General features: G+C 36.5%; 62 protein-coding genes (2 of these 62 cut by a window edge). 16 read left to right on the forward strand and 46 right to left on the reverse strand.

All coding sequences use genetic code 11. The features are described from left to right. From ASE21_RS14000 to ASE21_RS14010, 4 genes are all read left to right on the forward strand, one after another. Positions 1-1123: the 3' portion of an ABC transporter substrate-binding protein gene (locus tag ASE21_RS14000; RefSeq protein ID WP_057123308.1), read on the forward strand. 14 nt of this gene lie to the left of the window's left edge; only the last 1123 of its 1137 coding nucleotides appear in the window; the start codon falls outside the window, past its left edge; the stop codon is at positions 1121-1123. 440 nt (positions 1124-1563) lie between these two features. After that, positions 1564-7435 (forward strand): hypothetical protein (locus ASE21_RS22460; RefSeq protein WP_410503566.1); only part of this gene is annotated, 5872 nt, incomplete at its 3' end. A gap of 60 nt (positions 7436-7495) precedes the next feature. Further along, positions 7496-10330 carry a T9SS type A sorting domain-containing protein gene (locus ASE21_RS22465; RefSeq protein ID WP_410503567.1) on the forward strand — a complete coding sequence of 945 codons (2835 nt, stop codon included), beginning with the start codon at positions 7496-7498 and terminating at the stop codon, positions 10328-10330. Positions 10331-10382: 52 nt separating this feature from the next. Beyond that, entirely contained in the window at positions 10383-11234 is an 852-nt protein-coding gene (locus tag ASE21_RS14010) for an outer membrane beta-barrel protein (protein ID WP_057123310.1), read from the forward strand. Positions 11235-11311: 77 nt separating this feature from the next. Here ASE21_RS14010 and ASE21_RS14015 read toward each other — a convergent pair whose 3' ends face one another. From ASE21_RS14015 to ASE21_RS14030, 4 genes are all read right to left on the reverse strand, one after another. Next, positions 11312-11515 (reverse strand): hypothetical protein, encoded by a 204-nt coding sequence (locus ASE21_RS14015; protein ID WP_128414701.1) that lies wholly within the window; start codon positions 11513-11515, stop codon positions 11312-11314. 150 nt (positions 11516-11665) lie between these two features. Further along, entirely contained in the window at positions 11666-13267 is a 1602-nt protein-coding gene (locus tag ASE21_RS14020) for a Na+/H+ antiporter (protein ID WP_057123312.1), read from the reverse strand. A gap of 330 nt (positions 13268-13597) precedes the next feature. Then, complete coding sequence (locus ASE21_RS14025; RefSeq protein WP_057123313.1) at positions 13598-15292, reverse strand: ribonucleoside-diphosphate reductase subunit alpha; 1695 nt, start codon at positions 15290-15292, stop codon at positions 13598-13600. A gap of 12 nt (positions 15293-15304) precedes the next feature. Next, complete coding sequence (locus ASE21_RS14030; RefSeq protein WP_057123314.1) at positions 15305-16279, reverse strand: ribonucleotide-diphosphate reductase subunit beta; 975 nt, start codon at positions 16277-16279, stop codon at positions 15305-15307. A 731-nt stretch (positions 16280-17010) separates the two neighbouring features. On the opposite strand from ASE21_RS14030, the gene ASE21_RS14035 reads away from it, so the two are divergent. The 4 genes from ASE21_RS14035 to ASE21_RS14050 all read left to right on the forward strand — a co-directional run bounded on the left by ASE21_RS14035 (position 17011) and on the right by ASE21_RS14050 (position 22372). Beyond that, on the forward strand, positions 17011-18498 hold the full coding sequence (locus ASE21_RS14035; RefSeq protein WP_057123315.1) for an ankyrin repeat domain-containing protein: 1488 nt from the start codon (positions 17011-17013) through the stop codon (positions 18496-18498). A gap of 103 nt (positions 18499-18601) precedes the next feature. Continuing rightward, on the forward strand, positions 18602-19084 hold the full coding sequence (locus ASE21_RS14040) for a DUF2271 domain-containing protein (protein WP_057123316.1): 483 nt from the start codon (positions 18602-18604) through the stop codon (positions 19082-19084). 122 nt (positions 19085-19206) lie between these two features. Further along, complete coding sequence (locus ASE21_RS14045; protein WP_057123317.1) at positions 19207-21390, forward strand: PepSY domain-containing protein; 2184 nt, start codon at positions 19207-19209, stop codon at positions 21388-21390. A 4-nt stretch (positions 21391-21394) separates the two neighbouring features. Next, positions 21395-22372, forward strand: coding sequence for an FAD:protein FMN transferase (locus tag ASE21_RS14050; RefSeq protein WP_410503568.1), 978 nt, complete (start codon positions 21395-21397; stop codon positions 22370-22372). 74 nt (positions 22373-22446) lie between these two features. Here the strand turns inward: ASE21_RS14050 and ASE21_RS14055 are convergent, their stop codons facing one another. The 33 genes from ASE21_RS14055 to ASE21_RS14220 all read right to left on the reverse strand — a co-directional run bounded on the left by ASE21_RS14055 (position 22447) and on the right by ASE21_RS14220 (position 93101). Beyond that, complete coding sequence (locus ASE21_RS14055) at positions 22447-23835, reverse strand: glycine-rich domain-containing protein (RefSeq protein WP_057123319.1); 1389 nt, start codon at positions 23833-23835, stop codon at positions 22447-22449. 111 nt (positions 23836-23946) lie between these two features. Beyond that, entirely contained in the window at positions 23947-24717 is a 771-nt protein-coding gene (locus ASE21_RS14060; RefSeq protein WP_057123320.1) for a hypothetical protein, read from the reverse strand. A 139-nt stretch (positions 24718-24856) separates the two neighbouring features. Beyond that, positions 24857-27280, reverse strand: a complete 2424-nt coding sequence (locus tag ASE21_RS14065; protein ID WP_057123321.1) for a sugar-binding domain-containing protein — start codon at positions 27278-27280, stop codon at positions 24857-24859. Positions 27281-27452: 172 nt separating this feature from the next. Further along, complete coding sequence (locus ASE21_RS14070; RefSeq protein WP_057123322.1) at positions 27453-30968, reverse strand: malectin domain-containing carbohydrate-binding protein; 3516 nt, start codon at positions 30966-30968, stop codon at positions 27453-27455. A gap of 234 nt (positions 30969-31202) precedes the next feature. Then, positions 31203-33932 (reverse strand): glycoside hydrolase family 20 zincin-like fold domain-containing protein, encoded by a 2730-nt coding sequence (locus ASE21_RS14075; protein ID WP_057123323.1) that lies wholly within the window; start codon positions 33930-33932, stop codon positions 31203-31205. Positions 33933-34175: 243 nt separating this feature from the next. Continuing rightward, positions 34176-35063, reverse strand: coding sequence for a sugar phosphate isomerase/epimerase family protein (locus ASE21_RS14080; protein WP_057123324.1), 888 nt, complete (start codon positions 35061-35063; stop codon positions 34176-34178). A 156-nt stretch (positions 35064-35219) separates the two neighbouring features. Next, the gene (locus ASE21_RS14085) at positions 35220-36365 is read right to left on the reverse strand and encodes a sialidase family protein (RefSeq protein WP_057123591.1); all 1146 of its coding nucleotides are present in this window, start codon (positions 36363-36365) and stop codon (positions 35220-35222) included. 142 nt (positions 36366-36507) lie between these two features. Next, positions 36508-39258, reverse strand: coding sequence for a glycoside hydrolase family 78 protein (locus ASE21_RS14090; RefSeq protein ID WP_057123325.1), 2751 nt, complete (start codon positions 39256-39258; stop codon positions 36508-36510). A gap of 401 nt (positions 39259-39659) precedes the next feature. Then, positions 39660-41231 (reverse strand): MGH1-like glycoside hydrolase domain-containing protein, encoded by a 1572-nt coding sequence (locus ASE21_RS14095; protein WP_242410275.1) that lies wholly within the window; start codon positions 41229-41231, stop codon positions 39660-39662. A 148-nt stretch (positions 41232-41379) separates the two neighbouring features. Further along, positions 41380-43830: a glycosyl hydrolase family 95 catalytic domain-containing protein gene (locus ASE21_RS14100; RefSeq protein ID WP_057123327.1), complete on the reverse strand. Its 2451-nt coding sequence runs from the start codon at positions 43828-43830 to the stop codon at positions 41380-41382. Between the two features lie 267 nt (positions 43831-44097). After that, positions 44098-45516, reverse strand: coding sequence for an acetylxylan esterase (locus tag ASE21_RS14105; RefSeq protein ID WP_057123328.1), 1419 nt, complete (start codon positions 45514-45516; stop codon positions 44098-44100). A 139-nt stretch (positions 45517-45655) separates the two neighbouring features. Further along, positions 45656-48436 (reverse strand): glycoside hydrolase family 78 protein, encoded by a 2781-nt coding sequence (locus tag ASE21_RS14110; RefSeq protein WP_057123329.1) that lies wholly within the window; start codon positions 48434-48436, stop codon positions 45656-45658. Positions 48437-48668: 232 nt separating this feature from the next. Next, positions 48669-50534, reverse strand: a complete 1866-nt coding sequence (locus tag ASE21_RS14115) for a six-hairpin glycosidase (protein WP_057123330.1) — start codon at positions 50532-50534, stop codon at positions 48669-48671. A 176-nt stretch (positions 50535-50710) separates the two neighbouring features. After that, the gene (locus ASE21_RS14125) at positions 50711-51700 is read right to left on the reverse strand and encodes a glycoside hydrolase family 43 protein (RefSeq protein ID WP_242410276.1); all 990 of its coding nucleotides are present in this window, start codon (positions 51698-51700) and stop codon (positions 50711-50713) included. Positions 51701-51790: 90 nt separating this feature from the next. Further along, complete coding sequence (locus tag ASE21_RS14130) at positions 51791-53359, reverse strand: glycoside hydrolase family 28 protein (protein ID WP_057123593.1); 1569 nt, start codon at positions 53357-53359, stop codon at positions 51791-51793. A 232-nt stretch (positions 53360-53591) separates the two neighbouring features. Then, the gene (locus tag ASE21_RS14135; RefSeq protein ID WP_057123332.1) at positions 53592-54992 is read right to left on the reverse strand and encodes a glycoside hydrolase family 140 protein; all 1401 of its coding nucleotides are present in this window, start codon (positions 54990-54992) and stop codon (positions 53592-53594) included. Between the two features lie 268 nt (positions 54993-55260). Next, positions 55261-58338, reverse strand: coding sequence for a DUF6298 domain-containing protein (locus ASE21_RS14140; protein WP_242410277.1), 3078 nt, complete (start codon positions 58336-58338; stop codon positions 55261-55263). A gap of 249 nt (positions 58339-58587) precedes the next feature. Then, positions 58588-60252: a polysaccharide lyase gene (locus tag ASE21_RS14145; protein WP_242410278.1), complete on the reverse strand. Its 1665-nt coding sequence runs from the start codon at positions 60250-60252 to the stop codon at positions 58588-58590. 89 nt (positions 60253-60341) lie between these two features. Continuing rightward, on the reverse strand, positions 60342-61022 hold the full coding sequence (locus tag ASE21_RS14150) for a DUF3826 domain-containing protein (protein WP_128414702.1): 681 nt from the start codon (positions 61020-61022) through the stop codon (positions 60342-60344). A gap of 104 nt (positions 61023-61126) precedes the next feature. Then, complete coding sequence (locus tag ASE21_RS14155; RefSeq protein ID WP_057123336.1) at positions 61127-62830, reverse strand: hypothetical protein; 1704 nt, start codon at positions 62828-62830, stop codon at positions 61127-61129. A gap of 125 nt (positions 62831-62955) precedes the next feature. After that, positions 62956-64923 (reverse strand): RagB/SusD family nutrient uptake outer membrane protein, encoded by a 1968-nt coding sequence (locus ASE21_RS14160; protein WP_057123337.1) that lies wholly within the window; start codon positions 64921-64923, stop codon positions 62956-62958. Between the two features lie 18 nt (positions 64924-64941). Next, the gene (locus ASE21_RS14165) at positions 64942-68310 is read right to left on the reverse strand and encodes a SusC/RagA family TonB-linked outer membrane protein (RefSeq protein ID WP_057123338.1); all 3369 of its coding nucleotides are present in this window, start codon (positions 68308-68310) and stop codon (positions 64942-64944) included. 666 nt (positions 68311-68976) lie between these two features. After that, positions 68977-69960 (reverse strand): pectinesterase family protein, encoded by a 984-nt coding sequence (locus tag ASE21_RS14170; RefSeq protein ID WP_057123339.1) that lies wholly within the window; start codon positions 69958-69960, stop codon positions 68977-68979. A 215-nt stretch (positions 69961-70175) separates the two neighbouring features. Continuing rightward, positions 70176-72194 carry a glycoside hydrolase family 127 protein gene (locus ASE21_RS14175; protein WP_057123594.1) on the reverse strand — a complete coding sequence of 673 codons (2019 nt, stop codon included), beginning with the start codon at positions 72192-72194 and terminating at the stop codon, positions 70176-70178. Between the two features lie 174 nt (positions 72195-72368). Further along, positions 72369-74810 carry a hypothetical protein gene (locus tag ASE21_RS14180; protein ID WP_057123340.1) on the reverse strand — a complete coding sequence of 814 codons (2442 nt, stop codon included), beginning with the start codon at positions 74808-74810 and terminating at the stop codon, positions 72369-72371. A 29-nt stretch (positions 74811-74839) separates the two neighbouring features. Then, complete coding sequence (locus ASE21_RS14185; protein WP_057123341.1) at positions 74840-77170, reverse strand: DUF5703 domain-containing protein; 2331 nt, start codon at positions 77168-77170, stop codon at positions 74840-74842. Between the two features lie 209 nt (positions 77171-77379). After that, on the reverse strand, positions 77380-78813 hold the full coding sequence (locus ASE21_RS14190; protein WP_057123342.1) for a sialate O-acetylesterase: 1434 nt from the start codon (positions 78811-78813) through the stop codon (positions 77380-77382). A 220-nt stretch (positions 78814-79033) separates the two neighbouring features. Beyond that, positions 79034-82432, reverse strand: coding sequence for a glycosyl hydrolase (locus ASE21_RS14195; RefSeq protein ID WP_057123343.1), 3399 nt, complete (start codon positions 82430-82432; stop codon positions 79034-79036). A 278-nt stretch (positions 82433-82710) separates the two neighbouring features. Then, the gene (locus ASE21_RS14200) at positions 82711-86040 is read right to left on the reverse strand and encodes a glycoside hydrolase family 2 TIM barrel-domain containing protein (RefSeq protein WP_057123344.1); all 3330 of its coding nucleotides are present in this window, start codon (positions 86038-86040) and stop codon (positions 82711-82713) included. 235 nt (positions 86041-86275) lie between these two features. Beyond that, positions 86276-87400 carry a glycosylase gene (locus ASE21_RS14205; RefSeq protein ID WP_057123345.1) on the reverse strand — a complete coding sequence of 375 codons (1125 nt, stop codon included), beginning with the start codon at positions 87398-87400 and terminating at the stop codon, positions 86276-86278. 163 nt (positions 87401-87563) lie between these two features. Next, on the reverse strand, positions 87564-89243 hold the full coding sequence (locus ASE21_RS14210) for a hypothetical protein (RefSeq protein ID WP_057123346.1): 1680 nt from the start codon (positions 89241-89243) through the stop codon (positions 87564-87566). A 417-nt stretch (positions 89244-89660) separates the two neighbouring features. Next, a complete protein-coding gene (locus ASE21_RS14215) occupies positions 89661-91847 on the reverse strand; it encodes a family 78 glycoside hydrolase catalytic domain (RefSeq protein ID WP_057123347.1) in 2187 nt (728 codons plus the stop codon). A gap of 438 nt (positions 91848-92285) precedes the next feature. Then, positions 92286-93101: an AraC family transcriptional regulator gene (locus ASE21_RS14220; protein ID WP_057123348.1), complete on the reverse strand. Its 816-nt coding sequence runs from the start codon at positions 93099-93101 to the stop codon at positions 92286-92288. A 99-nt stretch (positions 93102-93200) separates the two neighbouring features. On the opposite strand from ASE21_RS14220, the gene ASE21_RS14225 reads away from it, so the two are divergent. The 3 genes from ASE21_RS14225 (at position 93201) to ASE21_RS21605 (ending at position 96676) form a co-directional block, all read left to right on the forward strand. Then, positions 93201-94409: an MFS transporter gene (locus ASE21_RS14225; protein ID WP_057123349.1), complete on the forward strand. Its 1209-nt coding sequence runs from the start codon at positions 93201-93203 to the stop codon at positions 94407-94409. A gap of 478 nt (positions 94410-94887) precedes the next feature. Continuing rightward, positions 94888-96264: a phosphatidylserine decarboxylase family protein gene (locus ASE21_RS14230; RefSeq protein ID WP_057123350.1), complete on the forward strand. Its 1377-nt coding sequence runs from the start codon at positions 94888-94890 to the stop codon at positions 96262-96264. Between the two features lie 232 nt (positions 96265-96496). Then, entirely contained in the window at positions 96497-96676 is a 180-nt protein-coding gene (locus ASE21_RS21605) for a helix-turn-helix transcriptional regulator (protein ID WP_317039149.1), read from the forward strand. A 71-nt stretch (positions 96677-96747) separates the two neighbouring features. On the opposite strand, the gene ASE21_RS14235 is transcribed toward ASE21_RS21605, so the two are convergent. The 4 genes from ASE21_RS14235 to ASE21_RS14250 all read right to left on the reverse strand — a co-directional run bounded on the left by ASE21_RS14235 (position 96748) and on the right by ASE21_RS14250 (position 103690). After that, a complete protein-coding gene (locus ASE21_RS14235) occupies positions 96748-98202 on the reverse strand; it encodes a hypothetical protein (protein ID WP_057123351.1) in 1455 nt (484 codons plus the stop codon). A gap of 199 nt (positions 98203-98401) precedes the next feature. After that, on the reverse strand, positions 98402-99982 hold the full coding sequence (locus ASE21_RS14240; RefSeq protein ID WP_057123352.1) for a sodium:solute symporter: 1581 nt from the start codon (positions 99980-99982) through the stop codon (positions 98402-98404). Next, positions 99979-101043 (reverse strand): Gfo/Idh/MocA family protein, encoded by a 1065-nt coding sequence (locus ASE21_RS14245; protein ID WP_057123353.1) that lies wholly within the window; start codon positions 101041-101043, stop codon positions 99979-99981. Before ASE21_RS14245 ends, ASE21_RS14240 begins: the two co-directional genes overlap by 4 nt. Positions 101044-101170: 127 nt before the next feature. Further along, positions 101171-103690, reverse strand: a complete 2520-nt coding sequence (locus ASE21_RS14250; RefSeq protein ID WP_057123354.1) for an L-rhamnose mutarotase — start codon at positions 103688-103690, stop codon at positions 101171-101173. Between the two features lie 496 nt (positions 103691-104186). Here ASE21_RS14250 and ASE21_RS14255 point away from each other — a divergent pair, with 496 nt between their 5' ends. Both ASE21_RS14255 and pelA read left to right on the forward strand, forming a co-directional pair. Next, positions 104187-105869 (forward strand): glycoside hydrolase family 28 protein, encoded by a 1683-nt coding sequence (locus ASE21_RS14255; protein ID WP_057123355.1) that lies wholly within the window; start codon positions 104187-104189, stop codon positions 105867-105869. A gap of 12 nt (positions 105870-105881) precedes the next feature. Beyond that, entirely contained in the window at positions 105882-107072 is a 1191-nt protein-coding gene (gene pelA, locus ASE21_RS14260; protein ID WP_057123356.1) for a pectate lyase, read from the forward strand. A gap of 72 nt (positions 107073-107144) precedes the next feature. On the opposite strand, the gene ASE21_RS14265 is transcribed toward pelA, so the two are convergent. From ASE21_RS14265 to ASE21_RS14285, 5 genes are all read right to left on the reverse strand, one after another. Then, positions 107145-107981, reverse strand: coding sequence for an amidohydrolase family protein (locus tag ASE21_RS14265; RefSeq protein WP_057123357.1), 837 nt, complete (start codon positions 107979-107981; stop codon positions 107145-107147). A gap of 6 nt (positions 107982-107987) precedes the next feature. Next, a complete protein-coding gene (locus tag ASE21_RS14270; protein WP_057123358.1) occupies positions 107988-108785 on the reverse strand; it encodes an SDR family oxidoreductase in 798 nt (265 codons plus the stop codon). A gap of 313 nt (positions 108786-109098) precedes the next feature. After that, a complete protein-coding gene (locus ASE21_RS14275) occupies positions 109099-110112 on the reverse strand; it encodes a zinc-binding alcohol dehydrogenase family protein (protein ID WP_057123359.1) in 1014 nt (337 codons plus the stop codon). A gap of 18 nt (positions 110113-110130) precedes the next feature. Further along, positions 110131-110985, reverse strand: coding sequence for a fumarylacetoacetate hydrolase family protein (locus tag ASE21_RS14280; RefSeq protein ID WP_057123360.1), 855 nt, complete (start codon positions 110983-110985; stop codon positions 110131-110133). 187 nt (positions 110986-111172) lie between these two features. Beyond that, complete coding sequence (locus tag ASE21_RS14285; protein WP_057123361.1) at positions 111173-111937, reverse strand: SDR family NAD(P)-dependent oxidoreductase; 765 nt, start codon at positions 111935-111937, stop codon at positions 111173-111175. A gap of 331 nt (positions 111938-112268) precedes the next feature. On the opposite strand from ASE21_RS14285, the gene ASE21_RS14290 reads away from it, so the two are divergent. The 3 genes from ASE21_RS14290 to ASE21_RS14300 all read left to right on the forward strand — a co-directional run. After that, the gene (locus tag ASE21_RS14290; RefSeq protein WP_057123362.1) at positions 112269-113417 is read left to right on the forward strand and encodes an ABC transporter substrate-binding protein; all 1149 of its coding nucleotides are present in this window, start codon (positions 112269-112271) and stop codon (positions 113415-113417) included. Beyond that, positions 113414-114556 carry a CaiB/BaiF CoA transferase family protein gene (locus tag ASE21_RS14295; protein WP_057123363.1) on the forward strand — a complete coding sequence of 381 codons (1143 nt, stop codon included), beginning with the start codon at positions 113414-113416 and terminating at the stop codon, positions 114554-114556. The genes ASE21_RS14290 and ASE21_RS14295 overlap by 4 nt, the downstream gene beginning before the upstream one ends. Before the next feature lie 170 nt (positions 114557-114726). Further along, positions 114727-115343 carry the 5' portion of a CaiB/BaiF CoA transferase family protein gene (locus ASE21_RS14300; RefSeq protein ID WP_057123364.1) on the forward strand. It continues 520 nt past the right edge of the window, so 617 of the gene's 1137 nt are visible here — the first part of the coding sequence; its start codon is at positions 114727-114729; the stop codon falls past the right edge of the window.

Genomic DNA, 115343 nt, shown 5'->3' on the forward strand with positions numbered 1-115343 from the left:
CAAAATAGGAATTTTAATTCCAAAGTCACAACAGTATCCCGGTCTGGATAAAGATTTTATGAGAGGATTAAAACTAAATGCTCTTAATGTAAAATTCTTTGTCGAAAGTATTGGTATTTGTACAGACGAGAAAATCATAATTGAGAAAATTCAGAAATTAAATTTTCAGGAAGATGTGTCTATTATTATAGGTTTTTTTGGTCATTATAATGTAGCCGAGGTTTATAAATATGCTTCAAATAATGATATTTTATTAATAGCAGCAGATTTGGGAGCAACATTACCTTATGAAACTGTAACTCCAAAAGGGGTTTATATCAATTCATTTGGATTAACTGAATCCTGCTACCATTTAGGAAATTATCTGACAACAAACAAAAAGTATAAAAAAATTGCCACTTCGACTTCGTTCTATGACTCTGGTTATGGTATGATGAGCGCTATTGAATATGCATTTAAGGAAGAAAGTAATTTTTCAGGACATTACATTACTCCTTTTGTACCCAGAGAAGATGAAGCCTTATATATGGATCAGATCATTAATACTCAAGAACCTGATGCCGTTTTTGCATTTTACAGCGGTCTATATGCCGAAGAAAATGCTGGTTTTGTAAGTCAAAATAAGATTACGCAAAAATATCCTTTTTATGTAACTCCTTTTTTTATCAATGATAAAATATTAGAAAACTACAAAACCAATCCGCACAATCTTTATGTTGTAAGTTCATGGATGCAAAATGATACTGAAACATTAGATTTTACCTCCGAATATCTAAATACTTATTCAGATAACCCATCTGTTTTTTCGATTTTAGGATACGAAAACGGACTGATATTAAAGTACATAATTCAAAATACTAAGAACTTTAGTTTTAATTCTTTAATTGAGGAAATAGAGAATTTAAATATTGCCGGTCCAAGAGGGACAATTTCTTTTGATAAGGAAACTAACAGAACAATATTTAATCATCATATCTACGAATTAAATTTAGATTCTCTCAATAATATAAGCTTTAGAAAAATAGAAACATTCATTAATGATGGACATTTTATTAAGGCTTTTACTTTATCTGCAAAACCTGATAAAATAAGCGGTTGGCAAAATGCTTACTTATGTCATTAACTAAAACGTATGTTATGAAAAAAAAATTACTCTTATTTATTACGCTCTTTTGTCTTTTTGGCGTGTTTCAAAACACAAAAGCGCAGACTTTAGCACCTGGCGATATAGCCTTTATAGGTTTTAATATTGGAGGACCGGATGGCTTTAGTTTTATAACTCTGAAACCTATACCCGCCGGTGAAATAGTTTATTTTACCGAAGAAGGTTTATACAGTGGTGGCTGGATAAACAGCTCAGAACCTCATATAAAATGGACAGTTCCTGCGGGGGTAACCTGTGGAAAAATTATTTCTTTAATAGAAAGTAGTGTAACACCAAATACTTTTACCGTAACAGGAGGATCTGCCAGTGATTTTGTGATTAATCCTGTAGGTCCTGCTTATAATTTTAATTTATCTGCAGGAGATCAAATGCTGGCCTATCAAAGTGCTGATAATAGTATGAGGCCTACAATTTCTCCAGCTACTATAACATTTATAGCGGGAATTCACGGTGATTACAATGCTGGAAATTATGACAGTGTTACACACTGGAATAGCTCTGCGCTAACAGGCACTGGAGGTGGTGCTGAAAGTATAATACCTCCAGGACTAACAGATGGAGTTAATTGTGTCGCTCTATTTCCAGGAATAACCGAACCAAGTCAGTTTTTTGCAAAATATACTGGTAGCTTAACAGGCTCAGCTTCAACTTTAAGAACAAGTATCAACACCTATAGCAACTGGGTTTCTCCTGCAACTGATCAGGGAATTTTACCTAGTAATTATAGCCCAAGTGTAACTTGTGCTGTTGCTCCAACAGTAGCTTCTACAACCGCGACAGCTGTTAAGTCAGTTTCTGCAACACTCGGCGGAAATGTTACTGCTGATGGCGGCGACCCTTCGATAGAAAGAGGTATCGTCTGGGCTACAACGGCAAATCCAACTACCTCAAATAATAAAGTTCAAATTGGAACAGGGACAGGAACATTTAGTAATGTTGTAACGGGATTTCCTGCTGCAACAACTATTAATTTTAGGGCCTATGCTATAAATAGCGGAGGAACAAGTTACGGAAACAACTTAACCTTTACGACTGGAGCTGCATTAACTGCTCCGGCAACAATATCCAAGACAGATGTAAGCTGTAATGGCGGTTCTAATGGTACTGCTACTATTATTGGATCTGGAGGAACAACTCCTTATACATATTTATGGTCTAACAGCCAAACAAATCCTACGGCAACTGGTCTTGCTGCCGGAACTTATAATGTAACCGTCACAGACGCTGAGTCTACACAAATAACAAGAAGTATTACAATAAATCAGCCAGCCGCAGCAGTAAACGCTACAGCTCTAACAACTCCGGTTTCTTGTTTTGGAGGTTCAAATGGTACTGCAACTGTTACACCATCAGGAGGTACATCTCCTTATACTTATTTATGGTCTGATGGACAAACAGCAGCGACTGCCGCTGGTCTTACTGCAGGAACCTACAGCGTAACTATTACTGATGACAACGGTTGTCCAAAAACAGTAAGCAGCATTGTTGTCGGTGGTCCTGCGGCTGCATTAAGCGCAACATCTTCTGCAACTTCAGTTTCATGTTTTGGAGGATCTAACGGTACTGCAGCAGTAATTGCATCTGGCGGTACAGCTCCTTATAATTATTCATGGTCGCCCTTTGGCGGAACTGGTGCAACTGCTACAGGTCTTACAGCGGGAACGTACAGCGTGACAATTACAGATTCTAAATCTTGTACGCTTACTGTAAACAATATTATAGTAGGAGGACCATCATCTGCAATAACATCAACAACTTCTTCTACTCCGGTTTCTTGTTTTGGAGGCTCAAATGGAACTGCGACAGTTACACCATCAGGAGGTGGAGGTGGTTATACTTATTTATGGTCTAATGGAGCTACAACAGCTACTGCAACCGGTCTTGCTGCCGGAACTTATAGTGTAACAGTTACTGATTCATTTAATTGTCAGCATATTAAAAATAATATCATAGTAGGAAGCCCGGCTGCGGCTGTAGGCGGAACAAGCTCTACAACTACGGTTTCATGTAACGGAGGTTCTAATGGTACTGCGACGGTTACTGCATCTGGCGGAACTGCTCCTTATACTTATTTATGGTCTAATGGAGCTACCACTGCTACTGCATCCGGTCTTGCTTTCGGAATTTATAGTGTGACAATTACAGATTCTAAATCTTGCGCTTTTACTATAAACAATATAATTGTTAATCAGCCAGCTGCATTGAGCGGAACACCATCTGCAACTGCAGTTTCATGTTTTGGAGGATCAAACGGTACTGCTACAATTATTGCATCTGGCGGTACAGCTCCTTATACTTATTCCTGGTCTCCTTCTGGCGGAACTGCTGCAACTGCGACTGGTCTTACTGCCGGAACTTACAGTGTGACAATTACAGATTCTAAATCTTGTACACTTACTGTAAACAATATTATAGTAGGAAGTCCTGCCGCAGCATTAAGCGGAACACCATCGACTACACCGGTTTCTTGTTTTGGAGGTGCAAATGGTACTGCTTCAATTGTAGCTGCCGGAGGAACTGCTCCTTATACGTATTTATGGTCTAATACTGCTACAACGTCTACAGCAACTGGTCTTGCTGCAGGAAATTACAGTGTAACAATTACAGATAATAATTCTTGTACTTTTACGGTAAATAATATTGCTGTATCACAGCCAGCTATATTAAGTGGTACGGCCAGTACGACTTCTGTTTCATGCTTTGGAGGCGCAAATGGTACTGCAACAGTTACTGCATCTGGCGGAACTGCTCCTTATACCTATTCATGGTCGCCTTCCGGCGGAACTGCGGCAACTGCTACTGGTCTTACAGCCGGAACGTACAGCGTAACAATTACGGATGATAATTCTTGTACTTTTACTTTAAATAATATTATTATTAACGAACCAACTGCCGCATTAAGTGCAACAAATTCAAGCACTGCTGTTTCGTGTAATGGAGGGTCGAATGGTACGGCAACTGTTTTACCATCAGGAGGAACATCTCCTTATACTTACCTGTGGTCGAATGGTGCTGTAACTGCAACTGCAACTGGACTTGCAGCAGGAACTTACAGCGTGACAATTACAGATAATAATTCTTGTACTTTTACGGTGAATAATATTGCTGTAACGCAGCCAACTGCAATTACTGCAACTTCTTCTGTAACTTCAGTTTCATGTAATGGAGGAGCCAATGGCAGTGCAGCAATTGCTCCTGCAGGCGGTACATCTCCTTATACTTATTTATGGTCTGATGGACAAACAACAGCCGTAGCAACCGGACTTACAGCTGGTACCTATAGTGTTACAATTACAGATACTAATTCTTGTACATTTACTGTAAATAATATTATTGTTACACAGCCAACTGCATTAGGCGGTACAGCCAGCACAACCTCAGTTTCATGTTTCGGAGGTTCTAATGGTACTGCAACAGTTATTGCATCTGGCGGTACAGCTCCTTATACTTATTCATGGTCGCCTTCCGGCGGAACTGCCGCAACTGCGACTGGTCTTACAGCCGGAACATACAGCGTGGCAATTACAGATGATAATAGCTGTACTATAACAATAAACAATATCGTTGTGGGTGGTCCGGCAGCAGGTCTTGCTATCACATCTTCACAAACTGATGTTCTATGTAATGGCAGTCCAACCGGATCAGCTAGTGTTGCTGTTACGGGTGGTACTGGTGCTTACACCTATTCTTGGTTGCCAACTGGAGGAACTGCTGCAAGTGCAACAGGATTAGCAGCCGGAACTTACACCGTGACAGTTACTGATGCTAATAATTGTCAGGCTACACAATCAGTTACAATTTTAGAGCCGGCGGTTTTAACCGTTACACCGGCAGCGCAAACTGATATAGCCTGTTTTGGCGACAGTACAGGATCTGCTACTGTAACAGCAGCGGGAGGAACTGGAGCATATACCTATTCCTGGGCTCCGTCCGGAGGAACTGCTGCAACTGCAACTGGACTTTCTGCAGGAACTTATACCGTTACGGTTACTGATGCCAATAATTGTCAGGCATCTCAAAGTTTTATTATTAGTCAGCCATCTGCTGCGCTTACAGCTGTTTCAGGTGGACAAAATAATGTTTCCTGTAATGGGGGAGCAAATGGATCTGCAACTGTAAATGTAACGGGCGGAACAGGTGGATACACCTATTCATGGGCACCTTCTGGAGGAACGGCTGCAACTGCTACCGGACTTTCTGCAGGAACTTACATCGTTACCGTTACTGATGCCAATAATTGTCAGACAACTCAAAACTTTAATATCCTACAACCTAATGCTCTTACAGCAAGCATTGGTTCTCAGACTGATGTTTCTTGTAATGGTGGAGCAAATGGATCTGCAACAGTAAATGTAACAGGCGGAACCGGTGCTTATACTTATTTATGGGCTCCAGCCGGAGGAACGGCTGCAACTGCTTCTGGATTAAGTGCAGGAACTTATACAGTTACCATTACCGATACTAATACATGCCAGACTACTCAAAGTTTTACTATAGGACAGCCTTTTGTTTTATCAGTTACACCATCGCAAACTAATGTGCTTTGTAATGGAACTGCAACGGGTACAGCAACTGTAACTGTTTCTGGCGGTACTCCGGGTTATACTTATTTATGGTCACCGTCTGGAGGAACAGCTGCAACTGCAACCGGACTTACTGCAGGAGCTTATACAGTTACTGCCACTGATGCTAATGGTTGTTTTACAACACAAAACTTTACAATCACTGAACCTGGCGTTTTAACAGCGACACAAAGTCAAACAGATGCAACCTGCTCAACTGGCGGTATAGCTTCTGTGAATGTTAGCGGTGGTACAGGGCCTTATTCTTATTTATGGTCGCCATCTGGAGATACGACTCCTACGGCAAGCGGACTAACTGCCGGCATACATAGTGTTTTAATCACAGATTCTAATGGTTGTACATTAACTAAAAACTTTACGATTGGTACAACAAATACCCTTGTTGCAAGTACTTCTCAGATTGATGTATTATGCTTTGGCGATAATACTGGAACTGCAGCCGTAGTTCCAAGTGGAGCAACAGGACCCTTTACTTATGTCTGGTCACCTTCTGGCGGAAATGCTGCGACAGCATCCAATCTTACAGCAGGCAATTATTCTGTAACGATTACTGCTTCTAACGGATGTTCAATCGTTAAAAACTTTACGATTACAGAACCAACAGAACTTATCGTAACTCCAAACCCGCAGACAAATGTTTCTTGTAATGGAGGAGCAAACGGATCTGCAAGTGTTTCTGTTTCCGGAGGAACCGGAGCCTATACCTATTCATGGGCACCTGCCGGAGGAACTGCTGCAACTGCAACTGGATTAAGCGCAGGAACTTATACCGTAACAATTCAGGATGCAAACTTATGTACCAAAACGCAAAGCTTTACTATAACAGAGCCGGCTATTCTTGCTGCAACAACATCTCAAACTGATGTTTCTTGCAACGGAGGAACTAACGGAACTGCAACAGTAAGTGTTACTGGAGGAACAGGAGCTTATACCTATTCATGGTCTCCAGCCGGAGGAACTGCTGCAACTGCTTCTGGGCTTGCTGCCGGAACTTATACGGTAACAATTACAGACGCTAATTCATGTATCGCAACTCAATCGGTTACAATTACTGAACCAGCTGTTCTTACTGCAACAGCATCTCAAACAGATATTACTTGTAATGGTCTAAACAATGGAACTGCAGCAATAACTGCAGCCGGAGGAACAGCACCTTACACGTACTCATGGTCTCCTTCCGGAGGAACCGCTGCAACTGCAACTGGATTATCTACAGGAACTTATACTGCAACAATTACAGATGCTAATGGATGTATCGCAACGCAATCAGTTACAATTGCTGAACCTTCTGCAATCGCTGTAACAGAAACCCACACAGATGTTTCTTGTAATAGTGGAGCAAACGGAACTGCAACAGTCAATGTAACGGGAGGAACAGGAGCTTATACATATTCCTGGGCACCTGCCGGAGGAACGGCTGCAACTGCAACTGGATTATCTGCAGGAACTTATACCGCAACAATTACTGACGCAAATGGTTGTTCTGCGACCCAATCGGTTACAATTGCTGAACCTACTGCAATTTCTGTAACAGAAACTCATATAAATGTTTCTTGTAATGGAGGAGCAAACGGATCTGCAACAGTTAGTGTTACTGGAGGAACAGGAGCATATACTTACGCATGGTCACCTGCCGGAGGAACAGCTGCAACTGCAACTGCAACTGGATTATCTGCAGGAACTTACANCTGCGACCCAATCGGTTACAATTGCTGAACCTACTGCAATTTCTGTAACAGAAACTCATATAAATGTTTCTTGTAATGGAGGAGCAAACGGATCTGCAACAGTAAATGTTACTGGAGGAACCGGAGCTTACACGTATTCATGGGCACCTGCCGGAGGAACAGCTGCAACTGCAACCGGACTTACTGCAGGAACTTACACCGTAACTATTACAGATGCTAATTTATGTTCTGCAACACAAACTGTTACGATTACAGAACCAGCGGTTCTTGCTGCAACAACATCTCAAACTGATGTTTCTTGCAACGGAGGAACTAACGGAACGGCAGCAGTAACTGTTACTGGAGGAACCGGAGCTTATACGTATTCATGGTCTCCATCTGGAGGAACAGCTGCAACTGCAACGGGTCTTGCTGCAGGAACTTATACCGTAACTATTACAGATGCTAATTTATGTTCTGCAACACAAACTGTTACGATTACAGAACCTGTAATACTTACTGCCGGAATATCTAATACTAATGTTTCTTGCAATGGAGGAACTAACGGAACGGCAACAGTAACTGCAGCCGGAGGTACAGCGCCTTATACATATTCATGGTCTCCTGCCGGAGGAACGGCTGCAACTGCAACTGGACTTGCCGCAGGGACTTATACTGCTACGATTACAGATGCTAATGGTTGTACTGTCAACCAATCGGTTGTAATTACACAACCTTCTGCAATTTCTGTAACAGAAACTCATGTAAACGTTTCTTGTAACGGAGGAGCAAATGGATCTGCAACTGTAAATGTAAACGGAGGAACAGGGACTTATACCTATTCCTGGGCTCCTTTTGGAGGAACTGCTGCAACTGCAACTGGATTATCCGCAGGAACTTACACCGCAACAATCACAGACGCAAATGGTTGTACTGCGACCCAATCGGTTACAATTGCTGAACCTACTGCAATTTCTGTAACAGAAACTCATATAAATGTTTCTTGTAATGGAGGAGCAAACGGATCTGCAGTTACTGGAGGAACAGGAGCATATACTTACGCATGGTCACCTGCCGGAGGAACAGCTGCAACTGCAACTGCAACTGGATTATCTGCAGGAACTTACACCGTAACTATTACAGATGCTAATTCATGTTCTGCAACACAATCTGTTACGATTACAGAACCAGCAGTACTTGCTGCAACAACATCTAAAACTGATGTTTCTTGCAACGGAGGAACTAACGGAACAGCAGCAGTAAATGTAACCGGAGGAACCGGAGCTTATACTTATTCATGGTCTCCATCTGGAGGAACAGCTGCAACTGCAACGGGTCTTGCTGCAGGAACTTATACCGTAACTATTACAGATGCCAACAATTGCACTATAACTAAAACTATTACCATACTTACAACTCCAGATGTAACTGCACCAGTACCAACGGTTGCTAATCTTCCGGAAATTAGTAATTATTGTTCTGTTTTAGCATCAGAAATTGCTGTACCAACAGCTACAGACAATTGTGCCGGAACTTTAAACGGAACAACAACTGATCCTTTAAGCTATAACACTGTTGGAACTTATGTAATCACATGGAAATACGATGATGGAAACGGAAATATAACGACTCAGCCGCAAACGGTAAAAGTAACAGCATCTCCACTTAACGCTGTAACCTTTAGCGATGCTCAGTTTACTTATGACGGAAATACACATCCGCTGCAGGTTGCTAACCTTCCAACCGGAGCAAGTGTTACCTATTCAGCCAATAATTCATCTGTAAATGCCGGAACTTACGTAATCACTGCAACGGTAACACCAGCTGCAAGTGCACCAAATTGTTCTACAATAACGCTTACAGCAAATCTTGTTATCAATAAAGCGCCACAGCAGATTACATTTAACGCAATTCCGGTTAAAACTCTTGGAGGTACGAATACTTTTGATTTAACTGCATCATCAAGTTCAAATTTAGCTGTAACTTACACCTCTACTTACACTACTCCACTTGCTCCGGCTACGGTTTCTGCAAGTGGTACTGTAAATATGTTAAGAGCTGGTGAGATTTTAATTACTGCTCATCAGGACGGAAATCAAAATTATCTGCCTGCAAATGATGTTTCTCAATTATTGGTTATCCTAAACAACAATATCGATGTTAAGAGAATCATTATAGGAACAAAAGTTTTTGACAATCCAGGAAAGACACTTTCTTATGTATTGCCTTGCGGAGATACAAATCCAAATGTTTCTATTGTAAATGAATCTGGTGCGATTATAACTCCTTCTGCTAATTTTACAATTCAGACTCCTAAACCGGGAATTTACAATCAGAATGTAACCATTACATCACAAGACGGAAGTTTATCAGCAACATATTCTATTACTGTTGAGAAACCATTTAATTTCTTCGACATTGTTAAACAGAAATTTAATAACGTACTTCTTGTAAATAATAATCCACAGACAAATGGCGGTTATGAATTTGTTTCATACGAATGGTTCAAAAATGGACAATCAATTGGAACAGGACAGTATTTTTCTGCAGGAGAAACTATTACATCATTACTGGACCCAACGGCAGATTACAGTGTAAAAATGACAACTAAAGATGGAAAAGTACTGCATACATGTGCATCTAAAATCGTGTTGACAAATACACTGCAGGCTAAACTTTATCCTAACCCAATTGAATTAGGAAAAGTGATTACTATCGAAGCAGATTTCCCTACTGAAGAATTAGAGAAAATGCAGATTAGTCTTTATTCTGTTGCAGGTCAATTAGTTAAAACTGTACAGTCATCTACAGCTAAAACAGAAATACAATTACCTCAAACAACTGAAAGTAATATGTACTTGGTGATTCTTGAAACGCCAAACATCAAAAAATCTTTCAAAGTAATTGTAAAATAAATAAAACCTGCCAGTACTAGATAAAAATAGTACTGGCATAATATAACTTAAGATGAAAAAAAATATTAACAGCTATATAACATCGCTTGCCATCTGTACAGCATTTCTTGCGACATCACTAAATAGTTATGGCCAGGACAAAAAACAAGAGTTTTCGATTTCACTGGGAGGACCTTTTTCCTATATAGATTCTAATTCTTCAGGAAAAACTGTTCCGGGAAATGGTGTCAGCGCTGGTCTTCGCTATTCTTATTATTTAAACGAAGGATTAAGCGTAGGAGTTGGAGTTGAATATCAGACTTACAATTCTGATTTAAAATTTAATTCTCTAAGCGGAGCATATTTTACTACTGACGCTGAAAGTGAAAATTTTCAATTCAGATACCGAGGTACAAATGTAAGAGAAGAGCAAAAACTCGCTTATATCAATGTGCCAATAACGCTTCAATTTGAAACTCCGGGTACTTCTAAATTTTATATCGCGGGTGGAGCAAAAATTGGTTTCGCTTCAAGCGGAAGTTATCAGACAACTTTTCAAAATTTAACGACAAGCGGGTATTATCCGCAATACAATGTTGAGTTATTCAATCCGGCATTTGCAGGTTTTGCAAATACTAACAATCTTCAGACAGTAAAACAGGATCTGGATACTGAAGTTTCTTATTCAGCAACCCTGGAAACTGGTTTAAAACAAGAACTGGGCAGCAGAAATTCAATTTATATTGGTGTTTATTTTGAATATGGTTTGAATAATATCTACGATAAAAACGGAAACAAACCTTTAGTGCAGTACAATGCAGAATTACCGGTAGAATTAGGATATAACACTTTATTCGATACCGCGTTGAGCAGCAATGTAAGACTAGTTTCATACGGTCTTAAACTAAGATTTGCATTACGATAATCTGATAATTACAACTGGTTAAAAACAAAAAACCTGTAAGATTAAATTCTTACAGGTTTTTTTCTTTATAATACAGTCTATTTTTTAATAGAATCTGTTTTTATAGTTGTAACTGTATCTGTAACAGTTGAATCAATTTCCGGTCCTACAGTATCAATAATGGCTTCTGTAGAATCTGTGTATCCCGGAGACTCGGTTGGAGTCTCGTTCTTCTTGCATGAAAATGCTAATCCTGCTAACAGAATCAACAATGCAACTTTGGTTTTTAATAGCGTTTTCATAATTATATTTTTTACTGTTTGCATGCATGTTAATATTTCAAAGTTAAAATACTCAATGCCAATATCCTTACATAATTATTACTATCATTTATAGAACTCAAAGAAATACATCAAATACTGTTAAAATTTTGTTTTTTTTAATAGAAAAATCTATTCTTCATACATTTCCATCCAAAGGCGTGTTTCTTCCAAATCCAGTTCTTTTTCAATTTTTCTGAAAATTTCCTCGTTGACAGAACCTTTCTTGTGCATGTTTTCCAGCTTGCTGCGTTCCACATTCAAAAGATCAATTTGAATTTTAGTGAAATCATTAAAAATCTCATTTCCAAATACTTTTCCGTTTCCGAAAAAGTTAGCCGGAAGTTCTGTCTTTTGTAAACGATTAAATTTTACTTCATATTTACTTTTTATATTATGAAGCAGTTCATCATCTAATAATGAAAAATTATCTTCAATATGAGCAATCGTTTCTGAAACAATTATATTTCGAACATCATACTCTTCTGCTAAAATTGAATACCTTTCAATTTTAAGCTTTTTGATCAGCCACGGAAGTGTAAGTCCCTGAATTACCAGAGTCGAAAGGATAACACAAAAAACCAGATAAATGATAAGGTTTCGAAGCGGAAATTCTTCTGTTTTATTCAACATTAACGGCAGTGCCAAAGCGGCGGCCATAGAAACCACGCCACGCATTCCGGACCATCCAAAAACAATCATATTTCGGTAATCGAATTCTTCTTTCAACCGGATTTTTTTACTGAGTAAACGCGGAATCATCGTTGCCGGAACTACCCATAAAAAACGAACTACGATCACAACAATACTAATTACAGCCCCCCATATAAATAACGAATTTCCAGAGTAATTGCTGATTCCTTCAATAATTTGTCTCAGCTGTAATCCTATCAAAATGAAGATTAAACCGTTAAGGATATTGCTTAAAACATCCCAAATGGCATTCGTCATTATTCGGCTTTCATGAGAAAAAATAGTACCGGACCGCGCTGCCAGAAAAAGTCCGGTTGCTACAACTGCCAAAACTCCGGAACCCTCAAAGTGTTCGGCAATCAGATAAGATGAAAATGGCGTTAATAAGGTAAGCGTTACTTCAATAATATCATCACAAACGAATCTTTTATGAATATAATACATTATAAATCCAACGGCCAGACCTATTGCAATTCCTAAAACGGACATTAAAACAAAATTTAAACCTGCCTGCCACAAAACAAAGTTTCCTGCGGTTATGGCGGTTAATGCATATTTATAAGCCACAAGACCGCTGGCATCATTTACCAAACTTTCTCCTTCGAGAATTGCAATTAATCTTGGGTGCAGGCCCAGTCCTTTAGTAATAGCTGTTGCAGAAACCGCATCTGGAGGCGAAACAATGGCGCCAAGCAAAAATGCTAACGGCCAGGAAATATCATCTATCAGCCAGTGGGCAACAATAGCCACCAATCCGGTAGTAAAAAAGACCAGACCAACGGCTGCCAAAGTTATCGGCCGGATTGTCTGTTTAAATTCAGACCAGCTTGTATGCCATGCAGCATGATATAAAAGCGGTGGAAGAAATATAATAAAAACAATTTCAGGGCTTAATGCAATAACCGGAAGCCCCGGAACAACACTAATTATTACACCACACATAACCAATACAATAGGAATTGGAAAATTATACCTTTTACTTACTAAACTAAGAAAAGCTACGCCAAAAAGTAACATTATAATTACTGTGATATTTTCCATTTACTGCGGATATTTAATTGTTTTGGATGATAAATTTGTGGGCACTAAAATACTATTTTATGAGAATTAAATTAAATTCTCTTTAAAAAGAATGTTGCGTTTATTCGGTTTGGCGTTTAATTTTAAACACACAGAACATAGTTTCAATCTTAAAAAAGGCGTTTCACTTGTTTAAAAAGTATAGCTATGTGTAAAAGCGTGCTTTTTTTTAAAACTCTTTTTTAAAAACAATAATTCTATGTTTCTATGTGTTTAAATTTAAAACCTTCTTTAAAAAAATAATCTAAGTGTTTAAAATAAAAAAACCGGAAAAATATCCGGCTTTTGTTTTTAAGATTCGCAGCTGCTGCAGGTAACAAGACTTGTTACTAATTCTTTAGAAACACTTTGACTTCTTTGATAATATAAGCTTTTAATACCCAGCTGCCAGGCTTCTATAAGCAAACGGTTGACTTCTTTAACCGGAAGGTCTGCCGGAATGTTAAGATTAAGACTCTGTCCCTGATCGACAAACTTCTGGCGGATAGCTGCCTGCTGTACAATTTCAAGCTGGCTTATTTCTTTAAACGTTTTAAAAACATCTTTTTCAGATTGAGAGAGCTGTGTCATATGCTGCACGCTTCCTCCGTTCAGCATAATTTCTCTCCACACTTCTTCATTATCAAGACCTTTTTCTTCCAATAATTTTTTCAGGTATTTATTTTTGCGCATAAAATTACCTTTACTCAAACCGGCTTTATAATAATTACTGCTAAAAGGCTCAATTCCCGGAGAAGTCTGTCCTAAAATAGCCGATGATGAGGTAGTTGGCGCAATTGCCATTGTTGTCGTATTACGTTTTCCGTAACCTTTTAATAATTCAGGCTCGCCATAAATCCTTGCTAATTCCTGTGTCGCTTTATCAGCTTTGTCACTAATATGTTTGAAGATCTCTGTCGTTTTTAATTTGGCTTCCATTCCTTCAAACGGAATCATATTTTTTTGCAGATAAGAATGCCATCCTAATACACCCAAACCTAAGGCACGATGTCGTTTTGCAAACTTATTTGCCGCCGAAAGATAATAATTGCCCTCTGTTTTTTCGATAAATTCCTGCAGAACAGCATCCAGGAAAAATATAGCCAGCTTTACCGCTTCTGTATCTTTCCATTCTTCATAAAGCTCCAGATTCATTGAAGACAGGCAGCATATAAAAGATTCGTCCTGAGTAGAAGGAAGCATAATTTCACTACATAAATTGCTGGCATTAATACGAAGGTTTTGATCCTTATAAACCTGTGGTTTGCTTTTATTTACATTGTCACTAAAGAAGATGTAAGGCAACCCTTTTTGCTGACGGCTTTCTAAAACTTTTGCCCAAATTTGTCTTTTATCAATATCACCGTCAATCATTTCCTGCATCCAGTAATCTGGCACACAGATCCCGGTAAACAAATTCTGAATTGGATTTCCGATACTTTTAATTTTTAAAAACTCCTCAATATCCGGATGGTCAATATCCAGATAAGCTGCAAATGCACCACGGCGCACTCCGCCTTGCGAAATGGTATCCATGGCAGTATCAAAAAGCTTCATAAAACTTACTGCTCCACTACTCTTTCCGTTGTCTGTTACAGCACTTCCGCGCTCGCGTAGTTCTCCAAAATAACCAGAAGTCCCTCCGCCTATTTTAGTCTGCATAATGACTTCGCCCAATTTATGCGTAATTCCTTCAATTTTATCAGGAACATGAACGTTAAAACAAGAAATTGGCAGACCTCTTTCTGTTCCCATGTTGGCCCATACAGGCGAACTGATACTCATCCAGCCGCGTTCGATCATTTCTACAAAAGACTCTTTTAACTCCGGTTTGTATAATCTTCTTGCTGCTGCCGTACAAATTCTGTCAATTGCACCTTCAACAGTTTCTCCTTTTAAAAGATAACCGCGGTTTAAAATTTGTTCACTTTCAGAGTTCTTCCACCACATTTTGGTTCCTGCTTCATTATGCGGAAGATTATTAACTTCATTTATATCTGTATTCATCATATTTTGCTTTTAGAAAAGATCGTTTGCCGTAATACTTTTATCGTGTTTTGTATATTCTACAGGACGTTTTGCAAAGAAATCATCCAGACTGTTAGCAAAAACTTCTTCCTCGAACCAGGCTAAAACCTTGTAATCTTCCATACTAACATTAAATATGGTTGGAATACCAATTTGTTTCAGGCTTTCGTCAATTCTAAACTTCATAAAATTTACTAAATCAGCTTTTTTGATGCTTTCAATTTCACCTTCTTCAAAAATCCAGTCCAAAATATCTGATTCAACTGCAATAGAATCTTTTACTGTTTCTCTAACTAATTCAAGAGTATCGGTATCAAAATAATTTGGAAATTCTTCTCTGATTTTATTGATAATATAAATTCCGCCATTGGCATGAATCTGCTCATCAATAGAAGTCCACGCAATAATATTGCTCACATTTTTCATGTAACCTTTAAATCTTGTAAAAGAAAGCAAAATGGCAAACTGGCTGAAAAGAGAAACATTTTCAATCAGGATACTAAATAAGATCAGCGAAACCATATATTTTCGATTGTCCTGAGAACGCGTATCTTTTAAAACATTTGAAAGATAATCTACACGCCTGCGAATAACCGGAACATCAAGAAGTTTTTCAAATTCATCATTATAGCCTAAAACTTCCAGAAGACGGGAATAAGCTTCAGAATGCCTGAATTCACATTCTGCAAAAGTACTTCCCAAACCATTAAATTCTGGTTTTGGAAAATGTTCGTAAATATTTCCCCAAAAACTTTTTACAGCTACCTCAATTTGTGCGATTGCCAGTAAACTGTTTTTTACTGCTGTTTTTTCTGCTAAGGTCAAATGAGCATGAAAATCCTGAGTATCTGCAGTAAAATCAACTTCTGTATGAACCCAATACGCTTTATTTATCGCTTCTGTAAATTGTAAAACCTCCGGATATTCAAAAGGTTTATAATTGACTCTCTTATCAAATATAGACATATATATAGTATTTTAACGGTGACTAAGTAAGGATAGAAAAACAGGATTTGAGGTGGGGGAACTGCATTTTCTATACTTACAAAATTAACCCGTGCTTTCTCTTTGAACTAGGTTTTGATGTTAAAAATCCGACCAATTATCAACAGCAGAAATCAACGTTCAAAAACATTCAAAAAACATTTTATTAACAGGCATATAATTTTTCGTATTGTGCGAATTATCAGTTATTTAAACTGAATCTAAATAGATTTGTCAACAAAAAAAATAGAAAAAACATTCCCGTTTTAAAAAACAGTTATCAACAGGCAAAGTCATTTTTTTAAGTTTTTTATCTTAAATACTCGCTTTAAAAAACGTCAGTTTTGATATAAAAAAGGATTTGATTCTGATAAAAAAGAAAATCTGAATCTTACAAAATGTTGAACTTTTAAAATATTAAAAACCTAATTTTAAGCATTTTAATTTTTTTAAATTAAAAAAAGATTAAACAATTATTAAACCAGAATTAAAAACCGGAGTCTTATGATATTTAAACATCATATCTATAATAATGATAACCGAGTAATTTAAATTCAAAGAAAAAAAATCTAATTTCTATCAACTTTACAAGCAATAAAACTTGCTATAAAAATATTAATCTTTACATTTGCCATTATTTTGATTTATTCTAAATAGATAGTAATTCATCCATAATTTTGGAAATAAGCCTCCAATAAACAACATAATAAAATATGAAAAAGAATCTTTTTATTTCTTTAGCATCAGTAGTTACCCTATTCGTCAATGCACAGCAAAAAAATACACTGTTAGACGCAGCGTTCTGGAAAACTTCTCCAAATATTGAGACTGTAAAATCTGAAATTGCAAAAGGAAACAATCCTGCTGAAGCTAACATCAATGCATTTGACGTTACAACGCTGGCTATCAATAATGATGCACCAAATGAAATTATTAAATTCTTAATCGATCAGCCTGGAAATTCAGTAACAAAATTAACACATGACAACCGTATTTATCTGCATTGGGCTGCATACAGAGGAAATACCGAATTAGTACAATATCTTATAGCTAAAGGTTCTGATGCGAATTTTGAAGACAGCCACGGTACAACTCCCGTAGATTTTGCGGCTTCAAACGGCCAGACAAATCCTGCTTTGTATGAAGCTTTTTTTAAAGCCGGAATCGACCCAAAGAAAAAATATGCAAATGGCGCAAATTTGTTACTTTTATCTATTCCCGCAGATAAAGATTTAAAAGCTGCAGAGTATTTTTCGACAAAAGGATTATCACTTAAAGATACTGACAATGAAGGAAATACTGCTTTTACTTACGCAGCAAGATCTGGAAATATTACTCTTTTAAATAAACTTCTTGAAAAAGGAATCAAACCCAATGATAATGCTCTTTTTACTGCAGCACAGGGAAGCCGCAGAGAAACTACTACAATTGAAACCTATAAATATTTAGTTGAAGAAGTAAAACTAAAACCAACAGCACAAAACAAGGCGGGTCAAAATGTACTTCATTTTTTGGCCGGAAAACCAAATCAGTCAGAAATTCTGAAATACTTTTTAAGCAAAGGCGCTGACGTAAATAAAGCTGATAAAGAAGGAAATACACCTTTGATGATTGCTGCTGCTGCCAAAGAAGCTGCTGCTTTAGAAATTTTACTTCCTGCTTCAAAAAACATTAATAATAAAAACTTAAAGGGAGAATCGGCTTTAACCTATGCTGTTAAATCCGGAACTCCGGAAGCGGTAACTTTACTTTTAAACAAAGATGCTGATGTAAATGTACTTGATAAAGACGGCAATAATTTAGGATTTTATCTTGTTCACTCATACAAACCTACAGGAAAAGAAAATGCAGCAGATCCTTTTGATGCCAAAGCAAAATTGCTTCAGGATAAAGGATTAAACTTAGCAGCAGCTCAAAAGGATGGAAATACTTTATATCATTTAGCTATTGTAAAAAACGATATTACACTTCTTAAAAAAATAAATAATTTAAAAGTCGATGTAAATGCCAAAAATAAAGATGGTCTTACTGCTTTGCACAGAGCTGCCATGGTGGCCAAAGATGATGCCGTTTTAAAATACCTTATTTCTGCCGGTGCGAAAAAAGACATCAACACTGAATTTGATGAATCTGCATACGCTTTAGCCAAAGAAAATGAATTACTAACAAAGAGTAATATCTCCGTTGAGTTCTTAAAATAGTGATGAGTTTTTAGTCTCCGTACTCAAAAACTTTGTCAAAGTTGAGTAACTCATAACGAAAAAATTCAATTAACAATTTATAATTCATAATTAACAATTAAAAATGAAATCAATATTAAAAATTGCCCTTACCAGCGTTGTTATCTGCCTTTTTTCCTTTCATTCAAATGCACAATCAAGCAAATACAAATGCATGCTGCAGATGTCAAATTACATGGGAGAAGGTGCTTATATTGTGGTTTCGCTTATAAACCCGGCCGGCGGATATGAAAAAACACTTTATGTCATGGGCGACGATAAAAAATGGTACAAATCGCTAAAAGAATGGAATAAATTCCATGCTCAAAAAAGCGAAGACATTAGTGCAAAAACGGGCGCTTCTGTAACTGGAGGCGATCGCAGCGTTACCACCATAGAAATCGAAGATTCTAAAATAAATAAAGGATACAAACTTCGTTTTGAATCGGCTGTAGAGGATCAAAAATATTATGTAAGCGATCTTGAAATTCCGCTTACAACTGAAGGCCTTGCTGATAAAACTGAAGGAAAAGGTTATATTAAATATGTAAGACTGAACAAAATATAACATAATTTTAATCATACAAGCTCGAATTTATTTTTCTGCTTAAACTTAAAATACGAGCTTTGTCAAAGTTTTTTACTTTGGCAAAGCTTTAAACATTTTAATACATTTCTAGAATACATTCAATGACTCTTTCTTTCTGGCGTTACGCTCACCTGGCTTTGGCTCTTTTTTCATCGATATTTTTGCTTTTGGCTTCCGTTACCGGAATTATTCTGGCGGTCGATGCAGCACAGGAAAAAACACTGCCTTATAACGCTGAAAATTTTGACAAAATCACTTTAGGCCAAACGCTGCCCATATTAAAAAGAGAATATTCAGAAATTACAGAACTAAGTGTCGATTACAATCAATTTGTAACGCTTCAGGCCATTGATGCCGATGGAAATGATATTAATGCTTACATTGATCCGAAAACCGGAAAAAAATTAGGAACTCCAGAAAAGAAAAGTGAATTTATTCAGTGGGTTACAAGTTTTCACCGCTCCCTTTTCCTGCATGAAACCGGACGATTTTTTGTTGGTGTAATTTCATTTTGTTTATTGCTGATTTCGATTTCTGGTTTTGTTTTGGTTTTAAAAAGACAAAGGGGAATCCGTAATTTCTTTTCGAAAGTTATAAAAGAATATTTTGCCCAGTATTATCATGTTATTTTAGGTCGGCTGGCTTTAATTCCAATTTTCATTATTGCCCTTACAGGAACGTATTTATCACTCGAAAGGTTCAACTTTTTTAGGGGTGAAGAAAAAGCAAAACCTGTAAAAACTGAACTTTCGGCAGAAGCAAAAAAAACTTCTGTATTTAAAACTACACTTTTAGCCGATGTAAAAAAAATTGAATTTCCTTTTACAGATGATCCTGAAGAATATTATATCATCGAACTAAAAAATCGTGAAATTGAGGTAAATCAGGCAGACGGTACATTGATTTCTGAAAAACGTTCGCCAGTAACAACTCAATTATCTGCTTTAAGTTTAGATCTTCATACAGGAAGAATTAACGGAATCTGGGCCATCATTTTAGCCATTGCGTGTATAAATATTCTATTCTTTATTTATTCCGGTTTTGCCATTACCTTAAAAAGAAGGTCAAGCCGAATCAAAAATAAATTTAAAGCTGATGAAAGCCATTACATTCTTTTAGTGGGTTCTGAAAATGGAAGCACTTTTAGATTTGCCAATGCTATTTTGAAGCAATTAACCAGTCACGGAAAAAAAGCTTTTATCGCCGAATTAAACAGTTTCTCGGTTTACCCGAAAGCGGAACATATTATTGTTTTTTCTTCGACACACGGTTTGGGAGATGCCCCATCTAACGGAACTAAATTTAAAGCGCTTTTACAGAAGCAAAATCAGGAACAGAAAGTTAAATTTTCTGTTGTGGGCTTTGGTTCAAAATCATATCCGGATTTCTGCGGATTTGCGGTTGAAATTGATCAGTTTTTAGAAACTCAAAATTGGGCAGAACGTTTTTTAGATTTAAAAACCGTTAATGATAAATCGGCAGTAGAATTTGTAGAATGGGTTAAGTTGTGGAGCTCCAAAGCTGAAATTCCGTTAGCCGCTGCGCCTTCTATATACAATCATATTCCGAAAGGTTTACAGAAATTAATCGTTTTAGATAAAACACCTATTTCTGACACAGAACATACTTTTATACTGACTTTGGGCACTAATAGCAGAACTAAATTTGCTTCGGGCGATTTACTGGCAGTCTATCCTGCAAACGATTCCAGAGAACGACTTTATTCTATCGGGAATCATTCCGGCAACATACAATTGGTTGTGAAACTGCATCCCAACGGATTAGGTTCCGGATTTTTAAATAATTTAGAAATTGGAAATACCATTAAGGCCAGAATCATCAATAACAAAGCTTTTCATTTTCCTGCAAAAGCTCCAAAAGCTGCTTTTATTTCTAACGGAACCGGAATTGCGCCATTTTTAGGAATGATCGAACAAAATAAAAGCAGGAAAGAAATTCATCTTTACAGCGGATTCAGAATGATAACCCCAACTCTTTTAGCATATAAAAAGTTTGCCGGAATTATGATTCAAAAAGAACATCTGGACAATTTTCATGTTGCATTATCCCGCGAAGCAGAACATATTTATGTAATGGATTTGATAAAAAGAGATACTGCATTTTTTGTAAACTTACTAAAACAAGGCGGCGTTATCATGATTTGCGGTTCACTTGCGATGCAAAAAGATGTTGAAGCTATTTTTAATAATCTATGTCGCGAAAACGAAATTAAAAATCTTGAAGAATATAAAAAAAATGGACAGTTATTAACCGATTGTTATTAGGATGATGAATAAATTATTCTTTCTACTTATCCTTATTTGTTGTTTTACAGCAGATGGTCAGGTACTGCGAAAACGTACAACGCTGCTTATGGGAGGCCGTTTTGACATTAGCATTTCTGCAAAAGATTCGTTAACTGCCGAAGAAAATATCAATGAAGTTATTGCCGAAATTACACGTATTGAAAATCTAATTTCAGACTGGAAACCTGATTCGCAGGTTTCACAAGTAAATCAAAATGCCGGAATTAAACCCGTAAAAGTCGACCGGGAAGTTTTCGAGCTTACGCAAAGAGCTATTAAATTTTCTGAAATAACAAACGGCGGATTCGACATAAGTTTTGCCGCCATGGACAGAATCTGGAAGTTTGACGGATCGATGACTGAAATGCCTTCGGCGGAAGCCATACAAAAATCGGTTGAAAAAGTAGGCTATAAAAACATTGTTCTGGACAGCGCTCAATCAACAATTTTCTTAAAATTAAAAGGAATGAAAATTGGTTTTGGAGCTTTAGGCGAAGGTTACGCAACTGATAAGTGCAGGGCTATGATGATTAAGAAAGGCATTCCAGCCGGAATTATAAACGGCTCCGGAGATATGAGCACGTGGGGAAAACAGCCAAATGGACAAGACTGGAAAATTGGGATTACAAATCCGTTTAAACCTGAAAAACTTTTGGCTAAGGTTGCTTTAAAAGAAGGCGCAGTAACAACATCCGGCAGTTATGAAAAATTTGTTGTTTTTAACGGAAAACGATATTCACATATTATAAATCCTGCAACCGGATATCCTGCAACTGGTTTATGCAGCGTTACCATTTTTGGACCCAACGCCGAAACCGCAAACGGACTAAGCACTTCAATGATGGTTTTAGGTCAAAAAGAAAGCTTGATTTTACTTCAAAAATTTCCTGATTACAGCTGTGTTATGATTACAGACAAAGGAAAAGTCATTAAATCTAAAAATTTCTCTTATAATTTGTAAAAAGTAAAAAACAGGTAAGTGATATAATTTTCAGTTAAATTTTGATTAACTGAAATCTTATGGCTCACAAAAAACTAATCTCCGCCGCAGCCTCCACAAGAAGAACCGCAAGAACTTCCACATGAACCGCCACCTGAAGAGCCGCATGATATCCCGCTTGAATCTGATCTCACAAAATTATTCCAAGAAGATGAACTGGTTTGGTAATTTGTTAATGGAATAAATGAGTTTACTAATAATAGATTTCCATATAAAAAATAATCCCATTCCCACGCTCTTTTATTTTCGCCTTTATCCAGAATTTCCACTTTGACCGAAGAAGGAATAATGTTGACAAACATTAAATTCAAGACCTGATTTAAATAATAACGTGAAATTAAAACTAAAGGAACAATCGCTATTAGTAAAAACAGCACTGGTTTTCCTCTCCAAATTCCTGTTATAAACCTACTGAAACCAATACTTAATAAAAATCCCAAAACAATCATTACCGTCATTATAACACGAGTAAATTCTTTAGAATTTATTATTCTGTTCCTTATTCTGTAAGTCGCTTTTTCAATCTGCTCAAATACTGGCTTCTGAATAGCAGTTTTGCATAATTGCTGGTAAGGCATTGGATCAAAATCTCTCATGATTTCGATAATGCAATTCTCATATTGATTTTCAACAAAATTATCATCGATTAGTTCTAATCTGTCATTCGCTAAAACCTTGATTTTATGGCTCATTATCAAATTATTTACTACACCATGAATTACAACTTGCAATTTATCTTCTTTAAAATAAACCATCTCAAGCGGTGTCAGATTTCGCAGAATTGAATTTGATTTTATCTTATTATATAAAGAAGTAAAGCTTTTATGAACATAGATTTTCAGGATTAAAATTGTTGTAACAAACAACAATAGGTATCCTATTAGAAAGTCCGGATTTTTAATTTTTATTAAAAGAGAAAAAATAATCAGGCAGACTGGGAAAGACATAATTATAGTATATCTCAAAAAGTTTTTTCTAAGTTTTGAAGCTTCATATTTACTCTTTTCAAGATGAAGAGAATATAATTCATTTTGATAATACCAAATCTCAGCAGGCTGTTTTCCAAAATTAATTTCATAAAGCCCTGTAGTCCTTTCTTTTGCTGTTTGAAATTTTTCAAACTCCGATCGGTTATGAGTAGAAGGAATATGCTCTATTCTTTTGCCTAATACATTGCAGAAATCAGTGTATGAATTGGTAAAAATAAGATGTTCATGCCAGACAATATCTACAATTTCAGAAGGAGAAACCATTTCGTTATTGGTCGCAGCCAGGAGCATAAATTTTTTATATTCAATTATGGCGCTTTGAGTGAAATTAACAGTCCAATGATTTTTTAATGCAAGTCTTGTCGAAAATCCATATTGATCATTTGGTTGATCAAAACTAAATGCTAAAGCTTTTTCCCAAAGTGTTTTATTCATAAAATCACTTATATTTTAGTTATAAAAACCAGGTTAAATCTAAAAATCTTCTTGATTAATCTCGAGCTAAAATAGCATTATTTCTTTCACAAAAAACATCTTTACAAAAAATTAAACCATTTTCAATATTCTACTTTTTTCTAATATTAAACCATTATCTAATTCAACTTCAATTTTTATTTCATTATAATTTTTTAACACCTTGAAAAACCCATTTGGAAACCAAAATGAAAAGTTTGTGATTAAAAATTTATTTCCAGAAGTTATATTTTTATTTGAGAATCCAACTTCAAATTCTTGATTATCAATGTTATTGAACCAAGTAACAAACTCGTCAGGATTTTTAAAAATAGGGACATTTTTTGGATTCACTTTTCGAAAAACCCTTCCTCCTAAATAATTTTTGTTTAAATATTCAATATATTCTTTTTTCTTTTCATCAAAACAAATACAGCTAAAATCATTTTTATCAAATAATCTTTTATCAAATTTTTCAAAGGGATTTAATAGAATTGATTCTTCTTTATTAAATAGTATTTTAGTAACATCCATTTCGGTCTTACCTTTTTTAAACAAAATTTTAAGACTTTTTATACTGTCATTTGTACCTCCAAGACCAGGTTCAATTACACAACCACAATTTGAAGAATTGTTTTGCGGATTATATTTTACATCAAATTTAAATACAATACCAATTTCTTCGTGTTTTTTAATAGTATCTGTTGCGTTATACAATAAACACGGAAAATTATTAAGTTTTTTTGAATAGATAATTGCTATATCAACTTCTTTAAGACTGAATGAATTTCCCTTTGGAGTTTCTGCCTTATTTGTGCATGAAATGAATAGTAAAAAAATTGCAAAACATAAAATTTTTCTCATTGTCAATCTTTTTTATTTATGCGAAAGTTATAAAAAAGAATACATTAAAAAGTTTATTATTAAACAAAAAACTCCATTAGAAATAATGAAGTTTTTTGTTTAATAATCTGTATCGATTATTTTAGGGTTAGTCAACGAATTAATTTACTTTAACTTCAATTGTTGAAGCTGGCAAATTAGCAGTCGTAGCTTTCAACTGAATTTTCTCTTTCTTCCCATTCGACTGAATAATCGCAATACATTTTCCATTAAACAATTTACAGGAATTCGCTTTAAATGAATCCAGATTCGCCTGATAACCATTATCAACGCCAACCAATTTTCCTCCGCCGGAAACTTCAAAATTAATTAAATCCATTGCGTTTGGAAGCATATTTCCGTCTTTGTCAACTAATGAAACGGTTACATAAACCAAATCATATGTATCGTTTTTAATTGTGGTTTTATCGGCTTTCAAATCAATTTTTGAAGCTTCTCCAGCCGTTTTGATTTCCTTTTCTAAAACTACTTTTCCATCCTTTCTGGAAACGGCTTTTAAAGTTCCCAGTTCGAATTTCACTTTCCATGAAATGTGTAAATCATCATTTTGTTTTGATTTTTTTCCGAGAGATTTTCCGTTTAAGAATAATTCCACTTCATCTGCATTATTGTAATACGCCCAAACCTCTACTTCCTGATCTTTTTTCCAGTTCCAATGCGGGAAAATATACAAAACGTCTTTCTTCGACCATTCGCTTTGGTACATATAATACACATCTTTTGGAAGTCCGGCCAAATCGACAATACCGAAATACGAACTTCTTGCCGGATATGGGTACGGATCTGGTTCACCGATATAATCGAAACCAGTCCAGATAAAAGTTCCCGCCATAAAATCCTGTTTCTTGATCGTTTTCCAGTTTTCTTCGTGCGTTGCACCCCAATACGATTTCACCTGATCGTAAGCCGAAACGGTCCAGTCTACATTTCCGTCAAACGGAGCGCCATGTTTTGTTGGCCACGCTTTAATTCCATCCGGAGCATCATAATGTCCGCGCGTTTCCAAAGCCGAAACACTTTCTGATGCCAGTATTTTTTGTCCTTTAAATTTCGTTGGAAAATCTTTATAATCTTCATGTTTGTAATTGAATCCCAAAAGATCCAAAGCGCCCGATTGGTAAATAAAGTTTTTCTCAATTACATTTTCCGTCAAAGCGGAAGTTACGGGACGGGTTGTATCTAAAGATTTTACGATTTTAGCCAATTCTCTCGTAATTGCAATTCCGGTTGAATCGAATTGCTCACGGATTTCGTTACCAATACTCCACATTATAACCGATGGATGATTACGGTCTCTTTTTATAAAATCTTCTAAATCCTGTTTGTGCCACGCATCCCAGTCTTTGTGGTAATCGTTGGTTACTTTTTTCTTTTTCCAGACATCAAAAGCTTCGTCCTGAACAATGAAACCCATTTCGTCGCACAATTGCATCATTTCCAAAGAATGCGGATTATGAGACATCCTGATCGCATTCACACCCATTTCTTTCATCAAAGTGAGTTTTCTGTGAACAGCGTGAATATTTTCAACTGCACCCAAAGCACCATTATCATGATGCAGACAAACTCCTAATATTTTTGTCGGAACACCATTTAAAGAAAATCCTTTTTCAGCATCAAAATTGAAATAACGGAATCCTAAAGGAGTTTCGTAATTGTCCACCAATTTCGATTTCTCGTACACTTTTGTAACCACTTTATACAAATACGGATTCTCAGTATTCCATAATTTTGGCTGTTTTATTTCCAGATTGTGAACTTTTTTCTCAGAAGTTTTAGCGCCAATTTTTTCTGTTGAAGTGAAAGTTGCAACTTCTTTATTATCAGCATTTACAATTGAAGTAACCAGTTTAAACTCTTTTGCAGAACTATTATTATTATCAATCGTAACTTCCACATTTACTTTTGATTTTTCTGCTGAAACTTCCGGAGTTGTAACAAAAGTGCCCCACTTCCCTACATGCAGTTTTTCGCTTGCTACTAATCGAACGTTTCTGTAAATACCAGAACCGGTGTACCAGCGTGAATTTGGCTGGGCATCATTATCGACCTTTACGGCAATAATATTCGACTTTCCAAAATTCAAATAGGGCGTTAAATCATATCCAAAAGAAATATATCCGTTCGGACGTATTCCTAATGATTTTCCATTGATGAAAACTTCGCTATTCTTAAAAACACCGTCAAATTCAATAGAAACCGTTTTGTTTTTCCAGTTCGCAGGAATCGTAAATAGTTTGCGGTACCAGCCTTTTCCGGCAGGTAAAAAGCCTTGCGCTTGTTTGGTTTTACTGTCTTTATCAAAAGGCAATTCGATACTCCAGTCGTGCGGTAATTGAAGCACTCTCCAGTCTGATGCATTGTAATTTGCATTTATAGCTTCTGGGTAATCACCTAGTTTGAAGTTCCAGTTTTTATTAAAATCTTCTACAATTCTGACTTGTTTTTGGGCAAAAATTATTGTAGAAAATAATGCAATTGCTACAATTGAAATTTTTTGAAAAATGTTTTTATGCTTAATCATAAATATGTTTTTATCTAATCTAAATTCTTTCACAAATTAATTCCGAACGTTTCCGTAGAGACGCACTGCAGTGCGTCTAACATACAGTATGACATTTGGAACGTAGACGCACTGCGGTGCGTCTCTACAATGAAAATCTTTGCGACTCTGCGTCTTTGGGAGATTATTTTTTTTATTGAAACTCAAAATTATCGATCAACAACCCTTTCAAATCATCTCCTTCCAAAGTGATTTTATAAGTTCCCGCGTTGATATAACCTCCTGATGTTGTGTTTAAAACCTTCCATTTTTCTGATGAAGGAAAGAATTCAATCGCATCGTTTCGCATTAAAATTCCGTACGCATCTTCCATTTTGAATTTTACTTTTAATGGCGTTTCATTTCGGTTCATAAAACGGAAACGCATTAAATAAATTCCGGCAACTCCGGGTTTTACTTCAAACTCAATGCTGTTATTCGTTTTCTTCGTAAATTCGACATAATCAGCTTTTTTGAAATTGCCCTTTTCTATTCCTTCTCCGGTTGTTTTTGTTTTTTCTGCTTCGATGATTACGACAGGTCTAGAATCGTCTTTTTCGCCCATATCGTACGTTGGAACGACTGCGATCGAAGTTGTTGTTTCTGAATTATCAAAAGCAACTTTCTCGCCTTTTTTTACTTTTTTAGTAAAAACCTCAAAAGTAGTTCCAGCAATGTTTTTTGCTTTTTCTTCTATTTTTTTATAATCCGAAAGCAAGTTTAAAGATTTAATTTTATTATCAACTAAAAAATAAATATTCGATTCTTCTTTTGCTGTAAACGAACCTGAACTTTTCGAATCTGTTGAAAACTGAATGAAATCAGCACCAAAAACTTCAGAAGGTAATTTGGTAAATTGAATTTCTGAGTTTACGAATTGTTTTGAATTGATATCCAGCCACGAAGCAATTTTAAAATCTCTGGAATCTAAACTTACATTTTGAATATTTCTAGCCGATTCCTCAGCAGGTCTTGCGTGATAATCTTTTGTCGCGATAGCAATTGCCGAAATAATCGCTTGTCCGACTTTTACATTTGGAAACGAAATTTTAATTTTCCCTCCAACACTTTTTACTTTCAAGGTTTTCTTTAAAGCATTATCGTGTCCCGCTTCCGCCCAAATATCGAAATCTTTTAAAACCACATTATCGTTAACTGCCACATCAAACAAACGCCAGCCTTTGCAATCCATACCGCCGCCTGTTCCATACCACGGTTCTGTGAAATACAATTCAATTACATATTCTCCATCCGGTGCAGGAAATTCATAACTTAATTTATCTACTCCGTATCTGAAAGTCTGAAATAAAGTTTGGTCTTTTGTTCCGTTTACGGGATCAAAACTGCTTCTTTGGCTGGCAAAAAAGTCAGGAAGTTTTTCAAAATTATCTGTCCACGATAAAGAACCCCACGTATTTTTCCCGCTTTTGTGTGTATCGGTTAACCAAGTATTTCCGTTGCTATCTGTAAATTCTGAACCACCGCAATTTACTCTGTAAATGTAATTTAAACCACTTTTTGCTTTTAGAATATCGGTTTTATTTGGCGTTAAAGCTTCTAAATTCGGCGCTTTCGGAAGAGTATTCAAAACAATATAATCTTTGGCAACTGCTTTTCCGTTTACGTAACCAACGGCAAATAAAACATTGTATTGAACGTTTACATTATTAAACTGAAAATGCTTGCCAATTCCCGGATTTTTTAGTTTTCCTAATGACATTTTATTGACATCATTAAACAATTCGACTTCGTCACAATTCGAGTAAATATCGATTCCGTTTTTGATTCCTGCACTTTCCCAACGACTTGGCCAGGTATGCGAAACGATATATACCATCGGATTAGTTTTGTTCGAAACATAATTGGCGCGGTACATATAATACGCATCCAGCGGTTCGCCCCAAATGGTAAAAAGTCCTTTGTAATTTACGGGTCCGACTTTGTCTATATCTCTAAATCCTTCCCCGTTTTGTACGCGTCCCGGATTTTCATGCGAAGCAAAAAGCCAGTTGAATTGTCCCGCAATTTTATCACGAACCGATTCGGCCTCGCGGACTTTAATTTCCATTAATTGAGAAAAACGGTTTTCGCTCAACGTTCCTTTTTGGTCAAATTCGCCCTCGGTATGTAAATCTGCCGAACGCCACGCACCATATTCGCCGTTTAATAATTGCGTTGTCATTTCTAAATGATACTTTAACGGATCTCCGCCATAGGTTCCAGACCAGTTTTGCACGACGTTCCAGTCTGTTCCTTCTCCTCCGTTGCAAGTTGTTACAATTCTCTGTTTATCGGATAACGGATCCATTTCACGAATGATTTTAGTGCATTCTTCGGCAAATGCTGCCGGAATTGTACTTTCATTCTGTAATCCCCACATTACAACTGAAGGACTGTTTCTGCGTTCTTTAATCCACTCGCGTAAAAGGGTTTTGAAATTTTCTTTGAATTCAGGTGTGTCGTACCATATATGTGCCGAAAACTGACTCCAGAATAAGATTCCGTTTTCATCTAATGCTGCCTGATATAATAAATTATGAGGTTGATGTGCTTCTCTAAAAGCATTAAATCCAGCCGTTTTAATTTGTTCAATTCTGGCATGAATTTGTTCGTCTGAAAACGCGTGACTATTCCCAATCTGATGCTCATATTCGCAGACACCATTTATAAAAACTGGTTCATCATTAATAAAAAAACGATTGTCTTTTCCGTCACGACTCACCGGCCAGCTCACCCAACGGATTCCGTAAGGCGTTGTTAGCTGATCAATTATTTTTCCGTTCTCATAAACTGAAGTTACCAGTTTATATAAATACGGATTGGATGGCGACCATAATTTCGGATTTTCAATTTCCGGAAGTGTTTGTGTTATTTCTTTTGTTTCTCCTGAAACGTTTTTGATGTCTGTTTTTTTGATCACAACTTTCTTTCCTGAAGCATCAAAAAGAATATTTTCAATGGTTACATTTCGGTCTAAAGATCCGTAATTTTTGATTTCTGTTGTAGTATGAAGAATTGCTTTCTGTTTAGAAACCGATTTATCATTCCAAATATGAACGCCAAAAGGCTCTATTCTGACATCGTTTGTAATGACTAAAGAAACAGGTCTGAAAATCCCCATTGGCTGTGAACCTTCTGAGAATCCCCATTCGCCCGAACAGCCACCGCAAACCCACGGAAGATCGGCAATAAAAGAGGGATGCGAGGCTTTTACTAAAATCTGATTTTCTTTATCGAAAGAAACTGCGTTGGTAATTTCTAAGGTAAAAGTCGTTCTTCCGCCTTTGTGCTGACCTACTTTTTTACCGTTTACCCAAACATCTGCATACGAACTTACGCCTTCAAAAAAAAGGAAGAGTTTTTTAGCAACCGCAGATTTATCAAGTTTTAAAGTTTTTTTGTACCAGGCTGTACCGTGTAAATTTCCATGTTTTGTTCTTCTGAAACCATAATACTGATCCCAATTGTGAGGCACACTTACCTTTTGCCAATTGGAATCAGTTTTTGGATTTTCTACAAAATCTTCTTCTTTCAGCGGAAGATTATCCAGCATTACGGTCTCCCAAGATGAATTCAGCGAAATTTCTTTACGTACTGAACTTTTGCCCTGACTCCAAACAGTGCAAAAACCTGAGAAAAAACAAAAAATAAAAAAAACTATTCTGTTCATATTTTTACCTTATTTCGTCCTGCAAGGTTTCCAAAACCTTGTAGGTCTGAATTTCGCAACGTTTAACTAAAACACCTACAAGGTTTTAGAAACCTTGCAGGAGACGAAACGTTCTTGTAGGTCTGTTCGCGTGAGGGATGGCAGTGGAGCTCTTTTTTGAGGCAATTTTTCTTTGCCTCAAAAAAAGCGGGAACGTACAGCCCGACCCGGAGGGGCACGCCCAAATTATCTTTATTAATAAAACAACCAGTCTACAGCGCCTTTTTCTCCCGCATCGATGTACCCAACATCACGCGGTGTTATATTTTGATCTGCGTCGATGAAACCTAAAATTAATACTTTTCCTTTTCCTAAATCGAGTTTGTTTTCGCCTGGCTGGAACGTGTAGGTATGAATGTTTACACGTGGCAACTCTTTTAAATTGATGGCGCTTGCCAAAATTACTTCGGCCTGACCTTGTGAATTTCCTGAGGCATCGGTTTCTAAACTTGGCGGTAATAAAAATCGTTTCTGATCTGAATTGAAATATCCGACTACTAATTTAACCGCTTTTGTGTTTCTAAACTTCAAATGTGTTCCTTTTTCGTTCTGACCGTTTTCTGCGAATGAGAATCCTTTTAGGTTTTGCAGTTCAGGAGCAATTTTGATTAACTCAGAAATATCTGTTCCGTAAACTTTTGTTCCGGTTTTGACTAAATAAGTTCCCGGTTTTTCGTCGATGAAAGTTACATCTGCCGTTTTCCATGGTTTCCCTTCTTTGGTTTCGATTTTACCATCTTTAGACGATTTCAGCTTTTCTAAATTTCTCTTGAAATTAGCCAATTCACGCTCGTAATGCGGTAATAATTCAGCCCAGGTTTTATTGTTTCCGTCGTCTCCTCCAATTGGGATTCGACGTTGCGCGGTCTGCATACTGTTTGCATAATAATAGGTATCTTTTGTCAGTTTTACCAATAATTCGTAATATTCGATGCTTTTTTCTAAATGAGGCAAAACTTTGTCTAAATCGGCAATGTCGTTGGAGTAACTATAACGCAAAACCAATAAGGCCGCTTTTACTTTTTCTGAAAAGAAATCAGCAAAAGCTTTATAGGCATGAATATCGTTTTTAAGGCGAGCAAATTCTTCTTTGTCTTTGGTTACGCCGGCTTCGGCTTTGTCGATGGCTTCAACAGCCAGTCTTCCGTGTTCTGTAATTTCGGTAATAATCTGCGTTGGAAGTTCGCCAGAATGCGGTTCTTTGTTCCATTCTTTTTTGGCATATTCTAAAAGCAATTCGCCCGCAGGTCCGCAAGATTCGTGGAATCCCGGATAAACTCTCCATTTTGACGGATTTACCAACTGGCTTTCGAACATTCCTAATAATAAGGTTTGACGATTTCCTTCTGTAATTCCGAAACGTCTTAAGGTTTTAGGAGCGATTTCGCCTGTTTCTTCATAGGCTTTTAAGATGTTGTTTGCTGATTCTGTATCAGTTCCGTATTTTGCAGCTAAGTCATTATCCCAGAATTTAACTTCTTCGTTTCGATCTCTTTTGCTGTCCCACGCATATCTTGCCCAAGCTTTGTACCAAATCCAGTCGCGATCCATTTCTAGCAAACGCTCGCCAGTTTTGGTTTTATCGGCAGAATATGGCCAATCCCAATACGATGCCTGTGGATATAAGTGTAAAGCATTGGCTCCGTGAACGCTGTGCATTGCTTTTACGGTTTTTTGGATAAAATCTGGTGAACCGTATCTGAAAGGCTCTAAGTTGGCTAAAATGTGAACGTTCTCAATATGAATTGATTTTAAAGCACTTAATTGTTTGTGCGTTTCCCCCCAAGGTCCGCCCGGCGTGTAAGTCGTTAACGATTCTCCTGTATATTTACTTTCGGTATATAAATTTTTGTATAATGGAAGCGATTTTTCCATCACCAAAGGTCCGTCTGTATCGTGCGAACGCAAAATAATCGGCGGTTCTTCTGTTTTTCCTAATGCCTGTAAACCATCGCGAACGCCCGGAATAATCGTTTTGGTAAACCATTCTACGTCGTCGTCTACAGTATTGATGGCTTCTCCCAAACAAATCATTAACCCAACATTTGGATATTTTTCGATAAATGCTGCAATAGATTTTCTGGTATAATCAGACAATAAAGGCGTAATTGGTCGCGAACGATCCTGAGTTTTAATATTGTAATGTTCTGCAAAAGGCTTAGAAACGATAATATTGTAAAACATCTGAATTACCCAGATTCCTCTTTTGTTGGCTTCGACAGTTAAGAATTTATAGATTTCTTCGTTCTTTTTGAAATCTTCGTCGCTAACTTCGACTGCAAACTGATATTCTTTTAATTTTACCAAAGAAGCAAACGGATGTCCGTTCCATAAATACAAAGAGTTCATGCGGTTTTCCACCAGCATATCCAAATACTTAATCCATAACGCTTTATCGTAAAACCACGGAAAAGTTTCTGGTGTGTATGGATATTCGTAAACATCACGTCCCGGAAGATAAACCGGTTTCTGCATTCCGATACAAGTGCCACGCAAAACCATTTCCGGACTGTCTTCGATATTGATTGCTGACGGAAGTGCGCCTGAAGTTTTAATACGGTCTACGAGTTCTAAAGCACCATACAAAGTTCCTGTTGCATCTGCTCCTTCAATATAAATTATATTTTTTTGAGTGCGGATTTGAAAACCTTCTTTTTTACTTAATTTACTATCGTCGATTTTGGCGTTTTTGGAGTTTTGTTTCCAAAAATCGGTTCCTTTTTCTCCAATAACTATTACTTTGTCTTTTGAGCTTTTTAGTTTGTCGGCAGAAGCAACTTTAAAACCTTTTGAAGTCAAGGTTTCGGCTAATTTTTCTGCTCCAAATTTGGCTCTCGGCGAAGAGGCATCACTAACAATTGTGACATTCTGCGCTGTCGCGAAAGTGACATAACAACATAAAAAAAGTAAACTTAGGTATTTCATTGTATTTTGGTTTTATTCTTGGCAATCAATATTTTTCATCCAGTTTGTCATTTCGACGAAGGAGAAATCTCCGCAAGTAACTCCAGAAAACTAAATCGACAATCTTTGACGAGCTTCTCGCGGAGATTTCTCGTTCCTCGGGATGACAAAAAATGAGAATCTTTTTTTTGCCACAGATTAAAAGATTTTCACAGATTAAAAATCCTTTTAATCCTTTTAATCTGTGGCAAATAATTTTATTTTTTAATTCTGAAAAATCTTTTTCAAATAAGCCACATTTGCTCCGTAATTGGCTTTTACATTATGAACTTGTGTTACATCTCTTGAACGTTCAACAATCAGCCATCCGCTCCATTTCATTTCGTCCAGCGTTTGTTTGATTTTTGGCATATCGATCGCAGGATCGTTTTCTAACCAAAATTTATCGGTATTTGAAGCGTGAATCTGTGCTAAATGTTTTTTTCCTAAAATTTTTAATTCAGCTGAAATATCTCTTCCATTATCAACTGCATTCGCAAAATTGAACGAACTTTTAATGTATTTTGAACCGATTTCTTCTAAAAGTTTTTTCTCGTCTGTGGCATTTAATGAAGTTTCAATTGCGATTACTCCGCCAATTTTACCGACTTGTTTTCCGGCCCATTTTAATCTTTCAATTACGATTGGACGCAGTTCCGGATTTTTGGTCAAATCGCTTTCTGTTCCTAATGGTAAATACGCGACTTTCACTTTCATGTTTTTCATTGCTTCCACGCAATCGTTAATCATTGGTTCGATGGTTTCTCTTTTGGCAAAAGACTGTGCATAAAAACCAGACATTGCGATAGAACTGATGCCAACATTTACTGCTTTGGATTTATCTAAGAATTTTTGTCTTTCTACAGGATCGCCTAGTTTGCTGTCAAAGGTTGGTCGCTTTCCTAAACCGCCCATATCAAGTTCGATTCCGTCTGCTTTTATTTCAGATGCTAATCCGAAAGCACCTAATTTTTGTCTTTTTAAAATCATCCAGTCACAAACCGCCACTTTGTATTGCTGTTTGTTTTTTGATGCCTGAGCCGTTGCACAACTGTTGAATGTTGTTGACAAAACAACCAGCATGGCAACTAATAAATGTTTTTTATATATCATTGGGTATTTTTTTTGCCACAGATTAAAAGATTAAAAAGGATTTTTTTTATCTCCATAATCTGCTAAATCTGCGAGAGTAAATTTTTTCACGCAGATTTGGCAGATCTAACAGATTTTTTAATCAGTGAAAATCCTTTAATCTGTGGCATTATATTTTTACTCTTCTTCCACTTTTACAGCTGTCACTACTTTTCCTTCTTCGCCTGGCCAGATTCCGTTTTTGATTGGAAGTGCCACCAGTTTACTTGGATCGATTTTTACATATTTCAGTTTTTCTCTTCTCCAGGTATATACAATATGTACCATTCCGTCTGAACTTTGAATCATAGATGGATAAGAATACTGGCTGATTTTTGAATCTTCTAAAACTAAAGCAGCGTTCCAGTGAATTCCGTCTTTAGAAACCGAAACATTCAACGGCGTTCTTGGACCTTTTGCTTCTTTTCCCGGAGGCAGGACGTGATTATAAACTAATAAATGTCTGCCGTCTTTAAGTGTAACGGCATCTGTTCCTGAGTTGTTATTTGGAAGTCCGATTAATTCTACATCCGACCATGTTTTGCCGTTATCTTTTGAAAAAGTACTAAAAATAGCGCGGTTTCTGGTTCTCCCGATCGCCTGAATACTTCCATCTTTGTGGAATAAAATACTTGGCTGAATCGCATTGATTTTCTCTTTTCCTCTCGGAAGCGTATCACCCATTACCCATGTTTTTCCGAAATCGGGAGTAGATTCCATACGAAGTCTCCAACCATCGCCTTCGATACTTGACGGACATAAAAGAGTTCCGTTTCTTAATAAAACAGGTTTATTTTTGATTGGTCCTAAAAACCCGTCTGGCATTTTTTCTGCTTCAGACCATGTTTTTCCACCGTCAGAAGATTTTCTGATCATGCCCCACCATTCTGATGGTTTTGGTCCGATTTTGTAGAAAAGCATTAAATCGCCACCGGGGATTTGATATAAAACCGGATTCCATGTTGGTAATCTCGGTCCATCTTTCATAACGCCGTCAGCTACTTTTACACCTTCGTTCCATTTATCGCTTCCTTTGGGTTTGATTGCAACATAAATACAAACGTCCGGATGTCTTTCGTGCGTTCCTCCAAACCAGGAAGCTACAAGATCGCCATTGGTTGCTTCTAAAATTGTTACGGCATGGCAAGAAGGATAAGGCGCTTTATCATAGATAAACTGATCTCCTAAAATGCCTTCTTTCCAGGTCTTTTTTTCTAAAGCCGATTTACAGCTTCCTAAAAGAATTAAACCAAACAGGATAAACGTTACTTTTAAAATCTTCATTCCAGTTTTATTTTGAATTACAATTTTGGACATTAAATGCATTCTCAATATTTTTTTGCACAAAATTATTAGTTAAGTGTAAAAATGACACTAAAATTTTAAAGATCTATCCTGTACTGTCCCGAATTAACTGAAAAGCGGATTATTTAACATTTAAAATATAAGAACCTGACGAAAGTGTAAGTACAAGATTACCTTTTTCTGTTTTAAATGCATTTGAAGTTTTATTTAGTTTTTGATTATTAATGGTAACGTTAGCTGCATTTTCTGTCGGAAGATAAACAATTGCTGATGTATTTGCCGGAATTGAAACATTCCAATTTAAGGCTTTTTTACCTTTCTTCCAGTCACTTTTTATAGTTCCATAAATAGATTCGTAAGAAGCATTTACATAGGTCAATCCAGCATTAAAATCTGGTTTCATAATGATTTGTTTGAAGCCCGGAGTTTCAGGATTGCTTTTAATTCCCGCCATATTTTCGTAATACCAAATCAATAAATCTCCTAATAGCATCACATGGTTTTGCGAGTTCATAACAGGATCTGCGGTATTTCCGTTCCAAAGTTCCCAGATTGTGGTGGCGCCATTTTCTACCATATAACCCCAGCTCGGATAGGTTTTATTGGATGCTAATTTGAATGCCAGATCACCGCGGCCAAAATTGGTTAACGTCCGCATTAAAAATTGCGTTCCGATAACACCTGTGCTTATATGCCCATTTTTTACAACTTCTACCTGATGTACTAAATTTTCAAATATTTTCGTTTCAAGTCCGTCCGGAACCATTCCGAAAGTTAATGGCAATAAATTAGCGGTAACGGTATTATTGGCGTAACTGTTTTTATCTGCATTTAAATATTTGGCATTGAATGCTTTCTTGATTCTTAAAGCCAATTCATCATAATGCTTTATATCATTTTGCTGATTCGCAACAACGGCAAATTTCTTCATGATAGTCAAAAGCTGATAATAAAAAGCACTCGAAATCAATTCCCCATCCGTTAAACGAGCAGGATCTTTCGAACGAATTAATTCCAATGATTCTGGCGGAACACACCAATCGCCGTATTTATCTTTATACATCAAATCATTAGAAAGATAATTTTCTTCCATATAATCCATCCACTTTTTCATATTTGGATATTGTTTTACAACGACTTTTGCGTCTCCAAACTGATTATACAACATATCGGCAACCGTGATATACGTTCCCGGCCAGGTTACATTGTCTCCGTAATAACGCCAGAAAGCCGGTGCAACATCCGGAAGACCGCCATCTATGGTTTGTGAATATTTGATATCGTCCAGCCATTTTGCATATAAAGTCTGATTGTCAAACAAGAAACTTTCGCCATAAGCGCCGGTTGTTCTGTCTCCCAACCACGGCTGACGCTCGTTTCTTTGCGGACAGTCAATTGGCATTCCTTTATAATTTCCGCTGATTCCCCACCATGCATTTTTAAAAATCTGATTCATGATTGGATTCGAAGAATCAAAAGTTCCTGTGGTCTGAATGTCGTCGTAAACGACTTTCCCAACAAAATTTTCTATTGTCGGTTTTGTGGTAAATCCTGAAATCTCCACAAATCTAAATCCGTGGAAAATAAAACGAGGTTCCCAAATTTCTTCGCCTTCGCCTTTTAAAGTATAAATATCAGTAGTTTTTGCATCGCGTAAATTGGCAATATATAATGATCCGTCAGGCTGAAGTGATTCTGCAAATTTCATTGTGATTTTTTCACCTTTATTCCCTTTAACTTTCAATTGCAACCAGCCTACCATATTCTGTCCCATATCTAAGATATACGTTCCTTTTGGCGTCTGTTTGATCGAAATGGGTTTTACTTTGCGTTTCACTTTCATATTCGCCGACATCTGACCTTCGTAAAATCCGCCTGGTTCCTGCACATATTCTGCCGAAAACCATTTTTTATCATCAAAATTGGTCGTATTCCAGTATTTCATTTCTTTGCGGGCGTCGTATTCTTCTCCGTCGTATTCGTTGTTGGATAAAATTGGTCCGTCAGTTGTAATTTTCCAGGTATCATCGGTTCTAATCACGTCTTTGCTTCCATCAGTATATTCTACAAATAACTGTAAAGCCATTTTCGGGTAACCAAAAGTTTTAATTTTATAAGGCTTATAATCCTGTCGCATGGTAAAAAAACGCCCGTTTCCTAAAATTGTTCCCAGCATGTTTTTGCCTTCCTGCAACTGCGAAGTCACATCAAAAACATTGTATTTTACATTCTTCGTATAATCTGTCGGAACCGGCGCTAAAACCTGATCGCCAATTTTATTTCCGTTAATATACAACTCATACAAGCCCATTCCCATAATATAGACTTTCGCATTTTTGACTTTCTTTTTTAGGTTGATTTCTTTTCGAAGATAACGCGCGGACAATCTGGAATACTGCGAAATACTATCTCCGGGAGAAACTTTTTCATAACCAATCCAGCGTGTCGATTTCCAGTCGGCATAAGTTAAAATCCCGATACTAAAATGTGCATTTTCTTTGGATTGGATTTCACGTTTATTCGTGAAAATGGTTACTTTCCAGAAAACATCTTGTCGGTTTTCCAGTTTTTTTCCGTTATAAACTACATTTACAGAAGCATCACTTTGTACTTTTCCGCTGTTCCATAAATCTCCATTTCCGGTATTTAATTTTTCTAGACTCGAAGACGCAATAATTTGATATGCTATTTGTTTTACATCGTTTACCTCCGCTTTTATTTTCCAGCTCAGTCTTGGCTGTAAAACGTCAATTCCTTCCGGATTCGTCAGCATTTCGCACTTTAAATCGGTTACTGTGATTTTGTCCTGGGCTTTCGCCGAAAGGGTAAAAAGTGAGATGATTAGGGTAAAATGTAAAAAAAACTTTTTCATGGTATTGTTTATTTTTTCTCGCAGATTTTGCTGATTCCGGAGATTTTTTTTCTGCCACAGATTTCTCAGATTAAAAATGGATTTTTTATCTGCTTAATTTGCCAAATCTGCTAGAGTATATTGATTCTCATTTTGTGTCATTTCGACGGAGGAGAAATCTCCGCGAGTAGCTCGTCATGCTTGAGCAACTTTGTAGAGTTTCTTACGGAGATTTCTCCTCCGTCGAAATGACAAACTGGTCGGTTATCGTTGCGCATTAAACCTGACAGGTTTTAAAAACCTGTCAGGTTTAAACATCAAAATATCTAGATTACTCCATAACAATAATTTAAACTCTGTCGAGCTTCTCGCTAAGATTTCTCCTTCGTCGAAATGACAAATTGGATTGCAAATATTAGTATCTACTCCGAAATCACACGCTCCAATTTCTCAGAAAACGCAATTTCTTTTCCGTTTTTAAAGACTCTGAAACCTTTTCCTTTTTTATATTTTTCTCCCGTTTTATCCCAAAGAATTGTAATTATGTTGCCGTGATACAAAACATTATCCAGACAAAACCAATCCCATTTTTCCTGAGGAATCAACGGATTTACTTCAATCTTTTCGTCCGCTCTCGGGCGTAAACCAACTAAACCGGTAATCACTAGATCATTGAAAGTTGAATGATTGTAATAACGGCTTCTTTCCCTGTCGCCCATTAACCAATAACCAGTAGTTTCGTCCAGATATTCTCCAAGATAAGGCTTTCCTCTATAATACTGCGATTGAACGTACAATTCCAATTGTTTAAAATAATCTGGTTTCTCTACAAAATCCTGATTGTAATTGTTCAAAACATTGGCCATTGCCGTCAAGGTCTGTGAAGTCGCAAAAGGCCAGATCGCGCCGTCCCACTCGCAGGTTCCGGTTCCGTGTGTTCTAAAACGCAGACTTCTTCTTTCTGCCGTTGTTAATCCAAATGGTGCCGAAAATCCTTTTTCATCTTTCACTTGTTCCCAGGCTTTTTCAAACCCTTTACTTTTCTCAGGCAGATTAAAATACCACGGAATAAATCCGATCGCTTCTCGAACCTGCGCTAAAGTATCTTTTTCTGTAAAAGTTTCAAAGAACTCACTTTTCTTATTCCACAATTTCGTTTCCACTAATTGCTGTAAAACATCCGCTTTGGCTTTAAATTTTGCTTCTGTTTCTTTATCGCCTTTCATCTCGGCCATTTTAGAAATCGCTACAGCATTTCCGTACATATAACTGTTGATCGTTGGTCTTGCATTTTGCACTTTTCGCCCGCCGCTTAAGGACTCTTCCATTCCATCTTTTACATCATGCTGCCAAAATAAACCATCCTTGCGCTGACGGTCTTTTTCCCAAACCGCATAATCCGTAACCATGTCTGGATACAAATCCAGTAAGAATTTCTCATCTTTATTCACCAAATAACGATTGTACAAAGCATCGGCCGTCCAACTGCTGAATTTATACAATTTGTTCATCGGTTTCCCTTCATTGCCTCGGTACCAGATTTTAACATCCTGTTCAATATATTTCGGATCATGAACCCAGCGAAATTCATTGATATGATGTCCCAAAGCACAGCTGATCATATTGTATTTATCGGCATACGAACGATCCACCAAAAACTCCGTAATCGCAAATCCCTGCGGTGTATTTTTGATATGTTTACGAACACTCCACCATCTGAAATAATAGATTTCCTCAAAATTCTGCTGTGGACACTCAAACAACGGAATATTCTTTTCCATCCAGCTCCACGCACTGTCATTCGGAATCGCAAATTTTAAATTTTCATCTTCCATCGTGTTGAAATAATCAACATAATGTTTGAATTTTTCTTCTTTTAAAACAACCGATTTCCCTTTGTTTGAAATATTCGCACCCGATTTACAACTGCTGTTTAAACTGGCAATTATAATTGAGAGGGTTATTATTTTATGTTTGAGATTTGTTAACATCATTTATTTTATTTTTCTACACAATCTTGTCATTTCGACGAAGGAGAAATCTTCATGAGTAACTCCGTAAAAGTGAATCGCCAATCTTTGTCGAGCTTCTAACGGAGATTTCTCCTTCGTCGAAATGACAAATATGGAGTTTATTTAATCTTTATTTCCCCGTAAAAGTATACGTCTGCCCTGCTTTCATATTCACATCGTAAATATTATAATTCGGTAAAACCACTTTTTCCAGTTTAGCTTTATCAGAAATAATCGGTTTTTTTACTTCCACATCATAAAACAACGGATTTGCATTTTTACCTTTTGCTTTTTTGATCGAAGAACCGCTCAAAGTATTTTCTACTTTCAAACGGCAGTTTCCTCCAATTTTCGAATAAATTTTTAAAGTCGAAACTTTATTGTTTTTCCAGGTCATATCAATCACAAAACCGCCTCTGGCAACCAAACCTTCAATGCTTCCATCTTTCCAAACGGTTGGTAAAGCGGGCAATAACTGAATCGCATCTTCCTGACTCTGCATTAGCATTTCAGCAATCCCGGCTGTACAGCCAAAGTTTCCATCAATCTGAAACGGCTGATGCGCATCTAACATATTCGGGTAAGTTCCTCCTCCTTTTCTCTGATCTGCCGTTACCAAATGCAACTGGTCCTGAATCAGTTTATAAGCGTGATTTCCGTCTAATAATCTGGCCCATAAATTCACTTTCCATCCCATTGACCAGCCTGTAGATTCGTCTGTTCTGTAAATCAACGATTGTTTGGCTGCTTCAAATAATTCCGGTGTTTTTGTTGGCGAAATCTGATTACTCGGGTACAAGCCGTACAAATGAGAAACGTGTCTGTGGTTGTCTTTAGGATTATCCCAATCGTCCTGCCATTCCTGCAGCTGATTGTATTGTCCTATTTTCATTGGAGGCATTTTAGATAAAGCATCGCTTACTTTTTTCGTATAAACGGCATCTGGAGAAACCAATTTCGAAGCTTCAATAACATGCGTAAACAAATCAAAAATCAACTGATTATCCATTGTCGTTCCTGATGCAATAGTTGCTTTTCCAGTTCCGCCTGCATGCGTATTTTCTGGAGAACTTGAAGGCACCACCACCAAATATCCCGTATTTGGATCGATGATCATGAATTCCAAAAAGAAATCGGCAGCACCTTTCATAATCGGATAAATTTCTTCTAAATATTTTTTATCACCAGTATATAAATATCTTTCCCATAAATCCTGACAAATCCAGGCACCACCCGTTGGCCACATTCCAGATGCAGCAGAATCTACCGGAGCGGTTACACGCCAGATATCGGTGTTGTGATGTAAAACCCAACCATTTGCATTGTACATCATTTTAGCTGTTTCTGCACCTGTCACACTTAATTCTTTTGCCATTTGCAAAAACGGTTCGTGCATTTCCTGCAGATTCGTCACCTGCGCCGGCCAGTAATTCATTTCGGCATTAATGTTTGTTGTGTATTTACTGTCCCACGGCGGTGTTACCATATCGTTCCAGATTCCTTGTAAGTTTGCTGGCTGTCCGCCCGGTTGTGAACTTGAAATCAATAAATAACGTCCAAACTGAAAATATAACGAAGCTAATTCCGGATCAAACTGTTTGGAGAAATCGCGGATTCTTTCATTGGTTGGTTTTTTCGTATTTTCATTTGTTCCTAAATCCAAAGCAACTCTGTTGAAGAATTTTTGGTAATATGCTGTATGTGCCGTTTTTATTTCATCAAAACTTTTTGGTAAAGCCTGTTCTAAATACAATTTACTTTTCGCAATTTCATCACCCGAAATGTCCTGATAGTTTTTAAAATTGGTCGCAATTGAAATGTATAAAGTCACTTCATCGGCTTTGTCAATACTTAAAACGCCGTTGCTGGCACTAATTTCTCCTCCTTTATTTTTAGCCGTAAGTCTGCCCTGAAATTTTACTTTTCCTTTTACATTTTCAAAATTTGTCCCTAATCCAGAAAGTATAATTTGGTTTCCTTCTGTCGAAGCTAACGTTTTATCAATCGGGCTGTTCATAAAAACATTGCACGTAATTTGTCCTGGCTTGCTGGCGGAAAGTTTTACCGCAATGACCTGATCTGAAAATGCGGTTATGATTTCGCGTGTAAATTCAACTCCGTTAATCGTGTACTTTACTTTCGCGGAAGCGTTACTAATATCTAAATCCCTATAATAATTCGAATATTTCTGATGTCCCGGAAACGAAATATAAACGCTCCCAAAAGTCTGATACGGCATTCCGTCATTGGTCTGCGACATGATATCCTGCGTAGCCAAATCCTGTGCTTCATCAAATTTTCCTTCAAAGATTAATCTGCGAACGATCGGAAGAGCTTTGATTGATTTTGAATGTGCATTACTGTTTGGAGATCCCGCCCAAATGGTTTCTTCATTCAATTGTAAACGCTCTACAGCCGGGTCGCCGAAGACCATCGCACCCAAACGTCCGTTGCCTAATGGCAAAGCTTCGTTCCAGATTGAGGCTGGTTTATCGTACCATAATTTCAGGTCGTTTTGCGCTGTTGCTGTAAGCGAAAAAATTCCAAGACAGATTGCTGTTATTTTAGTTTTTAAATTCATGTTAATATATTTTTTTTGCCACAAATTACACGAATGGACACTAATTTTTTTTTAATTTTTATTTCAATTCTCTAATTTATTTTTGCCACAAATTAAAATGATTAGAAGGATTTTTTATCTCCTAAATCTGCCAAATCTGCGAGAGTAAATTTTTCCCCGCAGATTTAGCAGATTTTTATAATCAGTGAAAATCATCTAATCTGTGGCAAAAACAATTAGTGCAATTCGTGTAATTGCTTCACCTGTTCGCTATCGCTCGGGTCGTGGCTATTTTTTAACCTCGTAAACTTTATTGTTTTTCTCTCCGAACATTTCGTATAATTTATTGATGTTTTTTAGCGCATTCGCAGGAAGCTTTTCTCCTTTATCTCCAAAGACAAACATCTTTTCTTTTGGCTCGATTACACAAGTCGATTCATCGATTTCGCCTTTTGCGTTCTGCACTTTTTTCAAATCCAAATCTAAATATTTGGCCATAAACGGATACATTGCCATACGTTTTGAAACGCCATAATCATGTCCTTCTTTTCCAAAATGCGCATTTTCTACCAAATCTTTTTTACCGTACAATTCATATGTTCTTTGAATGAACGGAAATTCCAATTCCGGTACTGCCAATGTCCAGTCTTTTCCGTCAGAAACAATCAATTGTGGTTTTGGCGCCATCATTGCTGAGATTTCTGCATTGTTTGTTCCGTTTCCACACAAGTGAATTCCGCGTCCGCTTTCGCATGGGCAACCGCCTGAGAAATGTGATGAAACCATTACCACCGGAGCTGTCACTTTTACCCTGTCGTCAATTGCTCCCAAAAACATCGTATGCGATCCTCCGCCAGAACCGCCTGTGACACCGACTCTTGACATATCAGCATTTTTTATGGTCGACAAATAATCTAGTAAACGGATTCCACTTAAAACCTGAACTGTCGATGCAATGCTGTTTCTGTGCGTTTCTTCCGGAAACTGAAGCAAGGATTCTCCCCACGCAAACAAATCGTAACTGACTACAATTGCTCCCATTTTAGCTAAAATAGCACAACGTAATTGTTCGTCTTTTCTATATCTTCCGTCACCAAAATGTCCATCTGGAGTTAAGATTACAGCCGATTTTTTATTCAAAGGATACGGTTTGTAAATCGATCCTGTTACGTAAACTCCCGGCAGAATTTCTAACCCAATATTTTCAATACTGTAATCTTTGTAAATTCTCTTAGGAGTTAAAAGTGGTTTAGATTTTGGCATTGGGGGAGCCTTGTCTAAACCAAATGAGGTTATCATACATGCTTTTAACTCCTTTTTACGTTTTTCCCATTGTTCTTTGGTCGAATAAAGGCTTTCTAAATAAAACAAGCGTTCTTTTCCTTTGTCTACAGAAACTTTATGGTTTTCATATTTACGAATAATGTAGGTTCCGTCGGGTTGTTTAAAATACATCAGTTCAAAAGGCGCCAGAATATTCGTCAGCGAAAGCGCTAAATTTCCCGGTTCAATTCTCCAGTCGGCATAATCCAGTTCTTTTCCTTTTAATAAACCTCTGTCGTCGTTGATGGTAACGTTAAAAGCCGTTTCGATTTTCTTTACTGTTTCTGAAACTGATTTTCTAAAATTAGTATCAGAAGTACTTTGCGCATTGGTAACTGTCAAGGCAAAAATGGAAACTAAGAAGATGTATTGTATTTTTTTCATTTTAATATCGGTATGATTGGTACGCTGATGACACGGATTCGCTATCGCGAAGACGCTGATTTACACGGATTTTTTATATTTTGAAAAAAAATCCGCTTTTATCCGCGTTTTTACGAAGTAAATCCGTGTCATCCGCGTTCTATATTTTGCATTCTATTACATATTTTCCAGAACCTAATTCTAAGCATGGTTTCTGAGCTTTTTCATCAAACCAAGTTCGAACCTTTTTTTTATCAATTTTTATTTCAGAGCTTTTAGAAACTGGTAATTTTATCGTTGCTGTTGTATTCACCGGAATCTCCACATTTAGAATCAATTTACCGTCTTTTTTCTCCCATGCCGAAGCAATTTTTCCATAAATCGATTGATAATCCGCTTTCGCGAAAGTCATATCGCCTACTACTTCGGGTTGAATGAAGAAATGTTTGAATCCTGGTTTTTCCGGATCCGATTTAATTCCGGCTAAACTTTGATAAAACCATTCTTCAATTTGTCCCATCATAAAATGATTGTATGAGTTTCCTTTTCTAGGATCCCATTGTTCGGTCAAAGTGGTTACACCATATTTAATCTGAAAACCGTAACCCGGCGCATCGTAATGATTATTCATTTTAAACATCGTTTCGTTTTCTCCATTTCGTGCCAAAGCCTGAAACAAATAACGGTTTCCAACATCGCCCGTTGTCAGTCGATCGCCTTTTGCTTTTATATCAGCAATCAGATTTTGCATAACCGCTTCTTTATACTGCGGTTCTACAAGATCCATAAAAACCGGAACGGCATTGCTAAACTGACTGTTGGTCCCGTATTGTTTGGTTTCTTCGTTAAAAAACTCTTTATTGAAAGCTGTTTTAATTTCAGCTGTTAAAGTTTCGTACTTCTGAATATCTTCTGTTTTATTCAACAATTTAGCTGATTTTGCGACCAAACTGGCTCCGTAATAAAAATGAGAAGTTGCCGAAAGTGCAATCGGGCTATTTTTAGAATATCCCGCAGGATGCGTTCCGTAATCGTACCAATCTCCCAATCCGTGCGAAACGATGTGATTTTTAGATTTTGATTCTAAATAATCTACATAGTTTTTCATTAACGGATAATATTTTTCGATTAAAGACGCGTCGCCATAATATTCATAATACATCCAAGGCAAAATTACGCCCGTCACGCCCCACTCCGGAGAATCGGTAAAGTCGCCTCCAAAAACAACATATTCGGGAACGATTGTCGGAATCAATCCGTTTTCTCTCTGAGAATCCGAAATGTTCTGCATCGTTGCCGGAATGAAATTTTCCAGATTATAATTGAATAGTAATCCCGGGCCGTTTAAGTGAATTTCTTCGAGCCAGCCTAATTTTTCACGTTGCGGACAATCGGTAAAAACACTTTGAAAATTACTTTTTATAGCATAATTGATAATCTCATGGCTTTTGTTAAAAAGTTCATTGGAACAAACAAAACTTCCTGCTTCTCCCGCCGAATTGTAAATAAAATTAGATTTTAAATCTATAATTGTCGGCAGACTTTTATCTTTCGTATCTTTATAATTAATGTTCTCTATCTGAACAAATTGAAATCCGTAATAGCTGAATTTCGGTGTCCATTCTTCAACGTCTTTTCCTTTTAAAGTATAATCGTAATAGTATGGTTTTCCAGATTTTCCTTGTCCGACTGTTCCATCTTCATTTAAACTTTCTCCAACCCAAACGCGAACCGTCTGCCCTTTTTTTCCTTTTACTTTTATGGTTGGAAATCCGGAAAGATTCTGTCCCATATCAAAAACATAAAAATTAGGTTTTAATTCTTTTGAAGTCTGCACTTCATATTGTTTCTGAATCGTGATTGGCGGTGCCGTTTGCGGTCTTAAAGTTCCTTTTGGTGCTTCCTGAATCACTACTTTTTTCCAGTTTGAATCTTTGAAACCTTTTCTGTTCCAGCCTTTTTGCTCTAGATTGGCATTGTAATCTTCGCCTCCAAAAATACTATTATAAGTAATCGGACTTTTACTGTATTTCCAACTTCCATCTGACTTTATTATTTCTTCTGAATTATCATTGTATTTGATTTTCATTTTAAAGAATAAAGTCGGCGGGCCAAAACTTACAAAGAATTTGGTATATCTTTCAGCAAGCGTGTTATACATTCCGTTTCCTAACAAAACACCAATTACGTTATCTCCTTTTTGAAGTTCTTTTGCGTTCAATTCGTAAACATTGTAATTAACCGTTTTATCATAATCCGTCCATAAAGGCGCAAACTGACTGTTCCCTACTTTTTTTCCGTTGATCGTCAATTCGTAATGTCCTAAACCTGAGATGTAAACAATGGCTTCTTTAATTTCTTTTTTGATTTCGAAAGGTTTACGCAACATAATACTTCTGCGTGACAATGAATCGGATGCCTTGATGATCGCCTCTTTTTTTTCTCTTTTGTAAGTGGTGCTATGAAAATTTCTTCCTTCCGGCAAATGGCTGTCGGCTTTTGTAATGGCGCCAATCCAAATTGGGTTTAACTCTGATTCTAAGGGAGCCGTTCTAAAAAAAGCTATTTTACTCCATGGAGAAACTTTTCCTGATTGATTCCAAACTTTTACTTTCCAGAAATATTTGGTTTCATTTTTCAACGGACTCCCGCCATAAGAAATCTGAAGGTTTTTATTAGAATTTACTCTTCCGCTATCCCAAATATCGCCAAAATCTTCTTTTAGTTTTTCTTCCGAAGAAGCAACCAGTATCTTATACCCAATTTGCGATGAATTGGATTCTTTTGAAATTAACTGCCAGCTTAATCTTGGCTGATTCTGAACAACTTCTAATGGATTTTCGGCCATTTCTGTTGTGAGATGTACAGGCAAAATTTGTCCTTTAGAAACCAGGGTTACTAAAAGACAAATCATTAATACTATGTTTTTGAAATTCTTCATTTCTTATTGTTGAGATTTATACGCTAATGACACGGATTTACTTCGTAAAGACGCGGATAAAACGGATTTTTTTTAAAATCATATCAAAAAAAATCCGTGTCAATCAGCGTTTTCGCGATAGCGAATCTGTGTCATCCGCGTTCTTTATTTTTTCGCCACGAATTACACCAATTTCTCGAATTTTTTTCTAAATCAAATAAAAATTAGTGCAATTCGTGTAATTTGTGGCAAACTATAATTTTCTAGTAATCAAAGACTCAATATTAAATACCGCTTCAGGGATTAATTTTCCGGTTTGAGGCAGATCATCGTAATCGTCTGTGTCTGGCGCTGTGTCCGGATTTGGTGAATATCTTTGTTCTCCTGTTCTGAACATGATTCTTTCAAATCCGTCTGTTGGCGCATAGAATATCTTTGTTGATTCTTTTTCGTCGTTTACTTTTACGGTGTACGAACGATTTTTGGCGTCTAATTTAACCGTTATTTTATACGTTTTGTTTGCTTCATATTTTCCAATTCCATTAGAACGTGCTCCGGTTTTTATTTTAATCTGACCATCCGAATCAAAAGTCAATCTTACAGAAGGCAAACCTTGTTTATTTTGAAATTCGACCTGCAATAAACCGTGATTGTTTTGTTCTGGTTTAACCGTAAAAACAGCTTCCATTTTTGATGCAAATGGAATCACCCTTTCTGCTCTTGAATAATCAAAATAATCCTGATCTCTTAAAGTCAGCCATTTTTTACCGTCGGCTTTCTTTTCAATTTTTGTGGATGCCCACGAAAGATCATACGTATTCCAAAATTTCAATTCTTCTCCGTTTGGTAGATCATTAAAAACATCATTTACATTTTCTGTCACCACTGAAGTTACGGGAACCGGAACTGATGCCACCCAAATATCTTCTTTATTCATGCTGTAACCCACCCAAATTTTCCCGTCTGGCGGAGTTCCGTTTTTTTCTGTGATTCCGCGTACGTATTGAGGACCGGCAGATTTGTAGTTTCCGCCGTAACGCATCGGACTTACTTCTCCGTGAACCAACAATAAATCTTTATAATTCAGTCCGTCATCACTGGTTGAAATCGCCAGAGGCCAGCGGTATTCTGACGGATTGTATAATGCTGCATAACGATTGTCAGACGTTTTTTGTCCCCAGATTTTGGCGTTGCTGTTTACAAATCCCGGTGCGCGTAAGGGCATATAATCCCATGATTCACCACCATCTTTACTGATTGAAGTTAAGGCATGTTTCCATAAACCAACCACATTTCCGTTTGGTAAATGATAATAACTGAATGCTTTATAAGGTTTCTGTAACGGAATTAATTCGTCATCACGATCTGCTTCTTCAACCCATTGTTGTAAAACTAAGGGTTCTGATAAAATTTCTTCGCAGGCTTTGATCAGACCTTTGTCTTTTGATTTGGTATAGAATGGAAATGCCGATTTTGACTTGTCCCAGGTTTTATTGTATCTGATGAAATAGATTTCGCCAAAACTTCCGTCTTTTTTGATTTCGCGAATCACACGTCCAATCCCTTTTCCATCGTTCGGATCGTCTTTTTCATCCATCGCGATTCCATAATAGCCTAAAGCAAAAAGTCGTTTGTTTTTAGAAGTATAAAAACCCATTCTCTGGTGCATAATGGCATCCAGATTTTTGGCAACTCCTTCTACACCTTCTTTTTTCCAGCCATCAGGAATGCGATAAATAGGAAAAATTACCGTTGGTTTTGTCCAGGTTTGACCATCCTTAGAAGTCATTAATAAAGTCTGGCTCGGCGGAATATGTTCACCAGAAGGATCACTTAAATAATGCAGGTAAAAGGTATTGTTCCAATACGCCATCATAGGCTGGTGGTTATAAGTCCATCCAAAATCATCTGCTTTTTCGGGATGTTCACGGCTCGCACGCATGATCTGTGTGGCGTGAACTCCAACGGCCGGACTTAACTGCCCGTGATGATAATCGATGTTTGAAAGTGTTTTTCCAACATAGCGCACTGTGTCGTTTTGGCCGTTTACAGTCGGGCAGGCCAAAATAATTGTGGCTGTAAGTGCGATGTTGGTTTTTATTTTTTGGAAAGCAATCATTGTTTTTTATTTTTTATCTGCTCAATCCGCCAAATCTGCGAGAGTAAATTTTCTCCCGCAGATTAAGCAGATTTTGGAGATTTTTTTATTTTTTTTTGCCACTGATTACACAGATTTTCACAGATTAAAAATTAAAAAAAAATCCATTAAATCTGTGTAATCTGTGGCATTAACTTTTATTTTCTTTCAATCAATCCTTTTAAAACTTCTTTTGAAATTGTTGTAATCGTTCCGTGTTTGTGTCCTTCCGGAAGACTTATTTTGGATGAAACATCTTCAAAATGAACAAAATCTGAAGTACTTAAAGCTTTATAATTTTTGGATCCGTAATTGTCATAATACAACAGCCAGTTTTTACCGACTTTTACCACCGTTGGACCTTCTGATAAATATTCTGTCAGAGGTTCTGAACTTTTCTCAAACGGACCTAAAGGCGATTCTCCGAAAGCTACTTTTATGTTTCGCATCGGTCTTGTATTGTCTTTCAAAACCAAAACATAGTCTTTTTTGCTTTTCTTGACAATTACGCAGTCAATGACGCTGAAACCCGGATCGTAATATAATTTGGTATCCGAAAACGTTTTGAAATCATTAGTCGTTACATAATACATTCTGTGGTTGTTTTTCTCTTCTTCCACTCCTTTTGGATATCGAAACGGAATTGTTGATGCCCAGATAATAATATATTCGTTTTTTACATCATCATAAAAAATCTCCGGTGCCCAAACGTTTACCACTTCCGGTTCGTTTTTCATTACGGGAATGTATTGCTGTTCTGACCAATGTATTAAATCTTTAGAACTGGCATATCCAAAACCGTTTCCGCCTTTCCAGTCGGTGGTCCAAACTAAATGATACGTTCCGTCTGCTCCTTTTGTGATTGACGGATCGCGCATGATTTTGCTTGCTCCGATTTCCGGTTTTAAAAACGACCTTTCCAAACCTTTCCAGTTGTAACCGTCTTCGCTGTAGGCTAAATACAAACCTTCTGTTGCGGGTTCTCTAAAAGACGTGAACAAGTAAAGTTCTTTCTTTTTCTGAGAATAGCTTAACGTGCAAATTGCGATTAATATGATTATAAAAAATTTCTTCATTCTTTCTCTTTCCTGCAAGGTTTCCAAAACCTTGTAGGTATATTTTTTTACGTTGATGTTAAACTTAAACACCTACAAGGTTTTGGAAACCTTGCAGGAGTGCAAAACAGCTGAAATCTTTGTCAAAGTTTAAAACTTTGACAAAGATGACTATCGTTGCTTTTACTCTATAATTGCTTTTTTATCTAAGTCTTTTCCTTTTTTAATCGGAGTCGAAACGTTATTAAAAACATTATTTTTTACAAATACATTTTTCGTTTCTTTTCCTTCAGCTTCAATAAAAATATCGGTTGCATTAAAGGGAAAACTATTATTAATCATTAAATTAGAAACATTATTCAGTTTAATAACCGGAACTGCTTTTATTGGAGTCGATGAACCAACATTATCCAGAATCAGGTTTTTAGAATCTGAAATTTTGAAAGAAGAACCAACTGAAGCATTCACTTTTACATCATGAAATTCAACATCTGTCGCGGTATTAACTTCAAAACCTTCTTTTCCGTCGATGTTGATATTTGAAAATGAAATGTTCTGAACCGGCATTTCTGCAATTCCTAAAATGGCTCCGGCTTTATTGACATTTGATCCCGTGATATTACTCATATGGATGTTTCTGAAAATCGGCGTTTTCTCTGTTACAGGTTCTTGTTTGGTGTCTTTATCATAGAAAAGACTCAACACAAAAGCTTCTTCTTTGATATTTTTCATGACAATATTATCGACACGAATATCTTCTACAACTCCGCCTCTTCCACGAGCTGATTTGATTCTGATTCCGCGATCGGTTCCGTCGAAAACACAATTTGAAATCGTGATTTTTTTGATTCCGCCCGACATTTCACTTCCAATAACGACTCCGCCGTGACCGCTTAACATCGTGCAGTTTGTGATCGTAACATTTTCTGTTGCAACTCCATATTTTCGTCCGTCGGCGTCTCTTCCGGATTTGATCGTAATACAGTCATCTCCAACACTAATATGGCAATTTGAAATGTGAACGTTTTTACAAGAAGAAGGATTGATTCCGTCTGTATTTGGTGAATGTGGATTAAATATTGTAATTCCTGTTATCGTTACATTATCACAAAATTCCGGATTGATCGTCCAGAAAGGAGAATTTTGAAATGTAACGCCTTCAATCAAAATATTTTTACAATTTAAAACCTGAAAGAATGATGGTCTGAAAAACTTTTTATCCATTGTTCTTTTATAGTAAGGCTCGTAAACCATTCCCGGATTTTGCTCGCCCCACATTTTTTGGTATTTCGTTTCCGGAATCGGGCCTTTTGCAGATTCTATTCGGTACACTTCATTCCACCATGCTTTTCCTTGTCCGTCGATTACGCCTCTTCCTTTTATAGTGATATTTTCGGCATCTTTTGCATAGAATAATGGTGAGAAAGTTTTCATCATTAATCCTTCATAACGCATTTCTACGAAAGGCAGATAATCATCAAAATTCTCTGAAAATTTTAAAAGCGCACCCGAATCTAAGTGAATTGTAATGTTGCTTTTTAGTTTTAAAGCTCCGGTTAAATATTCTCCGGCAGGGAAAAAAATTGTTCCTCCGCCATTTTTTGATGCTTTTTCAATAGCATTCTGAATGGCTTCGGTGCATTTTATTCCTTTGTTATTGCCTCCTTCGTTCAGGATATTCAGCCAACCGTTATTCGCGAAAGCGGTGTTTAGTCCAAGTGTGAAGCAGAGTATGATTAGTATGTTTTTCATTGTTGTGTTGTTTTTTTGCTCTCGCAGATTTAGCAGATTGTGCAGGATTTTTTTTGCTACAGATTTCACAGATTAAAATGATTTTTTATCTGCTTGATCTGCAAAATCTGCGAGAGTATTTTTTATTCTCATTTTTGTCACCCTGAGTGAAGTCGAAGGGCGCATGCTATATCAAGCATTGTGTCCAATTTTTGCGGTTCTTCGACTTCGCTCAGCATGACAAAGATTGCGATTACTTTGTGCTTAAAATCAAAACCCAGTCGTTACCGTCTTCTTTTTTTCCAGAAGGCTGAAATTCTTTAGTTCCTTTATTATCAAATGTTCCAATTTTTGTTTTTTGTCCATTTCTTGGGTTGTACCAGGCTGCTGCGACTTTATCTCCTGAAATTTCACCCATGTTCACTTCGATTTTTCTTCCGTTGTAAGTATACATCAGAGCATATTTTTCGCCTTTAATCGCCGGAATATAATCGTATTTTTCTCCCTGATTTGCTATTAAAGAAACATCCGGAACTCCTTCTAAAAACGGAAATTCCAACATCAGTTTTTTAATATAAACCATTTGTCCAGCACCTGGCGCATTAATCGCCGATATCCATAATTCTTTATTTCCGTATGCCGGTTTATCTCCTTTTCTGAACATTTGCATTACGGCATTGTGTCCGTAAGTATAACCTGCACCTCCTGAAAGTACCGACCAATAGCCATAACGGCGAACATCATTTGCAGTCCATTTTGGCTGTAAAGTATCGTGGAGTCCATGTGGAATTCCTTCGTAAGAAGGTTCTCCGTCAAGTGTAGGTTTTGTTGGTTTTAATTCGAAATCTCTTAGAACAAATTTGTAATTGTCTTCTTTGAAATTCGTTTTGCTTGAATCCTGATCGTATCTTCTGTGACCTGATTGAAACATATTAAAATCCAGCCATTTTGCATTGTGAAAATTCTCTGAAGAATCGGTTCTTCCGAAAGGGTGAAAAGTCATTAACTGATCTGGATTGTTGGTTTTTAAAGTATTTCCGATTTCGTTCCAGATATCCTGAAATTCGTTTCCATGTGTATCACCGCCGTTTAACCAGATTACGTTGGTTCTGTTTTTATATCTGTCAGCCAAAAACTTAGCATATTTTCCTGCCTGTTCTTTACTTACTTTATCTCCTTTTGAAACATTGGTTCCCCAAACCGGAACCATCGCAAGGTAGATTCCGTTCTTTTGAGCAACATCCAGAACGTAATCTACGTGATCCCAATAATCGTATTCTGCCGGATTATTGAAGTTATTTCCTGCGGTAATTAATGGCTTTGAAACATCTTCGTTGATCAAAGCTGAATCGCCATAAACGTTTACGGCATTTATATTATGCAAAACCATAACCTGAACGACATTGAAACCTTTGTTTTTTCTGTCTTTAAAATATTTATCAACGCCTGCTCTGTCCAGCTTCCCGAATGTTAACCAGCCTGTGTCGCCTAACCAGAAAAATGGTTTTTCATTTTCGGTTACAAAGTAGTGCTGGTTTTTGGAAACTTTTAATTGTGGTAATTTTTTTGTTTTTGCAGATTGCGAAAATCCACTTTGTGCTGTAAACAAAAAGCTTATACAAATGGCGTATAAATATTTAATTTTCAGATTCATTTTTGGTTTATTTTGGAATTATATTTTTTTTGTTTGCCACGAATTGCACTAATTTCTCTAATTTTTTTTCTCTGTTTGTCTTTATTTTTTCACGCTGATTTGAGCAGATTTTAGCTGATTTGCGCAGATTCTATTTTAAAAATCTGTTTGATCTGCTTTTATCTTTTTAAATCTGCGTGAAATTTTACTCTCGCAGATTTGGCAGATTGAGCAGGTTTTATTTTAATTAATTCGTGCCATTCGTGTAATTCGTGGCAAACCTTTCTCATTATTTTTTCACTACAAAAAGCACTTTTTCTTTTATTTCGGCTTGGGGGATTGTGATTTGTTTTCCTCCGCTGATGTTTGCTTTTTTGGTGATGCTTCCTGTTGATGTATTAATTGCATATACTTCAAAAGTTCCTTTTTGATTGGAAAGGTCTATTGAAATATCCTGATCGTTTTTCATATAAAACAAATAACTTTTTCCTTTGTTTTCTAATGTCCAAAGATTGTCGGTGTATTTGTTGCCTTCTGCTGGTTTCATTTCGCTTAAAGCGGAATAAAACTCAGGCAATTCAATTTTTGGGATATTTGGCAATGACGCTCCGGCCATTAAAACCGGCCATCCAAATCTTGAAGATCCGTCTGTAGAATATAAAACTACTTTTTCAGGATATTTTTGGCGGTATTCGCTAATCGCGCGATATACCTGATTGTCTGTTTCTTTTCCGGTTTTCAGTTTTCTGGCGTGCTGTCTTGGCGCTAAATTTACTCCGCCTTCTGGTGCGTATGCCGATCCGTCTTCTTTGTAATACCAATATCTGATATCCATTACGTCAACTGTTTTGTTTCTTTTGGCATCATTCAAAATAGCATCCTGAACATCTTTTGTAGCGCTTAAGCCGATTAAACCTTTTTTACCGGTTTCGTCTTTCCATTTTTGAACTTCGTCCAGCCAAAATTCCATAAAATGTAGTGGTCCAGTATATTCTGCGCTTGTCAATTGAATTACGTTGCTGTTTTCCTGAAAGTTTTCTAATGACTTACGAATGAATCCCTGATGTAATTTTCTTCTCTGCGGATTCGTAATATCATAAAACTGTTCCGCCATAAAAATACGTTTGTCTCCTGCATACGGCGGTGGTTCGGGAAAACCTGTACTGTTAACATTATTTGCCGAACGCCACGGAGAACTTGCCCAGTGCGCCCCAGCTTCTAATATATTGTGCTGAAAATATTGCTGATTGATTAACAACTGCCCGTTTGGTTCTGCCAAATTTGCAAAAGTTGCAAGGCGATTCCAATACCAATCGTTGAATTTTGTCAAATCATATTTACTCAAATGATCCCAGGCCAAATCCTGACCGCTTCGAGCGAAAGGCTGTTCGTAATATGGAGGCCACGCATCAGCATCAATTCGGCGAACGCGTTCGTGATCGTCCATTCTGCGATCGTACCATAAACCATAATTGTGCTCTAACGCTACAATATTATTTTTAGTTAAATAATTTACGGTTTCTTCAACCTGATCTGTTAATCCAACTCCGGTTCTTCCCGGTACAAAACGAGTTATGTGTGGTGTTGATTTTTTGACATCATCATCAATAAGACTTCCTCTCCACCATGCAACATTAGTTTCTTTTCCAGCAATTAATTTCCCTTCAAAAGTCAATAAACCATTTTCGATTTTTATTTTTGAAGTTGAAGCTGTTGCTTTTTCAGCAGCAATTTTTAAATCATTAGCATTTTTAAGTTTTGCATTATTAACATCAATCGAATTTTGTTTTGCAACTTCATTAATCCATTCTGATAAAGTTTTTGCAATTGTAACCGAGTTGTTCGTTAATTCTTTCGCTACTTCTTTTGTCGGACTTGACGAAGGCTCTGAACCTAAATCGTAGATATAAGATGGCGTCGGAAGTTTTCCTAAACGGTTTTCTAATTGCGCGTAAAATAAACTACGCGGACTAACATGCCCGTTTACATCTTTCCAGATTCCGTTTCCTCCAAATTGTCCCCAAACTCCAAAAGCCCAGTTTAAAGCTGTTGGCGGACTGTAACATTCTATTTTTGATGCCGAAGATTCCCAGAAAACGCTGTTTCCGGCTGTCCATCCTGCTCCTCTTCCGCCTTGTTCTCTATTGTTGTAACTTAATGCTTTTCCGTCGATGTTTACAATATCGAATAAAACTCCGGTTGCCCAGCTTCCTATTGCTCCGCTATTTTCAAACGGCATATGAGATTCGCATTGTACGAATGCATTGGGTCCCGCAGTTCCGAATCCGCCAACGGCAAAATCATGATATCCAAATTCTGAATAACAACGCTGAAATAATGTTTGCTGTCCTTCTGTATAAAAAGTATTTCTTCTAAAAGAAGCGATTTCAGAAACAGGTTCTGTTGCAATACAATCTTCAACTGTAACTTGCTGTGTTGTTTTTAACAAGGTAACTGCCCCGCCTGCAAAGTGCTTAAAATTAACTTGTTTTACCCACGCATTTCTGGCATTTTCTATACTGATTGCCTGCCATCTGTGTTCTTCATCTTTTGGATTTGATGCATTGAAAGTTGATTTTATTAAAATATTTTCGATTCCGTTTTGCTCAATTCTTCCGTTCCATGAATACGAAATTACTTTTGCTTGTCCGTACGCTTCTTCTAAAGCCATGGTTAACGGAGCATTTAAAGTGATTTCGCTTCCGCTGATGTTGGTAATAACCCGATTCCAGTTTACATCCCAATCGCCTTTTTTCCAGCCGATCCACGAAGTTTCTCCACCAAAATCCTGCATTTTCATTTCTTTGATCCAAGCATCAGTCAACGGTCTGCTGATGACAATTTCGTCTGAAACTTTTAATTTTGAAGCATTTTTAAGTTGCATTTTTTGAGTTCCCAGTGGAGAAAAAGCAGTTGCTAATTCGTAGGTTTCGTTGTATTTTCTATCGTCAATTCCTAAAACTCTGATTAACGCTTCTCTTTCTAATCCAGTTCCTAAAAGGATGGTTCCGTTTTCGGTATTTCCGCTTCCGCGAAGGACAACTCCGGATTTTCTGATGTATAAAGTTCCTTTTACTTTGAATGTTCCTTTGTCTAAAAGTACCGCTCCGCGAAAACCAGTTTTGTCTGGTTTTAGATTACTTACATAATCAATAGCTGTTTGTATTCTTTTCGTCGCATCTTCTTCCTGTTTTGGGACAAAAATTTTATTCTCCACATTCGGAATCCCTTTTTCTGAAGCCATATATCCTGCAAAAGAGAAATCTGGAATTCTATTTCCAAGATTGTCTGTCGTGAAAGTAAGTTTTCCTTCTTTGGTTCTTACGATGTCCGGGAAAGTGGTTTGGGCTGTGATATTTATAGACATGGCAAAACACATTATTACTAATGTGTTTTTGAAGCAAGGGATTATATTTTGTTTAGTGAAATTCACTTTTTAATTATTTTAGATTTAGATTTTCTAAAGTTAAGTATTTCCTCAATTTTATCATCCTGAGCGAAGTCGAAGGACACGTTAGTAGCTCGACAATCTGAATCAAACTTTGCGGAGTTTCTTGCGTGTCCTTCGACTTCGCTCAGGATGACAAACTTTGTCGATATACTTTCGTTATGTAAACTATTGCACTAAAGATTTTACTTTAGCCAAAGTGTCAACATTATTATCCAATTTCGTCCAGTCTACTTTTTGATTTGGATCGATATTGTTGAAATATTTCTCAATATTGGTATAACCGTCTCCATTTGAATCTTTGTTTGCATCAGATGCATCGTTTGCATTCAAGCCGTATTTCTTCTCCCAGGCATCCGGAATTCCGTCGTTATCGGAATCTTTATAAGCTTTTCCTTTGTAGATTGGATAACCGCCAACTTGATCAGGATGTGTAATAATTCCTTTTTTGTATGAATCGGCAGGCAGTCTTCTTTTGATATATTCTTTTCCAATTTCATTTTCTAAGCCGTCTTTCACTTCAATTTTTCCAGTTCTGACTTGTTTAATAACTCTTTCATCAACTGCGTCTCTTTTTGGGATTGTCGCTCCAACATTCGTTAAAACAAATTCATATGCTTCTTCTGCTTTCATAATTTTAAATGAAGGCATTGAGAATGGTTTTGGTTGTTTGATAGCTTCTAAAAATTCTTTAGTTGCTTCCGGATTTTGATCTTCTAACTGCACTCCGCCATTCCAGTTATCGGCTGTAACTTCTGGAGAACCTACAATAAAATTCCCTGAAACATAAGCTCTTCCGTATTGTTTTGGCTGAATATAACCTGATTCCGGTTTTACAATTCTATGAGCAATAGGTTCGCCTGTTGGGGTAATTGGTCCTGGTTTAAAGTAATTATTGATGATGTTTAACATCGAACGATAATCGCCTCCGTCTAAAGTACGATTCCACCAATTAAATACTACGTTATTCACAAAATTAAAGTCGCCATACATCCCGATAGAAGCATTTCTGGAAATGTTATCTGCCCATAAATTCCGCATAAAAGTACTATTTAATCCGCCAATCGTACTTCCAAAAGCGTGATTGTAAGTATCTAAACCTTCTGAAGAAATCGTGTTTTGAATAGTAATATTACAAGCCGGTAATTTTTCTAATTTAGACTTATCGTTAGCCGCAAACTGATGTCTGTATAATGAAATATTTTCGTCTAATCCCCAGCTTACAGAGCAGTGATCTACGATAATATTTCCCATCGGATTTCCGCCAAGTGCATCGTCTCTTCTGGTAACTTCGGTTGCACCGCGTCTAAAACGCATATGCCTTATAATTACATCGTGTGTGTCTATCTCAAGAGTTTCGCCTGCAATACAAATTCCGTCGCCCGGAGCAGTCTGACCCGCAATGGTTACGTACGGTGCACGCATGCTGATTCTTTTTTCCAATTTAATAATTCCGGAAACATTAAAAACAATTGTTCTTGCTCCAACGGCTTCACAGGCTTCACGAAAAGTTCCTTTTCCGCTGTCTGCTAAACTGGTAACGACAAATATTTTTCCGCCTCTTCCGCCTTGCGTATAAGCGCCTCCGCCTTCAGCACCGGGAAATGCCGGAATATCAGCCTGAACAAAATCTTTTGGATAAGAAGCCCAAGGCAGATAGGGTTTTCCTTGTTTTGCTTCTTCTTTAATTATATTGGCATTACTAACCCAAATTTCGTGCAGCCTTGCTTCTTCACTTGCTAAAAGTGCATCTGCTTTTTCCTGAACCGGTTTTGGAATTACAGGATACTGGGCATACGCCGAAGAAACAAGCGAACAAAATGAAAAGGCCATTAATGTTCTTTTTAAAGTACGGTTTGAAGAAGTATTTTGCATGAATTGTGGTTGTCTCGTTAATAGTTATTAGTGTAAGTTTCGAGAGATTATTCTTTGGTCACAGAATCTTTAGCTTTCTCTCTTTCTTCAATACGTTTGTGCCAGTCAGCACTTTCTTTGTTTAAATCGTAACCTTGTTTTGACAAATAGTTATTGATTCTTCCTTTGTATTTTCCAAACCAGCCGTGTTTTTCTTTAGATGAACCTCCATCCATTGCATGTTCTCTGGCTTCAACCAAAGCTTTATAAATATAATCTTTTTGCTCTGCTGTTAAATTTGGAAGCATATCGTTGTAACCTGCAACCGTGATTGGAAGCACTCCGTATGTCATTCCGTCTTTTACCTCAGTGATTTTGTCTTCTGATAATTCTTTACTTAATTTTTTAAGGTAAGCTTTGTGCAGTTTTGCAATTGATTCGTCTGCTTTTGATTTTAACTTATCAATTTTTTCGTTTTGCTTTTCTTTGGCTAAACTGGTATCTTCTTTTATTTTTTTGATTTCAGCATCTCTTCCGTCCTGGATTTCGCTTAAATCTCTAAATTGCTGTGCGATTATATTTGAAACAGCTGTTTCCTTTTTAGCATCTTTTAAATCTAATTTGGTAACAATTTTTGCAGCTCTTTCGTTGGTAACTTTGATGTATTCCGGGTCTAAATGCTGTTGCGCGATACTGCTTGCGAAAACCAGCAACAACATTAAAATGCTTATATTTTTTATTGATTTCATTTTAATAAAATTTATGAATTACAATATTTTTTTCTGCTTGATCTCCCAAATCTGCAGGAAAATTTACTCTCGCAGATTTAGCAGATTTAGGAGATTTTTTTTAATTACTCTTGCAATGACTTAACCAAAGTTTCGTGATTGTTGGCAAGATCTTTCCAGTCTGTTTTAGAATTCGGATCTGTACCGTTAATATATTCTTCAATATTATAATATCCGTCTCCATCAGTATCTAATTTTGCATCAGAAGCATCATTTGGATTCAAACCGTGTTTCTTTTCCCATTTATCCGGCATACCATCCTTGTCAGTATCTGTGTATGGTTTTCCTTTGTATTCCGGATATCCTCCAACCTGAGAAATATCTGTAATAATTCCTTTTTTATATGAATCCATCGGAAGACGTCTGTGTTCAAATTGATAGAATTCTTTTTTCTCCAAACCTTTTGCATATTCCGGAACTCCGGTTTTTACCGTTCTTACAATTCTTTCGTCAACTTTGTCTCTGATTGGCAATGTTGCTCCAACATTTTTAAGAACAAATTCATACGCTTCTTCTGCTGGCATAAATTTATTAAACCATGGCATTGGGAAAGGTTTATCTGCTTTCATTTTATCGAAATAAACTTTTGCTTCATCATAAGTCATTAATTCACCTTTTTTATTTTCGAGCTGAATGCCGCCATCCCAGTTGTCTTTAGTCACTTTTTCGTTATTGTTTACGACATTTCCGTTTACATAAGCTCTACCAAAAACCATATAAGGTAATTTGCTTCTTCCTGATTCCGGTTTTAAGATTCTGTAGCTGATTGGCTGTGTCAAATCGGTAACTGGTCCCGGTTTGTAGAAGTTATTGATGATATTATAATTTGCTGTATAATCTCCGCCGTCTGTAGATCTGTTGTACCAGTTAAAAACCACATTATTTACAAAATTGAAAATTCCGTTCCATCCGATAGAAGGGTTTCTTCCGGCATTATTTGCCCACATATTTCTCATGAACGAACAGTTTTCTCCTCCCAAAGTACTTCCGAAAGCGTGATTGTAAGTATCTAAAGCTTCACCAAATAAACTGTTTTGGATTGTAATATTTACCGTTCCAACTTTAATATCCGGATAACCTGCCCCAGGATTGTACATGTGTCTGTAAATTGACATATTTTCATCTAATCCCCAAGTTGCCGAAACGTGATCGATCATAATGTTACCAACCGGATTTCCTCCAATTGCATCGTCTCTCCTTCCAACGAAAGTTTCTCCTCTTCGGAAACGCACGTGTCTAATAATTACGTCATGCGTATCGATCCATGTTGATTCACCTGCAATACAAATTCCATCTCCAGGAGCTGTCTGACCTGCAATAGTAATATATGGTGCACGAATAATTAACGGACTTTTAAGTCTGATGATTCCGGCTACATTAAAAACAATAATTCTTGCTCCACCTTGTTCGCAAGCTTCACGCAAAGTTCCAGGTCCGCGGTCTTCAAGACTTGTAACGGTGTATACTTTTCCACCTCGACCTCCAAAAGTGTACATTCCTCCTCCTTCAGCACCTGGAAAAGCAGGAATGTCTGCCTGCGGTAAATCTGTTGGTCTTGATGCCCACGGAATATAAGGTTTTCCATGTTTTGCCTCTTCTTCAATAACAACTAGAGCTTTTTCCCAGGCTTGGTCAGAAAGTCTTTGTGCTTCTTCTTTAATTGCTTTTTCCTGTGCCTGAACTTCTGGACTTATCTTTGGATATTGAGCAAAACACTTTGCACTTCCCAAAAACAGCAGACCTGCGATAAATAATGCGGAATTTTTCATGTTAATTTTAACTTTTGGTAATTCTTTTTAAACAAATCACCTGTATCTGGAATAGAATACAGGTGAGAATTTGTCATGTTTTTTGTCTTTTATTAATTATAATCTTGATTTGGGACATTCAAGACTTATTCCTGATAATTGTAATCACCTGTTCCACCAGAAGCATCGCTCCATCCTATGGTTTGTTTCAACCAAGGATTTTGGGTAAGAACTGCAGTCTGTAATCCCATAATATAATAATTAGGATTAAATTTAATTTTAACCGTTGCATTATTAACGTTATCCATTGGTGTTGGAGGTGCTACAAGAATGAAATTATCGTTATAGAAAGTAGCTAATGCTGCCAACTGTGTCTGGAAATTAGCAGAATCCGGATCTGCTGAAATATTTCCACGAACTGCTGCCAACGGATCTGAAGATGTTGCTGTATTTTTATACTGAAGATAATTACCTGTTCTTTGTGTTCCGTTAATTGGCGTTAAACCTAATTTACTTACAGTACCGCCTGTCGTGCTTGGAAGTGTTGCGTTATCATAAAGCATCCATCTTTGTACGTCCCAGTAACGTTTTCCTTCGTATGCTAATTCAACTCTGCGCTCGTATAAAACAGCTTCGATAGCAGCGTATTTATCTGCTAGTGTTCCAATTCCATAATTATTAGCTGACGGAATACCTACACGATTTCTAATTCTTCCTAAATAAGCAACAGCATTTCCTGTTTGTCCTAATGCTGCGTAACATTCTGCAATGTTTAGCAATAATTCTGCATAACGATATTCCATGATATCATTTCCTGAATATTGAAAACTACTGGCATTTGTAGCAGTAACATCGGTCATCTTTCTTACTAATGCCGGGCTTGTTTCGTTATTTGAGTCACTGTAATATGCTTTTTTTGAAGCATCTAACCAGCGATATGCCCAAACAACTGGTTTAGCGCTTTCTTTATAATCCCATTTTACTCCTGAAAAAGCAAATGTTCTGTAAAATCTTGGATCACGATTAACGAAGAAAGTAAAGTTATCATATCCGTTTGCAGTTGTAGGTCTTGCACCATTTGCCATTGGAAACAAATCAATCATTTCTTTTGGAGCTTCCAAAGCGCCTGTACCTCCCTGGCTGATTAAACGAATTCCTTTTTCCCAGGAATTATTCATTCCAAGATTGGTTGTATTTGTTCCTAAAAGCTGAACTGTAATAGCCTCAGAACAAAATGCATTGTTTCCAAGTGCAAACATATTCTGCCAGTCTTTAGCAGAATTTCCGTATAAGCCATAACCAGCTCCTGATAATTCTGTTTCTGCTGCTAATCCTGCTTGCAATGCTGCATTCCAGCGCTCATTTGAACTATCCCAGCTTTTATTAAATAATGGACTTGCATAAGTTAATAAAACTCTCGATTTTACTGCTAAAGCGGCACCTTTTGTAACACGTCCGTAATCTGCAGAATTCCAGTTTCTTGGCAGTAAACTTGCTGCCATATCTAAATCTTTTACTATTTGAGCCACAACTTCAGTTACAGTTGCTCTTGGTAATTTAATAGCTTCATTGTCTGTACTTGGAGTCTGGATTTCTGTTACAATTGGTACACCTCCGTATACACGCATTAAATCAAAATACTGAACAGCTCGCAGGTAATATAACTGTCCTTTTGCCTGATCGCGGAAAGTTTTGTCTAAACTTGCTCCTTTAACATCAATATCAGCAATGAAAGCGTTACAATCCCTAATTCTGTTATAAGGAACATTATTGATTTTATCTTCAAGTTTACCTCCGTAATATCCAGATGCATCTGCAGCATTTGTATAGGTAAGTGTTGGGTTAATAAGAGGCTGAATACCCCCTATTTCTTCAGTCATTTTTGAATATACATCTGAATAAGAACCTACTAAAGTTTGTCCGGGAGATTTATATGCAGAAAAATAATCAAAATAAACATTATTGATATAAGCTGTAGCGCGTTCCTGACTTTCGTAAAACGAATCGTCTACACTTCCATAGTTTTTCTTTTCTTCTAAAAAACTATCGCTGCAAGAAGTACTAAGCACTGCAAGAAGTGCTATAGTTATATATTTATTAATTTTTAGTTTCATCTTCTTATTGAGTTAAAATTAGAATGTAATATTTAAAGTAACAGCCCAAGTTCTAAGCGTTGGATAATTCTCAGAAGAACTATCGTACATATTACGGTAATGATCCGGATATGGGTTATATAAATCCCAAAGGTTATTACCTGTTACACCAACTGACCATTTTGAAATTTTAATTTTATCTAAAAGATCTTTTGGTAAATCAAATCCTAATGTAAGGTTTCTAACTGTACATCTAAATGTATCTAACTGCCAGAAATCAGATGGTACTGCAATATAATCCTGATTTGCCAAGTTAGGGTATCTTCCGTCAACGTTATCATCAGCATACATATCATTCCAGAAAGTTTCACGTCCCCACATATTATGTGTTGATGAAGTTCCTTGTTTTACAACATCTATTGCACGGTATCCTCCCCAAGATGTTGCGATCTGAGTTTTTAAGAAGAATGATTTATATCTTGCGCCTAAATTAGTTGTAAATCCGTATGTTCTGTTTCTGTTTACCAATTTTACGTAATCCTCATTTTTAGTAATTTGTCCGTTAGGTCCTGCCTGAGAACCATCTGTACTGTTAAACTGTCCGGCAACATCTTCATAAGCAAGCATTCCTTTTCTCATGTTTGAAACGTTTGAAATCCCCATGTAGTTTGGATTAACACCAGCTGCTGTAGCACGTTCTGTAAGGTATGACCAGTAATTTGCCACATCTTCATCTGTACGCAAAATACCATCTCCTGTAGAAGTTCCTTTCCATGTTCTGAATCCCCATTGTGGGAAAAATAAAGAGCGTCCTGCTTCTGTTAAATTGTTTGAAGGATGCATTAAAGCTGGTTCCGGGAATTTTTTAACTTCATTGTCAGATAAACCAAAGTTTACACCAATGTTATAGTTAAAGTTTTTATTTACATTATCTTTCCATGTTACACTAACCTCAGTTCCCCAGGAATCTACTGCTGCATAATTTTCTTCGGCAAAACCACCTCCTACAGAGATTGGAACTCCAACTGCTCCGGCCATCCCGGTCAGCATGTCTTTAGATTTATCATAATAGAAATCTGTTGTAATAGATAATCTGTTTCTTAATAACGTTAAGTCAAAACCTAAGTTATTTTTGATTGTTGTATCCCAGCCTACATTTCTGTTTGGCTCCACTCTTGGTGTAATACCGTTTCCTAATACTCCTCCGTTAGATCCAAACTGGAATCCTTTATCTGCAATAACATCATAAAGTTTCATCCATCTCCATGCATTGATATTGTCGTTTCCTGTTTTACCAATAGAGTAACGAATTTTAAAGAAATCTATGAAAGAGATGTTATTAGTAAACCATTTTTCTTTAGAAACAATCCATCCTGCCTGAAGCGATGGAAAGAATCCCCAGTAGTTTTCTGGAGCAAATTTTGTTGAGGCATCACTTCTAAAAAGAAACTGAAGCATATATCTAGATTTGTAGCTGTAATTAATACGTCCTAAATAAGATAGAGTTCCCTGTTCTCCTTTTAATGCAGTTGAGTTAGTACTTAAAGTTCCGGCAGTCTGATAAGATCCTCCATAATCCTTTCCTGTATTTTCAAAAGCTAAACGTGTGCTTTTAAATTCTGATTCTGAACGCTCTACAGAAAACATTGCTCCAACTTCATGATTATCAAATGTTCTGTTATAATCTGCAAAGAAGTTAGCCTGAATAGATTTAGAAAAATTACTATCATAATAAACTCTTGAATTACGAACATTTGTTTCAATAACATAATAGTTATCTACACCATTATTTTGAGTAGTTGGTAATGCTGCACTCGCTAAGTGACCGTCTAATTTTTCATAACCCATAATTCTGGCTAAGTCATAAGGCAGCTGAACTTGTTCAGTACTTGAAGAAGTCTGGCTTCTTGAGTACGTTCCTTTAAGAGATAAACCTTTTATAAATGGAACTTTATAATTTAACGACATATTTACGTTATAAGAAAAGTCATTTGAAGTTTGCTTAGAGCCATTGTTTATGGCCGCAAAATAATTCCATCCTGCAATTGTGTTATTTGCATTTGCAGATCCTAAAGTACGATCTGTTCTTGGAAATGGAGACATATAATATTCCTGACCATTAACTGTAGTCTCCCATGGAATATATTTTGGCATGTGAAGCAAAAATCCGTAATCTGCCTGTTCACCACCTGCAGCAGAACCGTAACTGCTGTCATTAATATTGGCAGACGCTTTAGTAAATGATTTTTCGATATCACCGGAATTACCAGAAACAGCCGCAGAAAAATCTAACGAGTTATTGATTTTTGCTGTCATCCCTGTACGGAAATTCCATTTGTTGTAATCTTGTCTTCCTAAATTTGCTCCTTGTGTAAAGTAGTTAATACCTGCAAAATAGGTTGCTTTTTCAGTTCCTCCACTTACACTTAAAGTATGTTTTTGCTGAATTGCCGGTTTCCACGCTTCTTTTAACCAGTCATAATCAAGATCTCTCATTTCATTTAACTCCGTATCTGTAAAAAGATTTGATCCGTTAGTACCAATATTATTTGAGCCTTTGAAAAATCTGTTTGAGAAAACACCATAATCATAAGCAGACATCGTTTTACTATGACTTACAGCATCATTTACTGCAAACTGGCTAAAATATGAAAATGTTGGCACACCGCTTTTTCCTCTTTTTGTTTTAATTACGATTGCTCCCTGAGACGCACGAGAACCATATATAGCCGCAGACGCATCTTTTAAAACTGTCATGCTTTCAATCTCAGAAGGATCTAATCTGTTAAATGCATCCAATGACGGTCTCCCGTTAATTGGGTCAACCTGAATCATATCATCGATAATGATTAAAGGAGTTTTTGAACTTCCATCTTTTGAAAAGCCATATGTCTGACGAATTTCAAGTGAAGAAGCATCACCGGGACGACCTCCTCCATCGATTACACTTAATCCGGGAACTTGTCCTCTTAATGCTTCTGATAAGTTAGAAACCGGAAGTTCCTGAATATCTGATGCATTTATTGTAGCAATTGCTCCGGTAAGTTTTTCCTTTTTCTGACTTCCGTATCCTACTACAACTATATTCTGTAATTCGTTTGAGTCTTCTGTTAATTTCACATTTACTGTAGTACGTGTTCCAACTGCTACTTCTTGCTTTCTCATTCCTATAAAAGAAAAAACTAAAGTTGCATTTGGTTTTACTTTAATTTGGTACTGACCATTAAAATCAGTTGTAACTGTATTTTTTGAAGATTTCTCAGTTACGTTTACCCCTGGAAGCAGACCAGATACATTATCAGTCACAGTTCCTGTTACTGTTACCAGATTTGAATTTTGAGCATAACTCATCACAGTCATCAGTGTAAACAAAAGAAAACTACATCTCTTTAAAAGTGCTTGTTTCATAAATGTTTTTTGTTTTTTGGTTAGGTATTAGTGTTAGTTTAGTCATGTTAAATGTGATTTATTTTAATCGTATTAAAATTTAAAAAAAACTTTAATCAAACTTAAATTAAATGTTAAAAACACATTTATTTTGTATTCCAAAAATATAACGATGACGAATTAGAACCGTCCTGTGCTATCCTGCTTTGATAGGATTATCTAAAAAAAACTAACTCAAAAAAACAATATTAATAAAAAAAAGAAAGAAAAAATGGACGAAACAGAAAAAACGAGCAATAAGTTTGAACATAATAAAATAGAAGTTCTTCTTTTAAAACGAAAACGAAAGAATTAGCATTAAAAATAATTATTCTCTGTTTTTTATGCAAAATTTGACAGTGAAACACTGTACTTTAATGAGTTAAGTTTAGCCTGTAAATACAAAAAATGACTCCTCCTTTTTACAGAAAAGTCATTTTTTAAAGTATTAATCTTACAACATGAAAACGTTTTCGCTTTACAAAACATTCCTTAAATTTTTACTAAAAAAATATTTTTTTTAAACGTAAAATCTGACCAATATTCTTTTACAAAAGCTTTTTTCAGCGGTATTAAATGAGAATTAAATGTTTTTTAGTTAGTAATACTGCTGTAAGAGCAGTTTGCATTTGAAAATAGCTTTAGAAATTACTGGTTGGGATTCCAGCCATTCAGAACTAAAATTCTATCATACTTTTTAATATCTTCTTTTTTCAACTGATGCGACCAGGCGGCTCGTAGAGACAAATCTTTTGCGCCTGAACCTTTACTGGCAAATTCTGCATAATAAGCGGTTTTATCTTTGTCTGGAAATCTGGTATCAATCCACGCATTCCAGCCTTCCGGAATAATATGAGGCCCAAGATCTGTATTGATAAAAACGGTTTGTGCGTAAGGTCTCCAGGGCCTTCCCAGAAATACTTTATCGACCGATTTGTCTTTTGCAGTAAGTTTACAATCAACGAAAACAAACCCGTATGCCTGGCCTTGCGGTGTTGAAGCTGCTGTAATATAGGAATTTGTTAAACTCTCTATTGTACATTTGTAAAAATAAGCGGTAGCCGCGCCAAAAATAAAATCAGTAGTGCCGTTGATAAAACAGTTTTCAAGATATGTGCGAGTTTTTTCTTCAGATAAATAAAGCGTATCCTGATTCCCTAAAAGATTACAGTTTTTAATAATAACTCTATCGCTTTTAATATGAAGGGCCACCGCTTGTCCTACTCTTCCTGCTGTATTTTCGACAGTAAGATTTTCAAGCGTGCAGTCATTTCCTTTTATCAAAAAAGAATACGAAGTTCCGGTACCAAAAGCAGTTTTTCCAGATTGATCTTTCTCACGAAGCGGTTTTCCTGAATAGTCATCAAATGAAATAATCGTTTTATTTCTGTCAGTTCCTTTTAAAGTAATGAACGTTTTAGAAACTGGAATTTCTAATTTCTCTTTATAAACTCCTTTCTTTATAGTAATCACCACACGTTTTTCTGAATTATCTTTTACATTATTGACCGCTTCCTGAATGGTTTTAAAATCTCCAGAACCGTCTTGTGCAACGATTAAGGCTAATTTATTATCGAGCGTTTGCGCTGTTACTGAAAATGTTATTAAAAATAAAGCTAGAATATATTTCATAGTTTCTTATTTATTGATTTTGTCATCTTGACGAAGGAAAGATCACACTAGAAATTCCGCAATCTTAATCGTCAATCTTTGTCGAGTTACGCGTGTGATTCTTCGTTCCTCAGAATGACAAACTGTACGGTTATTAACAGACATTTAAAAAATAAAAAATCCGTTTTCATCCGCGTCTTTACGAAGTAAATCCGTTTCATCCGCGTCCCAAAACCCTAGTGCGACATCCAAACCGTCATTTCCCCTTTTCCTTTATTTCCCCACGCAAAATACGGAATCAATTTCACAGGAACCGAAGTTGCATCTTTAGAAGAAAGCGGTTTATACAAAGCCTCATTCCACGAATTATTCGAATTGATAACCGCTTCTGCATCAATACTTACTAAATTTCTATTGTTTAATGTAAAAGGATTAGTTGTAAATTTTGATTTCAAATCCAAAGCAACATCGTTTACACTGATTTTTGCCGGAAGCTGATCTGATTCTAAACAATAAACAATCGGTCCTCGTTTTACCGCAACCTGATTTTTAACTTCTTCAACCAGCGGATTTGCCTGCATTAATTCAACCGGCATCGGAAGATTTAATTCAATAACATCTCCTTTTTTCCATTTTTGATTTATTTTAAAATAAGATTCTGAAACCAATTTTTCGTTCAGCTTTTTATTATTTACATAAATCTCAGCGTTCTGACTCCAACCCGGAATTCTTAAGAAAAAGGCTTGTTCTCCTTTTGGCGCTTTTACGATTTTCAACGTTATTTTTCCGTCCCAGGGATAATTGGTTTGTTGCTCAACTTCGAGAATTTCTCCGTTTAATGTTTTTGTATTTAATGAATTGCTTCCGTATAAATTCACATACAAACCTTCTTTCGAAAGATTGTAAGCATAATTTCCAACTTCGGCAATTGTTCTGGTTACGTTTGGTGCACAACAATTTGATAATGCAATATATCCTTCACGTTCATTTCCCCAACGCTGATGAAAAGGCAAATCGTTTGAAACATTCAGCGGATTATTATAAAGGAATTTTTCTCCTTCTAAATCCATTCCGGAAAGTACACTATTGTAAAGTGCCAATTCTACAACATCTGCATATTTGGCATCTCCCGTAATCTGCAGCATTCTCCAGTTCCACAACACATTTCCAATATTAGCACAAGTTTCCGTGTGAGCCGTTGCATTTGGTAATTGAAAAGGTCTTCCGTAAGCCTGATGGATTTTCTGCACAACCGTTGGATCATAAGAAGTTCCGTCTGGTGAAACGCCATCATATAAAGAACCGCAGCCTCCCGTAATGTACATTTTACGATACGCTACATCATCCCAAATTGACTCTAAATTATCCAGCAATTTCTTTTCTCCGGTTTCTGCATATAAATCGGCGATTCCGGCATACAAATAATTCGCTCTTACGGCGTGTCCCATAGCAGTTGTCTGCAGTCTAAACGGAATCCTGTCCTGATTGTCGTCTGTTCCGTCGTTTGTTGTTCCGCGAATGTCGATTAAATTATTGGCCAACTCCAGATATTTTGGATCTTTTACGGTTCTGTACATTTCGACAATTCCCATATAATGTGACGGGCAAATGGCATTTCTCGCTAATTCCGGTGAAGCCTTTTTGTAGAAATCATATAAATAATCAGCAACACCTTTTGCAATATTCAGGAAATTGGTTTTTCCGGTTGCGCGGTAATGAATGCAGGCAGCAGTCATTAAATGTCCCATATTGTATTTCTCAAAACCGAGTTGCTTTTTCACTTCTTCCGGGCCTAACGTTCCCCAGCGTTCGTCAATTAAAACCGGCGTATGAATGTAACCGTCTTTGCGCTGTACTTTCGCGAAAAGCGCAATTGCTTCATCCATTTCGGCATCAAGCTTTTTATCTTTTGTAACGGCATAAGCAGCCGCCATTCCTTCAAAAATTTTATAAAAATCACCATCATGAAAAGAAGGTCCTTTAAAAACACCTTTGCTCAAACCTGCAGCAATTTCAAAGTTTTTATAAGCATGCGAAACCGAATCGTTATGATACAAATCCCACATGTATGGCAGGGTATTTTTGGTTTCAACATCAAATTGTTCTTTCCAGAATCCGTTTGTCCATTTTACATCTTGTAAACCAACGCTTTGTAACTTCGAATACGGACTTTCTGAATTGGCAACTAATCCTTTATTCTGAGCAAAAATCGTTGTAGAAAAGAATAAAGCTGAGATGATGATGTTCTTTTTCATTTTGAATTTATTTTTTTTTGCCACGAATTACACTAATTGACACTAATTTTTCTTTTTTTGCCACAGATTAAAAAGATTAAATTAATTTTTGATTAAATAATCTGTGCTAATCATTTTAATCTGTGGCAGAAAAATTATTCGTGGAATTAGTGTAATTAGTGGCAAACTCATTATTTATTTTACAAACAAATTAATTGTTCTGCTCATGGTATCTCCTTCAGCATCTTTTACGGTTAATATAAAAGAAGCAAATCCAGATTCTACAGCCGTAAACTGAATTTCTTTTCCTTTTAGGTTTATTTTTCCGTTTTTAAGATCTGAGAAAGTATACACTGGTTTTCCTTCAAAACCTTTGAAATAATCTGCAGCATTCAAAGTCAGTTTTTCACCAGATTTTATAAAGAAATGCGGTTGCGCCATCCAGTCTAAATAATTGTCCAATTGTGTAAATCCATCTTTATCTGTATCCGAATTAGCATCTGAAAAATCGCCTGCTTTTGAATTTTCGTTTAAACCAAAAGCTTTTTCCCACCAGTTTGGCAATCCGTCATGATCGGTATCCCAATCTGCCGGACGTGTTTCAGAAGTGAAATTTGGCCATCCGCCAGCATCGGCTTCGTTGTCTATTAACCCGCCTAAACCGCTTTTGCTTCCTTTATAAGTAAAAGTTCCTTTTAGTGTTTCGTCTACAATTCGGTTATCGTGTTTATCAAAAAACGGCTGATTCGCCCCAACATCCGAAAGTACATTTTTATAAGCTCCTTTTGCTGACTGTGTATTTATATAGGATTCGAAAAATGGTTTGTCTACAAATGTTTCGTAATCTATTTTTTCATTATTCGTTATCGTCGATTTTCTACCTTTATCCTGATTTTTTTCATCAAAATAACCCGGCATAACATTTCCGCTAAAGAAATAACGTTGCATTCCTTTTCCAACTCCTTCATGCTGTGCATTTAACGCCACAAAAATCTGCGTTGACGCTCCCGGCTTGTAATAATTGTTTACAAAGTTTACTTCATTAGCTCCTCCGTCAGTTGCTCTTTTTCCCCAATTGTAAACCACATTATTGGTAATATCTACTCTTCCCGTGTAAAATCCGTCACCGCTTAAACCGCCGCCAATACTCCAGTTACGCCCTTCATTGTGTGCCAATAAATTGTGGTGAAAACTTCCGATATCTCCGCCAATTGTAGCCGCATAACCGTGCATTTTTCCAACTTCATATTTGTCATGTCCGGCCACATTTAAAGCTTCTGAAATTAAAGTTCGCTGCAGCGAAATATGATGCGCTCCACGCGAACTAAACGATTCATCAATCGTCCAGCTGATCGAACAATGGTCTATAATGCTGTAATCTGCACCTGTTAAGCCCATTCCGTCAAATGTTTTACCGCCTCCAATACGAACTTTCAAAAAGCGGATTACACCGTCATTTCCTGTCAATCCGATTGGTGCGCGCGTAATCGTAATTCCTTCTCCCGGAGCGGTTTGTCCGGCAATAGTAATATACGGCTGATTTACAACCAATCTTGAATCCAATTTGATATTGCCCGAAACATTAAAAACGATAGTTCTTGGTCCAATTTCCTGATTTACAGCGTCACGCAAACTTCCAGGCCCGTCGTCATTTAGATTAATAACTTCAATTACTTTTCCGCCACGTCCTCCAACAGCAAAACGACCGTAACCTTCAGCACCCGGAAAAGCCAGTTGTGCAGGTTTAAACGACCAAACGTTTCCTAAAGTCACATTTCCTTTACTGTCAATTTCGTCCACTCTCCAATAATAGGTTGATAAACTGTATAAATTTGAAAGCGGAAAAGCAGTTTCAGTCAATTTCCCTTTATATTCTTTTGAAGACTCATTTGCATTTGTAACCTCATTTTGATCTTCACCAAAATACAATTGATGCGCAACCGCATTTTTAGAAGCATCCCATTTCAGGATAATATTCTTATCTGCAACATGTTCGTCTCTGTTTGCAGGCTGCGGAGTACGCGCCTGATTCATTAAATTCGGCGTATCAATTTCAAAACCATTAATCACGATTTGCTTGACAATATCAGGATTTGTGGTTGGCTCAATTTGGAAACTAATAATTACATCTTTACCTTTTTCAGCATTAAAAGTTATGTAAGCCATTGAAGCATCAATCTTTGCATTGGCTCTCTGACTGGCATTTATTGTTTCTGCCAATTTTCCGTTTACATAAATTTTTATTGGAGAAAAAGTTTTTCCGTTAATCACATCAAACGCATTGTGAAACGTTAAAAGCGTATGCTTTCCTGCTGTCAAACCGCTGATTTTTAGCTCTAAATTTTCAGCCGTTACCAAACCGTCACTTCCTAATCTGTTGTAATACGGAGCGTTCATTCCCACTTTGTACCATTTAGAAGTAAAGTTTCCTTTTAATTTAAAATTTACTCCGTTAAAAGTTTTCTCGTCTTCTTTGTTTTCATTGATTACCCAAGCCTCATAACTCGGATCGTGAACTTCTTCCAATCTTCTTTGAAAAAAATCAAAATCGACTTTTACTATTTGTTTTTCAGTGTTTTGCGCCTGCCCGTTTACTGCCAAAAGCATAGCAAAAGAGCCAACTATTTTCTTTATCATTTCTATTTATTTTTATTTTTTTGGTCTTGTTACTTTAATTTTCTTTTTTCTTCTATTGATTTTCCTAAAAGATTCACGATGTCTTTTGCGCGTTCTTCAGGAATAACTTTTATGTCTTTTATAATTCCATTTATCAGTTCAGCTTCAATAACAGTATTTTGCGAAGCATGTAATTTAAAATGAACGTTCCAATCTTTTGGCCAGGCGGGAAAAAGATAGATTTTTCCATCAGCTTCCTGCAATAACATTTCCTGCATCCCGATCATTCCCGATCCACCCCAATTATGATCCGGAACCCAGTCAAAACCCGGTCCCCAAAATGCCGGAAATCTTCGATCTGAATTGGCCATTTTCAGCAGATTGTATTTTTTTGCTTCTTCTGTCAAACCCAATCTTGCCGAAAAAATATTGTCCTGTTTCCATCCAATATGGCTTCTGAATTTAATGGCATCGGCATCGTATTTCCATGTATTTAAAGCCGTTTCTAAATCTGGTTTCCCAATGCTGTAAATTCCCCACGGATAAACCGGATACAGTTGCGGAACTTCCGAATTATTTACTCTTTCCCAAGATTTTGCGGGAACCAAAACTTTATGATTTTCAATGTGACCAAAATTTAAAGGCGGAATCCTGGTTTGAAATGCTTTTAAATAATCGATATCTTCTTTCAATAATTCTTTCTGTGAAAGGTTTAAAAGCTGTTCTGTAATAACCTGTAAAGCCGAAATTGTGCTATTAGAATTGTTCGTCATTTTATACGTTTCCGCTCCGGAACCCGGAAAAAGGATTAATTTTCCGTTTCCGTCTAATGCTTTTCTGCCTCTTTGTTTGGCCAAATATTGATAATGTTCATCAAAAAAACGAAGACAGCTGATGATAAAGGGATTGTATTTCTGAATATCTTCTCCCGCATATTCTTTCTGCTGTAACATCATCCGGCAGAACTCCAAAACCGTATCCCATTCGTATTCCAGCCATGCATTGTATTCCATTCCCGGATCGTAATCTGAAGGACGTTTCCATTCGTATTCAGCTGGATTTGGAAGTCCGAAATTTTCTAATTGTTCTGTGAAACATGCTCCATTGTGTTTCCAATAAACCTGACTTCTTAATTCAGCATTTTTTTGAAGACTCAAATAATAATCCAGCTGAGACTTCATCATATCAAAATCACCGCTTTTTAACATCGGTAAATAAACCAATCGCTGGTTTTGAGCCGTCATCGTTCCTCCACCCCAATTCCTGAAATCGGGTGTAAAATTCAGGTCTTTATTCGCGTAAACAGGATCAACTGTAAATAATCCGCCGTTGAATTTTGTTGGATATTTCCCGTAAGCATTGCATCCCAGCATGTATCGGAACAGCTGATAATTCTGTCCAATTTGATAAACCGAATCTTTCTCAATCGATTGATTTTTTTGTGTAAAAATAAAACTGCGATTCCAGAAAGTATTCCACCATTTTATCGTGTTTTTCTCAGCTTGTTTGGCTGTGTTTTTATTTTCAGTAATCAAGGTTTTCAAACCATTATTCCAGTTAGAAAAATCAGATTGACTTGTGTTTAAATAAATTTCTAAAGCCTGTTTTTTAGAAGGTTTTATACTTGTCAAATTAAAACCTTTAAAATCGGTATCCTGATATTTTCCTAAATAAGTTCCGTCAGGTTTTAGATTATCACCTTTCATAAATCCACCAAAAGTCAGATTGGCAATCGGGTTCATCATTTGGTCTTTTACCGATTCCATTTTTTGTTGTTTTACAGCAACGTCAAAAACAGTTTGTTCGCGGTTTCTGTGATAGAATTTCACTCCGTTATTTTCAAAAGCAATCGAATCTTTAAAAATGATGATGTCCCCCTGAGGCGCCCATTTATAGGAATTGGCATTGTTTTCTTTTCCTATTGAATGATGGTTCTGATATCGCCAGCTCTCATAAGAAGCCGTCATTTTCAACGGATTTTTACTTTCTAAATCAACATGAATAATCGGTTTAAAAACATCCACCCAAAGTTTGATTTTGGTATCATTTTGCTTCACTAAAATATAGCCGTCTTTCAGTTTTAATTCCTGATAAAAATCTTCTCTCCCTTCAAAAGGATTCGGACTTAAACTTACTTTTACACGGCCTAATTTTAATAAAGCATTATGCTCGTCAAAAGTCCCGCTTCGCGAAAAATAAAAATACAAATCGCCTTTTTCGACCCAGACATTCGCACCAGTATCCCCACCACCCAAAGGCATTGATTCTGACGAATTTTTGCTTTGTGTTGTCCAGATTGGGTTGTAATTTTCAAGCACAGGAATTTGTGCTTTGATACAAAGCGTGGTGAAGAAAGAAAATATGAGTATGAATTTTTTCATTTTTACGTTTCCTGCAAGGTTTTGGAAACCTTGCAGGAATTTTTTTTTTGTTTTTCTCCCGCAGATTTAGGAGATTTTGCAGATAAAATATAATCTGCTCAATCAGCACAATCTGCGAGAGATAAAATATTAATTATTACCACCAAGCAATTTTAAACATCTTCTAGATACCTACAAGGTTTTGGAAACCTTGCAGGAGCGCATTTACCTTACCATTCATCCGTTCTAAAAGAAGAAATCGGCAAACCGCCCGTACTGAATAATTCCGCTTTCGCGAAATCTTTCCACAAATAACGAACAGCAACTGGTTTGGCAACTTTATCAGAAGTCAACACCACTGATTTTCTTCTTACTACGGTTTTAGCAGGATAAAAAACTTTGTCTTCCCCGGCAATTTCAAAACCTAAAACTTCCTTATCATAAGCTGTAATTCCGTTTGGAACATCATCAAAAGAAACTGTTACTGAACCGTCTTTTATCTCCATGCTTTTGTATTTCGGACTTTCGAATTCGAAACCTTCAACACCGTATGTTTTTGCTAAAACCTGGAATGCCAGACGATTTCCGCCTTTTTCCTTATCTGTCGGGTGAATATTATTTTCTTCTCCAACATCCATCAAAACAGCCATTCCCGAATTCGGAATTTCTGCTGAAGCTTTCAATTGTGCTTCTCTCAAGTAAGCCGAATTGTATTTTTCCAGATAATCTTTTGGATGAAAAGAAGCATAATTAAACGGCGCAATCTGAGCATAGTAAAACGGTAAATCGCCTTGCTTCCATAAAGCTCTCCAACTGCTTACCATTTTTTTCATTAACTCTTTATATTCAGAAGCTCTTTCGTAATTCGATTCGCCCTGATACCAAATGCAGCCTTTGATTCCGTAACCAATTACCGGAGAAAGCATTCCGTTAAATAAAGTCGTCGGAATACGATTTGGATCTTTCGCTAATTCTTCTTTTGTGGTCGGAATTTTAGCGCTTGTAAAATCTTTCAGCATTTCCTGATTCATCCACGCTTCCATACTTGAACCTCCATATGAAACATGAATCAACCCAACCGGAACGTCTAAAACTTCCTGCAAAAGTGATCCAAAATACCAAGCCGTTGCACTAAAATTAGCAGTCGATTTTGGTGAAGCCACTTCCCATTTTCCTTCAAAATCATCTTTTGGTTCTAAAACTGTCGCTCTTGGAACGGTTATAAAATGTATGTTTTTATTTGTCGATCTTACGATAATTTCGTTTCCATTTCTTACGGGTTGTCCAGGAAAACCTTTCAATGGCATTTCCATATTGGATTGTCCCGAACACAGCCAAACTTCGCCAATTAAAATATTTTTAATGGTTATTTTTTCGATACCTTCTGCAACTTCAATTGTAAAAGGTCCACCTGCAGTTGGCGTTTGCAATTCTGCTTTCCATTTTCCTGAAACATCTGCTTTTACTTTGTAGATTTTAGAATTCCACGATGTTTTTATGGTAACATTTGCATTCTTTTCTGCCCATCCCCAAATTGGTGCATTCGACTTTTGCTGCAGCATCATATTATCCGAGAATAAAGCGGGTAATTTCATCTTTGCATTGATTTGAAGGCTGGATAAAACAGCCACAAATGCAATAATTGATTTTCTAAAATTTCTCATTTTTTTATTTTATGTTACAACAAATTAATTTTGTTGTTATAATATGAATCATTCTTATAATTCATCGGGTTAAAACCCGACGCTACAATATGAATCGTTCCTATGGAACTTTTACGTTATAAACCAGAGCCATTGGCCCGAAACATATTATAGGGCTGGACTTTAGTCCAGTTTATATGGTAAAACAATAATAAAAGCAATAAGCTCTGCAGGTTTGTATTTATTTCTCCATTATAATCGTAACCGGCCCCAATAATCCCGCTTTCAGCAATGGATTCCCTTCCAAGCGATATGGCGCGGTTGTCCAGGTTAATCTTTCTTCTTTTGGTAATTTTTCATCACCCATTAATCGATTTGCCCAAGTGTTGGTTATTTTTATTACGATTGTATTTTCTCCTTTTTGTAATGCATTCGAAATATCTGTTTTATAAGGAAAAGTCCAAAGCGTTCCGCAGTCTTTTCCGTTGATTGAAATCTCGGCGATATTGGCAATTTCTCCTAAATCCAACCAGATTTTATTTGAATCTTTTCCTTTCCAGACAAACTCTTTTTTGTAAATTACGGTTCCTGAATAATATTTAATCTGATCATATTCTGCAGTACTCCAGTCAAAAAGTTTGTTGGTTTTTATGACTGCTTTCGGACCTTTAAATTCCGGATCAAACTGCAATTCCCAATTTTCATCCAGAACCTGAACTTTTTCAAATTCAGCAACTTTAGCTTTCGCTAAAACTTCTTTAGTTTCTTCCTTAAAAATCACAAAACCAGATTCATTTTCATTTAATGATAAAGAAACAATGGTACGTCCATTTTCGATTTTCCAATTTTCTAATACAGTTGTTTTATCGGTTACAGGATTGTACCATTGGGGTAATTTTCCTGAAATTCTAAATGAAGCTTCTAATGTTCTTTTTTGTTCTTTTTGATTTGAAATAAAATAAATATCCTCAGTTTCTGATTTGCGGTGTGTCCAGGCAATAGTTTCTGAATCGGCTCTGTTTAAATTTGAAAAATAAACGTCCTGCGTAATTCCGATTGAAGCAAAATCATTATCTAAATATGGAAGTTTTATAACAGTTCCTTTTCCTATTTTCCATGAAGATGCATTGGCATTATTCCAGATTTCATCTACTACATTCTGCCATTTTTTTTGATCAGCTTCTGATTGAATTCCGGGTTGCAGATTTGGTTTTTCATCCACAAAAATAGTTGCGCCAGCTTTTATCAATTCTAATATTTTTTCGGCGGAAGCCAGAGAAATCATTTTATTGGGAGCCATTTTATGACTTCCCGGAAACAATAAAGCGCCGTATGAAATTCCACCGCCAAATGTTATTTTTCCGTTTTCTACTTGTGCTCTGCTAATTAAAACATCAGCATTGAATGAATCATATTGATAGCCGTTCATCGCATTTGTCCATTGCGATAAATCGGTTGAATTTTTAGATGAAGTCACTTCTTTTGGCGCTCTTAAACTCGGCTGACCTTCATTTTCCAATCTGATTTTTTCGCTCTCAATTCTTTCTTTCCCAAAAACATTCGAAATAAAAGGCACTAAGCGATCCGGAAGCATCGCGCGAGACGGCAGATCTTCGCCAATAAAAACGGCTAAATCAATAACAGGTTTTCCCTTTTGCAATTGAAACTGTACTCTCTGGCAATAATCAACCCATGCCTTACCGGGTTTCCACCAGGTTTGATCTCTTTGAAAATAACTACCGACGCCGTCTAAAGTCATTCCCGGTTTTCTGTCTGTCCACGGATTATGAACAAAAACGTGATAGAAAAATCGGTTGATTCCTAAAGCGTAATTTCTGTCGGCCAGCGTTTTAAGATTTCCGGGATGTTCGTCCCAATCCATTTTTAATTCTGTAAACGCTTCTGCCTGAATTATGCCTTTCCCGTAAATATGTCCGCCCGAAATCGCATCGAGCATATCGTTTGGTTTGTCGTGTGTTGGACTTTTCAGCCAAAATTCACCGCTTGGATAATCGACATATTTAAAATGCAAAAGTCCGTCGCTCATCATGGTTGGCGCAACATTTTCTGAACTGAATTTTACATTGGATTCTTTGGCAATATCTTTTAATGTTCCGAAGAAATTCTCTGCAACTAACTCAGAAATTGTTTTTCGAACATCGTACAATATTTTTTCCGAAGTCTGAATATCTTTCACCGGAATTCCAGCCATAACCGGCAGAAAATCAACAATATCGTAACCTCTTCGTTTTTTAAATTCATCCCTAAAAACAGGCGACCAGTTTTGGCTTCCGCATTCCCAGCTGTCCATATGAAGGATTTTAACAACTTTTGAAGCAAGTTCCGGTCCTGCAGTCCGTAACATTTCTCCAAACCAATGATCCAGTTGAAAACGAATGGCTTCGGTATTAAATTTGTCTACTTCTAAACCTCTTCCCGCGCCTGCCGTTGCGTTTTCGTGGCCTGTAGAAGTATATCCAAAACGAATAATTCTCCAGTTTCCTTTTGAAGGAGATTTCCAATTTAAAATTCCATTTGCATCAACAAACTTCGAAATATTAATCATTTTTGAAGGATCAATGCAATCTGATTTTCCAATTTGCTCTTCTGTCGTCTGTGGACTTAATCTCCAGATTGCGCCCGATTTTCCCTGATAATTATCGATTAAAGCTTCGTTTGATAAAATGATTTTGGCTACTTTTAAGCCCTGATTCCATTTTGCGGGATCTAGATCTTCTGCGCCGGGTTCTGTTCCAGCCGGATCATAAACGAATCTGAAATATTTTGCTTTTGTCGGAATTAAACTGTGTGTATAAAACGTGTCTGTATCCTGCCAGCCTTGTCGCGGAGTTGTCAATCTTCCCAGACTTTTGAAATTTTTGCCATCGTCACTAATTTCGACAATCAAACGATGCGCCTGATAGTTATTTCCTTTGGTTTCAATCTGAATGGATTTGCACAAAAACGGCTGATCAAATTCATACTGAATCCAGCCTTTTTCTTTTAATCTAAATTGATCTTCTTTGGCAGAATCAGTTAAAAATGAAGCATCAAAATCGGCTAAAGTTGATGTAACTTTTGGCTGTTTTTGGTAAGAAGTGACAATTTCTTCGTTCTGCGGAATTGCAAAAACGGCGATATCTTTATAATAATCTTTGTAATGATTTGGAACTTGTAATGCAATGTTTTTGAAATTATTTCCACTTACCGCGAGATCTGACCAAACCACTTTTTGCATCGAAATTTCCGGCGTAATCCAGGGTCCGCCTGCAACAGCAAAACCGTCTGCGGGATGAAACGCGATTTTTACCCCCAATCGGTCTGCTTCTGTCAATGCCCAATGCACCAAATTCCAGAATTCCTTGCTCAACTGTAAAACCGGCGGATTCATCAATGGCGGATTTGCTGGACCTTTTATGGTCATTAAATAGGCACCTCCAATTCCGGCTTGTTTCATCGCTTCTAAATCGGCGGTGATGCCTTCTTTAGAATAAGCGCTTTGCATCCAATACCAATACACCCAGGGTTTTGAGGATTCTATCGTGGGCTGAAAAAAGGCATTTTCTTTTTTATAGGTTTCCTGTGCGGAGACGAATCCCGCAAGAAGGAAGATAAAAAAGAGGTATTTTTTGTTGAGCATTATTTTATTTTTAAATCTAATAATCTTTTATAAATTTTAATGATCTCCTTAATCTGCGGGAAAAATTTGCTCTCGCAGATTTTGCAGATTAAGGGGATTATTTTGTCATTCTAATATAGCCAATGGTTTCAACCATTGGGACTTAACGTAATTTCCAATACGTTTTCCCAAGGTTGAAACCTTGGGCTATGTTTAACGATAATTCTCCATTCTGTATTAAATCTCGCATGATTCTCCTTTGTCGAAATGACAAACAAAAATTAATCCTTAACTTAAATCTAATACTTAAACTTCTTCAAACTTTCCTCCAAACCATTTTTAGCCGAAGTAAAAGGAACCAAGTAAAAACTATACTGATAATCTTTTGCCGGAATCTGATATTGTTCTAACGGCTGAGCCACAATCGTCCAGCTGTCGTTTCCGCCAACTCCCATTTGGATTAAATCAATATTTACGGTCAAAAATCCCGGATCTTTTAAATCAAAAGTATGTTTGGCGCTTAAATTTTCCTGCGTGTACGGCCATGCACTCATGCTTAAAGGCTGATTATCCTTTACAACCAACAAACCTTTATTTTTCTGCGGAGTCGTAAATGACATCCATCTTACTTCTGTTCGGTTGGCGTTTTCCTGAGGTTTTACGTAATGTTCTAAAAAGTCGTTTATTGGCAGAGAATATTTCCCAACAGTTAAACCTGAATTGCGATCGATATAATTTTCTAACTCACCTTTTCCGTACCATGAAATCTGATCAAATTTTCTTTGGATTCCCATTTGCATGCCGACTTTTGGAATGTTTGGTAATTTATTGGTAACTTTTAAATTATAATCGACTTTTATGATTCCGTCCGGATTGATGTTGTAGACAACGTTTACACTTGCGCTGTCTTTAATCACTTCATAATTACTGGTGATTTTTATTTGAGAACTGCTTTTATCAATTTCGATATTGGTTAATTTTGGTTTTGCTACATACCATGGTTTCAAAAGTTTGTGAGATTTCCAACCGCGTTTGTCATTGTCTGTAAGCGGTCTCACAAAATTTGGAAGCAATGGCGCAAAAACTTGTTCCTCTCCATTAAAAACATAGGAACTCAAAGCTCCGTTTGTTTTATTAATTGTGATTTCGAATGTTTTTCCTTTTACTTTAAAATCAGAATTAGAATCGGTTACTTCAGCTTTATTTCCTTTTTCTTCGAATGAATTAATCTCTTTCTTTTGAATCAAAAACTGATCTTCTGCAACGGCATACCCTTTTGGTGCCCAATCTTCATTTTGCGGAAGCTGAAATTCTATGTTTAAAAAATATTCTGCTTCTTTTTTCATTTTTGGCAGATAAGACTTTACATCTAAAGTTACCGATTTTCCCGCTTCAGCTTTTAAGGACTGAAGGATTTGCGTTTTGATAATTTTCCCGTTTTCTAAAATCTTTAAAACCGGAATATAATAGTCTAAAGACCGAACCGACTGACGATTTTCTATTTCAATTTTAAAATCATCTTTCATCGTTGAACTCACAGGCTGAAATACCCATTTGCATTCATAAATAGAACCTTTTGGTTTTCCGTTTGAATCGACAACTCCTTTTGTATTGAAGTTTCCGTCATGATATTTTTCTCCAAAATCCCCGCCCTGAGCAAAAAATTCCTGCCCGGTTGCCGGATCTTTTTTCAATAATCCCTGATCTTTAAACTCCCATATACAACCTCCGATAACTCTTGGAAGCGAACGGAATTCATGCCATAATTCTTTTAAATTTCCAACTGAATTTCCCATCGCATGAGAATATTCCACAAAAATAATTGGACGTGTATCTTTCTTTTGATCGACTAAAAATTTAGGGGTGAAAACGCCCGGATAAAAACGGCTCACCATATCTACATAAGGTTCGTCCTGCGGGTTTTCGAATCTATAAGCGTGATCAATTGTTTTTGGATATCGCGGATCAAGCGGATCAATATAGCCGTCTAATTTTGGATTTCCCTGCGCCGGTTCGTAATGCACGGGACGCGTTAAATCAAAATCATGAACCCAGCCTGCCATCGCAGCATGATTTGGGCCTTTTCCACCTTCATTCCCTAAACTCCACATTACAACAGATGGGTGGTTTTTATCGCGTTCTACCATTCTGGTCATGCGCTCCATGTATGCGTTTGTCCATTTTGGGTCGTTGCTTAATTTTCCGCCAATTCCGTGTGTTTCCTGATTCGCTTCGTCCATAACCATGATTCCGTATTTGTCGCATAAATCATAAAAATAAGGATCGGCAGGATAATGGCTGGTTCTGATAAAATTGAAATTAAACTTTTTTATCGTAATAATATCTTCTAAAATATCCTGTTTAGTAACAGCTTTTCCGCGAACGGGATGATGATCGTGACGATTGATTCCGTATACATATGTTTCTTTTCCGTTGATGAGCATTTTACCATTTTCTTTCGAAAATTCTATTGAACGGAAACCTACTTTACAGCTTTTTACTTCTGTAATTTGGTTGTTCGCATCTTTTAAAACCATAATCAAAGTGTACAGATTTGGTTCTTCTGTATTCCATTTTTTTGGATTTTCGATCGTTTCCTGAAACATTCCAAAACGGACATTATCCAGACGCGGATAACTTTCGTTCAACATTTCGTTAACCGATTTTTTTAAAGGTTCTTTGAATAATGGTTTGTTATTGGCATCATACAACTGAACTTCAAAGTTCTGATTTTTAATGGTATCGCCTGTAAGATTTTCTAATTTTGGTCTTAATTTAAAAACCGCATCTTTGTATTGTTTGTCTAATTTGGTCTGCACAAAGAAATCCTGAATACGGACTTTTGGCTCGGCCATAATAAAAACATCACGCTGGATTCCGCTCATACGCCAGTGATCCTGATCTTCAAGATAAGAACCATCGCCCCAGCGAATTACCTGAACCGAAACTACATTTTCTCCTGCTTTTAAATACGGTGTAATATTAAATTCTGAAGGCAGGAAAGTATCTTCTCCATACCCTAAAAATTCCCCGTTCAGCCAAACCTGAAAAACAGAACTTACGGAACCAAAATGAAGTGTCACATTCAGATCCTTCCAATCTTCGGGAACGGTAAAACTGCGTTGATACGATCCAACTGCATTTGATTTCTTCGGAATAAAAGGCGGATTTACAGGACGAAACGGGTAAACCGCGCTTTTGTAAGCCGGAATATCATATCCTTTTAATTCTGAATTTGACGGAACTTCTATTTTGTCCCAGCCTGAAACTTTTGTTTTATAAAAATCCTTTGAAGCTTCTTCTAAATTTATGGCATATTTATAATCCCAATCGCCATTCAAAAGTTTAAATCGGCTTTTGGTTCTGTCGCCTTTAAGCGCGTCTTCAATATTGGTATACGAATAAGCAGTAGCACGCGAAGCATCTCTGTTAATGCTTGTCACAGTTGGATCTTCCCACGGTGCGTAAATGTACTTTTTAGGTTTTTCTGGTATTCCTGCTTTTTCGCCTGTAACAGTTTGTGCCTGAGAATTGAAAAAAGTGAAAAGTAGGATGTAAAATGGGAATACTGGTTTCGGTATCGAAAATCGAAACTTAAAAAAGTGATTTATTTGAATTGGTTTGAACATTTATTCTATATTTTTTATTCGCTGTTTTTACTCGCATTTTTGTCATTTCGACGGAGGAGAAATCTCCGTAAGAAGCTCTACAAAGTATTTTCTTTCTTTGTGGAATATTGTCGCGGAGATTTCTCTTCAGTCGAAATGACAAACTATTTCTTAATTATTTTGTGGTTATTAAACCTGACAATTTTTAAAAACCTGTCTGGTTTAAAACTCAAAACTCATAACTTATAACTCATAATTACTTTTTAACCTTTTTCTCAGGCGGAGCCACAAAATTCAACTTACTTTTTCCTAAATCTTTTGAAGTTGCAATTGCAATTCCGCGTTGTTCTGCTTTATTAACGGCACAATAAAAATGATACACAACTCCATCGTGTTTTACAACAAATGATTTGTGTGCAAACATATCGTCATAAGGTTCAGATGATTTGACTAAATCTTCACCTTTCCAGTCGGTCCAGTTTACCAGATCATTTGAAACTGCAAAACGGTTAAAGGCACCCTGATTCCAACCTGTCCAGAAAGCTCCAAAATAGAACATCACCCATGTATCATTAATACGCTGAATATAAGCATCTCCAGAGATTCCTTTATGATGATTGATTAAAGGTTTATCACCATAACGCTCCCAATGTTTCATATCGTTGGATACTGCCATAGCAATACGTTCAGCGCCTTTAGCAGGATTTAAACTATCGCCACGGGCGTTGTAATACATTATAAAGTTGTGTCCCGTTAATTTGTCTTTATCACGAATCACACTGTTTTTGTACATCGTACTATTATCCCACCATCTGGCGTCTTTGTCTTTTGGTGTTAAAACCGGATTTTCTAATCTTTGAAATTTATGTGGTTTTGTCGGTGCTTCTTTTGTATACGCCATTCCGATAGACAAAATGCCTGCTTCGTAACCTTTACTGTCTCCGCCAAAATAACTCATCCAGTATTTATCTTCGTATTTTTCCCATTCGTAACTTCCGCCCCAAGTCATGTCTTGCAATGAAATATAGCCCGCTTTTTGGTTGACATCCCAGTGTTTTTCATTTTCTGAGAAAGACATTACTTTTCCTAAATGTTTCCAATCTAAAAGATTATCGCTTTCTGCCAGCCAGGTTTCGTAACCTCTCCCGTCATAGATTAAATACGTCATGTACCATTTACCGTCTTTTCTAAAAACGCTTGGGCAGTCCATTTTATAAGAGTTGTCTGTTGGCACCATCACCAATCCGTATTTATAAGGTGTTTTTATCTCTTCATAAATTTCCTGCATTACGTTTTCTGTAATTTCACGCTTTTTGTATTTGGTCGCGCAACTGCTTATAAACAGTGTTGAAATGGCGATAAATAGGTATTTAATTTTCATTGGTTTGTGTTGTAATGGCACGCGGATGACACTGATTAAACTGATATTCGCTGATTTTTTTATTTTTATTTCTTGCCACAGATTAAAAGATTATCACAGATCATCATCGTTTAAATTAAAATAATCTGTGTCAATCCGTTTAATCTGTATAATCTGTGGTCAATTATTTCTTTAATTCTTTTAAACGTAAATCCATTACGTTTTTGTTCAATTTTACTTTTACCATTCCTGTTGGATGGAATCTTTTTTTCAGATCGATGGCGTTGTAAACTATCGTGTAAACGTCATTTCCTTCCGGGATTAGGCATAGTGGCGTTCTCATAATATCCCACCATTTATCTACTTTGGTTTCAATTGGTAAATAATGTGCTTCATGCCAATTTACTCCATCTGCTGATAAAGAATATCCGATCATGTTGGGTAAATGATGTCCCCAGCCGTCCGGACCTCCATCGAAAATCGCGATGTACAGGCCGTTTGGCAACTGACTTACGATTGGATTTTCAACAAATAACGGATGTATTGATTTTATCGGTTCCAAACCTTTGTTCATTCTTAACCACGGTCCTTCTAAACTTTTAGATTCGGCTAAAGCCACGAACCAGCCTTTACCTGATTTCTTTGGATAATCCGCCCATGAATTAAATGGATATGCCCCGCTGTAAAATCCGAAGAATTTATCTCCTACCTGATACGGAAAAAAAGAGGCCACACCCTGACGTCCTTCCCAAGGTTGAGAATCTAATCCCGGTTCCATAATAATTCCCATATCTTTATAAGGCCCACCAATTCCGTTGATGCCTTCAACAGTCGATTCGCAACGCCAAATTCTTCCAAAAGAATGATTGGGTTCTATTTCTTTACTTACCGTGTACGCCAAATAATAGCCGTACCATTTGTTTGCTTTTTCATTAAAAACCGGCATATAAGACCAAATGGCAGCGCGACGATCATTCATGGGATTATCATCTTCGGTTACGGCATAAACACCACTTGCCTGATAAATGGTTGATTCTCTTTTCCAGTGAATCGCGTCTTTACTTGTCCAGTGTCCGATCTTGGTTTTTACGCGATCGTAATAATAATCTACGCCTTTTTCTCCCGCTCTTTCGGTTGGAAACATATGATAAGTATCGCCGACTTTTACCACACGTCCGCCTTCAAAACCTCCCTGAATTCCTTCTGTCCCAGACATTCCTTCGTCGATAATGGCTTTATTTTCTCCGCCGATAATTTCGAAAAGCGGTTTTTCATCTGAAAATCCTTCGACAATAAAAGTTGGGTTCCATAATTTTCCGTCCGGGAATTGGGCATTTCTTGGTTCTAGTTTTTCAGAAGCTTTTACCACTCCTAAAAAGGCAAATAATCCTTTTCCGAAATTGAGGGTTTGTGTTCCTTTAGAATAAGAAACTGCATAAATATTTATTGGAGGAAGTCCGGTAATGGTTACTCCATTTTCTAAAATTAATTTGGCATTTTGAAGTTTCTCTGCTTGAAGATATTCACCATTTTTCTCCTGAAAAACACCAATTAAAACCGTTACCGCTTCTTTAAATTTTAATTGCAATGAAGCATTATTTCCATTTTTATATTTTTCTAACGGAAGTTCAATTCCTGTCAATCCTTGTAATTCGGGAGCTAAACGAATAATATTGTGTTTGCTTCCAGAAAATACATGTGCATATTGTGTCGTTTTGAATGTTTTGTAGTCTGATTTTACAATTTCGAATGAAGCTGGTTTCCATGTATTTTGTGCTGTTGCCGAAAATTGCACGCAGATTGAAAACAGCACTAGAAAAGTTGCTTTTAATTTGAAATTGTATTTGATATTTTTTGAAAACATTTGTTTTTTTATTTTTTATTGATTCCGGAATTACCATCAACCTTGTTATTTCGACGAAGGAGAAATCTCCGTAAGCAGCTCGACAATCTAATTCAAACTTTATGGAGTTTCTCGCGGAGATTTCTCCTTCGTCGAAATGACAAAACTGGCGTTGTAATCTTTGTGGTTACGAGTGCGATTTGCTTCGCCTGTTCGCTATTACTCAGGTCTTTGCTTGATTGAATGACAAAACTATCTTTGCAAAAAATAGCCAATGGCTTCAACCATTGGGACTTAATGCATTTGACCTAACATACATGTAACGTGATTTGCAATATGTACCCAAGGTTGAAACCTCGGGCTATGTTTGCAATCTTTGTGGTTACGAGTGCGATTTCTCGTTCCTCGAAATGACAAACTTTGCGTTACAAACTAGAACTAGATTGCCTTATAACTCACTACATACTCCACATTCGGTTTTACAATCAACTCATATTTATTCTTTGCTAATTCTGTAAATGTTCCGGAGTTTGTTTTTGGTTTGCCTGCACTTTTAAAAATCAATTTTCCTTCACCTTCACCTGCTTTTACTTTGATTTCTTTGGTACTGCAATACACGGTAACTTCTCCGTTTGGTGTTGGCACTTTTCCTTCCATCCATTTTAAACCTCCCAAATTTGGTTTGATTTCATATTCAGAATATCCCGGAGCGGTTGGTTTTACACCTAAATAATATTTTCCTAATAAATAAATCGGACTTGCACCCCAAGCATGACAAAGGCTTTTCCCGTAAGGGCGTCCATACATTTCTAAATGTTCCTTTCCACTTTGTTTGGTATCGTATTTTTCCCAAAATGATGTGGCGCCATTGTTTAGCATTCCACCCCAATAATCGCGGATTTCATTTAAAACAAATTTCTGTTCGTCCATTGCACATAATGCTTCCAATTCATAAAAACGCATATATGGCGTTGTAATTTGAAGAACATCTTTATTAAGCAATACCTTATTTTTTACACTTTGTTTTTGTTCTTCAGTAAAATAATTAAAGAATATACCGAACATATTCGCGTATCGTGTCACAATATTTTGCATTTTCCCGTCGATACGCTGGTGTTTCATTATGTTTTCTTTTTTATCCCAAAACACATCAAACAATGAAGTTTTTAAATCAGAAGCTAGTTTTTGATATTGTTTTTGGTCTTCACTTTTACCAGCAATTTCAGCACTCACTGACATGGCTTCTAAACTTCTCGCCAAAAGCATCTGCTCAAAACTAACTTCGCCGGTTTTTGGCAATCCGTCAGCCCAGTCAATAAAAACCCAGTCGCCTTCTAAAGGTTCGAGGAATCCGTTTTCATTTCTTCTTTCTAAACAGAAATCCATAAGCGATTTCATTCTTAGATAAAAAGTTTTGATGAATTTCGTATCGCCCGTGTGCAAATAGTAATCGTAAACACCTACAAACCAATACAAAGAATAATCCATAATGATATTGACGTGAGCCGTTACCGGATCTTTTCCGCGAAGTGCTGACATCGTTCGTTCTACAGAAGGTGAATCAAAGAACAAATAATAATTCATTAAATAACTTTGATAAGCATCGCCAGACCAAACCCAGCGATCACGTTTAATTCCGTCAATAAAAAATTCGCGGGACGTTAAATGCATCGTGTAAGCCGAGACATCCCAAATTTTATTCAATAATTCGTCTGAAGATTTGAATGCACCACGATAATTTAATGGCAAATATTCATAAAGCAGCGAAATCGAATCGTATTTTACGCCTGTATCTGCTTGCACCTGAACATAGCGGAATGCTTTTGATCCATTATGTGTATAAGTTTCAGATTGTTTTCCATCAAAAGATAAATGATCTAAGGTTTCGCATTTTGCTGAATCCAAAGCTTCTTCGCGAGATTCGCCATAATAAAGCGCTATTTTCCCTTTGCCTTTTAAACCATGAATTTTAATATAACCAAAAGTTTCTTTTCCAAAATCTACCAACTTCCCTGATCCAAATTTTTCTGTTTTTTTGGCGCTCAAAGGTTTGGTTGTCAGTTTAAATCCGGAAGGTTTATTTTCTGCAGAATTAAAATTCCACGAACCAACAGGAACCCAGGGCGTACCCGATTGTTGTGCTTTTCCGGCTTCGTCTATCCAAAGTTTATCTTCGTTGGTTACCTTCCACGATGCATCAGATTTGACATAATTACCCGAAATATAAATAGCCGGCAACACTTCCTGATTGTACACTTTAAAAGAAATTTTGTGTTTTCCGGCAGGAATTGTTATTGACTTTGGCTGTCCGTAAACCTGAACGCCATCTAAAAGGAATTGAAAAGGTCCTTCTGAGTAGATTTTTACCTCGTCTGGTTTTGGAAGTTCTACTTCTGTTTGAAAAGTTACCAGAGCATACGGACTATAATATTGCCAAAGCGGTGGAAATACCGCCTCGCGTTCTGTACGTCTCACCTGCATTTTATTGCTTAACCAAATTTCAAAATCGCCCGGATACCAGATCCATGTCGCTTCTTTTGATTTTTCCTGCGCCGAAATTAAAGAACAAGAAAAAAGAGCAGTAAAAAGAAGTAAAATTTTAAAAATGGATAAGCGGTTTAACATAGTCAGTTTATTTTGGAGCTAAAGATAAATGTTATCTTTACATTTCACAACCTGCACTGTCCTGCTATTTCATAAAAAATTGTACTATTTCATAATTATTTAAGGGAAAAATTACGAGTTATCACTTTTTTAGTATTAAAAAAAATGATGTTGCGATTTTTATGGCACGCGGATGAAACGGATTCGCTATCGCGAAGACGCGGATGAAAAACTGATTTTTTCTTTTTAACTTTTTAAACACATAGATACATAGATTTTTGTTTGCTTTATGAAATAGAGATGATTAAAAATGACTAGTCATTAACACATAGCTATGTAAATTTAAACAAGTGAAAGGTCTTTTTCACGCACAGTAAGTCTATGTATCTATGTGTTTAAAAACAAATCCGTGTCAATCAGCGTTTTTACGAAGTAAATCCGTTTCATCCGCGTTCTATTCTAAGCAGAAATTTTATCCTCATTCTCATCTTCCAAAATATAATTAGAAGGCGTTTTTCCTAAATGTTTTTTAAACATATAAATAAAGGCACTTGGAGTTTCGTAGCCTAAATTGAGTGCAATTTCCTTTATGGATTGTTTTTCACCCAAACGTTTTATGGCTTCGAGTAATTTTAGACGCGTGCGCCAGTCGCTGAAATTCATTCCTAATTCTTTTATAAACAAACGCGATAAAGTTCTCGTACTCATAAAAGAAAGTTCAGCATAATGGTCAATCGTATTTTTGCTTGCTACGTCGTTCATTAAAAGTTCAACTACTTTCTGCAGCCTTTCGTTGTTTGTGGTTGGAAGAAAAGTGGCACTTGGCGTAATTAATGCCAATTCATCTAAGAATACATCGATAATTCTTCGTTGAGATGGCGAAATATTTCCTTGGATTCCAAAAGTGATGATTTTAAAAACCAACTGTTTTAAAAAAACCGGAATATCAAAAGAAAAACTGTTTGAAGGCAATCCGCCCGTAAAAGACGGATCGATAAAAACGCTGTAATAATTAACGTCTTTCTGAAAAGTAACCTGATGTTCTACGCCACTGGGAAGCCACAAACCCTGCAGCGGATTCACAACCCAAATGTTATTTCCTACTACAACATTCATTACGCCGCGTGTCGCATAGATAAGCTGTGCCCGTGGATGTGAGTGCGAAACACAAATTTCATTGGTTACCATTTCGGTGTAACCTATAACAGGAATCTTTGGATTGATTACAAATCCATGCTCCTGCGCCATTCGATATGTCCGAATCTGATTATTCATTGTCCAAATATAGCAATTTTGACATTACTATTTATTGGAATTTTGTAAAAAATAATACAGCTGTTATTTTAAAACGAATTTAAAACCTAAAAATAATTCATGGAAACCGTTAAAATACAACCAGAAGTAATTAAAAAAACCACCTATTCTATCTTATTTATAATCAGCTTTTCGCATTTAATTAATGATTTGTTGCAAGCTGTAGTTCCATCTATTTATCCTTTAATTAAAGAAAATTTTGGACTGACTTTCTCTCAAATCGGGATCATTACTTTTACATATCAAATCGTTGCTTCTATTTTACAGCCGTTTATCGGAATGTATACCGACAAAAAATCGAAACCGTATTCTCTAATTATCGGAATGTGCTTTACAATGGTCGGATTATTTCTGGTTTCGATCGCATCGAGTTTTATCTATTTATTATTATCAGTAAGTTTAATCGGAATCGGATCTTCTATTTTTCATCCTGAATCTTCGCGTGTGGCGCACTTGGCTTCTGGCGGAAAGAAAGGTTTAGCTCAGTCGATTTTTCAATTGGGAGGAAATGCCGGAAGTGCGATTGGCCCTTTATTAGCAGCGTTTATCATTATTCCGCACGGACAATCTTATGTGGCTTGGTTTTGTATCATCGCTTTGGTTGGAATTTTTGCTTTGTATAAAATTGCTCTTTGGTACACAGCACATTTGTCTGAAAGAATGGCTAATAAATCGGCTCTTAAAATCGAAATGCATCATTTATCTAAAAACCGTGTAATCGGTTCGTTGGTTATTTTATTAGTTTTGATTTTCTCTAAATACTTCTACATGAGCAGTATTACCAGTTATTATACATTCTTTTTAATTGATAAGTTCCATATTTCGATTCAGCAGTCTCAGGTTTATTTATTCTTATTTTCTGGTGCTGTTGCGGCCGGAACTTTAATCGGCGGACCAATTGGCGACCGTTACGGAAGAAAATATGTAATCTGGGTTTCTATTCTTGGTGTTGCGCCGTTTACGTTGATGCTGCCTTACGTTTCATTATTCTGGGTTGGAACTTTATCTGTAATCATCGGGTTGATTCTTTCTTCTGCGTTCTCTGCAATTTTGGTATACGCAACAGAATTAATGCCCGGAAAAGTTGGTTTGGTAGCCGGACTTTTCTTCGGATTTGCTTTCGGAATGGGCGGATTGGGTTCTGCTGTTTTAGGAAAAATCGCCGATGCAACGAGTATCGAATATGTATTTAAAATTTGTGCGTTCCTGCCTTTAATTGGGGTTATTACAGGATTTTTGCCGAATATTGAAGGGCGTAAGAAGGCTTAATTTTAATCTCGCAAAGTCGCGAAGTCGCAAAGGTTTGCTTTTTTGAATTGAATTGCGTCCAGCTTTAGCTGGATGAGAAAATAATTGCAAAGTTAAAAGGCTTTAGCCGAATTGAAACTAATTTGGCTAGAGCCTTTTTCTATTCTTACTAGATACCTTCATTTAAAACTGGAGGCAATTCATAAAAAAACTTTGTGGCTTAGTGTCTTCGTGGCAAATTTTGGCGATCATTTTTATTTAGAACATAGCCCACGATTTCAATCGTGGGAACGCAATCCAAATCCACAACGATACGTTCCCAAGGTTGAAACCTTGGGCTATGTTCGAATCCTTGATTTTTTTTGGGCTTGATTTTTTTAGTTTTCTTTCCTATCAGCAATTGGGCTCTTCATAACACAAAAATGAGCTCTTATGACTAATTAAATTTTTGGGATTATTTTCTAAAATAACTTCGTTATTAATTTAACCCAAAAAAATTATGGAAGCAACTACATTCAACAAAGCAAAGCAATTATTGGGAAGCTGGTTACCCCAAGACCCACAAATTATAGAAAATTGGACACTAAAAATAAAGGAATTTACCAAGAAGAATCCAACACCGCTTATTCCTGAAATTTTAGAATTTCAAAATCTCGTGTATTCAGACCCTGTTTTGTATGCAAATATACAGGGAATGTTTGCCGAAGCTCATTTTTTAAAACAAAGAACTCCTCTACTTTGGGAACCAGAACCGGTGACTTTTGAGGATTTTCTTGTTTTACTCAACGGAATTATGCAGACCGCTCCCGAAGCCTACCAAACCGGCGCTCCCGGAAATCAAACGCCTGCTGGCATGATCGGTTTTCCTATTAATGCGCTTTTAGCCTGGCCAATGGCAACTAATTTTGGATATGATGTTTTTTCTAACGCATTGGTCAATCAGCAGTTAAAGAAAATATTAAACTACTGGTCTAAATTTTTGGTTTCAGAAGATTCCAGATATGTTTTAATCGAAAATGCCCCTTCAGAAAACGTAATTGCATGGCTGAGTGAGCTAGCACAATCTGAAATGATGGAAGTTGCCAAAGGAGCTTTAGGTTTAGAACCGAATCCTATTCCTCCTTATGCCACATTTTCTGATGTTTTTCAGTCTGATCCTTCAGATCCATATTATGGCTTCAAAAGCTGGGACGATTTTTTTACCAGATTATTTTGCTCAAATGTACGTCCTGTTACTGCGCCAAATGATGATTCGATTATTGTCAATGCTTGTGAGTCCGCACCATTGCAAGTGGCCAAAAATGTAGCTTTATCTGATCAATTTTGGTTAAAAGGACAGCCTTATTCATTACAAAACATGCTGAATTTTGATGAGCTAACGCCTCAATTTGATGGCGGAACAGTGTATCAGGCCTTTTTGAGTGCTTTGAGCTACCACCGCTGGCACAGCCCTGTAAACGGCAGAATCGTAAAAACGGCTATTGTAAACGGTTCTTATTATTTAGAAAATTTATATCAGGGTTTCTACAATCCAAAAGGACCAGATTCGAGTGCACCCAACGATTCTCAGGCTTTTTTAACAGCGGTTGCCACCAGAGCACTTATATTTATTGAAGCCGATAATCCGGCGATTGGGCTTATGTGCGTAATGCCTGTGGGTATGGCAGAGGTTTCGAGCTGTGAAATAAAAGTAAAAGCCGGCGATATTGTAAAAAAAGGCGACGAACTGGGAATGTTTCATTTTGGAGGTTCAACACATTGTCTGATTTTTAGACCGGGTGTTAATTTAGACTTCAGTAATTATGAAACGCCAGGTGTGGACGCTCCTAATAATATTCGTGTAAATACTCAAATTGCAAAAGTTTCTCAAGGTTAAAACCTTACGTTAAATTTCAAATAACTGATTCATGAATAATTGCAACAATATTATATCTAATTTAATTAATTGCGTCCAGCTTTAGCTGGATTAAGAAATAATCGCAAAGCTAAAAGGCTTTAGCCGAATTGAAACTAATTTGGCTAAAGCCTTTTCTATTCTTACCTGTATCCCTCCAGTTAAAACTGGAGGCAATTTATATAAAAACTTTCTTTAATATAGAATAAAAGTTATTTTAGTTGAAAACAATCGAACCAGTAAGGAATTAGCCAATCATTTAGCTAAAACGGTATCGACTGTTTCGCGCTGGTGTACAAATGATTATCAGCCTTCAATTGAAAGGCTTTATGAAATTTCTAAATATTTGAAGGTTGATATTCGGAAATTGTTGGTTTCGACAGGGAACAAATAACATTATTTCTATTTATAACAAAAATGCTTTCTAATTAAAGAAAACATTCTCTATAAATTATTTATAACTTTTTAAATTATTCCTTGATTTTCATTTTCCAAATCATTCTTATTTCTCCTAATTTCATTTTCAGCTATTATTTCGATATTTTCACCTATCACTAACTGTGGTTCTTTTTTTAAATATAAAAGATCATTAATTTTTATTTGAAAATTACTATCATTAACTAATATACCATCTTTTATAAGTTCTGAATAACCTCTAAGTAATTGCATTTTTTTAAGTTCAAGTTCAACTTTTAAATCTTGCACCTCAATTCTTTTACGTTCAACTTCTATTTCATGAAGTTCTGTAACTTGTTCTTTTGTAAGCAGATTATCAGTCTCTTTAATAGTTTTCTCTTTTTCAGCTTTAATTTTTTGTACCTCTTCTATAGGTCTATCTAGAAATTGACTCTCTGCAGCTTGCCTTCCTTTTTCCAAAACTTGCTTTACTTCCTCTCTGGCAAGTAAACTTTGAATTTTAACCTTTAATTTAAAAAATTTACTTCCATTTCCCCAATCTTCTAAAAATACAGAAACACCATCTATCGATTCTAGCGCTTTTGACATTGACCACATTAAAAACCCAATTTGAGATGGACTAAATGTTTCACCATGAACAAAAACCTCTATATCCCATTCAAAAATGTAATTTTCATCAAGTCTAATTCTCTCAATATTTTCATGAATATTATACCTATTAATATTGTATCGATATTTCTCTATATTATCTTCAATCTCAAACTCTTTTAAATTAATTACTGAAAAAATTTCTTTTTCATAGTTATCATGAATTTGCTTTACTAAAGATAAAACATGTTCTGTTCGAGAAAAATGTCTTATAGTATTTCCTTTATTCTTACTATAATAAGAATAAGATTCCATTTCCTTCAAAACATGAGTAATTTCTTCAATACGTTCTTTCATTTGTCCTATATCTAAATTTTCATCTTTAATAAGAGACAATAAATGATCCGAAGTAATTTGTGGTGTTTGTTGTTGAAAACTATAAGTAATAACTGGCGTAGTCATTTGTGATATTCCACCTATTTTTTTTTCATATTCAAGTCTATCTTTCCTCGATGGGCTTAGATAAATTACATCCTTCTGAAAATTCAAAATTGATGATTTTTCAGAATTTGCAATTAAAATCGCTAGAGCTTGAAGATTATAAGAGAATGCAACTATAAAATTAGGCTGACTTATCAAAAGTTCAAATATTGGCAACCATTCTTTTAAACAAGTGATTATATACTCACTAATTTTCTCAAACTCTTTTGTTGAAAAATGCTTTCCACTTGCTAGATCATCGATATTTCTTTCTAATATAGTTAATGATTTTATAAGAACTTCATAATTGACATCTTCACCTTTTTGTTTTTTAATATTTTCAAGTTTGACACGTTCAATAATATTATAATAATCATCAAATATGTTTTCTCTTTCTTTAGAAAGAAGTTCCAAATCAATAGTTTTTTTGCTCATAAATAATTATTCTTTTTATATTATTGTTTTAATCTACATCAATTGTTTTTTTTAATTCATTAGCTTAAAACAAACCTAGTGTTTATTCTTCGCAAATTTATAAGTATTTACACGCGTTTTCACTATTCTTTATTTTTATACAAATAAAAAACGCTTTCGTTTATAGAAAGCGTTTGTATAACATAAAAAATGAATCTCTTTAATTCCCATTAAAAACCAAATACAAAACCAAAATTGTCACTCCCAACAACCCAAACAACAACTTCACTTTCTTACTCGTTTTCGGAATATCAGTTTCATCAGAGAAATTAGTTTCAGGATTTTTATCGGTTAATGAAATACCAATCGCTGTAATGGTTAAGATTGCGAAAATGTAAAATGAAATCAATAAAAAGTGAGGCCAAACCGGATATTTATCGGCAGGGAAAATCCATAGATACAAAACGCCAACGAAAAGACTAAACGCAGAACCCCATGATAAAGTAAAGTTTACGGCTTTTTTGGTAGTGCGTTTCCAGAAAACACTCAACAGGAAAACAACAGATAACGAAGGCGCCAGAAATCCTAAAACCGCCTGAAAGATGTTGAATAAATTTTGTCCTTTGATATTGTCAATCGCAACGGCAATCAGAATTGCAAATAGACAACCAACTGCTATCGTTAAACGACCAATTCTAATCTGGTCTTTAATCGTCGCCATCGGGTTGATTTTCTTTACATAAATATCATTCGTAAAAACGGTGCTCAAAGCATTTAGCGAAGAACCAATTGTTCCCACCAAAACTGCAATCATAACGCAGATTACCAAACCGTTCATGCCGCTTGGGAAAAGATTGGTAACCATTGTCATATAAGCCAAATCGGAGTTTTCGCCCAATTCAGGATATAAGGCGTAACACAAAATTCCGGGTAAAATAAACAACGGAAGCGCCATTACTTTCAGCCATCCGATAAAGTTTACACCCAATTGTCCCTGTTCTAGATTTTTAGCTCCCAAAACACTCTGCACCATCGATTGATCGGTACAGAAAAAAGCTACTGCGGCCACGGGATATCCTAACAAAATTGCCGGCCACGGGTAATGTGCATCATCAGACAGGCGCACTAAATTCCAAAAATTAGATGGTGTTTTTGAGGCTAAAGCTTCGATTCCGCCCACTTTTTGCAATCCTAAATACGAAAGGGTTAATGAAACAAAAATCAATAGAATCATTTGAAAAACGTTGACTTTGGCAATTGCTTTTAATCCGCCGGCAAAAGTGAAAATTCCGGAGAAAATCACTAAAACGGTAACGCTCTGCCACATCGGAATTCCCAAAATCTGACGCACCAAAACGCCTCCGCTGAATAATCCTAAAGACAGCCAGCTTACTAAAATTTTTACCAAAGCGTACCAAGCCAGAATATTCTGTGTGCTGTCGCCGTAGCGTTTTCCCATATATTCGGGCATCGTGCTGACTTTACTCGCAATGTAACGCGGTGCAAAAACCATCGCCAAAAGCAGTAAAAACACAAAAGCGTACCATTCGAAATTTCCGGCTACAATTCCGGTTGCGTAACCAATACTCGCAAAAGCCAAAAGCGAAGACGGCCCAACATTGGTTCCCCACATATTAAACCCGATGCTGTACCAGTTTAAGGAATTTCCGGCCAGAAAAAGCGTTTCGTTTTTCTTTCTCTGCTTCATACTTACCACATAACCAATGACCAATAAAGCCACCAGATATACGGCTACGATTACAAAATCGAGCGTCGTTAATTTATCGTAGATACTGTTCATAGTCCGTATTCGTTAAGAATATCGGCAATTTTAACCGGCATTCCAGTTTGCAGTGATTTGTCCATCGCTTGTAATAAAGCTACGGTTCCAATTCCTTCTTCCATGTTTGGATACGCTTCGAAATTCTGTTCGATACTGTCTGCGAAATATTCTAAATAATTCTGATATTCCCCGCCGTGATGACTTTGTCCTTCAAAACGGAAATAATATTTTAAAGTGCTGTCGCCCCAGGTAATTACTTTTTCTTCGCCCGTTTTATCGGTAACCGCATAACGCAATTCGTGATAATCGGCCTGACTTGCGCCTTCTGTGGCTCTCAAAATCGTACTCATTCCACTGTCGCGTTGTGCAGGCTGCGTTGGCGAAGTATAGACACCACTTACACGTGCAATTCTGCCGTCTGTAGCTTTGAAAATAAAGTGCATGGTATCTTCATTTTTCAATCCAGCTGATTGTCCGTTACTGCTGATCATTCCGTAACCCATCACTTCCTGAATGTTCGGCAAATACCATCTGATGAAATCTACAGGATGACTTAATCCGCCGTACAACCATTTGAAAGACTGCAACAAAGACCATTCTTTCTTTAAAAACCATCTGTGATCGGCGTGGTATTGGGCTTCAATCGTAATTAAATCACCTATTAATCCAGCTTCGTAATCGGCTCTTTGTCTTTTTGCTGGTTCGAAGAAACGTGAACTTTGACCAATGAAAACTTTTTTGCCTGTCGATTTACTTAATTCTAATAATTCCTTAGCATCCGAAAGATCATCGATAAAAGGTTTTGTGCAAACAACATGTTTCCCGTGCAATAAAGCTTGTTTTACGTGTTGTGCATGCAAATGATCGGGCGTATAAATCGCGATAATATCAATAGATGCATCGTTTAATAAATCATCGTAATTGGTGGTATACGAATGAAAATCAAATTCTTTTGCTCTCTGCCTGCAGATTTCTTCATTTCTGTCGCATACTTTTACAAGTTCTAATTTTGAACTTTCCAAAGCGGCCGACATCGTGCTTCGTCCTTCTCCAAGTCCCAGAATGGCTATTTTTAACATTGGTTTTGTGGTTATTTTAGATTGTTGATTTTAGTCCCGAAGCCTCGGGATAGATTTGTCTCTCGCAGATTATGCAGATTGAGCAGATTTATATTTTTTCTAAAGTCTTGCTTCTTTGTTCTTTTTTCTACTTTTTCTCTTCGACGTTCACTTTGTTTAAGAAAATCCACGTTTCGTCTGGTTTTGTGCCTTCGATTCCGGATTGGTATTTTTTCATTAAAGCGTTCCAGTCGTCTACACGCGGATTATTTTGTGTTGTTTTTGGATTTAGTTTATCCAGATTTTCACCTTTCGGAATACTGATTACCAGGATCAATTGTCTTTCGTTTTTAAAGACTTGCAATTGCTGGAAATCGGCATTACAGAAACCTTTGGCAACTTCCGGCCATTTTTCGAATTGTGTTTTGTGATACTCTATATATTCTTTCTGCAATTTTTCATCCGCAGGAAGATTCGCTGTCAGCACAATATTTTCCCAGTCTGATGCCGGTTTTGAATCTTTACATCTTTCGAAATTTTGGAAATCGTAAACCAGATCTTCATAGATTTTTATTTGTAAATAAGGAAAAGCGCCTGCTAGTTTTCGTTTCGTTCTTTCCGGCTGATTCATTTTTCCGTAAATCACCAGATGATTTTTCCATTGGTACAATTCCTGACCTACGATTCTGAAACCTGTTAAAGTCGATTTGATTCTTTCGATATCAAAATCATTTCCGATTAATTCAATCGCATACGGTTTTGGCATTTCCTGCAATCCCCATTTTTCGTCAATTACAACTTCTTTTTCCAAATCTTTGTAAGGCGCTCTGATTCCCGCATTCTCTTTAATTTTCGTGCTTACGTACGGATCATTGTTTTCCCAGATATTTCCTTTTGGACCGTTATGGTTTTTCAGGATTTTCTTTTCGGCAATCCAGTTGTTTTTGATCGTAAAACCTTCAGAACCTTCATCGGTATACAAATACAGCCATAAAAACGGATCGTGCGCATAAGGACTATTGTAAACTTTGTCAATATAATTTTCTTCAATTTGGCTGTTTGGCTGAGCCGAAAGCGTGTAAATTCCCGCTACATCATGAAGATGTTTGGCATAATGATGAATTTTATTCGCCAGAATTTTATTGTTCTGCATCACGTTTGGCGTGTGCGTCCAGCCCCATCCCATCGAAATTCCAGAATACGAAACGTCTGAAATCTCATTGTGTTCAATCGTAATATTTCGAACAAAACCTGCAGCAATTCCCAAAGTTCCCCAATCTTCGTTGGTTACGTTTGTAATCATATTATCGGCAATCACTTCGTCCGAACACATTTCTCTTTCATCTTTTATGAACAAAGGCAAATGTGCTTCAAAAGGTTCTTCAGAGAAAATCCCAACATTTATGGCACTTCCGCCAATATCTTTGAATAAATTTCCTTTTACGGTATTGTGATTCGTTCCTTTATTTAAATCCAAACCAGTTGAAGACAAATGCTCAAAACGACACGATTCAAACTGAATGTAATTTGAATAATTTATTTCAACCGCAGCACGAGGTCTTCCTACCCAAGCCTGATTTTCTAAATTCGCCTGATTTGGTGTTCCCGGTTCTTTTAGTTTATAAGCATCCAAAAGATACAATCCCGCCTGCAAAGGCACGTGTCCTTGTTGTGAAGGACGAAGCCAGTTGCTGTATTGAAAAGAAATGCCGCCAAAATTAAAATGATGAACAGGCGAATCAATTGTTCCTTTTATTTCTACCAGATTTTCCAAAACCGGCGCAATAACTTTTACTGAATTAATGTCTTCTCCTTCTCTCGGAATATAATAGATTTTAGCATTTTTTTTGTCTAAATACCATTCTCCAGGATCGTTTAAAAGTGAAAAAGCATTGTTTAAGAAGTAAGCCGAATTTCCGTTATTTTTAGAAATCCACGGAGCCGGCCAAGGATGCTCACTTTGAATACGACTTTCCGGCTGTTCAAAAGAAAGCTTGGCGCTGTCTTTAACAATTTCAATATTTTTGATTCGAAGATTAGCCGTAGACCACCATTGCACGATAAACATTTCCATTCCGGGCTCAAACTTAACCGATTTATCTTTAAACGGAATCCAGCATGTTTCGCCCTGATGATCCCACGATAAAATACGTTCCATTGTAGTTCCGGCTGTGTTTTTGGCACGAACAGCTTTTTTTCCGTTTACCCAAAGTTGTCTGTAATCAATCAGACTTCCTGCTTTTTTTGGAGCATCGGCAACCCAGACAGTACCTTTTTTAAGTCCGTTTATTACGGTTGTAGATTTTGTCCAGTTTTTAATTTCGACACCACCGCTTATGATTGGTTTTGCATTCGCATCGGCAATAATCGTCGTCGGGCTTTCTGGAGTTCCGGAATCTTCTGGTCTCACAAATAATGGTTCGTTTAAATAATATGTTCCGTCCATTACGACAATTCGAATACCATCTTTTACAGACCCATCTTTTAGTCGGCGTAATTCTCTGGCTTTTCGAATTGCCATATGAATCGTTGCCAGCGGACTTTCTTTTGTACCTGAATTTTTATCATTGCCTTTCGGGGAAACCCAAATTTCAGCCGCATTTATAGAAAACGAAGTGCAGACTAAGAGAAAAACGATTAATATTTTGGTAAAAGTATTCAGGAGCATTACTTAGGTTTTTGATTATTTTCTTGGAATAAAATTATAAAGCATTTAATTTAAATGGCAGTATTTTTGCAAATAAATGTATTTTTAACACTTTAGTCAAATAATTGGGACAATTTAAAGGAATATAAAATTATAGGCATCCTGTACCCTCCTGTCTGAGTTTTTTTTCGCCACGAATTACACAAATTGCACTAATTTATTTTGCCACAGATTAAAGGATTTTCACATATTTTATTGCCTACATATTTTTTTAAAAAGTAAATTTCAATATTTCATTAAGATAAAAATTAGTGCAATTCGTGTAATTCGTGGCAAACATTTTAGAAAAAAAATCATTTTAATCTCTTTAATCCGTGGCAAAACAATTTTAATCCAATGAAATTTCTTTTATAAACTTTTTTTAATAGATTTGTGTAATCGATTACAATTACATTTTCTTATTTATGTTGGATATTAATTTCGGCATCAATAAAAAAATCAATATAAAACTACTAACATGAAAACCAAACCACTTCTTCACTTCATTCTGGCTTTAACATTTTTGCTGGCAGGTTGTTCTACTCTTACTGCTCAAAATTTAGATTCTTACGATACTTATAAAGGTATTGAATTTAAAATGCCAAAAGTCAACGAACCTGTCATTCCGAATAATAGTGTGAATATTAAAGATTTTGGTGCGGTAAACGGCGGAGATGTTTTGAATACCAAAGCTTTTGCAGATGCAATTGATGCTGTTTCTAAAAAAGGCGGTGGAAAAGTCATTATTCCTCCCGGAATCTGGCTGACAGGTCCAATTATTCTAAAAAGTAATATTGAGCTGCATGCCCAAACTGGTGCTTTGATTAAATTTTCTACAGATAAAACTTTATATCCAATTATTGAAACCAGTTTTGAAGGTTTAAATACCTGGCGCTGTATTTCTCCCATTTATGGAAAAAATTTAGAAAACGTAGCTTTTACCGGAAACGGCGTTTGGGATGGTTCCGGTGAAGCCTGGAGGCAGGTTAAAAAAAGTAAATTAACCGATGAGCAATGGAAAAAGTTTGTGGCTTCAGGAGGTGTTTTAAATGAGAAAAAAGACAGCTGGTATCCGTCTGAGCAATATTTGAAAGGTGCGAAAGGTGCCGATCAGAACATTCGTCATGACTTAAAAACAAAGGAAGATTTTGAGGCGATTCACGATTTTCTGCGTCCGGTTTTAGTGAGTATCCAAAATAGTAAAAGAGTACTTTTTGATGGGCCGGTTTTTCAGAATTCACCGGCCTGGAACATTCATCCTTTACTAATTGAAGATTTAATCATTCGAAATATAACCGTTCGCAATCCGTGGTTTTCTCAAAATGGTGACGGATTGGACGTGGAATCCTGTAAAAATGTTATCATTGAAAATTCCAGTTTTGATGTTGGTGATGATGCTATTTGTATTAAATCCGGAAAAGACAAAGATGGCCGTGACAGAGGTGCTGCCTGCGAAAATATTATTGTGAAAAACAATATCGTGTATCATGGTCATGGGGGTGTAACAGTTGGAAGCGAAATGTCGGGCGGTGTAAAAAACCTACATGTTTCAAACTGTACTTTTATGGGAACCGATGTTGGTCTTCGTTTCAAAAGTACACGCGGTCGCGGCGGTATCGTAGAAAATATCTTTATCTCAGATGTTTATATGACTGATATTCCGTCTCAGGCGATTTCTTTTGATTTGTATTATGGAGGAAAATCGATCGCTGAAACGCTGGCGGAAGGCGGTAATACTGTAAGCACAAAATTAGTTCCGGTAAACGAAGAAACACCTCAGTTTAAAAATATTTCAATCAAAAATATTACGATTAAAGGGGCGCAGCAGGCGGTATTTTTACAAGGTCTCCCGGAGATGAATCTGGAAAATATTGAGATTTTAAATTTAACTGCAAAATCACAAAAAGGCTTTTCTATAATCGATGCTGACGGAATTAAAATCAGCAATGCCAAATTGGATATTCAAGCTAAAAATGCTTTTGAAATTTATAATACTAAAAATCTTTCTTTAAAAAATATTGAATTTAATCCTGCTTCAACAAACATTATTACAATTAATGGTGCAGTGAGTAAAAGTATTGATTTGAGTGGTTCATCTATTAATTTTTCGAAAACAACAGTTATCGGAAATGATGTTCAAAAAGGTGTTGTAAAATTTTAATCGCAATCTTAAATGAAATTTATAAATAGTTCAAAAGCCGTTGTTCTAAGTCTTTGTGTTCTTTCATTGCTTCATATAAATGCACAAAATGCCAAAGAAGAAAAATCCATAATCAGTACAAAACCTTTTACAGACGGCACTAATCATTGGTATCACATTAAAGATGCGTCTAATATAGTAAATCCCGCTCCTGACCAGCCGCAATATGCTGAAAACGAGTATGCCAAAATCGCCGATAATATCTTGCTATTTCAGCGTAATAATGGCGGATGGCCAAAGAATTACGACATGAAAGCCATTCTTACACCGGCACAAATTGATACCGTTATAAAAACGAAATCTATTCTGCATACAACTTTTGACAATGAAACGACCTATACTCATGTTCATTATCTGGCACAGGTTTATACTTTAACGAAAGAAACCAAATATATGGAAGGTGTTTTAAAAGGAATTGATTTTATTTTGGAAGCACAGTATGACAATGGAGGCTGGCCACAATATTTTCCGTTGGAGAAAGGTTACAGCCGGCATATTACTTTTAATGACGGAGCTTATATGGGAATTATGAATTTGTTGAAGAAAATAGTCAACAATGATGCTGATTATGTTTTTATCGATCAAAAAACAAGAGAAAAAGTAACGGCATCTTACCAAAAAGGAATTGACTGTATTTTAAAAATGCAGATTGTCGATAATGGAAAACTGACTGCATGGTGCCAGCAGCACGATGAAATAACATTACTGCCTGCGTGGGCACGTAAATTTGAACCGCCAAGTATTTGTAATGCCGAAAGTGTAGATGTTGTTTTGTTTTTGATGGCAATTGATAATCCGGATCAAAAGATTATCAATTCGGTGCAAAGTGCCGTAAAATGGTTTCAGGATTCTAAAATCTACAATACAAGAGTTGAAAGTTTTAAAGCTCCGGAAATGGAATCGAAATATAAAAAAATCACCAATGATGTACGTGTCGTAACCGATACAACAGCGCCTCCAATCTGGACTCGTTATTATGAACTGAAAACGCATAAACCACTCTTTAGCGATCGTGACAGCCAATTATTATATTCTTTGGCAGAAGTAAGCAGAGAAAGACGAAGCGGTTATGCATGGTATACTGATAAACCCGAAAAAGCTTTGAAAAAATATCCGGCATGGCAGAAGAAATGGGCGCCTGATGCGGATGTTTTGAAACAGTAATATTTAGCCACAGATTAAAAGGATTTCACAGATTTTTAATCATTTTAATCCTTTTAATCTGTGGCTGAAAAATTATCTGTTCAATTTATAAAACTCATTAGCATTCTCATACCAAATTTTATTTTGATCTTCAACTGAATATTTAGAAATATAATTTTCTAAAGTTTTTACAACTTCATTATAATCCGAAGCTATATTGAGAACCGGCCAGTCTGATCCGTACATGATTTTATCAGCTGAAAAGTTCTCGAAAATAACATCCAGATACGGTTTTAAATCTTCTGGTTTCCAGTTTTTCCAGTTGGCTTCTGTGACCATTCCTGATACTTTACACCATACATTATTGTATTTTGCAATTTCTTCAATGCCTTTTTTCCACAAATCAATTTCTCCAGATTTAATATCCGGTTTTGCAATATGATCTATGACAAAATTCTGTTCCGGAAAATCTTTTACCAAACTGATTGCAGCCGGCAGCTGACGGTGGAAAATTAAAATATCATAAGTAAAATCAAATTTTTTTAAAGCCTTTATTCCGTTACGAAATGCTGCACCAAACATAAAATCATCGACTTCGCCCTGAACTACATGACGAAAACCTTTTAATTTTTTATAAGAAGAAAAATGACGTAAACGTTCTTCAATATTTTCATTTTGAAGATCAGCCCATCCCACGATTCCTTTTATAAAATCATTTTTTGAAGCCAGATCCAGCAAAAAGTTCGTTTCTTCTTCAGACTGACTAGCCTGTACAGCAACACAGCCTTCAAATTGATTTTCTTTTAATAATGGAAGAAGATCTTCAGGCAGAAAATCTTTTTGAATTACCGCCATACTTTCATCAATCCAGCTGTCTCTAACAGGATCAAATTTCCAGAAATGCTGATGAGAATCTATTCGACTGCCCATACTTTTTTAGTTTACATCGCTGATTAATGCACGATCTAAATGCACATAACCACCGTCAACAAAAACAAATTGTCCTGTAGTGTGCGATGATTTTTCTGAAATGATAAAAAGTGCTGTGTCTGCAATTTCTTCTGTTTTAGTCATTCGGCTTTCAAACGGAATACTTTTGTTGATTTTCTTTAAAACAGTTTCGCCGTCTGCCAGTGTTTTAATCCAGTCTTCGTATGCAGGTGTATAACTTTCAGCAATAATGATGGCATTCGAGCGAATTCCAAACTGAATTAAATCGACTGCCCATTCTCTCGTAAGTCCTAAAACGCCTCCTTTTGCAGCAGCGTAACCAGAAGTTCCGCCCTGACCTGTTAAAGCCACTTTTGAACCGATATTCAAAATATTTCCTTTTGATTCTTTTAAATACGGAAGTGCATATTTTACCAATAGAAAATAACTTACTACATTCAGTTTTAAAGAATCCATAAACTCTTCGTAAGTTGCATCTAAACCTGCACCGTCATTAACTCCTACATTATTAATAACTGCATCGATTCTTCCGTATTTTGCTGCAATGGTTTTAACCGCATTTTCGATTTCTACCGGATCAGTTACGTCTGTCTGAACGAATAAAGAATCAATTCCCTTTTTCTGCAGATTTTCCGCGTAAGCGAAACCTCTTGCATTTCTGTCAACCAAAACCGGAATAGCGCCTTCATCTGCCAAACGGTTAATGATTGTCTCGCCAATACTGCCCTCTTTACCGGCCGAACCGGAAACGACAACAATTTTATTTTTTAAATTTAATTCCATTTCTTGTGGTTATTTAAAGTTTAATAGTAGTTAGATTTTTTAAACACATAGAAGCATCGTTTTTGAAAACTCATAAAAAGCGTTTCACTTGCATTAACATACATAGTTAGTGTTAAGAAACTAGTTTTTTCCTTATTCTTTTAAGCAAAATAAAAAGTCTATGCTTCTATGTGTTTATTTTTTCCTCTCATTTTTGTCATCCTGACGAAGGAAGGATCTTCGCGAGAAACTCGACAAGCTAAATCAAAATCTTTGCAGAGTTACTTGCGAAGATCCTTCGTCAGGATGACAAACAGTACTTTATAATATACTCTTACTCAATTTCAATTAAAGCTTTGATTACATTGTTTTTAGGATCTACCAGATTCTCAAAATCAGTAATCATTTCAGAAAAACTGGTTCTGTGGGTAATGTATTTTTTCGGATCGATTTTTCCTTCTTTCAGACATTTCATTACATATTCAAAATCTTCAATAGTAGCATTTCGGCTGCTCATCAATGTTGATTCTCTTTTATGAAAATCAGGATGACTGAAACTCAATTCTCCTTTTTGAAGTCCAACCAAAACAAATCTTCCGCCATGCGAAATATAATTGAAAGCACTGTTCATCACCTTTTGGTTTCCTGTCGCATCAATTACCACATTGGCCATATCTCCGTTGGTCAATTCAGCGAGTTTAGCCGCCACATCGTCATTTAATGGATTTATAGTTTCGTCAGCGTTTAATTCAGTTTTACAGAAGTTTAATCGGTAATCGTTGATATCCATTACGATAACTTTCGCTCCGGCAATTTTAGCAAACTGAATCAAGCCAATTCCAATTGGTCCTGCTCCCATTACCAAAACAGTATCTGTTGGTTTAACCGCCGCTCTTCTTACACCATGTGCTGCAATGGCAAGTGGTTCAACCAAAGCCAGTTCATCATAATCTAATCCCTGCCCGTGTAATAAATATTGTTTCGGAATGGTAACATATTCAGCCATTCCACCGTCAATATGTACTCCAAAAACTTTAATATTTACACAGCAGTTGGTTAATCCGTTTCGGCAGGCCACGCATTTTCCGCAGTTGAAATACGGAATAAAAGTTACTTTATCGCCCAGTTTAAAACCTGCTGCATTTCCTTTTACATATTCTGCCGCCAGTTCGTGGCCCAGAATTCTTGGATATTCAAAATAAGGCTGTGTTCCGCCAAAAGCGTGAATATCAGTTCCGCAGATTCCAATTCTCTTGATTTTCAATAGAACTTCGCCTTCTTTTGGTTCGGGAATTTCTTTTTCTTTTAATTGAAATTCCTGTGGTTTTTCGCATACAATAAATTTCATCTTCAGTTTTTTTAAAAATTACTTTTTGTAAGCTACGGCCGTTTGTTTACTTGTTCCCAAACCTTCAATTCCAAGTTCGATAACATCACCGGCTTTAATATAAACAGGATCTGGTTTAATCCCCAAACCAACTCCCGGAGGCGTTCCTGTACTAATGATATCGCCCGGAAGCAAAGTCATAAACTGGCTTAAATAATGCACTAAATAAGGAATTTTAAAAACTAAGTTTAATGTGTTGCTGTCCTGATATTTTTTACCATTGACAGTCAGCCACATCTTAAGATTATCTACATCTGCAACTTCATCTTTTGTAGCCAAAAATGGTCCAAGAGGCGCAAAAGTATCGCTCCCTTTTCCTTTTGCCCATTGACCGCCGCGCTCTAACTGAAATGCTCTTTCACTGTAATCATTCAGTAAAGCATATCCGGCAACATAATCAAGAGCTTCGGCTTCTTCAACATAACTAGCTTTTTTACCTACAACAAAAGCTAATTCTACTTCCCAGTCGGTTTTTTCACTGTTTTTGGGAATGATCAGATCATCGTTTGGCCCGCATAAAGAGGTTGTAGATTTAAAAAAGATAATAGGTTCTGCAGGGATTGGAGCATTTGTTTCTAAACAGTGATCCACATAATTCAATCCAATACAGATTATTTTTGAAGGTCTGGCTACCGGAGAACCTAAACGCACATTTGCATCAATTTCTGGTAGAGAAGGATTGCTTTCTAAAGCTTTTTGTAAATTTTCTAAACCGTTTTCTTCAAAAAAGTTTTCATTAAAGTCTGAAACGATTGAGGAAACATCATATCTTTTTTCACCAATTATAACTCCAGGTTTTTCTTTTCCGATTTCTCCAAAACGTATTAATTTCATTGTATTTTTTTTTAAGGTTCTAAGTTGCTAAGGGTCTGAAGTTCTAAGTTTTTTTTTATCTTGTTTCTTAGTCCTTTAGTAACTTTCTAATTTATTTTATATTTTTTTTAGGTGCTAAGGTGCTGAGGAACTAAGGTTCTAAGGTTTTTTTCTTAGAATCTTAGCAGCTTAGAACCTTAGTGTCTTTTTAATTATTAAGCTTAATAAATCCTCCATCAATTGGGTAATCGCATCCGGTGATGAAACCTGCTTCTTCACTGCATAAATAGAGAGCCAGAGCGGCGATTTCATCCGGTTTTCCCATACGGCCGATTGGCTGTGATTTTGAAAGTTTATCAAACATTTCCTCTTCTTTTCCGGCGTAATTTTTAGAAATAAAACCATCCACAAAAGGCGTGTGAACCCTTGCAGGAGAAATAGAATTACATCTGATATTTTCACTTAAATAATCTCTAGCAACAGACAAAGTCATAGCCATAACAGCGCCTTTAGCGGTAGAATAGGCAAAACGGTCAGAGATTCCAACCCATGCCGCAATCGACGCCATGTTTAAAATAACACCGCCATTTGAAAGTCGGAACTGCGGAATCGCGGCGTATAAACAGTTATAAACTCCTTTTACATTTACATCCATCACACGGTCAAAATCAGCTTCAGAAGTAGTGTCTGCTTTTCCAACATTTGCAATTCCGGCATTATTAATTAGAATATTAATGCTGCCTATTTTTTCAAAAACAGCTTTTACATCAGCCTGACTGGAAACATTACATGCATACGAAAACACATTCCCTCCTGCATTTTTAATTTCGTCAACAGCATCCTGCGCACTTTCGATAGACAAATCAATAATATGAACTTCGGCTCCCTGTTTAGCAAACAAGACAGCAATCGCTCTTCCAATTCCGCTTCCGCCTCCTGTTATAACTGCTTTTTTATTTTGTAATGAAAACATTTGTAATGGTATTTAGTATTATAGAATTCAAATTGAGACTAAAAACATTTATACTAAAATAATAAATGTAAAAAGCACAATTACAAATGTAATCGATTAAAACAAAATACGCATTTTATTTTTTTAATTTTATAATAAAATGATCATTCTTTAATAAATTATAACATTTTTTATTCGCTTTGTAAAAAATAAAGCCTTGTTCAAAACTTTTATCAAAAAAATCAATGTAAAAAGTTACATTTTCTTGGTCATTTCAATCTTATTTATAATTTTGTAATTGTAAAATTTACATTTATTATTTCTACTATTACTTATACCAATAATATATCCAATGAAATTACTAAAAGGCATAACGTGGAATCATACAAGAGGTTTGTTGCCAATGACTGCAACGGCACAACGTTTTACCGAATTAAATCCTGAAATCGAAATCACCTGGGAGAAAAGAAGCCTGCAGGAATTTGCAGATGCTTCAATCGAAGATCTTGCCAAAAGATTTGACTTACTGGTTATCGATCATCCGTGGACGGGTTTTGGTGCGCATACCAAAGCTATTCTTCCTCTTTCGGATTATTTACCTGCAGATTACATTCAGGATCAGGAAATTAATACTGTCGGAAAATCATACGGAAGTTATGTTTTCAGCAATAAATTATGGGCGCTGCCAATTGATGCTGCCACTCCGGTTGCCGCTGCACGTTTGGATATTCTGGAAAAGAAAGGAATTGAAGTTCCTCAAACATACGATGATTTATTGGCTTTAGCCAAAAAAGGATTGGCTGCCTTTGCCGGAATTCCGGTAGATGTATTAATGAGTTTTTATATGTTTTGTTGCAGTTTAGGCGAAGCGCCATTTCAAACTGAAGAAAAGGTTATTTCTCCTCAAAAAGGAAAAGAAGCATTACAAATGTTTCGGGAATTGGCACAATTAATTGATCCTGAAAATTTTAACCGAAATCCTATTCAGGTTTACGAAGCGATGGTAAATTCTGACGAAATAGCCTACTGCCCTTTTGCTTACGGATATTCAAATTATTCGAGAGCGGGTTACAGCAAAAACCTGCTTCATTTTTATGATCTGGTAAAACTGAATAATGCGCCAATGATTAGTTCGCTTGGCGGAACAGGATTAGCGGTATCTTCTTTCAGCAAGCATATTCCGGAAGCGATTCGTTATGCCGAGTTTACAGGTTCATCGCATACACAGCAGCATATTTTTGCCGATAACGGAGGCCAGCCGGGACATTTACAGGCCTGGAAAAACGAAAGACTTAATTCAATCACAAATAATTATTTTAAAAATACACTTCCGGCTTTACAAAGAGCATTTTTAAGACCCCGATATTCAGGACACATGCATTTTCAGGATCATGCGGGCGATGTTGTTCGTAATTATTTGATTAATGGCGGTAACGAAGATTTAGTTTTGGAAGAAATGAATGCGCTTTACGCCGAATCTTTAAAATTACAGCATTCATGAAACCATTAGAAGGATTAATTGTATTAGAGTTCTGCCAGTTTTTGGCGGGCCCTTCCGCCGGATTAAAGTTAGCCGATTTAGGTGCGCGTGTCATCAAAATCGAACGTCCGGTAAAAGGAGAAGCCTGTCGTCAGTTAAGCATAAAAGATCTTTTTGTTGATGACAGCAGTCTTTTGTTTCATACTATTAACAGAAATAAAGAATCTTTTGCAGCCGATTTAAAAAATCCCGATGATTTGGTTTTAATCAAAAAACTAATCCAGAAGGCTGATATTATGACGCATAATTTCAGACCGGGCGTTATGGAAAAAATTGGTTTGGACTTTGAAACTACACTTACCATTAATCCAAAAATAGTATACGGAACCATAACAGGATACGGAGATAAAGGTCCGTGGGCCAAAAAACCGGGACAAGATTTGCTTTTACAGTCCCTTTCGGGTTTAAGCTGGTTAAGCGGACGCAAGAGTCAGGGACCGGTTCCGTTTGGTCTGGCTGTCGCCGATTTAATGTGCGGAAATCATTTTGTACAGGGAATTTTAGCAGCACTTTTAAAAAGAGCTAAAACAGAAAAAGGTGTTTTGGTTGAAGTTAGTTTACTGGAATCTATTTTAGATGTGCAGTTTGAAGCCATTACTTCATTTTTAAATGATGGCGGACAACAACCGGAACGCGGTGATGTAAAAGGAAGCGCACATGCTTTTTTAAGCGCACCGTATGGCGTTTACAAAACAGAAGACGATTATATTTCGCTGGCAATGGGCGATTTACTTTTTATAGGAAATACACTTGGCGTTGATCTTTCGCAATATACTGATAAACATCTCTGGTTTGAAAAAAGAGACGAAATCAGGGAAATTTTAGCCGAAAAACTTCTGACACAAAAAGCAGATTACTGGTTGGAATTATTGCAAAAACAAGGTATTTGGTGCGGAAAAGTATTCGATTATGAAACTTTAGACCAACAGCCTTTTGTTGAGGATTTACAGTTAAAACAAATCGTAAAAAATTCAGATGGCGAAAGTTTGGTTACAACCCGAAGTCCGATTCAGCTTGACGGTAAAGTATTATTCAGTGAAAAAGCAGCACCAAAAGTAGGTCAGGATAATGTGACAATACATGAAGAGTTTATTCGGTAAATCGTTTTTTGTTTAATCGGTGAATCGTTTAATCGTTTAATCGATTCACCGATTAAACAAATAAACAGTTAAACAAATAAACAGTTAAACAAATAAACAGTTAAACAAATAAACGATTAAACAAATAAACGATTAAACGGTTAAACAAAAAAAACGGTTAAACAAAAAAAATGAAACCATTAGAAGATTATTTGATAGTAGATTTCAGTCAGTTTCTTTCGGGACCTTCTGCCAGTCTCAGGCTAGCTGATCTGGGTGCACGCGTTATAAAAATTGAAAAACCAGGAACTGGAGATATCTGCCGTACTTTATATACTTCGGATTTAATTATGAATGGCGAATCGTCTGTTTTTCATACCATAAACAGAAATAAAGAATCTTTTGCCATTGATTTTAAACAGCCCGAGGAACTTCAAAAATTAAAAAAACTACTGGCAAAAGCTGATGTTGTCATGCATAATTTCAGACCCGGAGTTATGGAACGCATCGGTTTAAGTTATCAAGATGTAAAAGCTGTAAACCCGAATGTAGTTTACGCTTCAATTTCTGGTTTCGGAAATCATCCGCAACTTAAAGATTTACCCGGACAGGATTTGTTATTGCAATCATTAACCGCTTTAACATGGCTGAGCGGCAATCAGGAAGACGGTCCGGTACCAATGGGATTATCAATTGTCGATATGCTCGCCGGAGCGCATTTGGCGCAGGGAATTTTAGCGGCTTTATATCGTAAAGCAACACAAAACATTGGCGGAACGGTTCAGGTTAGTATGCTGGAATCGGCTTT

It is taken from the genome of Flavobacterium sp. Root901 (assembly GCF_001429765.1).
Lineage (GTDB): Bacteria > Bacteroidota > Bacteroidia > Flavobacteriales > Flavobacteriaceae > Flavobacterium.

What these genes read in the sequence shown, in the direction of transcription:
- ASE21_RS14295 (WP_057123363.1), top strand. Translation starts at nt 113,414, where the DNA reads ATGAAACCATTAGAAGGATTAATTGTATTAGAGTTCTGCCAGTTTTTG.
- ASE21_RS14140 (WP_242410277.1), bottom strand. Translation starts at nt 58,338, where the DNA reads ATGTCTATAAATATCACAGCCCAAACCACTTTCCCGGACATCGTAAGA.
- ASE21_RS14020 (WP_057123312.1), bottom strand. Translation starts at nt 13,267, where the DNA reads ATGGAAAATATCACAGTAATTATAATGTTACTTTTTGGCGTAGCTTTT.
- ASE21_RS14045 (WP_057123317.1), top strand. Translation starts at nt 19,207, where the DNA reads ATGACTCTTTCTTTCTGGCGTTACGCTCACCTGGCTTTGGCTCTTTTT.
- pelA (WP_057123356.1), top strand. Translation starts at nt 105,882, where the DNA reads ATGAAATTTATAAATAGTTCAAAAGCCGTTGTTCTAAGTCTTTGTGTT.
- ASE21_RS14290 (WP_057123362.1), top strand. Translation starts at nt 112,269, where the DNA reads ATGAAATTACTAAAAGGCATAACGTGGAATCATACAAGAGGTTTGTTG.
- ASE21_RS14160 (WP_057123337.1), bottom strand. Translation starts at nt 64,923, where the DNA reads ATGAAACTAAAAATTAATAAATATATAACTATAGCACTTCTTGCAGTG.
- ASE21_RS14230 (WP_057123350.1), top strand. Translation starts at nt 94,888, where the DNA reads ATGGAAGCAACTACATTCAACAAAGCAAAGCAATTATTGGGAAGCTGG.
- ASE21_RS14180 (WP_057123340.1), bottom strand. Translation starts at nt 74,810, where the DNA reads ATGATAAAGAAAATAGTTGGCTCTTTTGCTATGCTTTTGGCAGTAAAC.
- ASE21_RS14080 (WP_057123324.1), bottom strand. Translation starts at nt 35,063, where the DNA reads ATGATATATAAAAAACATTTATTAGTTGCCATGCTGGTTGTTTTGTCA.
- ASE21_RS14185 (WP_057123341.1), bottom strand. Translation starts at nt 77,170, where the DNA reads ATGAAAAAATTCATACTCATATTTTCTTTCTTCACCACGCTTTGTATC.
- ASE21_RS14030 (WP_057123314.1), bottom strand. Translation starts at nt 16,279, where the DNA reads ATGTCTATATTTGATAAGAGAGTCAATTATAAACCTTTTGAATATCCG.
- ASE21_RS14095 (WP_242410275.1), bottom strand. Translation starts at nt 41,231, where the DNA reads ATGATGTTAACAAATCTCAAACATAAAATAATAACCCTCTCAATTATA.
- ASE21_RS14060 (WP_057123320.1), bottom strand. Translation starts at nt 24,717, where the DNA reads ATGAGAAAAATTTTATGTTTTGCAATTTTTTTACTATTCATTTCATGC.
- ASE21_RS14090 (WP_057123325.1), bottom strand. Translation starts at nt 39,258, where the DNA reads ATGAAAAAGTTTTTTTTACATTTTACCCTAATCATCTCACTTTTTACC.
- ASE21_RS14200 (WP_057123344.1), bottom strand. Translation starts at nt 86,040, where the DNA reads ATGTTCAAACCAATTCAAATAAATCACTTTTTTAAGTTTCGATTTTCG.
- ASE21_RS14245 (WP_057123353.1), bottom strand. Translation starts at nt 101,043, where the DNA reads ATGTTAAAAATAGCCATTCTGGGACTTGGAGAAGGACGAAGCACGATG.
- ASE21_RS14050 (WP_410503568.1), top strand. Translation starts at nt 21,395, where the DNA reads ATGAATAAATTATTCTTTCTACTTATCCTTATTTGTTGTTTTACAGCA.
- ASE21_RS14040 (WP_057123316.1), top strand. Translation starts at nt 18,602, where the DNA reads ATGAAATCAATATTAAAAATTGCCCTTACCAGCGTTGTTATCTGCCTT.
- ASE21_RS14085 (WP_057123591.1), bottom strand. Translation starts at nt 36,365, where the DNA reads ATGAAGATTTTAAAAGTAACGTTTATCCTGTTTGGTTTAATTCTTTTA.
- ASE21_RS14100 (WP_057123327.1), bottom strand. Translation starts at nt 43,830, where the DNA reads ATGAATTTAAAAACTAAAATAACAGCAATCTGTCTTGGAATTTTTTCG.
- ASE21_RS14285 (WP_057123361.1), bottom strand. Translation starts at nt 111,937, where the DNA reads ATGTTTTCATTACAAAATAAAAAAGCAGTTATAACAGGAGGCGGAAGC.
- ASE21_RS14015 (WP_128414701.1), bottom strand. Translation starts at nt 11,515, where the DNA reads ATGAAAACGCTATTAAAAACCAAAGTTGCATTGTTGATTCTGTTAGCA.
- ASE21_RS14135 (WP_057123332.1), bottom strand. Translation starts at nt 54,992, where the DNA reads ATGAATCTGAAAATTAAATATTTATACGCCATTTGTATAAGCTTTTTG.
- ASE21_RS14155 (WP_057123336.1), bottom strand. Translation starts at nt 62,830, where the DNA reads ATGAAAAATTCCGCATTATTTATCGCAGGTCTGCTGTTTTTGGGAAGT.
- ASE21_RS14055 (WP_057123319.1), bottom strand. Translation starts at nt 23,835, where the DNA reads ATGAATAAAACACTTTGGGAAAAAGCTTTAGCATTTAGTTTTGATCAA.
- ASE21_RS14250 (WP_057123354.1), bottom strand. Translation starts at nt 103,690, where the DNA reads ATGCTCCTGAATACTTTTACCAAAATATTAATCGTTTTTCTCTTAGTC.
- ASE21_RS14150 (WP_128414702.1), bottom strand. Translation starts at nt 61,022, where the DNA reads ATGAAATCAATAAAAAATATAAGCATTTTAATGTTGTTGCTGGTTTTC.
- ASE21_RS14195 (WP_057123343.1), bottom strand. Translation starts at nt 82,432, where the DNA reads ATGCTCAACAAAAAATACCTCTTTTTTATCTTCCTTCTTGCGGGATTC.
- ASE21_RS14035 (WP_057123315.1), top strand. Translation starts at nt 17,011, where the DNA reads ATGAAAAAGAATCTTTTTATTTCTTTAGCATCAGTAGTTACCCTATTC.
- ASE21_RS14190 (WP_057123342.1), bottom strand. Translation starts at nt 78,813, where the DNA reads ATGAGAAATTTTAGAAAATCAATTATTGCATTTGTGGCTGTTTTATCC.
- ASE21_RS14175 (WP_057123594.1), bottom strand. Translation starts at nt 72,194, where the DNA reads ATGAAAAAGAACATCATCATCTCAGCTTTATTCTTTTCTACAACGATT.
- ASE21_RS14255 (WP_057123355.1), top strand. Translation starts at nt 104,187, where the DNA reads ATGAAAACCAAACCACTTCTTCACTTCATTCTGGCTTTAACATTTTTG.
- ASE21_RS14065 (WP_057123321.1), bottom strand. Translation starts at nt 27,280, where the DNA reads ATGATTAAGCATAAAAACATTTTTCAAAAAATTTCAATTGTAGCAATT.
- ASE21_RS14225 (WP_057123349.1), top strand. Translation starts at nt 93,201, where the DNA reads ATGGAAACCGTTAAAATACAACCAGAAGTAATTAAAAAAACCACCTAT.
- ASE21_RS14070 (WP_057123322.1), bottom strand. Translation starts at nt 30,968, where the DNA reads ATGAACAGAATAGTTTTTTTTATTTTTTGTTTTTTCTCAGGTTTTTGC.
- ASE21_RS14210 (WP_057123346.1), bottom strand. Translation starts at nt 89,243, where the DNA reads ATGTTTTCAAAAAATATCAAATACAATTTCAAATTAAAAGCAACTTTT.
- ASE21_RS14010 (WP_057123310.1), top strand. Translation starts at nt 10,383, where the DNA reads ATGAAAAAAAATATTAACAGCTATATAACATCGCTTGCCATCTGTACA.
- ASE21_RS14220 (WP_057123348.1), bottom strand. Translation starts at nt 93,101, where the DNA reads ATGAATAATCAGATTCGGACATATCGAATGGCGCAGGAGCATGGATTT.
- ASE21_RS14215 (WP_057123347.1), bottom strand. Translation starts at nt 91,847, where the DNA reads ATGTTAAACCGCTTATCCATTTTTAAAATTTTACTTCTTTTTACTGCT.
- ASE21_RS14025 (WP_057123313.1), bottom strand. Translation starts at nt 15,292, where the DNA reads ATGAATACAGATATAAATGAAGTTAATAATCTTCCGCATAATGAAGCA.
- ASE21_RS14110 (WP_057123329.1), bottom strand. Translation starts at nt 48,436, where the DNA reads ATGAAGAATTTCAAAAACATAGTATTAATGATTTGTCTTTTAGTAACC.
- ASE21_RS14270 (WP_057123358.1), bottom strand. Translation starts at nt 108,785, where the DNA reads ATGGAATTAAATTTAAAAAATAAAATTGTTGTCGTTTCCGGTTCGGCC.
- ASE21_RS14265 (WP_057123357.1), bottom strand. Translation starts at nt 107,981, where the DNA reads ATGGGCAGTCGAATAGATTCTCATCAGCATTTCTGGAAATTTGATCCT.
- ASE21_RS14205 (WP_057123345.1), bottom strand. Translation starts at nt 87,400, where the DNA reads ATGAAAATTAAATACCTATTTATCGCCATTTCAACACTGTTTATAAGC.
- ASE21_RS14105 (WP_057123328.1), bottom strand. Translation starts at nt 45,516, where the DNA reads ATGAAAAAAATACAATACATCTTCTTAGTTTCCATTTTTGCCTTGACA.
- ASE21_RS14170 (WP_057123339.1), bottom strand. Translation starts at nt 69,960, where the DNA reads ATGAAATATATTCTAGCTTTATTTTTAATAACATTTTCAGTAACAGCG.
- ASE21_RS14145 (WP_242410278.1), bottom strand. Translation starts at nt 60,252, where the DNA reads ATGGCCTTTTCATTTTGTTCGCTTGTTTCTTCGGCGTATGCCCAGTAT.
- ASE21_RS14280 (WP_057123360.1), bottom strand. Translation starts at nt 110,985, where the DNA reads ATGAAATTAATACGTTTTGGAGAAATCGGAAAAGAAAAACCTGGAGTT.
- ASE21_RS14275 (WP_057123359.1), bottom strand. Translation starts at nt 110,112, where the DNA reads ATGAAATTTATTGTATGCGAAAAACCACAGGAATTTCAATTAAAAGAA.
- ASE21_RS14115 (WP_057123330.1), bottom strand. Translation starts at nt 50,534, where the DNA reads ATGATTGCTTTCCAAAAAATAAAAACCAACATCGCACTTACAGCCACA.
- ASE21_RS14240 (WP_057123352.1), bottom strand. Translation starts at nt 99,982, where the DNA reads ATGAACAGTATCTACGATAAATTAACGACGCTCGATTTTGTAATCGTA.
- ASE21_RS14235 (WP_057123351.1), bottom strand. Translation starts at nt 98,202, where the DNA reads ATGAGCAAAAAAACTATTGATTTGGAACTTCTTTCTAAAGAAAGAGAA.
- ASE21_RS14165 (WP_057123338.1), bottom strand. Translation starts at nt 68,310, where the DNA reads ATGAAACAAGCACTTTTAAAGAGATGTAGTTTTCTTTTGTTTACACTG.
- ASE21_RS14075 (WP_057123323.1), bottom strand. Translation starts at nt 33,932, where the DNA reads ATGAAATACCTAAGTTTACTTTTTTTATGTTGTTATGTCACTTTCGCG.
- ASE21_RS14130 (WP_057123593.1), bottom strand. Translation starts at nt 53,359, where the DNA reads ATGAAAAACATACTAATCATACTCTGCTTCACACTTGGACTAAACACC.